Genomic DNA, 113155 nt, shown 5'->3' on the forward strand with positions numbered 1-113155 from the left:
GTCGAGCGTGCAACTACAACCGTGAACCAGACCCAGATCGGCGCAGCCAATGCGACCGGCGGGCGTAACACTGCCGGTACAGGCGATGGCCTGATGCTTTCGGGCGATCAGAACATCGTCAATGTGCAGTTCTCGGTGTTCTGGGCAATCAACGATCCAGTCGCCTATTTGTTCAATGTGCGCGATCAGGAATCCATGGTTCGCTACGCTGCCGAAAGCGCCATGCGCGAAGTGGTCGGCCGTCGTCCCGCACAGGACATCTACAGTGATGATCGTAGCGGCATTTCCCGCGAAGTGCTCGCCATCACCCAGGCAACGCTCGAAAGCTACGGCCTTGGCGTTCAGGTCAGCCAAGTGCTGATCGAAAACGCTGGTCCGCCAGCTGAAGTTATCGATGCCTTCAACGAAGTGCAGCGTGCCCGTCAGGACGAAACCCGTCTGCAGGAAGAAGCACGTTCCTATGCCAATACCCTTCTGGGTGATGCGCGTGGTCGCGCCGCGGCTCTGCGTGAAGATGCTGCTGCTTACACCAACCGCGTGGTGCAGGAAGCAACCGGTGAGGCCCAGCGCTTCAACGCCGTTTATGCCGAATACGTCAACTCGCCTGAAGTGACCCGCAAGCGCATGTTCCTCGAGACCATGGAACAAGTGCTGGCAAGCTCCGAAAAGGTGCTGATCGAAAACGGTGCAGGACAGGGTGTCGTTCCCTATCTGCCGCTGCCCGAACTGCGCCCCGGCGCACCCACCACGACGGGGAACTAAGCCATGAACAATCGCCTCATTATCATCGGCGTCGTTATCCTCGCCGCTCTCTATGTGTTCTTCTCGTCGATCTATATCGTCAACGAGCGCGAACAGGCCATTGTCATGCGCTTTGGCCAGATCACCGACGTTCGCACCGAACCCGGTGTGTATTTCAAGATCCCGACCGACATCGTCGACAGCGTCCAGATCATCGAAGATCGTCTGCTCCGCTACGACATCGCCAATATGCGCGTTCAGGTTTCGGGCAACGCCTTCTACCAGGTGGATGCTTTCCTGACCTACCGCATCTCCGATGCCCGTCGCTTCCGCGAACGTGCAACGGGTCAGCTGTCAGTCGCTGAAGCCCGTATCGGCGCCAGCCTCGATGCTGCCCTGCGTCAGGTCTATGGTCTGCGTGAATTCAACGCCGCCCTGTCTGATCAGCGCCAGCAGATGATGCAGGAAACCCGCGACCTCATCCGTCCGGACCTTGCAGAACTGGGCATCGACGTCGTCGACGTTCGTATCCTGCGCACCGACCTTGACGCAGACGTTTCGGCCACGACCTTCGAGCGTATGCGCGCCGAACGTCTTGCTGAAGCTGCACTGCTGCGCGCTCGTGGTCAGGAGCAGGCTCAGTCCCTCCGCGCTATCGCCGACCGTCAGGCCGTCGAAATCGTGGCTGCTGCAACGCGTGACGCGGAAATTATCCGTGGTACGGGTGATGCCGAGCGTAACCGTCTGTTCGCCGCGGCCTATGGCCAGGACGAAGAGTTCTTCGAGTTCTATCGCTCGATGGAATCCTACCGTGCGGCTCTCGTGAACACCGGCACCACCATGATGCTGTCGCCGGATAGCGAGTTCTTCAAGTACTTTGGCTCCAACGGCTCGATCCCTGCCGCCAATCCCAATCTGGCGACACCGATCCAGCCAACCGCAACGCCAATCACGGCACCTGTCTCCAACGGGCCTGCGCTCGATGGCCTCGGGATCGAGGAAAGCACCGTCCCAAGCATTACGCTGGAAGACGGTTCGGAACTCGCGCCAACTGTTGGGACGGACGTGCCGGAGCCAGCCGCAGTTGACGGTGCTCCAGCAGCGCCCGCTGCAGAACCAGCCGCTGCGCCAGCGCAGTAAGCGGACTGCCAGAAACACGAAAGCCGGCGCCCAGCGCCGGCTTTTTTCGTTTGGCAGCCCTTCTTCACCTCTCCCTTCGGGGGAGAGGTCGGCGCGTAGCGACGGGTGAGGGGGCTTTCCTGCAAATGGCAACGACCACCATGATGTCATTCCTGCGAAAGCGGGAATCTCACGTCATTGATGCGCGAATAGGGGGATTCCCGCTTTCGCAGGAATGACGCGGTGGCTGGGGGCAGGCGAGCTTACCGAACGATATCTTCGTCCGTGAACCCCTGCAGATAGAGCAACGCCGTTAGATCACCGTGATCGATCCGGATACCTGCCTCAGCCGCAACGGCTGGCTTGGCATGGAGCGCGACGCCGAAGCCGGCGATGCGGATCATATCGAGGTCGTTGGCGCCATCACCGACGGCAATGGTCTGACTAAGCGGCACATTGCGCTCGGCAGCCAGAGCAGTCAGGCGCTCGCGCTTGGTGTTCTTGTCGACGATGGGCTTGGTCACGGTGCCGGTGAGCTGGTCGCCGTCAAATTCGAGCACATTGGCGATGGCTTCGTGGAAGCCGATACGCTTGCCGAAATAGTCCGCGAAGAAGGTGAAGCCGCCCGAGACCAGCGAAGTGTAGGCGCCATATTCCTTCATGGTCTGGATCAGGGCGCGGCCGCCGGGGGCCAGCGTGATGTTTTCGCGGCGCACTTCTTCGATGACCTTGCGTTCCAGCCCCTTGAGCAGGGCGACGCGCGTGTCGAGGGCTTCGCCAAAATCGAGTTCACCGCGCATGGCGCGTTCGGTGATTTCGGCCACCTTGTCCTTGATGCCGAGAGCATCGGCCAGCTCGTCGATGCATTCCTCGTTGATCATGGTGGAATCCATGTCAGCGACGAGGATCTGCTTGCGGCGGTTTGCCGTTGGCACCAATGCCGCGTCGACGCGGCGCGATCCGATGATCTCCCGCGCTGTTTGCAGCGCCTCGGTTGACTTCGGTTCGATGATCTCGCAGGCAATGGAGTGATTGAGCCAGTTGAGTTCGCCACCGGTTTGCCGCACTACGGCTTCCGCCAGCGTGGGGTCCAGTTCGGATTCGGTGGGATTGGCGATAAGGCAGAGAACGGGCATGGGGTCTTCTCAAAGGAGGAATGCGTGACAAGCCGCAGGCGCGTCGTCCTGATAGCGGGTCCAACTGCCAGCGGCAAGTCGGCGCTGGCGCTTGTTCTTGCCCAGCAGCAGGACGGCACTATCATCAATGCCGATGCCATGCAGATTTATGACACGCTGCGCGTCGTCACGGCGCGCCCGAGCGAGGATGAGACTTCGCTGGCGGATCACCGGCTCTATGGCACGGTTCCGGCATCGGTGCGCTTTTCGACCGGGCAGTGGCTGTCGGCCGTGCGCGCTGAGATGGAGAGCATCGATCCATCCCGGCCGCTGATTTTCGTTGGCGGAACAGGGCTCTACTTCGACTCCCTGCTCAATGGATTCGCCGACATTCCCGAAGTGCCCGCTGAAGTGACGCTTCAAGTTCAACAAGAGATTCAAGACCTCGATGGCGCGCAGCGGCTGGCCTTGTTGCGTCAGGAAGATGCTGTGACGGCAGAGCGCCTCAAGGTTGCTGACCCACAGCGGTTGACGCGGGCGCTGGCCGTCAAGCGCGCCACGGGGCGGACGCTATCGAGTTTTCAGGACAGTCCGCAGGCGGGGTTGCTCGATGGGTTCGACATTGACCGCATGGTGCTGGACCCCGATCGCGCTGTGCTGCGCACGCGGATCGCGCTGCGATTCGAGCAGATGTTTTCCGGTGGGGCAGTCGATGAAGTGCGGGCCTTGCGCGCGCTGGACATTGACCCGGCACTGCCGGTGATGAAGGCCATCGGCGTGCGCGAGATCGGCGATTGGCTCGATGGGGTGCAAGGCCGCGACGAGGCGATTACGCTCGCGACCATCGCGACCCATCAATATGCCAAGCGTCAACGGACATGGTTTCGTAACCGGTTCGCCGACTGGCCGCGGCGGGGAATCGCCGGGGCCTAACTGCGTGGCTGCAACAGCCCGAGGCGTTCGCGCATGGCGAAGCGGATGACCAGCACGACGGCAACGAAGGCGAGACCCGCTGCCAGCCCTATCCAGATGCCCACGCCGCGCCAGCCGACGACCAGACCCAGCACATAGGCGATGGGCAGGCCGACGGCCCAATAGCCAAAGATCGCCAGAAACATCGGGATCTTGGTGTCACTCAGTCCACGCAGGGAGTGGGCGGCCACGACCTGCGCACCGTCAACCAGTTGGAACACACCTGCAACGATCAGGAAGCTTGCGGCCAGTGCCAGCGAGTTGGCGTTTTCCGGGACACGCGGATCAAGGAAGAAGGTGACGATAACCGGACCGAGCGTCAGGAACAGCAGGCAGGACAGCGTCATGAACGCCGCGCCCAGCGCGAACGCCGTCCAGCCCGCCTTGCGGACGGCTTCCATATCGCCACGACCATAGGCCATGCCGACGCGCACCGTGGCCGCTATGCCCAGCCCCAGGGGCACCATGAAGGCCATGGAGGCGCATTGCAGTGCAATGGCGTGTGCGGCGACCTCGTCGGTGCCCAGCCTGCCCATGAGCAGCGCTGCCGCGGTGAACAGCCCAACCTCGGCTACCACGGTCAGCCCGATTGGGGTGCCGATGCGGAAGATTTCGCGGAAGCGCGGCCAGTCGGGCTTCCAGAAGCGCATCAACACGTTAAAGCGCTTGAAGCGCCGTTGCCGCGTCACATAGGCGACCATCATCACCAGCATGGCAATGTTAGTCACAAGTGTTGCGATAGCAGCGCCGCGCAGTTCGAGGCGCGGAAAGCCGAAATGACCAAAGATCAGCACATAGGCGAGGGCGGCATTGAGCACCACGCCAGCCACGGTGATGACAAGGATGACCCGCGTGGCGTCGAAAGCAGACAGCAGCGAGCGGAACGCAATGATGCCAAGCGCCGGGAACAGCGACCATGCCGCGATCTGGATGAACTGTTCGGCCATATCGGTGGCCTGCGGGTCCTGGCCCAGTGCAATGTAGATCGGCTTGATCTGCAGAACGATGGGCACCAGCACGATGGCGAGTGCAATCGCGGCCCAGCAACCCTGCCGCACGATGCGCCGCACCGCCTTGATATTGCGCGAGCCACGCGCCTGCGCCACGAGCGGCGCGACCGCGCCGACAATGCCAATGCCGCCGACGAGGAATGGCATGAGGAATGTCGTCGCCAGCGTGCCGGCAGCGAGATAGCTCGAGCCAAGCCAGCCGAGCAAGATGACGTCGGTGGTGTGCAGGGCGTTCTGCGCCAACTGCGCGATGACAAGGGGCCAGGCCAGCGCAAAGGTGGCGCGCAATTCGGCGCCCCAGCCGCTCGACGTCGAAATGCCGCTATCGGCTGCGTTGGCCGCAACCGTGACTTGCTCGCTCATATCAAAATGTCCTACTCGCGAGACCTGCTCTAGATGAAACTGGCAATCAGCGGAAGAGGGCGGCACGGCGGGGCGTCATGCAATGGCAATTGAGAATGGTTTGATGCGGCGGGTGACTTTGGCGGCGGCAGGCCTGGCCGGTGCGGTCGGCGTGATGGCGGCTGCGGCGGGTTCGCATAGCGGTGAATCGCGCAACCTGTCGGCCATCGCGATGATCTGCCTGGCTCATGGCCCAGTGCTGCTGGCGCTGGCCTTGGCAGGACGCGGGCGCGTGCTGCAGGTTGCGGCCGGGCTCATTGCCCTCGGTACGTTGGTCTTTGCTGGCGACCTTGGCATCAGGGAGTGGCTTGGCCATGGCGCGTTCCCCGGCGCGGCCCCGATCGGTGGTGTCGGGATGATCGGCGGGTGGCTCACCATCATCGTTGCGGCCTTCGTCACACGCGACGGTTGAAAGTTTCAAGTTTGTTAAAATTTCGCTGGAACCAAACTGTCGCCGCGCGCATTTTAGGCACGATAGTTCCTGGAGGGTATCCAATGCATAAGTTTCTGATCATCGCCGCCACTGCTCTTTCGCTCGCAGCTTGCACCACCACCCAGCAGGGTGCTGTGGTTGGCGCCGGTACCGGCGCAGTTATCGGTGGCCTCGCCAGCGGTAACATCGTTGGCGCAGCAGTTGGCGCGGGTGTGGGCGGCGTCGTTGGCGCAGCAGCTGGTAACGTGCTCGGTCGCGTTCCAAACAGCAACAACATCTGCATCTACCAGCGTCCAAACGGCAGCCAGTATCGCGATACCTGCCCACGCGGCTAATGAATACCTAGTTGCAGCATCGCCCCATGCTGCACGCGCCATTCGGCGCTTGGCACTCGGTCCGGAGTCCCTCCTGGATCGGGTGCTATTTCTTGCGCAGGATTCGCCTTGAGTTTCCAAAAAAGTGTCGCCATATTTTTGTATGACGACACTATCTCGCGCTACCTGATCTGCCGGCCACACGCCGGAAATTTGGCTACTCCTGATCGGTGAATCGTTTAGGCCGGGTCCCTATCCCGTTTTTAACTCGTAGCCGTTCATGCGGCGACCACTTGTGAGGATCAAGTTCATGGCTACCATCACCGGTACTGTAAAATTCTTCAACACGACCAAGGGCTTCGGCTTCATCTCGCCAGAAAATGGTGAGAAGGATGCATTTGTGCACATCTCTGCAGTGCAGCGCTCTGGCCTGCAGTCGCTCTATGAGGGCGACAAGGTGACTTATGAGCTCGAAACCGGCCGTGACGGGAAGGTTTCGGCGACCAATTTGACACTGCTGGGCTGATTGCAGTTCGAGAATTTGTGAGGGCCCTACGGGCCCTTTTTTGTTGGCATCTGAGCCCTAGCGCCGATGTCGCGTCGACTCTGGCGCGATGCCTGTGCGAAGGTGCGCCGACAAAGACATCGGAGGCCGGCCCATGCTGCGCGAATTTTTGAGCAATTGGAGCCCACGCGTCGAAACCACGCCGGGGCTGCGCCAGTCTGGCGCGCTACCCTATTCGATTGTCGATGGCCGGGTCGTTTTCCTGCTGATCACTTCACGGCGCACCGGGCGCTGGATTTTCCCCAAGGGCGACATCGAGATCGGCATGACCGCCTGGGAAAGCGCGGCGCAGGAAGCTCTTGAGGAAGCTGGCGTGACCGGTGAGATCAGTAGCGAGCCAGTCGGCAGCTACCGCTCCGGCGCCAGCGCTGACGGCTCAAGCCTGATTGATGTCGATCTTTATCCGCTGCGGGTCGAAACCCAGCTCGACGTCTGGCAGGAAATGGACCAGCGCCTGCGCCATTGGGCGGTTTTGCCCGAAGCGCGCCGTCTGCTCAATGACGGCGCGCTGTCGCGGATTGCGGTAAAACTCGGAACGCAGCTGTGCTCTACCCGCTGATCCTAGAAGCTGATCAGCAGGTTCAGGACCCAGAACAGCGCTGCTGCCAGCAGAGCTGAGGCTGGCACGGTGATCACCCATGCCGCAGCAATGCTGGTGACGTGCTGACGGCGAACCAGCTTGCGGCGATCGGTCTTGCGTTCCTTGGACAGGGCAGCTTCGGGCGTCGCGTTTAGCGTCGCGGGGTCGAGGTGCTTGGCGTGAATGGGCACGGCGGAAAATTCGAGATCGCGGCGCGAGTAGAATTCACGCAGGAAGCCAACGCCAAAGATGGCGCCTACGGCAATATGGGTCGATGACACTGGCAGGCCCAGTGCCGAAGCAACCAGCACCGTCACTGCCGCAGACAGCGCCACGCAATAGGCCCGCACTTCGTTGAGCTTGGTAATCTGTTCGCCGACCGTACGGATCAGGCGGGGGCCGAACAGCGCCAGGCCTAGCGAAATGCCGACGCCACCGATGGCCAGAACCCAGAATGGCAGGGTGAGACCCGATGCTTCCATATGGCCGGACTGCAGCGTGCTGACGATCGCTGCAAACGGGCCGATGGCATTCGCAACGTCATTGGCGCCATGCGCAAAAGAGAGCAACGCTGCAGCGACGACGAGCGGCAGGCGGAACAGCGTCGAGACATGCTTGTTGCGATTTTCCATGCCGATGGACTGGAAGCGAACCAGTGGCATGGCGCCGATCCATCCCAGAGCGGCGAAGACGACGCCGAGGATGATCACGGTCAAAAGGCTCGGCGACCACATGCGGCTCAGGCCTTTGGTCGCGATGTACATGGCGAAGATGCCTGTCATGGCCGAAACCAAAATGGGTACCCAGATGCGCGCCGCCGAAACCTTGTCGATGCGATCGGTAATGGTGTGCTTGGTGAAAGAGAGCAGGGCAGCGGCGGCAGCGGCGCCGAGCACTGGTGAGATGACCCAGCTGGCGGCAATCGAACCGATCATCGGCCAGGCAACGCTGGCAAAACCTGCCGCGGCGATACCGGCGCCAACAACACCACCCACAACGGCGTGGGTGGTTGAAACAGGGGCGCCGATATAGGTGGCTAGATTGACCCAAAGGGCGGACGCCAAGAGGGCCGCCATCATCAACAAAACGAAGGCATTGCTGTCAATCGCGTCGCCGACGAGCAAATCGCGCGCAACGGTATTGACCACGTCGCCACCCGCCAGAATGGCGCCAGCAGCTTCAAAAATAGCGGCGATGATCAGCGCACCACCCATGGTGAGTGCCTTGGAACCCACAGCCGGGCCCATATTGTTGGCAACGTCGTTGGCGCCGACATTGAGTGCCATGTAACCGGCGATAACCGCCGCGATGACGACGATGTAGGTCATCGGCCCGTCGGCGACGGCGAAACTCGCCCAGACCGCAGCCACCAACAGGAACACCAGCGCAATGCCGGGCGCTGCCAGCGAGCGCGCTAGATCATGGGTGGCGTGCTCGAGGCCGGATACGCGCTTGAGGTCTTTGTCGAGGGCACTCTGGGACATGCGTCATCAAACCGTCAAAAATCTCTTTGGCGGGGCAATAGCATTGTCTGCCGCCACGGCGAGAAGTTTTGCGGTCGCATGCGCCCAATTAGCGGGTTTTCCGCTGATTAGTTGCCTCTCGGTTCGTTTCCCGGCGGGCTGGGCCCTGTTTTTGTGTGTGACGATCACCCACAAATCCTGCTGCGCTTCGCTTCGTAGCCTGCAGGTCTTGACTCGTTCGGGCGAATGAACCTATCAATGCCACCACAATTTTAAGGAGAGGTCCCGTGCGGGCACTCATTCTCGTAGTACGCAGGCGCATCGGCAACGTGGGATAAAATCCCGCGCGATAGCTGGTGCGCCGAAAACAAGGTCCCGAACGGGGCCTTTTTTATTGCCCGGTTTTCGACGCTACGAGATTGGGCTCCCAGATTTGGACTTTAGGGAAGGACTACACGATGGCCGAAAAGATGACCGGCGCGGAAATGGTGATACAGGCGCTGACCGATCAGGGCGTCGAGCATATTTTCGGGTATCCCGGTGGCGCAGCGCTGCCGATCTATGACGCGATGTTCCAGCAGGACAAGGTGCAGCACATTCTGGTGCGGCATGAGCAGGGCGCAACCCACATGGCCGAAGGCTATGCGCGCTCGACCGGCAAGCCCGGCGTGGTTCTCGTGACCTCCGGCCCCGGCGCAACCAATGCGGTGACCGGCCTCACCGATGCGCTGATGGATTCCATTCCCATGGTCTGCATCACCGCGCAGGTGCCGACGACGCTGATTGGCTCGGACGCGTTCCAGGAATGCGACACTGTCGGCATCACGCGTAGCTGCACCAAGTACAATTATCTGGTGAAGCGCGTGGAAGACCTGCCGCGCATCATGCATGAGGCCTTCCTCATCGCGACGACCGGCCGTCCCGGCCCTGTGGTGATCGATATTCCAAAGGATGTGCAGTTCGCGCTCGGCGAATATTACATGCCTGACCTCGATACCCTGCGTCACCAGAGCTACCGCCCACAGATGGACGGCGATGCCGCTGCCATCGAAGCCGCTGTCGATCTGATGCTCAAGGCTGAACGTCCGATCTTTTACACCGGCGGCGGCGTGATCAATGCCGGGCCGGAAGCGTCTGAGCACCTGCGTGAATTGGCTGCGCTGACCGGCTTCCCCGTGACCTCGACCCTGATGGGCCTGGGTGCTTTCCCCGCATCCAATCCACAGTGGATGGGCATGCTGGGCATGCACGGCACCTACGAGGCCAACCTGGCGATGCATGACTGCGACGTCATGATCAACATTGGCGCGCGTTTCGATGACCGTATCACCGGCCGCATCGATGCCTTCTCGCCCAATAGCCGCAAGATCCATGTCGATATCGACCCGTCCTCGATCAACAAGGTCGTGCGCGTTGACGTGCCGATCATCGGCGATTGCTCGCGCGTGCTGGCCGAAATGGTCCGCATCTGGCGCAGCAAGACCAATCAGCCTCGCACCGAGGCCATCGCGCCATGGTGGGGCCAGATCGAGAAGTGGCGTGCGGTCAATTCGCTCGGCTACAAAAACTCGGAAACCACTATCAAGCCGCAATACGCGATCGAGCGTCTCTATGAGATGAGCAAGAAGCAGGGCAAGGAGGTGTTCATCACCACCGAAGTGGGCCAGCACCAGATGTGGGCTGCCCAGCACTTCCATTTCGACAAGCCAAACCACTGGATGACCTCCGGCGGTCTGGGCACGATGGGTTATGGTCTGCCGGCTGCCGTTGGCGTGCAGGTGGCGCATCCCGATGCGCTGGTGATCGACATTGCCGGCGAAGCCTCGGTGCAGATGACGATGCAGGAAATCTCGACGGCGGTGCAGTATCGCCTGCCGATCAAGATCTTCATTCTCAACAATGAACGCATGGGCATGGTGCGCCAGTGGCAGGACCTGCTGCATGGCAGCCGCTACGCGCATTCCTATTCGGAATCGCTGCCCGATTTCGTCAAGCTGGCCGAGGCCTATGGCGGCAAGGGCATCCGTTGCGAGAATCCGGCTGAGCTGGACGCGGCGATTGCCGAGATGTTCGATTATGACGGCCCGGTCCTGTTCGACGTCATCGTCGAGAAGGACGAGAACTGCCTGCCGATGATCCCATCAGGCAAGCCGCACAACGAGATCATCCTGCCCGACACCGCCAATATCGGGGACATCATTGACGAGAAGGGACGGCAGCTGGTTTAGGCCGCTGTTGAGGACAACAGATATGAACGCACATTTGCAGCCGACTGGCTCGGCCTATTTCCTGACCAAGGAAACCCAGGAAATCGAACGTCACACCCTGTCGGTTCTGGTCGACAACGAGCCTGGAATCCTGGCTCGAGTGGTTGGCCTGTTTTCGGCGCGCGGCTACAACATTGAAAGCCTGACCGTCAGTGAGACCGAACACGGCCGTCGACTTAGTCGCATCACCGTTGTCGTTATCGCCACGCCCAAGACCCTGACGCAGATCAAGCTGCAGCTTGAGCGCCTGGTGCCGGTGCACAAGGTGCATGACCTGACCGCTGAGGGCGCGTCCATTGAGCGTGAGCTGGCCCTGATCAAGGTTGCCGGTTCCGGCGATCATCGCGCCGAGACGCTCCGTCTCGCCGATGCGTTCCGCGCGCATATCGTGGACGCGACTGTCGAGAGTTTCGTGTTTGAAGTGACCGGCAAGCCCGACAAGATCGACAGCTTCATCGCCCTGATGCAGCCGCTGGGTCTGGTTGAAGTGGTCCGCACCGGCCTCGCGGCCATCTCGCGCGGCAATAAGGGTATGTAATCCATGCGCATCGGCTGCCTCCACACCGCGCAGAGCAATGTCGCGGTGCTGGAGCGCGCCGCGGCGAGCCTTGAAATAGGCTCGCTTGCGTCACGATATCTGGCTCGCCCGGAGCTGCTTGCAGCCGTCGGGCGGGCCGAGGAATGACCATAGGCACTGCCGTTGCAACGGTCGCGGCGATGGATGAACTGGCGCACGATTGCGACGCAGTTCGGCCTCACGGAAGCCGTTGCGCAAATCCGTTGATCGCTGCCATCACAAGGTTGGATTGGGCGGCGGCGAATTGATGGTGTATGGGTCGGCATCTGTTCGTTCTGGTGCCGCCATGACCCTGCTTTCCGTGAACCTCAATGCCGTCGCTCAGTTGCGCAATCGCCGTGATTTGCCCTGGCCTAGTGTCGTGGGCATGGCGCGGGTTGTGCTCGACGCCGGCGCGAGCGGCATCACCATCCATCCGCGTCCGGATGAGCGCCATATCCGCCGCAGCGATGTGTTCGATCTGGCAACGCTTCTGCGCGAGGAATACCCAGAAGCCGAGTTCAATATCGAAGGCTATCCGAGCGATGACTTTTTCGACCTGATCGAAGCGGTCAATCCTGCCCAGGTGACGTTGGTGCCCGATGATCCGGCGCAGGCGACTTCCGACCACGGCTGGGACTTTGCCGGCAATGGCAATTTCCTGACCTCGGTGGTGCAACGCCTCAAGGCGCCCAATCGTCGGATTTCGCTATTCAGCGATCCAGACGCGGGCGCTGCGGGCGCTTCCGCTGCGAAGGCCACGGGCGCTGACCGTATCGAGCTTTACACCGGCCCTTATGGTGGTTGCTATGATGACGCGGAGCGCGCTGCAGTCGAGTTGGCCGCACTCGCCGATACCGCCAAGGCGGCCCATGCCGTCGGTCTTGGTGTTAATGCCGGCCACGATCTGACGCTGGCCAATCTGCCAGCCTTCCAGGCGGCGGTTCCGGGCGTCGAAGAGGCCTCAATCGGTCATGGCCTGACGGCTGATGCGTTGCTGATGGGCTTTGCCGAGGCTGTTCGTCAGTACCGGGCCGTCCTCGACAACTAACGCTGCCGGGCACCAAAGGCGCGGAGGAAGGTCTTTACCCCAGCGGTCGACGCTTCGCGCAGTGAATGATCGCTCGGCGGCTGGCATGGCCCGGCGTCCAGACGCACGTCGGCATTGATCAGCGCCACGAACTGCCGTGTGGCAAGGCTGGCGTCGTCGATGTCGAGATAGCCATTGCGCGCCAGTTTGTCGAAACATGCAGCGATCACCGGCCAGTCCTGGCCGGGGCCATAGGCCTTCCAGGTCGCATAGAATTCGGGATAGCGCTTGGCCTCGCGCTCCATCAGCATGGCCAAGGCCCGGCCGTCGATATCGCACATGCAGCGGCCGACCAGCCGCACGCCAAAATCGATCAGCGCTGCCTCGATGTCATCGGGCTTGTCGGGGAAGGTGGCGATCACCGCCATCAACAGCGCGCTTGAGCGGGCGCTGACATCCTCGACCACAGCCACGAGCAACTGATCCTTGTCGCCGAGTTGATTGTAGACCGTCTGGCGCGACACACCGGCCTCGATGGCGATGGCGTCGATGCTGATCCCGGCAAATCCATCGCGCACAAAGGCGCGCTTGGCCGCATCAATGATGGCGGCGCGCTTGGTCAGCGCTTTGGGAAGGGCAGGGGCGGACGGCGCAAAATCGGTGTCACTCATTGTCCATCCTATATACACGTTCCCATCAATTTTACAACATTGTCCAAATTATTGGGCGATCACGCTTGACTGATTTTACACAGATGTCCAATATGCTGACATTGGCTGCCCGCTCCTCCGGCTCGCGCCGATTTCAGACTTCAGCATATTGCGATCCAGCGCCGTGGCGCGGGTCGATGAGGTATTCGCAAAATGAACACTCCCCTCCTGCGCGCCGCGCTGGTGCTCGGCCTGCTATCGGCGGTCGGTCCCTTCGCTATCGACATGTATCTTCCGGCGCTGCCCGCCATCGGCCTTGATCTGCAGGCCGACACGGCAGGCGTCCAGGCCAGCCTGATGGCCTTCATGGCCGCCATCGCGGTCTGCCAACTGTTCTACGGCCCGATCAGCGACATGGTCGGCCGCAAGCCGCCGCTCTATTTCGGCATGGCCATCTTCATCATCGGCGGTATTGGCTCGGCCATGGCGCCCAGCATCGAATGGCTGATTTTTGCCCGCTTCGTACAGGGCGTCGGTGCTTGCGCCGCCATGGCGCTGCCCCGCGCTATCGTTCGCGACGGCTATTCCGGCCCCGACGCGGCGCAATTGCAGAGCCTTCTGATGCTCGTTTTCTCCGTCTCGCCAATTCTGGCACCGCTGGCCGGTAGCCTGATCGTGCAATTTGGCGGCTGGCGCGACATTTTCTGGGTCATCGTCGGCATTGGCGTGCTCGGCGTTGTGCTCGTCACCTTCGCGCTCAAGGAGACCCGTCCAAAGCATGCCCGCCTCGACAGCAATCTCGGCTCAGCGCTGCGTGGCTATGGCGTTCTGCTGCGCGACCGCAACTTCCTTGGCCTCTCGATGATCGGCGCCTTCGGCATGTCGAGCTTTATGGCCTATCTGGCCAACTCGTCGTTCATTCTGATCGATCACTACGGCCTCAACCCGACGTTTTACAGCATCATGTTCTCGATCAACGCCGTGTCTTTCATCGGGGTGTCGCAGCTGACCGGCGTTCTGACCCGCCGCTATGGCCTCAATGCGGTGGTGCGTGCTGCCGTCAATGGCTTTGTCGTCACCATGCTGGCACTGTTTGCGGTGTTCATGCTGGGCATTGACCGGCTGGACGTGTTGGCCGTGCTGCTGTTCATCGGCTACGGCTTTCTGGGTCTCGTGATCCCGACCACGGCTGTGCTGGCGCTGGAGGAACATGGCGCGATTGCCGGCACCGCATCGGCCCTGATGGGCACGCTGCAGCTGGTGACGGCGGCCATCGTCATGGGTGTGGTTGGCAGCTTCTTTGATGGCACCGCGCGGCCGATGGTGATCGGCATTGCGGTCTGTGCGGTGGTGGCGTTCGCGCTGACGCGCCTCACCATCAAACGGGCGTCGCTGGCTACAGCAGCAGCCGAATAGAGTTGAGGCGCCGGTCACCCGGCGCCTCTTTTTTCAATCAGTCAGTGTAGTTGAACACCGCAAGCTCGCAGACATTGTTGTCGTATTTGATCAGCTCATCGCCATCCTCGAACACCGCGAGGAAGTCGTATTTGCAATAGCCGGTGCCGTCGTCGATATTGATGACGACGCTATTGCCGGCTGGCAGTACGTTCTTGCCCAGGATATCTTCTTCCCAGGATTTGCTGCCCTTGTTGGACGCATAGAACTCGACGATTTTATAGGATGTGTTGTTGTTGATCGTCACGCGACGGTCCAACGCTGCGGCGTTTGTAACGCCCATAGCCAGCGCGGCCAGCGCGAACGCTGCCGATAACTTCTTCATAACGTCCCTCAATGTAGCGGTACCCTCACCGCATGAAGCCCCCCAGCTCCCCACTTCGACGGCCGATACTTGTGGCGCGAAGAAGTGCGTACATTTTTATTGTAGCGCAGCAGCGAACAGTCCGTCATCAGGGAGAATGCTGTTGCCCAGAAATTTCATTTCCAGCGCCTCGGCGCACCTGAAATTCCCAGGTCTGACCGATGCTTACATTTTTGTACCCTAGGTATCAGCTTGTGCCTGCGACACATAAAGTTGCCCTCTTGTGACTCGGTCCAATAGGCACATATATCGCCTCAGTTACGATTTGTTACCTAGGAGGGCGTCATGTCCAAACTCAAGATTGCCGTTATCATTTCCTCGACCCGCCCAACCCGTTTTGGCGAAATCCCAGCCAAGTGGATCCTGGAAAAGGCCAATGCCCGTCCTGAAATTCAGGCCGAAATCGTCGACATTCGCGACTATGACCTGCCATTCTTTGACGAAGCCGCGTCCAACGCGTGGATGCCTTCGGCCAACCAGAATGCCGTAAAGTGGCAGAACAAGATCAGCGAATTCGATGGCTATATCTTTGTGACCGCTGAATATAACCGCTCGATCACCGGCGCTCTCAAGAACGCGCTCGATCAGGCCTATACCAACTGGAACAAGAAGCCCTTCAGCGCTGTCGGTTACGGCACTGTCGGCGGTGCCCGTGCCGTTGAGCACCTGCGCACTATCGGCGTTGAGCTGCAGATGGTCCCGACTCGTTCGGCTGTTCACATCGGCGGCGCAGACTTTGCAGCCGTTCACCCCGGTTTTGGCGGCACCAAGTCGCTCAATGACCTGGAAGCTTCGATCGGCAACTCCGCCAAGGACATGCTGGACCAGCTGATCTGGTGGGGTAATGCAACCAAGGCTGCGCGCGCTGAAGACGCTGCAGAAGCCAAGGCCGCCGAATAAGTCTTACGAAGACCTCCATACCTTCGTTTACCAGCAGGGGCTGTTCCGCAAGGAACAGCCCCTGTTGCTTTGAACCATTGTTATTGCAGTGAGTTGTATGTCACCCTAGGCGGGTGTATAGCGGCGCCGCCTTTGACCAGAGAGCACAAGGTTTATGACGCAGACGAGCGCAGCCGGCAGCCCTAATGCCGGTGTCGATGCGAGCGACCTCACCAGCCACTCCCATTCCAAGAAACAATTCCCTCTTTTGATGATGGGCGCCCTCGGCGTCGTCTATGGCGATATCGGAACAAGCCCGATCTACGCCTTCCGCGAGGCCATGCATATTCGGCCGGACGCCTCATCGACCCACAACGAGATCCTCGGCCTGCTATCGCTGATCATTTGGGCGCTGACGCTGACGGTCACGATCAAGTACGTGTTCTTCGTTACGCGCGCCGACAATAATGGCGAAGGCGGCACGCTGTCGCTGATGGCGCTGGCCCGCAAGACTTTCACCAATCCGCCGGCCTGGATCACCGTCATGGGTGTGATGGGTGCCGCCATGTTTTTTGGCGACGCGATCATCACGCCTGCCATGTCGGTGCTATCGGCTGTCGAGGGCGTCAAGCTTGTGGCGCCCGATCTGGCGCGCTGGGTGGTGCCGATCACCCTGGTGATCATCGTCGGCATCTTCTTCGTGCAACGCTTTGGCACGGCCAAGGTGTCGATTGTTTTCGGCCCGATTACCGGGCTCTGGTTCCTGGTACTGGGCTTTTCGGGGCTGGTGCACATCATCCAGTATCCGGCCGTGCTCTGGGCCATCAATCCGTTTCTTGGTCTCGAATTCGTCGCCACGCATATGAGCCTCGCCTTCGTCGTGGTCGGCGCCATCTTTTTGGCCGTCACTGGTGCCGAAGCGCTTTACGTCGATCTGGGCCATTTCGGCCGCAAGCCGATCGTCATCGTGTGGTTCGCGCTGGTTTTCCCATGCCTGTTGCTGAATTATTTCGGGCAGGGCGCCTTCGTGCTCCAGATGGGGCCGGAGAATGTTGAGAGCCCGTTCTTTGAGATGCAACCGGATTGGGCCATCGGTCCATTCGTGGCGCTCGCGACGGCGGCCACCATCATTGCCAGCCAGGCCGTGATCTCGGGCACCTATAGCCTTGCCCAGCAGGCCATCGCGCTCAACATGCTGCCCCGCATGATGGTCCTGCACACCTCGGCAACCCAGAGCGGCCAGATCTACATGCCGCAGATCAATTCCATGCTGATGGTTGGCGTGCTGCTGCTGGTGCTGATGTTCGGTAGTTCCAGCGCACTGTCCCACGCCTACGGTATCGCGGTGTCTGGCGTCATGATCATGACGCTGGCGCTTTTGGTGGTGGTCATGTGGCGCAACTGGAAGTGGCATCCGGTGGCGGTCATCGCCTTTGGCATGATCTTTGCGATCATCGACGGCGGCTTCTTTATCGCCAATGCGGCCAAGCTGCTGCAGGGTGGCTGGGTGCCGGCCGTGGTGGCTTTCGTGGTCGCCATGACGATGTGGGCCTGGATGGCTGGCCGTCAGCGCCTGTCTGACAAGACCCGCCGCGACGAGGTGCCATTGCAGTTCCTGGTCGATAACCTGTCCAAGAAGAAACCGACGCTGGTGCCGGGCACAGCCGTGTTCCTTACCAGCGATATCGAGGGCGCACCGACGGCGCTGCTGCACAGCCTCAAGCACTATAAAGTGCTGCACGAGCAGAACGTGATCCTCACCGTCCGCACCTCGCCATCGCCGCGCGTGCCGGACGATGAGAAGGTGACCATCGACGCCTACAACGAGCTGTTCAGCCGCGTGGTCGTCACCTTCGGCTATATGGAAAGTCCCAATATTCCGAAGGCTTTGATGCTGGCGCGCAAGCTGGGTTGGAAGTTCGACATCATGTCGACCTCGTTCTTCCTGTCGCGGCGCTCGCTCAAGCTTGGCCCCAAGGTGGGTAGCCCATTCCGCTATTGGCAGGACCGCTTGTTTACGCGCCTGGCGCGCAACGCCAGCGACGCGACGGAATATTTCCATATTCCGACCGGCCGCGTGGTGGAGATCGGCACGCAGGTGGTTCTCTAGCTTGGCGGCAGGCAAATCCATCGCCGTCTGCGGCGCCGGCCCAGCTGGGCTGGCGACCGCGCTCTATATGCGGCGGCTTGGCCTTGACGTCACCATCCTCGAACGGTTCGACGAACCTCGCCCCGTCGGCTCAGGACTGATCCTGCAGCCAACCGGGCAGGCGGTGTTGCACGATCTGGGCCTGTTCGACGCCATCCGGGCGTTGGGCGCGCCGATCGACCGGCTGCACGGCTCTGATTCCCGCAGTGGGCGCGTGGTTCTGGATGTTCGTTATGACAGCCTGCCCAAGGGTGGACGCGGTCTCGGCATTCATCGCGCGGCGCTGTTTGGCGTGCTGCATGATGAAGTGCTGCGCGCCGGGATTCCGATCAGGACCAGCCAGGATATTCGACAGGTGCGCCAGGCAGCCGACGGCAAGCGTTACCTCGTGCGCGCCGATGGTACTGAATGCGAGCAGTTCGATCTGGTGGTCGACTGCCTCGGCGCCAGTTCCCCGCTCAAGCCGCTGTCGCATGGGCCAGGCAAAGGCAAAAGCCTGCCGTTCGGCGCGATCTGGGGCACTTTGCCCTGGCACGGTGACGGATTTGACGAAGCGGCCCTGACGCAGCGCTATCGCCGTGCCAGCGTGATGATCGGCGTGCTGCCGATTGGTCGGGCAGCGCCGGACGGTCCCAAGCGCGCGGCGTTTTTCTGGAGCCTCAAGCCCGACGACTACGTCGCCGTGCAGCGCGATGGTCTGGAAAGCTGGAAACAGACCGTGCTCGGCCATTGGCCCGAGGCGCAACCCTATCTTGATGCCGTGGATGATTTTTCGGTGCTGACGCTGGCGCGTTATGCGCATCACACGATGAGCAAGCCAGTCGGCGATGGCATTGCCTATGTCGGCGATAGCGCCCATTCGGCCAGCCCGCAATTGGGGCAGGGCGCCAATATGGCGCTGCTCGATGCGCGGGCGCTCTATCTCGCGCTGCGCGATCACCCTGAAGACAGCACCAAGGCGCTGAACCATTATGCCAGGCTGCGGCGCGGCCATGTCCGGCTTTATCAGGCGCTGAGCGCCGCGTTCACGCCGTTCTATCAGTCCGATAGCCGGGCGCTGCCGCTGATCCGTGACGTGTTCGTGTCGGTATTGGCCCGCATTCCACCAGCGCCGCAGATTTTGGCCGCGCTGGTCTCGGGTTCGCTCCTGTCGCCGGTGCGGCGGCTGGAACTGGAAAAGCCCCCGCGCGTCTGACTATTTGATCATGTCGGGGCAGACATAGGGCACTTCGGCGACGGCAAACCGCTGTTCCTGCACGTCCTTGCCGAGTTTGAGATTGAGCACCAGTTCGGTGTCGCTGATGCTGGCAATATCGGCATTGATGGTCATGCCATCTTCATCCCAGCTGATCGCGCTATCGGAAACCTGCTGCCACTTGGAGAGGCGATAGGTTTCCCAGCAGGAGTCGGTCACCAGCGTGCCATCGCCGAGAAAAATCTGCATCGGGCCGGGTAGGGATGGATCAGCGTCCGAGCGAACCCAGACCTTGTTGAGCAGCGGGTTGTCGCTCTCGACAGCGTCATCGCTGGCTTCGGAACTCTCTTGTGCATTGGCTGGCAAGGTGGCGCATACGCCGACGCCCCAAACACTCATAAGGGCAAGGATTGCGGCCTTGGTATCCATCGAATATCTCCATGTTCGAAGCGCCAGTCTGCATTGCATGCCTGTAGCACCGATTTGGCCCATCAATCGCGGCAAATTTGCGTTGCCGCGATGATGGTTTGGCGAAACGTGATGGTCGTCAGGCGGTTTTGAAGTGGCGATGGCCGAGCGCGCGGTCGCGTTCGCGGACCCGAGCGGTCTGCTTGGGCCAGAGACTATAGTCCTCGGCGCCCAGCGCGTGACGGGCATGAACCGGCCAGTTTGGCTCGTCGAGCGCACCACGGGCGAGGGCGATAAAGTCGGCATGACCGTCTGCCACAATCGCCTCGGCGCGCAGCACATCGCCGAGCAGGCCAACCGCCATGCTGGGCAGGCCGCCCTCCTTGCGCACGGCCGTGGCGAGCGCCACCTGATATTCGGGACCGACCGGCACGACAGCGCCTTCAAAGCCGCCGCTCGACGCATCGATGGCGTCGACGCCGCGTGTCTTGAGTTCGCGGGTCAGGGCAACGCTGTCCTCGACCGACCAGCCTTCTGGGTGCCAATCGGTGATCGACAGGCGCACTACCAATGGCTTGTCCTCAGGCCAAACGGCGCGGACCGCATCGACCACTTCGAGCAGGAGCCGCATCCGGTTTTCGCGACTGCCGCCATATTGGTCGGTGCGCTTGTTGGCGAGCGGCGACAGGAACTGGTTCAACAGATAGCCATGTGCCGCGTGGATTTCGACGGTATCGAAGCCCGCCTTGTCGGCACGAATGGCGGATGCGACGAACGCGTCGATGACATTGCGGATGCCGGCTTCATCGAGCGCCTCTGGCGCGGTGAAGTTCTTGCCCTCGGCATGGATGACGGCGCTCGGCGCCACAGGCGTCCAGCTTTCAAAATGCAGCGCGGCTTTTTCGGCGTCGGTTTCGTCAAAGCCATTGCGCCATGGAACCGGCGTCGCGGCCTTGCGCCCGGCATGGGCCAGCTGAATACCGGCTGCCGCGCCCTGGCTGTGCAGGAAATCGACGATGCGGGCGAAGGGGGCGATCTGCTCGTCCTTCCACAGGCCGAGATCGGCATAGCTGATGCGCCCTTCGGCAACCACAGCGGTCGCTTCAAGGATCACCAGACCAAAACCGCCAATGGCGAAGCGTCCGAGATGGGCAAAGTGCCAGTCATTGGCAAAGCCGTCCTGCGCCGAATACTGGCACATCGGCGCAACTACCGTTCGGTTGCGCAGCGTCAGGCCGCGCAGGGTGATGGGGGAAAACAGCTGGGACATGGGAAGGCTCTTTGTGTGTCTGTGCCGGAGGAGGCGCATGCATACATGCATTCTCCGCACTCCATCGGCAAGTGCCGATGAATGAAAGCTCTGTTGCGTTCACCGCATGGTGAGTGAGCAACGACGGCGCAGGATTGGTTTCGTAAACCTTCACGCGGTAGTTTCCCGCCCGTAAACGAGGACGACCGCATGAAGATCACGCTCGATCTGGACGCATTGGTAGCCAATGGCAAGCTGACGACAGCCGATGCCGAACGGCTCAAGGGCTATGCCGCCGAAGACACCGGCGCATTGGGCACCAATGTTTTCCTGGCGCTCGGCGCTGCCGTCGTGGCGGCCGGCGTGGGCGTGCTCGTCCCAACCATGGAGACGGCTATTGCCATCGGCGTCTTGCTGACCGGGATCGGCCTATGGCTGCGCATCGCGCGCGTCGAGCGCTGGGCCCTGTTCGGCCAGATCGTGCTGATCATTGGCGTTCTGGCCTTTGTCGGTGGCGTTGGTGCCTTGTTCGGCGAGCTGATCTGGGTGCGCGCCTTGCTGACCATCGGATTGGCGGTGGCCGCGGTCGGCGCGCGATCCGGCATGCTGGCGGCGCTGGCCGTGCTGGCCTTTGCGGCCTCGATCATCATCAATCCCGATCTGGATTCGGCGCAGTATCTGACGATCTCCATCGTCATCCTCGCAGCGCTGGTGCTGGGCCTCTACATTCTCTCGCTGCGCCTGCCGCATGCTTATGAGCGGTTGGCAATCATCGCCATGCGGACGGCTATCCTGCTTGTGAACGTGGCGTTCTTTCTCGGTTCGCTCTTGGGCGATAGTTCGCTCGGCCTCTCCAGCGTGTTCTTCAGCATTGCCTGGGCCCTTGCCATGGCCGCCTTTGCCATCTGGGCGGTGTTTGCCAACCGGCGCTGGGTCGTCAACACCATGGCCGTTTTCGGCGCGATCCACTTCTTCACGCAGTGGTTTTCGGCGCTTGGTGCACAGCCGTTGTCGATCCTTGGCGGTGGTTTGCTGCTGATCGCATTCGGGCTTGGGCTCGCCTGGTTCAATCGCTGGGTGGGTATTCGCAAGGAAGCGCAGCGCGCGGCGACATAAAGCTGCGACATTTGTGGACTTGAAGCGGCTGCGCGCGACCTTTAGAGCCTAGAGCCAAGGGGAAGTGCTTTATGCCGTTTCGGTCACGAGGGATCGCCAAGGAGATGGGCACCGCGTTTGCGGTTCTGGCCATCTATGTCTTTACGCTCCTCGCGCCCCTGCATCACGCTGCTGCCCAGCAGCGCGACTTTGCTACCCTTGGCTACGAAACCCTCACCTCATGGTCGATTTGCGCCAACCTGACGCAAAATGACTTTGGCGATCAGACGGTCACCGCATCCAAATGCGCGGCCGCCGGCATTGCCAAGAACGACTTCGTGGCGACTGCGCCAGCGTCCATTGACCTGCCGATCATCCGGATCGTCGAGCGCGTCGCCTATTTTACCCCAAGTGTGCGGCCGCCGCAGACGGTCGAAGCCCATATCGGGCAGGCGCGAGCGCCACCAGTGATGGTTTGATCGCAGCTTTCGCTGCCTCTCAAACCCATTCAATCACTGGAATAATCATGATCCGTTTTCTCTCCTGCGCCGCCATGGCCGTCGCAACTGTCGCTGCCCTTTCCGTCCCTGCCTTCGCCCATGTCACGCTCGAAGTGCAGCAGGCCAATATCGGCTCGACCTACAAGGCCGTGGTCCGCGTTCCGCATGGTTGCGGCACCGAGGCGACCAATGTCGTCCGTATCCAGATCCCCGAAGGCTTTTTTGCCGTCAAGCCGATGCCCAAGGCCGGCTGGGACCTCGAAGTCGTTACCGGGCCCTACAAGAACGCCTATGACAATCACGGCGCGGCCGTGACTGAAGGTGTCACCGAAATCGTCTGGTCCGGCGGTGATCTGCCCGACGCGTTCTACGACGAGTTCGTGTTCCGCGGCACCTTTGCCGCGTCGCTTGCGCCGGGCAAGTTCTACTTCCCGACCATTCAGGAATGCGCCAGCGCCGAAGAAGCTTGGATCGACGTGACCGGGTCGGACGCTGCTGACATGCCAGCGCCGAGCCTTGAGCTGGTGCCAGCCAAGGGCGCCGGTCACTAAGTCTGCCGGGGCGCGGGAGACCGCGCCTCATTTTCCTTCTCAGATGACGAGGGCGAAATGCGCAGAGCTTTCACGCGCTATTGTCTGGTTGCCATGCTGGGCCTGCTCCTCGCAACGCTCCCGGCCGCAACCGCATGGGCCCACGCCCAACTGCTATCGACCGACCCGACCGAAAACGCGGTGCTCGACGCTGCGCCCGAAGCATTGCGACTGCATTTCAACGAGCCCGTCACCGCCTTGGCGATCCGCCTGATCGACAAGGACGGCGTGGCCACGGATCTCCTGGAGCAAACCACCAGCGGCGAGACGGTCGCGGTTTCCGTTCCCGACGCTTTGGCCGACGGCACGCAGGTGCTGAGCTGGCGCGTCGTCTCCACCGACGGTCACCCCATCGCGGGGTCGCTGATCTTTTCGGTCGGCATGGTCACCGGCGCCAGCGTCGTCGCGACAGGGACCGACCAAGCCGTCGCCGTGGCGCTCTGGACCGGCAAACTCGTCCTGTTCATCGCGCTATTTGTCGGCGTCGGCGGCGCGGTGTTTTCGGCAGCGGCGACACTTCCACCGGCAGCGCATCGAACTGCCCTTGTCTTATCAGTCATTGGCATCGTGGTCGCACCCGTGACACTTGGCTTGCAGGGTCTCGATGCCTTGGGCCTGCCGCTCACATCGCTGTTTGATCTCGCCACATGGAGGGCTGGGCTATCGACCAGCTATGGCAACACCGCCATCGCCGCGACCTTGGCCTTTGCATTGGCTGTGCTTGCCCTCGCCGTGCGGCCATCTCGCACGCTCGCCATTCTGGCCGGTCTTGTCGCAGCCCTCTCCATCGCTCTTAGCGGCCACGCCAGCGCCGCCAACCCGCAATGGCTGACACGCCCTGCCGTGTTCCTCCACATCGCCGGACTGCTATTCTGGATCGGCGCGCTGTTGCCTTTGTGGCTCCTGCTCCGCACCCAGTCCGCCGATGCCAGCCGCGCGCTGGCTAACTTCTCCCGCGCCGTGCCCTTCGCCGTTGCCGCCATCGTGGTGTCAGGCATCGCCCTCGGCATCATCCAGATGGGCGCTCCGGGCCCGCAATGGCTGTCCGCCTATGGCATCATTCTCGCCATCAAGCTTGGCCTCCTGGTCATCCTCTTCGCGCTTGCCTTGTGGAACCGGCTCTCGCTGACCACCCCCGCCTTGGCCGGAGAGGTCAAAGCGCAAACCCGCCTCCGCCAGTCCATCGGTGTCGAACTCGCACTCGTCCTGATCATCCTTGCTCTGGTCGCCGGTTGGCGCTTCACCCCGCCACCGCGCGCGCTGGCGGTAGTCGTTGAAGCCGCCGAGCCGATCTATGGCCACGTCATGGACGACGAGCACATGGCGATGCTCACCATCACGCCGGGTCAGGCCGGCCCGACCATCATCGAGATCATCCTCACCGACTTCGAGGGCGAACTGCTGACGCCACTCAGCGTGGACGTCACCTTCTCCCAACCCGATCTCGGCATCGAACCCTTCACGCGCCCCGCAGTCGAAAGCGAGGGCCTATGGCTGATCCAAGACCTGACCATACCCGTCCCCGGCACCTGGCTCGTCGACCTCAACATCCGCGCCAGCCGGTTCGAGTTGTTCAAGATGGAGGGCGAGGTGGATGTGCCTTAGTCGCCTATCGCAATGAGAAGCGGATTGTTGCGGTGATCGAACGGTTGGCGTAGCCGGCGGGTGGTGTTGGGAGCGGAGAGGCGCGGCGGGCGGTGTCCAGCGCGGCTTGGTCGAGCACGGGCGATCCCGATGAGCGGGCGATGCTGACGGCGGTGATCTGGCCGCTGGCGCTGACCGAAAAACTGATACCGACCGAGCCTTGTACGCCGTCGGCCTGGGCGGCGCGCGGATAGACTTTGCGTCGGTCGAGTTGGGCCAGAACCTGGGACTGCCACTGTTGTGGCGAGACGGTGTTTGCGGCAGGCGGCGGGGATGCGGGTGCTGTTGTCTGCTGACGCGGCGCACGTTTGGGCAAAGCCGCCATGCTTTCGCGCTGCTCCTGCAGTCGTGGCGAAATCATCACCGGCATCGCAACGTCTGACATCGTTTCGACAACAGGCTCCTCCTCGACAGGTGGCTCCACGATCTTCGGTAGTGGTTACTCGACCGGCTCGGGCGGTATTACTTCGGGTTCGGGTCGACTTCGCCCAATGTACCCGCCCTCGCCGAAGGCTACAGTTAACCACCCAGCAGACCGCGCCACGGACCTATTCCGACGACGGCAGCACTTTGCCACCGTTCAGGAACGACATTGTGGACGTACTCACGCACCAAGGCCGAGGCCGAACGTTTGGCGTTCAGCCAGAATGGACCGGACTTCGCGGTCATCGCCGTGCGTCCACGGATGGTCTGGGGCAGGGACGATACGACGGCCTTGCCGCAACTGCTTGGCGCCGCCAAGTCAGGGCAACTGGCCTGGATTGATGGCGGTGGCTACAAAACGTCCAGCACCCACATCGCCAATCTCTGCGCCGGGATCGACCTCGCTTTGGACAAGGGACGCGGTGGAGAAATCTACTTTCTCACCGATGGCGAGCCTTGGGCTTTCCGCAAGTTAGTCAGCGGCATGCTTGCCGCCAATGGCGTCGCCATCCCCAACAAGACCGTACCACGCTGGCTGCTGCGCGCCATGGCACAGGTTGGTGATGCGCTCGCCGACCTGACCGGCGGACGCATGACTCTGCCGATCACCATGCAGTCCTACGCCACCTCGGCCGTCGAAGTGACGCTCGATATCACCAAGGCCCGAACCGAGCTTGGCTACCGTCCGGTCATCACCATCGAGGATGGGCTGGCCGAAATGGCAGAGCAGAACGCTCAGTCGATCTCGACGACGTCATAAGCCTCTACGGCCGGCAGCACCAAAAGCCGGTCGGCCATTTCTTGCTTGAGCCCGACCAGATGCTTGTTCTCAGCAGCGGTCTTGTCCGGCTTGCGGCTGAGCAGGATAAACTCCTCGCGCACAATGCCTTCACGGATGGTCAGCTTGAGCGTTTTGCCGCGATAGCCCAGCACGAACACATAGCCCTTGAGGAACTCGCCGCGCTCCAGGGCCAGGAGACTATCGTCGATGATGTAGCGGCCTTCGGTCGTAGCGCGGGTGACCATTTCAAAACCGTCACGGGCGCCGGGGCCCTTGAACGGGGTGCGGATGGTGATCTCGCGGCGTTCCGGCGGCGTCTCTCCGCCGAGCAGGGGCAAGGCGCGCTGCATGACCTTGAACGAATGGGCCACGCCGCCGGGAAAGCCGAAGCCGTGATAGCGGGCGAGATCGGCAAAGCCATAGGTAAGTTCCTGCCCGGCTTCGAGGACGGTGATGGTATTGGTCATTGGTCTGCTTTCTGGTCGAGTTCGGCGCGCATCCAGGGCAGGAAGCCCTCGAGGAAGCGCGTGGTGGCAGGCATAAAATGGCTGCCGTGATGGAAGAATGGGTCGAGGCTGGTGATGACCATGCGGCCCTTAGTGGTCACCTCGTCGACATAAAGAATGGGCTTGCCCTCGCCGTTGATGGCCAGCACTTCGGCGCCCTCGGGCGGATCGAACCAGCCATGCAAATGCCAGGTGATGTCGCGCTGGGTCAGGTTGTCGAACAGGGCATGAGTTGGTGCCGCAATCCGCACGCCGAGATCTGCCCCCGGTGTCAGCCACCACCAGAAGTTGGTCGGCTGCGGCGTGAACGTGATTCCTGGCAGGAAGAGCTGGCTCTCGCTTTCGCCGGTAGCGACCACGGTGCCGCCCGCGTCGAGATAGGCCTGCAACTGCGCCACATGCGGCTGCATCCGATCGGCCGGGGTGCGGCAGGGGATCAGCACGACATTGTAGGCCGTCAGATCGGTCTGCGGCAGGTCTTCGGGGCGAACCAGGGCGTCGAAATAGCCGGCAAAGCGCGGGCTTTCGAAACTCTCGATATGATAGTACGCGCCGGGATGGATGCACAGGATGCTCATGGGGCGAGTTCCCCGGCGCACCAGGCGATGATGCGCTGAGTCAGGAGAGGCCCGTTGCCGGTCTGCCCGCCCATGCCGCCAACGTCATTGCCCGCATGCGAGAATATGTGGCCACCTTCCGGGCGGCTCCAGGCCCAGTCGATGGGGCGCAGTTCGGCCCCGATGCCGTTCACCGGAATGGCCCCCGGCGGAAGTGGGTTGTGGCCCCGGCCATAGAAGCCCGCCACACCGTTGTTTTCCTCCAGCGAGCTCTGGTCTATGTCGGCAAAGATCGGATGCTCATAGAGCCGCGTCAGTACATAGTCGGCGCGCTTGGGCGCCGTCAGCGGCACATAGCGCGAGAGCCCACAAAGAAAATTGCGCAGCATGTGGCCGTTGAAAAACCAGCGCCCGCCGCGATCCAGCAAAGTCGTCAGCGCATCGGCATGCGCCAGAAAACCGACCTGATCGAGATGGGTGGTGGTGATCAGTCCGGACGCCGCACCGAAGTCGCTCGCCACCAGATCGCGTTCACGCACGATGGCGACGCGACCGGTGCTGGCGGCTGCGGCATAACCGGCAGGTGGGGCCCCGAAGTGTGAGTGGATCAAGATTACGGTCATGATGCGCGCATCCCGGCAAAGGCAGGCAAGACGGCCTGATGCAGCGCGCCATCGGCCCCGGTCAGGCTAACCAGCCGCATGGGCACGCCGTAAAGGCGTTCGAGGTTTTCGGGCACGATGGTTTCGGCCACCGGCCCAAACAGAGCCGGGCCATCGGGCAGCATCAGCAAGGCATCGTCCGCCGCTGCCAGCGCATGATTGGGGTCGTGGGTGGTGAAGACGATGGTGCGGTCGCGCGGCTCCCGCAGCGACGACAACAGGGTCAGCAGCCGCTCCTGATTGTGCAGATCCAGCGCCGAGCCTGGCTCGTCCAGAACCAAGACGCTCGATCCAGTTGCCAGTGCTCGCGCCAGCAGAACCAGTTGCCGTTCGCCGCCGGACAGGCGATCAAACCGCTCGTCGACAAAGGCGATGGCCCCGACCTGTTCCAATGCATCGCGGGCAGCGGCAAAGTCGGCGGGCGTTGGCTGGCCGAACAGACCGAGCCCCGCCGCACGCCCCATGACCACTGCGTCCAGCACCTTGTAGCTCTGATTGCTCGACGCATATTGCGGCACATAACCGACCAGCGCCGGCGCAGTGCGGCTGCCGCCATGCAGCGGCTGAAAGCCCAACATGGCGCGCAAGGCGGTGGTCTTGCCGCGACCATTGGGTCCCAGAATGGCGAGACTCCGACCCGCCGGGGCGGTAAAGCTTAGCTGATCCAGTACAGTGCGGTGGCCAAAGCGCACGACGGCGTCGGTGAGCCCGATCATCTGGCTTCCTTGTCGCGAAAGTGCCGGCGCAGCAGCACGGCAAAGACCGGTGCTCCGACGATGGCTGTCAGAACGCCCAGCGGAATTTCGGCAGCCGTAACGGTTCGTGCCAGCGTGTCGATGGTGACCATGAACGCCGCGCCCAGCAGGGCGGTGGCGGGCAACAGGCGGCGGTGATCGTAGCCGACGATCAACCGGGCCGCATGCGGGATGACGAGGCCAACCCAGCCAACGATGCCCGAAACAGCGACCTGGCACCCGACAATCAGCGCCACCAGTGCAAAGACTAGCCAGCGTTCGCGGTCAGGATTTGCGCCTAGGCTACGGGCTTCGGCATCATCAAGCGACAGCACGTTGAGCCGGAAGCGCAGCGCCCATAGCAGCCCGATGCCGATGGCCAGCCCGGGCACTGAAATCAGCACGCGATCCCAGGTGGCGGTCGCGAACGAGCCCATCAGCCAATAGACGATGGCCGGCAGTGAGCTATTTGGATCGGCGATGAATTGCAGCAGCGACACCATCGCCGAGAACAGCGAGCCCACCACCATGCCGGACAGGATGACGGTGATGATCTCGGTGCGGCCGTCGATGCGGGCCAGCAGGCCGACGAAAACCAGAGCCGAAAATCCGCTGATAAAGACGATGGCCAGCAGCGGTACGCCCCAGATACCCAACGTGATCGCCAATGCGCCACCGAACGCGCCGCCCTGGGAAATGCCCAGCACTTCGGGAGAAACCAGCGGGTTGCGGAATACGCCTTGTAGCGCCACACCCGCCGTCGCCAAAGCCGCACCCGCCATGGCCGAGATGATGACGCGCGGGGTGCGGACCAACAGGACGATGCGCTCGTCCATGGTCTCGACGCTCATGCCGGGATTGGTGATGGCCCGGAAAAGAATCTCGAGTGCCCTCGGCGCGCTGACCGAGAAGCGGCCAACACAGAGGCTGACAAGGATCGAAATGAACAGCGCAGCGCCGAAGGCCGTGAAGGCGATGGCCGTGCGGGTCCAGCCGCCCCAACGGGGGGCGGGCGCCCCCGTTGCCTCGATTGTGGTGGTCACGATCTATTTCGCCGCGAACTGGTCGTAGCCGAAGCTGTCGCCCTGCTGGGCGGTCCAGATGATGTCGTCGATATCTTCGCCGGTCAGCTCATAGTTGTAGAGCGTCTTGTAGGCCTTGGTCATTTCGGCGCGCAGATCATAGTTGAAGACGTCAGGGTGCAGCAGGTCGGCCAGCCACATCCAGGTCAGTGGCGATTCCTGGTTCGGTGGGTCCCAGCGGTAGCCGCCCAGTGGCATCTTGTAGACGCGGTGGTTCTGCGCGGCCTTGGTCAGCGACAGGATCGGATCGTCATAAACCCAGGACACATCGAGGTTTGGCTCGAAGCTGTTGAGCAGGATGACTTCGGGGTCCCACTGGGCGATCTGCTCGCGGTTGATCGAGAGGCTGCCATCGAGTTCGGCGGCGGCGTTCCGGCCACCGGCCAGCTCGATATACCAGGCGTTGTAATTGCCCTTATTGCCCGACGCGGTGATGTCGGACAGCGAGCGGCCAAGATAGAGCACGCTCGGACGGTCTTCCTCGGCAATGCCGGCCGTCTTGGCCTCGATGTCCTTTTGGACCTGATCGCGCCACTCGACCAGTTCGGTGATGCGCTCGGGCTTCCCGATGGCAGTGGCGACCATGGTCATATATTCGCGGGTCAGGTCTTCGGTGCCGTATTTGATCAGCAGCGTGTTAAGTCCGGCATTGAGGATTGGATCGACGATCTCAGGACCACGGCCGCCCCACTGGATCACGAGGTCCGGATTTACCTCGGCGAGGGCTTCCACATTGGGCACGAAATCGGTGCCGGTCACAGCGTCCGAGATATTGGCCGCGTCGGGGAAAATCTTGCCGAGAATGCCTTCGCGGATGGCTGTCAGCGACAGGGGATTGAGGCCCACCAGCGTTTCATCGGTGCCGCTCAGGGCAATTACGCCAGAAGCCATCGGCATTGGAATGGTGACAATGCGCTGCGCCGGCGCCGAGAGAGTGACCTCACGGCCTTCATGGTCGGTCACCACGATGTCCTGCGCCATCGCCGTTCCGGTCATGCCGAGCAGGACAATGCCAGCCCCCAGCCAATTGCATCCGCCCGCGACTACCTTGCTCATTGTCTACCTTTCCAGCCTACGTGATCCGCTCATAAATATGACAGCGAATGCCCGGTTTGCTAATATTGGTGACTATGATTGTCAAGTTAACTTCAGCCAGGATTTGTGGCGTTGGCGCCTGGCGCCAAGATCCGGTCCAAATGCCGCACGGCTGGCGCGTTTGAACTGGCTTCAAATGAAAATGGCGGCCCGAAGGCCGCCACTTGATGCTCTACTTGTCTCGCCCCGCTTCGCTCTCGCGATAACCAGTGCGCGGCTTAGAAATGCACCGACTTGGAGTCGATTGGCGTCGTTTGCGGTGGGGCAAACTTGGTCAGGTTGATGCCCACGACAGCCGCCTTGTATTCTTCGGCGCTTGGGGTGCGGCCGAGGATGGCGGAGAGCACGACGACCGGGGTCGAGGCGAGCAGCGATTCACCCTTCTTTTCGGCCGTGTCTTCCACGACGCGGCCCTGGAACAGGCGGGTCGAAGTGGCCAGAACGGTGTCGCCCTTTTCGGCCTTTTCCTGGTTGCCCATGCAGAGGTTACAGCCGGGACGTTCGAGATAGAGGATGTTCTCGTACTCGGTGCGGTTGGATGTCTTGGGCTTGAGGTCGTCGAATTCAAAGCCGGAATACTTCTGGAGGATTTCCCAGTCGCCTTCGGCCTTGAGCTCGTCGATGATGTTGTAGGTCGGCGCAGCGACCACCAGAGGCGCCTTGAACTCGACCTTGCCTTCGGTCTTTTCGATGTTCTTGAGCATCTGGGCGACGATCTTCATGTCGCCCTTATGCACCATGCACGAACCCACAAACCCAAGGTCCACCTTCTTGGTGCCGCCATAGTAGGAAACCGGGCGGATGGTGTCGTGGGTATAGCGGCGCGAGACGTCGGAATTGTTGACGTCTGGGTCAGCGATCATCGGCTCGTCGATCAGGTCGAGATCGACGACCACTTCGGCGAAGTATTTCGCATTGGCATCGGGCGTCAGCGCCGGCTTTTCACCCGAGCGGATCTCGAAAATGCGGGCATCGGCCTTGGCGATCAGGCCCTTGAGCGTCTGGGCCGGGTTGTCCATGCCCTTGTCGATCATGATCTGGATGCGCGACTTAGCGATTTCCAGCGACTCGATCAGCGTCGCGTCCTGCGAAATGCAGATCGAGGCCTTGGCCTTCATCTCTGCCGTCCAGTCGGTGAACGTGAAGGCCTGATCGGCCAGCAGCGTGCCGATATGGACTTCGATGATGCGGCCCTGGAAGACGTTGTCGCCGTGTTGCTTGAGCATCTGCGCCTGCGTGGCATGCACCACGTCGCGGAAGTCCATATGCGGCTGCATCGTGCCCTTGAAGGTCACCTTGACCGACTGCGGGATCGGCATGGTGGCCTCGCCCGTGGCCAGAGCCAGCGCCACGGTGCCCGAGTCCGCGCCAAAAGCGACGCCCTTGGACATGCGGGTGTGGCTGTCACCGCCGATGATGATGGCCCAATCGTCCACGGTGATGTCGTTGAGCACCTTGTGGATCACGTCGGTCATGGCGTGATAGCTGCCCTTCGGATCACGCGCCGTGATAACACCGAAATTGTTCATGAAGGCCATGAGCTTGGGGATATTGGCCTGAGCCTTTTTGTCCCAGACCGATGCCGTGTGGCAGCCCGACTGATAGGCGCCATCGACCAGTGGCGAAATGACAGTGGCCGCCATCGCCTCAAGTTCCTGCGCGGTCATCAGGCCAGTCGTGTCCTGCGAGCCGACGATATTGACCGTGACGCGGACGTCCGAACCGGCATGCAGCACCTTGCCCGGTGCCACGCCAACGGCATTGCGGTTGAAGATCTTTTCGACCGCGGTCAGACCCTGGCCTTCGACGGTGATTTCCTTGTTCGGAGCAAAGACCGCAGGCGCTTCGACGCCGAGCGTCTGGGCGGCAAAGGTCTGCAGCTTCTTGCCGAAGACGATGGCGTAGGAGCTGCCGGCCTTCATGAACTCGGTCTTTTGCGGCGTGAAGGCTGCGGCGACATCGACCAGCTCATTGCCGGCTTCGTCGCGCAGCTTTTTGGCCTTCGTGTCGATCGTCAAAACGGTACCGGTCTCGACAGAATATTTCTGCTCAAGGATCGGATTGCCTTCGTTGTTGAGGATCGGCTTGCCGTCTTCGCCGAGCTTTTTCACCCAGTTCTTGAGATTGAGGCCAATGCCGCCGGTCACGTCGACCGTGGTTGCGAAAATCGGCGAAATGCCGTTGGTGCCCGCAACGATCGGGGCGAAGTTGACGAATGGCACGTAGGGGCTGGCTGGCTTGCCGGTCCACAGCGCCACGTTGTTGACGCCCGACATACGCGACGAGCCCACGCCCATCGTGCCCTTTTCGGCGATCATCATCACCCGCTTGTCGGGGTGCTGGCGCTGCAGCGCCTGAATTTCCTTCTGCGCGGCAGGCGTGATCATGCACTGGCCGTGCAGCTCGCGGTCCGAGCGGGAGTGCGCCTGATTACCGGGCGACAGCAGATCGGTCGAAATATCGCCTTCGGCGGCGATATAGGTCACGACCTTGATTTCGTCTTCGACAGCAGGGAGCTTGGTGAAGAACTCGGCCTTGGCATAGCTCTCGAGCACGTCCTTGGCGACGGCGTTGCCGGCCTTATAGGCATCGCGCAGCCGGAACATGTCGACGTCATAGAGGAAGACCTGGGTCTTGAGCACGTCGCCAGCTTTGCCGGCAATCGCCGCGTCATCGCCGAGCGCGATATCGAGCAGAACATCGATCGAAGGGCCACCCTTCATGTGCGACAGCAGTTCGAGGGCAAAAACTGGCGTGATCTCGGGGACGAGGGTTTCGCCCACAATGATCTGCTTGAGGAAGGCCGCCTTGACGCCGGCAGCGCTCGTCGTGCCGGGCAGGGTGTTATAGATAAAGAACTTGAGGGCATCGGCGCGGTGCTCGTTGCCATTATCCCGGATGATCGCTGTGATTTCACCGACCAGGCCACCGCCGTCGATCGGCTTAGGCGCGAGTCCCTGTTCCGCTCTGCTTTTGATTTCGGCCAGGTAATCTAAGTAGAGGGTCATGGAAATCTCAACATTGTGGGGTGTAATGACGCTGCAACCAGCATCGGAAACGCTGCATCAGCCAGCTCGCGATCATTTCGAATTCGCGCGCGCCAGCTAAGGCCAGCGGGGAAAGTATCCCATTTCAGCAAAAAGACTACTTTCGTTTCAGCAAGGCCCGGTCGAATAATAGCAACGCCCGCAATCGATGGTTTGGGACTGAGGCGGCTGACGAATTTCTCGCCTCAGCTGCGCAGACTGACCCGATGACGCAGCATTTGTCGTTAGTCCTGCAAAATTGCGCTTGCAACGAACCGTACCGTACGGTACGCCTGCGAACGAAATGGGCCGAAACCGTTCGGCTGCCAGCGTCAGGATGTAGCCGTGCCAGTGACCATCAAGGTCAACGAAGAGACGTTCACCCCCCGCCAGCAGGCTGTGCTGACGGCGGCGTTGGATTTGCTCGTCGAAAATGGCGATGGCCTGACCATGACGGCTGTGGCGCGCCGCGCCTCCTGCTCCAAGGAAACGCTCTATAAGTGGTTCGGTGACCGTGATGGTCTGCTGACCGCGACCGTGCAGTGGCAGGCCGCCAAGGTGCGCATGCCGCAGGTTGATCGCTCGCATCTCAATGCCAAGGCGCTGCGCCTCAGCATTGAGCAGTTTGCGCGTGACCTGCTCACTGTCATCACCGGCGAAGTGTCCATCACGCTCAACCGCACCGCCGTGACCCATGCGGCGCAGGAAAAAGACAGTCTCGGCATCATCGTGCTCGAGAATGGTCCGCTGGCTATTCGTCGTCGGCTCAAGCCCATTCTGGAAGCCGGGCGCGACGCGCGGCTGTTGCGCTTTACCTCGAGCGAGGATGCCTACCGGACATTTTTTGGGCTCGTCGTGCGCGATGTGCAGATCCGTCTGCTGCTGGGCGACAAGGCGCTGACCCAATCCAATATCGAGGCCAACATCGAAGCCGATGTGAAGGCCGCGACCGACCAGTTCTTTGCCCTTTACGGGGCGAAAGCCACTCCATAATACATCGCATTTTCAGGGAGAGACCCATGCGCGTTTATTACGATCGGGATGCCGATCTCAACATCATCAAGTCGCGGAAAGTGGCCATCGTCGGCTACGGCTCGCAGGGCCATGCCCATGTGCTGAACCTGCGTGACTCGGGCGTCACCGACGTCGTCGTTGCGCTGCGTCCAGGCTCCCCATCGGCCAAGAAGGCCGAGGGCGAAGGCCTCAAGGTGATGTCGGTTGCTGACGCATCGGCATGGGCAGACGTCATCATGATGCTGACCCCAGATGAGCTGCAGGCAGACATCTACAAGCAGCATATCGAGCCAAACATCCGTGACGGCGCAGCGCTTGCTTTCGCACACGGCCTGAACGTTCACTTCAACCTGATCGAGCCCAAGTCGACTGTTGACGTGATCATGATCGCGCCAAAGGGCCCAGGCCACACCGTGCGCGGCGAATATCAGAAGGGTGGCGGCGTGCCATGCCTGATCGCCGTTCATCAGGACGCATCGGGCAATGCCCATGACATCGCTCTGGCTTACGCTTCGGGCGTTGGCGGCGGCCGTTCGGGCGTCATCGAAACCAACTTCCGCGAAGAATGCGAAACCGATCTGTTCGGCGAGCAGGCAGTGCTTTGCGGCGGTCTGGTCGAGCTGATCCGCGCTGGTTTCGAAACCCTGGTCGAAGCTGGTTACGCACCAGAAATGGCCTATTTCGAGTGCCTGCACGAAGTAAAGCTAATCGTCGACCTGATCTACCAGGGCGGCATTGCCAACATGAACTACTCGATCTCCAACACCGCTGAGTGGGGCGAGTACGTCACCGGCCCACGCATCATCACCTCGGAAACCAAGGCCGAGATGAAGCGCGTGCTGCACGACATTCAGTCGGGCAAGTTCACCTCCGATTGGATGCAGGAAATCAAGGCTGGCGGTTCGCGCTTCAAGGCGACCCGTCGTCTGGCCGACGAGCACCAGATCGAAGCCGTTGGCGCTCAGCTGCGCGACATGATGCCCTGGATCAAGGCCGGCGCGCTGGTCGACAAGGCCAAGAACTAAGACTTTCAAACGGGGGCTTCGGCCCCCGTTTTCGTTTCTGGGGCAGCCACTGTTTGCGGGCGCCGCGCGAAGTCGGGCGCATGTTCCGGGCGCGGGCCGAAAGCCGCAAAGCGCGCGGTCAGGCCCGAAATGGCCGGTATGGCGCGGAGCAGTGTCACAGCCAGTTTTGGCGGCCCGACGCGCTTGCCTTCAAAAGCCGGCACGAAGATCAGGCGATGCAGAATACGCTGCATCTGCTGGATCAGTACCGTCGGCATCCAACGGAGCTCTTGCACGGCCGCAAGGTCCGCCTCGGTCACGTTGCCCTTGCGCAATGGCTCGGCCAGTCGCGTTGCCGTCGCCACGGCATCCTGAATGGCCAGATTGATGCCGACGCCGCCGGCCGGCGACATGGCATGCGCCGCATCGCCGATGCAGAGCAGGCCGGGGCGGTGCCAGGTGTTGAGCCGATTAAGCCGCACGTCGAGCATATGCAGGTCATCCATTGATTGCAGCGTATCGAGCCGGTCAGCGAAGTCGGGGCGCATGGTGGTGATACGCTGGCGGAACCGTTCGATGCCTTCGGCGCGCAGGCGGGAGTCGGCGCCCTTCTCGGCAAAATAGGCGACCTGATAGAAGCTTTCGCGGGTGAAGGTGAGCATCAGTTCGCGGTCACCAAATTGCGGTGTCAGCGTCGCCACGTCGCCCATTTCATCGGGATAGCGGGGCAGGCGGAACCACCAGGTGTCGAGCGGCACCTTGAAGTCGCGTGGCACAAAGCCCGCCGCGTCACGGACGATGGAATGGCGACCGTCGCAGGCAACCACCAGATCGGCGACAATCTCACCCTCCGCGCCGCTACGGTCCCGCCACTGCACGCCGCTGACCCGCTCCCCGTCAAAGCTCAGGCCGGTCACCTGGGTGTTCATGCGGATCGAAAAGCTGGGTTCCAGCTTGGCCGCGCCAACCAGAAAATCGAGGAAATCCCATTGCGGGATCATCGCCACATAGTCGTATGGCGGCTTGAGCCGCGAAAAGTCGCCGAGCAACAGGATCTGCCCATCGGGCTGCGGCAGTTGAAAGTTCTGCAATCGCGTTTGCGGCAGCGTGCGGAAAGCGTTGCCGAGTCCTAGTTCATCAAGCAATTGCACAGTCGCCGCGTGCACCGTGTCGCCGCGAAAATCGCGCAGGAAGTCGGCGTGTTTTTCCAGAACGGTGACAGCAATTCCGCCGCGCGCCAGCAGCAGACCCAGCATGATGCCCGCCGGTCCACCGCCAGCGATCAAACAAGTTGTCCGGTCCACGAGCGGCGTCCTTTACTGTTTGCTGCCCAAATCATCTGCCGATCTGCTGATTTGGTAAAGCCGCTCTACTCAGGGCGCTCGCGCTGCTCTAAAGCTGATGCAACAATCCAATTCGAATCGTGGGGGTAGGGGCTCGACATGGGTGCAGAAGACGACATCGCGCGCGTTAAGCGGCAGGAGCAGGACCTGGTCCTGAGCGCGTTTGACGAGGCCGTGGCCTATGAAATCGGCAGTTCTATCCGCGCCCGGGCGCTGGTTGAGGGGTTGTCGCTGGTGGTCGATATCCGCACCTGGGATCGGCAGCTGTTTTTCTCGGCGACGCCGGGCACCAGCGCCGATAATGCCGAATGGGTGCGCCGCAAGGTCAACACCGTCCGCCGCTTCCAGCGTGCCAGCTATCGTCTGGTGCTCGAGCGTGGCGAAGCGCCGTTCTCGCCGCAATCGGGTGCTGATGCCGCTGACTATGTCATTGCCGGCGGCGGTTTTCCGATCCGCGTGACGGGTGCAGGCATTGTCGGTTGCCTGACCATTTCGGGCCTGCCGGGACGCAGCGATCACGGCGTTGCCGTAGCAGCGATTTGCACCCATCTTGGTGTCGACCCAGCGGATTATGCGCTGGCGGCCGAATAGGGACCATCATGAAGCTCAATTACCTTCTGCTTGATGTGTTTACCCAGGAGCCTCTGAAGGGCAATCAGCTCGCCGTCGTCACCAAGGCCGATGGCCTGCTCGATGGCGAAATGCAGGACATCGCGCGCGAGTTCAATCTCAGCGAAACGGTGTTTTTGCTCAAGCCGCAGGCCGAACGGAACTCCGCTGCGGTCCGCATCTTTACGCCCTATACCGAGTTGCCCTTTGCCGGACACCCGACGGTGGGCGCGGCAGTCGTGCTGGGCCTGCAGAACAAGGTCAGCGCCGTTCGGCTCGAGGAAAAAATCGGGCTGATCACCGCGCTGTTCGAAAAGTCCGACAAGCGGTCGGGCGAGGCACGCTTTGCGCTGCCGCGGCTGCCGTCGCGCATTGCCGATCTCAATGATCGTCTCGGCATGGCGCAGGCTTTGGGCATCGAAGTGGAAGACATTGGCTGCGATCTCTACCAGCCGGCGGTGTTTTCGGCGGGCGTTACCTTCCACCTCGTGCCGGTGCGCAATGCCGAGGTTTTGCGCCGCATCAAGATCAATCCGGGCCTCTGGAGCAAGGTGTTCAGTCATGATCACAGCTCGGCTTACGTCTTCACGCTGACCCCTGATGAGCCGGAAAATGATCTGGCCGCGCGCATGTTCGGCATGGATATCGGGGAAGATCCTGGCACCGGTTCGGCAGCGGCGGCCTTGATTGGGCTGTTGGCCGAACATGCGACGTTGGCCAATGGGCAGGCCGACTATGTCTTGCGACAGGGCCATGAGATGGGGCGGCCGTGCCGCATCACCGTCCAGCTGCGCAAGGACAAGGATGTGCTCATCCATGGCGGCATCGGCGGACACGCCGTGATTGTCGGCGAGGGCGTGCTGGACCTGGGCGACTAACAGTCGAACCCGTCGCAAAAAATCGCGTTGCGCAGTCTCTTGGGGTTGCGCAGCGAGCAAGTTTGACGCATTCTGAAGACAAATCGGGACTAAACAAATGCAGCGCAAGCGCGCAATTGCCATCGCCATCACTCAACGCCAGGGGCGCACGCGCTTCCTGATGATTGCTGCTGGCCTGCTTTTGCTGCCTGCTGCACTTCTCCTCCTTCTTATCAGCCCCTGATCACCGGCAGTTCGCATAAGCGAACGGGTCGTCAGGGGATTATGCCAAAAGCCGAACAGTAAATGTCCGGCCTGCAGAGCCTTGTGCTCTGGGCCGACCGATAGGAAAACGACCAATGTCCGTCTCTACCGATAGCAATAAAGACCGCGTCTTCATCTTCGACACCACGCTGCGCGACGGCGAGCAATCGCCTGGCGCGACCATGACGCTGGAAGAAAAGCTGCAGGTTGCCGAAGCCCTCGACGAAATGGGCGTCGATATCATCGAAGCCGGTTTCCCGATTGCCTCCAATGGTGACTTTGAATCCGTGGTTGCCGTGGCTAAGCAGGTCAAGCGCGCCACCGTTGCCGGCCTCGCCCGGGCCATTACCGCCGACATCGACCGCGCCGGTGAAGCCGTCCGGTTCGCCCAGCGCGGCCGCATCCACACCTTCGTCTCCACTTCGCCGATCCATCTGGCTCATCAGATGAAAAAGACCGAGGACGAGGTCATCGAGATCATCGCCCGCACCGTCGCGCAGGCCCGCAACCTGATCGACGACGTCGAATGGTCCGCAATGGACGCCACCCGCACGCCGCTTGAGTTCCTCAAGCGCTGCGTCGAGACCGCCATCAAGGCCGGTGCCACCACGATCAATTTGCCCGACACGGTCGGCTATGCCGTCCCAGACGAGCATGAGGCCATGTTCCGCACCATCATCACGTCGGTGCCGGGCGCAGACAAGGCGATATTCTCGGCCCATTGCCACAACGATCTGGGCCTTGCCGTTGCCAACTCGCTGGCCGCTGTGCGCGGTGGTGCGCGTCAGGTGGAATGCACCATCAATGGTCTGGGCGAACGCGCCGGCAATGCTGCGCTCGAAGAAATTGTCATGGCCCTGCGCACCCGCGCCGATGTCATGCCCTACCACACCGAAATCGAGACCACCCATCTGGCCCGCGCCAGCAAGATCGTCTCGGCTGCCGCCAATTTCCCGGTGCAGTACAACAAGGCAATCGTGGGCAAAAACGCCTTCGCGCATGAAAGCGGCATCCATCAGGATGGCATGCTCAAGAATGCCGAGACCTATGAGATCATGACCCCGGCCAGCGTCGGCATCAAGGAAACCACCTTGGTGATGGGCAAGCATTCCGGCCGCGCCGCCTTCAAGGACAAGCTCAAGGAACTGGGCTACGAGCTGGGCGACAATGCTTTCCAGGAAGCCTTCCAGCGCTTCAAGGATCTGGCTGACCGCAAGAAGCACGTCTATGACGCCGACATTATCGCGCTGGTCGATGACGAAGTCGGCTCGGTCGGCGACCGCATCAAGCTGGTCGATATGGAAGTCGTCTCCAAGACCGGTGGCGTGCACAAGGCCAACATGACCCTCTCGATCGATGGCGACGAAACCTCGGTGACCTATGAGGGCACCGGCTCTGTCGACGCGATCTTTAACGCCATCAAGCAGGCCGTTGGCCAGCAGCCCCATCTGGTGCTCTACGCCGTCGACGGCGTGACCGGCGGCACCGACGCGCAGGCTTCGGCCCATGTCCGTCTCGAAATGAACGGCCGTATCGTCTCCGGCAATGCGGCCGAGCCCGATACGCTGGTGGCCTCGGCCCGTGCCTATCTCAATGCCTATAACCGCCTGCTGATCGAACGCGGCGCATCGGCACAGGGCGCCATGGCGGGTTAATACCTGCTCAAATCTGCTATCGAATGAAAAACCCCGGCCACGCGCCGGGGTTTTGCTTTGTCGCGCAAGCGGATTTGAGCCGCGTTGCTCTTGCGGCGCAGCGTCGTTTGAGCGAACAAGGGCAGGACTTGGTCAAAGAGGTTGCCCGGTGAAAATACTCGCTGAACTGCGTGGCCTTTTGACTGGTGCGGCGTTGGCCGGTTTCGGCCTGCTTGTTGCGATAGACGGGCCGAGCCTCTTGCCGGGGCAAGATCTATTGCAAAGCCTGCGGTTTCTCATCGCGGCTGGCCTGATCCTCTTGGCGATTGTGATGTTTATTGCCCGCGCCTGGATGCGCGGCCTCGCCGTCCTCGTTATTGCCTGTCTCAGCATCGGTTATGGCGCATGGATCATTTACGACCAGCAGCAGGCCCGCAACGCGAAAACAGGCGAAGCAGTCGCCACTGCCACCGTTCTCAGCTTCAACACGCTGGCCTACAATTCACGCGGCAGCGACATCGTTGACTACATGATCGAGACCGCGCCCGACGTCGCGGTGATCATGGAATCCGAGGCGATACACGCCCAGCTTGATCGGCTGGCGACGTTCTTTCCGGCGCGGGCAGGGTGTGACGCCACCGGGCAGGATTGCGATCTGATGATGTTCTCGCGCACGCCGCTGACCGATGTTCAGGTCATTCCGCTCAAGCCGCTCAATCGGCTACGCCTCGTCACCGCCAAGACCGAGATCAACGGCCAGTCGGTGACCATTGTCGGCGTCCATCTCAGCAAGCCCTATTTCGACGAGACGGCCTGGGTCGAGCTGTTCCATATCCGCGACGTGCTGCGCCAGATCGAGGGGCCGGTGATCCTGTCCGGCGACTTTAACGCTGCCGCCTGGTCGAAAACCGTGTCGCGCTTTGCCAAGGGCGCCAGCCTCATTCCGCCGCCCTTTTATCCGGCGACCTGGCCGGTGCGGTTCGGCGCGCTCGGCGTACCGATCGACAATATGTTCACGCGTGGCGACGCCCTGATCGAATCTATTTCGGCCATGCCGGATTCGCTGGGCTCGAACCATCGCGGCCTACTGGCGAAAATCGGCCTCTACTAAAGCTCGGCCAGAACTTCGCCGAGCGCCGCGTCGAGCAGGGCGCGGTCGTCGGCTGTGCCGGCACTGATGCGGATGCAGCGGTTAAGGCCGGTCACCACGGGCTTGCGCACGAATATGCCCCGCTTGGCCAGACCATCGAGGATCGCCTGCGCATGCGGCCCATCGCGGCCGCAATCGACCGCGAGGAAGTTGGTGGCCGTGGGCAGCGGCATCAGGCCGTGCTTCTGAGCGATGGCCGCCGTTTCTGCGAGCGACTGGCGCACGTCGAGCAGTGACTGCTGCAAGAATGCTTGATCGGCCAAAGCGGCGATGCCGGCGGCCTGCGCCACATTGCTGATTCCGAAGTGGTTGCGGATGCGGTTGAAGGCCGAAATGTTGCGCGTCTCGCCAATCACATAGCCAACACGCGCTCCAGCCAGCCCATAGGCCTTGGAGAAGGTGCGCATGCGCAGCAGGTTTTCCCGCTCGACGTCTAGCGCGGGCAGGGTGCCCTGCGGCGCGAACTCGCCATAAGCCTCATCGAGGATGATCATCGTCGTTTCGGGAACCGCGTCGATGAAGCGTTCGACCGAAGCGGCGTCCCACCAGCTGCCCATCGGGTTGTCCGGGTTGGCCAGATAGACCATCGAGGCCTGTGTCTCGCGTGCGGCGCGGGCGAGGGCGTCGACGTCCTCGCGGTCGCCGATATAGGGCACGGTGTGCATCGCCGCCCCATAGCCGAAGATATGGTAGTTGAACGTTGGATAGCCGCCCAGCGACGTGACCACGGTTGAGCTGGGCGCTGCGAACAGCCTGACCGCCATGCCGAGGATCGCGTCGACGCCTTCGCCGGGCATCACGTTCGCCGGATCAACGCCAAGGTGGTTGGCGATGGCCAGCCGCAGGTCGTGGTTTTCTGGGTCGCCGTAGTGCCAGCTTTCGCTCGCCGCTGCCGCCATGGCCTTGAGCACCGATGGGGCAGGGCCGAACGGGCTTTCATTGGCGCCGATGCGGGCTTTGAGCGGCACCCCAGTGCGGCGGGCAATGGCCTCGGGGCCGACAAAGGGCACCGTTTCATCAAGCGTTGCGGTTATGGGCGACAGTGGGGGACGGGACAAATCGGCGACTCGCTGTTGACCAGACGATCATAACGACCCGGCGCCCTGCGACCAGCCGCCTTGGCCCGATCCGTTGCCACCCCGCGAACGCAGCCGCCGCTGAAACTTGGCGAGATCATGGTTTTGCACAGCACGATTTCGGTGGATACGCATTGACAGGGAGCGTTTCCGGGCCTCTCCGGGCGCTATCAAAATTGGTTGCATTTGATTTAAATGCGACGCTGGCAGGCAAGCTTTGCGAAGGCATGCGAGAGCACCTTCTGGCTCACATCAGCTCCCCTCCTGATGCCTTAAAAACGATTCGAAGGAGCACCGTCCTAATGCCGCCAACCTATGTTCTCGCTCGAGATCACCTGCAGCGTGCCGTGACGATTCTGCAGGGCGGCGATAGCCAGTCCCGCCAGTTGCGCTACATCATCGAACGCACGATATCCCTGATGGATGAAGCCCAGACCGAAGCCCCGCGTCGTGAAAGCAATGTGCTTGATCTCACCTCGTTCCGCGAACGCCGCGCGCTCTACGAATAGGCTTCTGAAGATGCAGGCGGCGCATAGCCGCCGGCATCGTCAGGTTCCCGATTGCGTTTCGGGACTAGGATTTGCCGGGTCGGGTTTGACCGTAATACCGGCCTTGTCAGCGGTGCTGCCGCTCAGCTCCTCATTCAGCGCCAACTTGGCCTGCTCGGTCAGCGCATAGAGCGTTTCCAGATAATCGGGTGTCGCCACCCAGGCCCGCAGCAGCAGGTTCACCGTGCTGCCTGAAAAGCTATCCACATGCACGGTCGGCTCAGGATCAGCGAGCACGCGCTTTTCGGCGCCCGCGATGTGCAGCAGGATTTTCCGCGATCTGGCGATGTCGATGCTGTCAGGCACGCCCACATTCACATCGATGCGCCGGCGCGGTTCGCGGCTGTGGTTGGTAATCGCCGAGGCCCACAATTGCTGGTTGGGCGTAAAAATATAAAGCCCGCTCGACGAGCGCAGTCGCGTGCCGAACAACCCGATCTCAACGACGACACCCGCCACGCCATTGCCCTGGATAAATTCGCCGATGGCGATGGGGCGCAGCCAGATCAACATGATTCCCGCCGCGATATTGGCCAGCGTGCCCTGCAGCGCCAGCGCGATGGCCAGCCCCGCGGCACCAACCACGGTGAGAATCGATGCGTTGGACACGCCCAGCATGTTCAGCGCGGTGATGACGGCGAAAATAAAAATGCCATATCGAGCGACTTGCGACAGCAGCGGTGCGAAATTTTTGTCGACGCCATAGGCCAGCGGCAGCAGCCGCCTGATGGCGCGTGCCGCCAGCCGTGACAGGTACCAACCCACCAGCAAAACCGCCACAGCGCCTAGCAGACTGGCGATATTGGCTGTCAGCCAGGCGAGGGGGGCAGCAAGGAATTCAGGAATGTTCATATGGCCCCGCAACTTGGCGTCATTGGCACCTGCGACATTGTATCAAATCAAGGATGTGAGGAAAGTGAAGACAGGTGCTAGACAGCGCCGAATCCCTTGGCTATACAGCGCCTACTTTGGAGCCCCAAGCAGTGGGCGAGTAGCTCAGCTGGTAGAGCAGATGACTCTTAATCATCGGGTCCACGGTTCGAATCCGTGCTCGCCCACCAAAGTCTCCCTTCGGGGAATATGACAGCAAACCCTTGTTGGTGTGCTGTTCGGGGCCAAAGGGGTTTTCCTAGTTCTATCCCTTACGACGTGCTGACGACCTGTGGGTCGTCGTGGCGAATTTAAATCGCGCACCTGTCGTGTCGCATGTTCGCGTCCGGCGACAAAACAAGGCCCGCTTCAGCGGGCCTTTTTGTTGATCGTTTATGACAGGCTCAGCGGGTCATCGATTCTAGACCGCCTGGGCGATCGAGAATCGCAGGCCGGCGAACTGCGCGAATTGCCAGATCACCTCACACAGCTCGAGCCGATTGTTGACCAGCAGCGAGAGGGTGGGCGGCAGTTCGGTGGCGTAATGCACTTCGATCTGGGCGTTTGTCCGTGACAGGTTCATCACCGATACGGGCGCGCGCGTCAGACCGCCGTCCATCACGATGGTTGCAGTGAGGTTTGGAGCTTCGGAGAAGTCCTGGCGAATCTGGGGGCTGGTTTTCATGACGTCAGAGCTAGGCGTGTCCGCCTTCTGAGACATGAATAAGATAGATCGCATTTTACGACTCCACGAAACCCTGCACGCCGCCGCCGAAGAGTGTGGAGAGCGCGGTCTCTTGAGCTGTTTTTGGCCCGGTTTGCGGGGATATCGGATGCAACCTTCGGCTGTGGAAGCCGTGTCGAAACAGGGCGTACCGTAGCGTTCACCTGCACGGCTTAATCTGCCTTCCAGCACGCCAAAAACCAGCACTTAACCCTTGCCGCGACCGAAAATGTGCCGGTTTTTTGGCAGCAGGGTGGCTTTTGTGAGCTTGGGGTTGTATCAACTGCAGGCAACGCGACATTCGACGCTGACTAGCGCCCATTCACGTTCATCCCATTGGTCGGCCTTTGCCGCCCTTTCTGTCGGCTGATGCTGGCACCCAAAAACCAAGCCCCGATGTGCTGCAACTTTTTGTTGCCGGTAATTCTATTGCCGTTCGCGTCGGATTAAACAGCAACGCAACCAAGAGGTGAAATGCAACTTCAGCAATTGGGGACACCCCTGACGCTTCTCCTGCTTCTGCTTTTCTTTGGAAGTACGTTTTTAATATCGCTATCGATCGGCAAGAAAAAAGAAAACGCCGACAATTACATGACTGCCGGCAACAAAGTGGGGTTGGGCGTTTCTGCCGCCTCGATGACTGCCACCTGGATCTGGGCTTCCTCCCTCTACGCCTCGGCCACGTCTGGCTACACCTACGGCGTCTCCGGTCCCATCCACTATGGCTTGTGGGGCGCTCTGATGATCCTGTTCATCTATCCCTTCGGCAAGCGTATCCGTAGCCTTGCTCCCAACGCCCACTCGCTCGCCGAAATCCTTCATGCGCGGCACGGACAATCGAGCCAGCTGATCCTCGCGGGCTCCAATATTCTGGGCAGCTTGTTGAGCCTCACCTCCAATTTTATCGCTGGTGGCGCCCTGATTTCCATGCTGTCGCCGCTGTCATTTACAGCCGGCATTCTCATGGTTGGCGGCGGCGTGCTGCTGTACACACTCTGGTCCGGTCTGCGGGCGTCCATTCTCACCGATTTCATCCAGGTGGTCGCCATGCTTGGCGCCGTGGTGATCGTTGTGCCGGCCGTGTTCTTCGCTGCCGGGGGCACCGAGATATTTGTCGTCGGTGCCGTCAACCTGACCGCACAGCAAAGCTCGTTCTTTTCGTCCGAAGCATTCATGAACCAGGGCGCGCCCTATATCGCTGCCGTGCTGGCCTATGCCATCGGCAACCAGACCATCGCGCAGCGCCTGTTTGCCGTGCGCGAAGACATGATCAAGCGCACCTTCGTCACCGCCACCATCGGTTACGGCGCAACCGTGATCGGTGTTGGTATTCTGGGCGTCATCGCGCTCTACCTCGGCGTCGAGCCACTCGATGGCGACACCAACAACCTCATCCCGCAGCTCGCTTCGAGCTATCTCAATATCGGGTTCCTGTGCGTCTTCTTCATCATGATCATCGGATCGCTGGCGTCGACGGCGGATTCCGATCTGTCGGCACTGTCGTCCATCATGATGGCCGATATCTACGGGCGTAACCTGGCGGACAAGGACGCGGTTAATCCCAAGCGGATGCTGCTGATCGGCCGCATCACAATGATCGTGGCCACCATGATCGCGCTCTACTTCGCCAGCAACAAGTTCAACATTCTGGACCTGCTGGTGCTGGTCGGCGCCATCTGGGGAGCCCTGGTGTTCCCGGTGATCGCGAGCTTTTACTGGAACAAGGTCACCAACACCGCGTTCACCACATCAGTGCTGGTCGCGCTTGCCGTGTTCTTCCCGGTCCGTTTCGGCTGGGTCGAACTGGTTGGCCCACTAGGGTTTGTCTCCGACATCCTTGCGGTGATCGGGGTGGGTGTCGTGGCCGGACTGATGGCATTCGGCTTCTTCGGCGCCAAGGTGGCGCGGATTATTGCAGGCGTCTCCATCATCGCCGTCGCGCCCTTTGGCATCGGCGCGCTGCATGCCTATCCGATCCTGACCGCTTCATTGCTGGCCTATGCCGTCAGCGCGCTGCTGTGCATCGCCCTGTCGTGGCGCAGCAGCATGGAGTTCGATTTCTCATCCATCGCCAAAAAGGCCGGCAATTTCGATGTCGCCGACCTGACCTCCAACCGCCGCTAATCAGAAAGGAATCTGTCATGACTCCCAATCTCCTGACCGCCTACGTTATGGTTTGGCCACTCATCGTTGCCTTCGTGCTGCTTTATCTCGTGCGCGCCTTCCACGCCGACTGGCTGGAGGCCCGGGCCGAGAAGCGCCCGATGATCTGACAGCGCTAGAGTGCGACGAACGTTCACAGCCCCGGCCGAAAGGTCGGGGTTTGTTTTTGCGCCATTCGTGTCGCGTGATGGTGTTAGCCGTCGTCAGCCAGCCTAGTCTGTCACCAACCTGTCAAACAGCTGCCAAACCAGCAGAAATCCTCAGACTTTGGTCGGTTTGGGCGCGATCCCGCTTTCCAGTCTTATGGCTTAGGCGTATAGGCGCAGAACTCTCACGCACTCCACTCCACAAGGTAGCAGCATGTTCGGTTTCGAATTCGATCCGAGTTTCTTCAGTTCGCTGGCACAGGTCATCATGATCGATCTCGTCCTCGCGGGCGACAATGCCGTCGTTATCGGTCTGGCTGCTGCCGGCCTGCCCTCTGATGTGCGCAAGAAAGCGATTCTGATCGGCATCATCGCCGCGACGATCATGCGCATCTGCTTTGCGCTGATCACCACGCAGCTGCTGTCGCTGGGCGGTGGTCTGCTGATCGCCGGTGGCCTGCTGCTGCTTTACGTCTGCTGGAAGATGTATCGCGAACTCAGCCAGCCGCCACATGCCGATCATGATGCGGTTGAAGCGCTCGAGAACGCCGATCTCAACGCCGATGGCACCATCGCCAAGCGTGCCCCCAAAAAGACGCTGCGTCAGGCCGTCATCCAGATCATTATCGCCGACGTTTCGATGTCGCTCGACAACGTGCTGGCCGTGGCCGGTGCTGCCCAGCACCATATCGAAGCGCTGATTTTCGGTCTGGGTCTGTCGGTCGTGATGATGGGCGTTGCCGCGACCTTTATCGCTGGCCTTCTGACCAAGCATCGCTGGATCGCTTGGGTCGGTCTGGTCATCATCCTCTATGTGGCCGCCAAGATGGTCTATGAAGGTGCCGATCAGTTGCTGGGCTATACACTGCCGACCATCCCCTTCGTTTACTCGGGCCACGTGGTTCCCACCCATTAGTCTTTGGTAACCAAAGGCCCAGTTTTGCGGCATTTGCCGTACCGCACTAGGAATTTGCTCACCTCGATCCACTAGCTTCTCGCTCAACAATTGTGAGCGGGAAGCCCGAAATGTCCGTCATTGCCGATCGACTGGTTCACGCCGGCGATGCCAGCCACAAGCTGAGCGGCGCCGGCGTTTCCATTGCCAGGCTTGAGACGCGCTTTTTGAGCGGCGCCGAGTGGGACGCCGCCATCGCCGATTTCGACGAGGTTTGCCAGGAACAGCTCCACGTGTTCGCGGCGACGCGCTGGCCTTCGGTTCAAAAGGAGCCGATGCTGTTTTCGCTCGATGGCGAGGTGGTTGGTGGTGCGCTGATCATGGTGCAGCCGCTGCCATTGCGTGTCGGCCATCTGGCGGTCGCCAAATGGGCGCCGATGCTCAAGGATGCAAGCAGAGCAGATGCCGAGGCGATCCGCGCCGGCATGATCGAAGCGATGATCGCCGAATATGCCGACAAGCGCGGGCAGATGCTGTCGGTTTTGCCGCGCGCCTCGATGGATACCCACAATCGCGATTACGAGCATCTCGAAGCCCGCGGCTTCAAGCGCGGTTCGGAGCTGGGCTTTCCCAACCGCTATATGGTCAATCTGCGGCTCACCGATGAGAACCAGCGCAAGAGCCTGGCCCAGAAGTGGCGCTATCATCTCAACAAGTCCGAGAAGGCCGGCCTCAGCTTCGAGCATGCCGACCCGAAAAGCTTCCCAGATTTCGAGCGTCTCTACGAGGCGATGACCGACCGCAAGCAGTTCACCGACCATTCGGCCTATGACACGGTGTCCGAACTCGTCGCTATCGGTGTTCCTGAGTTGCGGCCCGAACTGTTCTTCGTGCGTCACGAGGGCGAGCTGGTCGCGGGGGCATTGATTTTCAAAGCGGGCGAACGCGCCGTCTATCTCTACGGCGCCACCAACGACAAGGCGCTGCCGCTGCGCGCGGGCTATTTCCTGCATTGGAACGTCATCCGCTGGCTGCGCGATAATACGCGCGCCAACTGGTACGACCTTGGCGGCACCGACGGCTTTCAGGGCCTGCACCAGTTCAAGAAGGGCATGGTCGGCGATGCTGGCGTCATTCGCCCGGTGCCACCCGTCGCCAATTATGCCAGCCGTCCGATTGCCTATCTGCTCGGTACAGCGGCCTTTGCCGCACGCGATGCGCTTTATCAGGTGCGCCGCGTCGTCGATGGGCTGCGCAATCCCAAGACGCGCAGCACGCAGACACGCGAGGATGCCGAATGAGCATCCATCGGCGGCTAGCCTCGCAATCGACGGTTATTTTCGGCGCGCGGCTGGGCGGGGCCGGGCTGGTGTTTCTGGTGCAGGCCATCATCGCCCGCGTCTGGGGCGCTGACGTGCTTGGCGAGTATCTGCTTGTTATCGCCACGGTCAATCTGATCGCGGTGATGATGCCGCTGGGTTTTCAGACCGTCGGCACCTATTTCGCCGCCGAATATCGGGCTCGGGGCGAGCGCAAGCAGTTCATCGCCTTCCTGATGCGGGCCTATGGCCATGTGCTGGGAATATTCCTGCTGGTGCTGCTGCTCGGCCCGACGATTCTTTCGGCGCTGGGGCAGGGCGATAGTGTCCTCGCCGCTCATTTTGTGCCTGTGGCCATGCTCGCGCTGGGAACGGCGCTGGTCTACCTCAACGCCGCGGTGCTGGTGGGTCTCAAGCGCCCGTTCGCCGGCTATTTCGCCGACACCATGTTCCGCCCGATGATGGTGATGGCGGCTTTGCTGTTCAGCCTCACCTTTTCTGTCGCCGCCGAAGGCTTCTCGGCCATGTTGTGGCTCATCGCCTTTGGCTATGTGATCATCGCGGCGGTGCATGTCGGCTTTGTCGTCAAATCCACCGACCGCGTGCCCGATACGTCCGAAGTGCGCGTCCATGAAGCGCGCCGCTGGTGGCGCTTTGCGCTGCCGTGGGTGCTGATTTCGCTCGCCACCGATTTCTTCTTTGACATCGACCTGCTGCTGCTCAGCCATGCGCTCAGCCGCGAAGAGTTGGCGATCTTTGGCGTCTGCACCCGCATTTTCTCGCTGATGTCGTTTGGTGTCGCGGCCGTCTATGCCGTCACCATGCCCGACATGTTCGAGAGCGAGGCCAATGCCGACCGCGCCGCCTTCAAGCGCAAGGTGGGCGATGCCAATTTCGTGGCGAGCCTGATTTCGGTTGCGCTGTTTGTGTTCATCGTCATCGCCGCTCCATTCGCGCTGATGCTGTTCGGCCCCAGCTTTGCCGTCGGCGCTGCGCCGCTGGCAGTCCTGTGCCTGGCGCTGGTGATCCGTTCGGCCATGGGCCCGGCTTCACTGGTGCTGTCGATCCACGACCGCCCCTATGCCAGCCTGCCGTTTGTCGGCCTGGGCATTGGTTCGCTGGTGATCGGCAATTGGCTGCTGGTGCCGTCGCTCGGCCTTATGGGAGCCGCGCTATCTGCGATCATCGCCATCACGGTGTGGTCGGTCGGACTGTGGTGGATTGCCCTGCGCACCGCCAAGATGGACGTCTCCATCCTGCAGTGGTTCCGCAGTCGCCGCGCCGGCATTGTCGCGGCGAGCTAAACTCTAGCGGATAAACGCGAGTTTGAAGGCCCGGCGCAGCCGGTGGCGCAGACCGCCCTTGGTGCCGCGATCATAGCCGGGCTCGACCTTGTTCAGTGGACGCTCATAGAGCAGGTAGTCTTCGCCAAAAATGTGCTTTTGAAGCGTTGCGACATGGTTATAGCCCATGCGCTCCATGATCACCGCCGCAACGTCATTGCCCGTCTTGGTATAGGTGGCGATCTTGTGGAAGCGCCCATTATCCCAGTGATTGATGAAGGCGCGCATGCCCGAAACGCCAAGCGTCGACCGGCGGTTCTCCGGAAACACATAGCTCCAGTACAGCCACAGCGTGCCCAGTTCCGGGCCCGAAATCATGAAGGCGGCCGTCTTGCCGTCGCGCTCGAACACCATGACGTGGTGCGGGTCGGCGTCGATCAGGCCGGCGAGGTACTGCTTGGTCAGGCGCGCCGACTCATAGGCCTTGAACTCGGCGCTATAGTAGGGCGAGGTCTCGATGGCTTCCTGCAAACGCTCATGCACCAGCCCGATATCGGCATAGGTGGCGGGGCGGTAGATCGGGGCGCGGGGCGCGGCGATCTCGGTTTGCTCAATAGGGGCGGCGGCTACATCGCTCATGGTCGATATCCCGATCCTGTCAGGTCCCGACCTTAGCAGACCTCGCGATTGCCCCGAAGCACAGTCGTTTGGGGCAGTTAATGTGGGATGGGACGCGATACACGCGGAGTTACCCATTAAGTTGCAGAGTCAAGACCTTGCCCCCTCGGGAAGCGGTCATTAGAACGTATGCCGGGAGAGACAATGGAGGATGACTATGAGCGAGCAGCTCGTATTCCAGCCAAGTGCGGCTGCGATCGCACGCACCCACACGACCAAGGAACATTATGATGCGCGTTACGCGCAGTCGGTGAGCGATCCCGACGCGTTCTGGGCCGAGCAAGCCAAGCGCCTCGACTGGACCAAATTCCCCACCAAGATCAAGAACACCACGTTCGCTTACCCGGACGTCTCGATCAAATGGTACGAGGATGGCGAGCTCAACGTCTCCTACAATTGCCTTGATCGGCATCTGGCGACGCGCGGCGATCAAACCGCAATCGTCTGGGAAGGCGATACGCCGGGCACCGATGGCAAGGCCACCTATCGCGAACTGCATGATCGCGTTTGCCGCTTCGCTAATGTGCTGAAAGCCAATGGCGTCAAGAAGGGTGATCGCGTCACCATCTACATGCCCATGATCATCGATACCGCTGTGGCGATGCTCGCCTGCACGCGTATCGGCGCCGTTCACTCGGTGATCTTTGGCGGTTTTTCGCCCGACTCGATTGCCGGCCGCGTCACCGACTGCGGTAGCAAGATCATTCTGACCGCCGATGAAGGCCGTCGCGGCGGCAAGACCATCGCGCTCAAGAAGAATGTCGATGAGGCGCTGGCCAAGACCGAAGGCGTCGAAAAGGTCATCGTCGTCAAGGTGACCGGCAATCCGATCAACATGATCGAGGGTCGCGACGTCTGGTACCACGACGCCGTCGCCACGGTGGGCGCCGATTGCCCACCAGAGCCGATGAATGCGGAAGATCCGCTGTTCATCCTTTATACGTCGGGTTCGACCGGCAAGCCCAAGGGCGTGCTGCACACCACGGGCGGCTATCTCGTTTACGGCTCGCTCACCCACCAGCTCAGCTTCGATTATCGCGATGGCGAGGTCTATTGGTGCACTGCCGATGTGGGCTGGATCACCGGTCACACCTATATCGTCTATGGGCCACTGGCCAATGGCGCGACCACGCTGATGTTTGAAGGCGTCCCGACCTATCCAGATGCTTCGCGCTTCTGGCAGGTGGTGGAAAAGCATAAGGTCAACATCTTCCACACTGCCCCAACCGCGATCCGTTCGCTGATGGGCGCGGGTGCCGATTTCGTCGACAAGCACGATATGCCCAGCCTGCGCCTGCTTGGCACGGTTGGCGAGCCGATCAATCCGGAAGCCTGGATGTGGTATCGCAAGCATGTCGGCAAGGATCGCTGCGGCATCGTTGATGCCTGGTGGCAGACCGAAACCGGCGGCCACATGATCGCGCCATTCCCCGGCGCCATCACCACCAAGCCCGGCTCCGCCACCGTGCCCTTCTATGGCGTGCAGCCTCTCGTGCTCTCGCCCGAGGGCCGTATTCAGGACCAGACCAAGGCCGAGGGCGTTTTGGCGATCAAGGACAGCTGGCCCGGCCAGATGCGCTCGATCTATGGCGACCACAAGCGGTTCGTTGAAACCTACTTCACCCAGTACAAGGGCTATTACTTCACCGGCGACGGCTGTCGCCGCGATGAGGATGGCTATTACTGGATTACCGGCCGCGTCGATGACGTGCTGAACGTCTCCGGCCACCGTCTCGGTACCGCCGAAGTCGAAAGCGCGCTGGTCAGCCATCCCAAGGTCAGCGAAGCCGCCGTTGTCGGCTATCCGCACGATCTCAAGGGGCAGGGCATTTATTGCTATGTGACCCTGATGGCCGGCGAAACCGGTGACGACGCCCTCAAGGCCGAGTTGCGCACCTGGGTCCGCAAGGAAATCGGCCCGATCGCGACGCCTGACCTGATCCAGTTCGCGCCCGGCCTGCCCAAGACCCGTTCCGGCAAGATCATGCGCCGCATTCTGCGCAAGGTCGCCGAAAACGACTTCGGTTCGCTGGGCGACACCTCGACGCTGGCTGATCCAGCGGTGGTGAATGACCTGATCGAGAACCGTCAGAACCGCTAGTCTGAAAACAATCGCGGGCGGGGACCCCAAGATCCCCGCCCGCTCTAGGCAACGGTATCGCTGACCGAAAGGTTGAAAAACGGTCCGCAGCCCAAGTTACCATCCCAACTGTGGCACGAAGTGGTGCCAGACTCATCCCCCAAATGGGGGGTACTGCCTAGAATTTGGGCTCGCCATTGTTTTGGCTGCATTTGCCGGTCATCGTCACGCAACGATTCGAGCTTGGGACGGCACTGTGACCCGAAATTTCCTCCGCCTTGCAGCCATCGCCACGGCCGCTCTCGCCCTGCCGCTGACCGTTCAGGCGGCGACGCTCGAGCAGATGGCCGGCCAGATGATCGTCATCGGCTTTCAGGGCGACGATGTAAGCAGCGCGCCCGTCGTCGCGCTCCGTGATGAACTGGCCGCCGGTCGCATTGGCGGGGTCATGTTCCTCAAAACCAACGTCAAAACGCTCGACGCCGTTTCCAAGATGAACGCCGCATTCCGCGCTGCGTCGCCGGAGCTGTTGCCCTTCATCACGCTCGATCAGGAGGGCGGGGCGGTTGAGCGCCTGACAAAGGCGGTTGGCTTCGAAGAAATCCCCAACGCCGCCAGTATTGCCGCCAACAATACCCCCGAGCAGGCCGAAGCCATCTATGCCAAGATGGCTGCCTCGATTGCCGAACTCGGTTTCACCGTCAATTTCGGCCCCGTCGCCGATGTGAACCTCAACCCCAACAACCAGGTCATCGCCCGGTTTGGCCGTGCGTTCAGCGCTGATCCCGAAGTGGTCGCCGCCTATGACGAAGCGTTCGTTCGAGCGCACCACACGGCGGGGCTGCTGACCTCGCTCAAGCATTTCCCCGGCCACGGCTCATCGACCGCCGATAGCCATGAAGGTTTTGTCGATATCACCCAGACCTGGCAGCCCAGCGAACTCGATCCCTACCGCATCCTGATCGCCGACGACCTCGCCGACATGGTGATGGTTGGCCACCTCTATCATGCCGATTATTCCGACGCCGACGCCAAGACCCCGTCGTCGCTATCGCCGCAATGGATCACCGGCGTCCTGCGTGACGACCTCGGTTTTAACGGCGTCGTGATCAGCGACGACCTCGAAATGGGCGCCATTCGCGATCATTTCACGCTCGAAGAAACCGTCACCTCGGCCGTTCGCGCCGGCATGGACGTGCTGCTGTTTTCCAATACGGCCAAGTATCGCGCCGGACTCGGGCAGGAAATCCTCGATATTTTGGTGGCCGAAGCCAAGGTCGATCCGACCTTTGAGGCCCGGATCGAGCAGAGCTACGACCGGATCGTGGCGCTCAAGGCCCGCATTCGCTGAACGCGGCACGTTGCCACCTTTCCCCACCTTCTCGCGGTGAAAGGTTTCCAGCGACAAAATCCGCGGATAAAGTGCGCCCCATGAAGCAGGAGTCGTTGCTTGATGGCGGATGACCGCGAAGTCCGACAGGTCCGGGCTATATTTATTTCGGACGTCCATCTCGGCATGAAGCCGATAAGGGTCGGTCAACTCATCGAGTTCCTGCGCGCTCATGATGCGGAGACCATTTATCTGGTCGGCGACATCGTGGACGGCTGGCGTCTGGCCAAGGCCTGGCACTGGCCCAGCGAGTATAACGTGCTGATCCAGGTGCTGCTCGACAAGGCCAATGCCGGTACGCGCATCATCTATCTGCCCGGCAACCACGACGAGTTCCTGCGCGAATATCTCGGCACCTATTTCGGCGAGATCGAATTTGTGGACCGTACAGTCCACACGTCAGCCACCGGCAAGACCTATCTCGTCATTCACGGCGATCAGTTTGACGTGGTGGTGATGAATGCCAAGTGGCTCGCCCATGTCGGCGACTGGGCCTACAACGCGGCCCTTCGCATCAATATCGCGATCAACTGGGTGCGTCGTCGCCTTGGTCTGCAGTATTGGTCGCTCAGCGCCTGGGCCAAGCAGAAGGTCAAGAACGCCGTTTCGATCATCGGCCGCTTCGAGGAAGCGCTGGTGCATGAGGCCAAGGAATCGGGCGTTGACGGCGTGATCTGCGGCCACATCCATTTCGCCGACATGCATGATCGCCTCGGCATCCACTATATCAACACGGGCGACTGGGTCGAAAGCTGCACCGCCATTGTAGAGAACCAGGACGGCGCGTTCGAGCTGGTCAAGTGGACCGAAATGGTGGTCGGCGAGCCTCGCAAGTTCCGTCTGCGCCGCGCCGCCAGCTGACATTATTTTTTGTGCGGCGCGACAGGGGATAATTCCTCCTTGCGTTGGATAGCCAAGCGTTGCACCAAGAGTTCCGGGCCCTGATTTGCCCGGAGTCACCATTTCATGCCGTCGGCACTTTCGCGCTGGGCCAGTCCCGAGCTGCGCACTTCGCTTTTTCAGTTCACCGTCTATCTGCCATCGGCAGTCAGCGCGGTCTTTCTCGGCATCTGGCTGAGCGAACACGGTATTCCGGCCGACCAGATCGGTCTGGTCAATTCCATCCCTATTCTCGTGCTGCTCGCGCTCAATATGCTGGTCGGGCGCATCGCCGATCGCGCCCGCGACTGGCGCTACGTGATCATGATCATCTCCCTGTTCGGGGCGGCGGTCACCTTCGCGCTGCTGTTCGTTACCGAGTTCTGGGGCATCATGCTGGTGTGGACGCTGTGCACCTTCGGCAATGGGGCGCTGCCGCCGCTGGTCGACGCGGCGACGGTTCGCATGACCCGGCGCACCGGTGGGGATTTCGGTTCGATCCGCGTCTGGGCGACGGTCGGCTATGTGGTGGGGGCAGGTGGGCTGGGTCTGTTGCTGACCACCTACGGTTCGCAGGCTTTCGTGCCGCTGATCGTCGCCATGTCGCTGCTTCGCGCCATCACGTCACTTTTGCTGCCGCGCTTTCGGGCGCCCGAACAAAAACTGACGCTGGCCAAGGCCGTTCCGACGCGGCTCAAGGATTCCCTGAAACTCTGGTTCGTGCTGCCGCTGATCGCCTTCGCGCTGATCAATTCCGGCAATGCCGTGGTCGGCGGATTCGCGGCGCTGCTCTGGGAGCAGAATGGCATTCCGTCTTACTATATCGGCCCGCTGCTGGCGCTGGCCGCCACGGCCGAAGCAGTCATCATGTTTGGTTGGCGCCGTTTTGGCGGGCGCATTTCGGCACGCAACATGATCCTGGCCGCCTGTATCGCCTCGCTGATCCGCTTCACCATCATGGCCTTCGATCCGCCGGTAGAAGTGCTGGTGTTCACCCAGCTGATGCATGCGGTGAGTTTTGGCGTCGGCTATTTCGGTGTCGTGCACTTCGTCGCAAACTGGACTGATGAGTCCAATGCTGCCGAGGCGCAGGGCTTCGCCAATATGCTGGTGCAGGGGGCATCCTTCGTGCTGCTGACGTTGTTCGGCTGGCTTGTCATGCACTACGGCTCGGCTTCGTTCTTCGTGACATCGATCCTGTCAGTGGTCGCCATCGGCTGCGTACTGCTGTCGCTCAAACTGCAGCCACCCAAAGACGAGTAAGCGCACGCCCTCGTGGTTCGACAGGCTCACCATGAGGGCTACTCAAAATCGCGGTAGACCCGTCCACATTCCAGTAGACCTCATCCTGAGCCTGTCGAAGGACGAGGTCGTGTCACCGAACCCTCCGCACGCTCCAAACGAAGGTCCGCGCTTTCGCGGGAATGACCCGGTGGATCAATCCACGCGGAAATCCTGCGCCACACAGTGTCATTCCCACGAAACCTCCGTTTCCTCCACACCCCCGCAAAAACAAAAGCGGCCCCGGATCGCTCCGGGGCCGCTTTTAATTCATCCGCCAAACCTTAGTTCAGTCGGCCGCTGGCATGGGCCAGGGTGGTGTAGACTTTGCCGCGGTCGCTCAGCAGGTATTCCCGGGTTTCGGCGGCTGGGTTGGACCCGGCGGCGGCGCGCTTTAGCAGCTGCTCGAACTCGGCCATGTAGGCCTGAGCGGTGCGGGCGAATTCTGGCTCGCGCTGCAGCTTCTTGCGGACGTCGTCATAGGTGCCCTGACCGGCCAGCGTATAGATGCGGCGCGAGAACACGTTGGATTCGCCGGACTGATAACGCGACCATGCATCGGCAAGGGCGTTGTCGTCGATGGCATGGGCGATCTCGTCGGTCAGGCCGGAAAGACCTGACTGCTGAGGTTGGCTGCCCTGCTGCTTTGCCGTGGCATTGCGCAGCACGTCACGCAGCCAACCACCATTCTCGGCCGGTGCGGCTTCTGGCTCAGCTTCAGCCACTGGCTCGGGCTGACGCACAGGCTGTGGCTGGCGGACGGGTTCTGGCTGACGCACTGGCTCGGCCTGACGCACGGGTTCGGCCCGGCGTGGTGGCTCGGCAGCGCGGATCGGATCAACCAGGGTAGCGGTCTGCTGGGCTGGCTCACGATAGGTCTCGCGGGCCGGTTCTGGCTGACGGGCTGGCTGGTAGGCCGGGGCGTCATTGCGTGGCTCGGCACGGTAGTCGGACCGTGGGGCAGGGCGCTGCGGACGACGATCGTTGAGATCGTTGGTTGCCGGCTGGCTGCGCACGATGGCGTTGAGTTCGGAGAGCGCTTCGATCTGCTCGGCCACGACGCGGCGCATTGCGGCGGCGCTGGCGCGGGTTTCTTCGGGCAGGTCGTTGACGCCACGGGCCAGTTCGGCACGCGTTGCTTCCAGCTCGCCGCCAACTTCCTTGGCGGTGTCGCGCATGGCGCGGGCGGTGTCGTTAAAGCGCAGCGAGGCTTCTTCGATGGCGCGCTGCATTTCGGCGACCATCTGCTGCTGGGCCTGCTGCAGGGCAGCATTGGCACGGCGGCCTTCGGCATCGGCAGCGCCACGGAACTCGCCCAGACGCTCGGTGACTTCGCCCGATGTCTCGTCCAGTGCCTGGCGGAAGGTGCCGGTGCTCTGGTCGATGGCGTTGCGCAGCTGACCGGTGTTGGAAGCGATGGCGTTGCGCACCGAAACAGTGCTGTCGCTGATCGTGTCGGCCAGCGTGCTGGTCGTGGTGGTCAGCACGTCGGTCACATTGCTTGCCGTTGCGGACAGGACATCGCTGACCTTGTGCGCATTGTCTTCAAGCGTGTTGTTGACCTGAGTGGTCTGGTCGTTGAGGGCCATGCGAACCGACGAAGCGGTCTGGCTGAGAGCCGCGGCGGCGGCTTCGGCAGCGCGCTGCACGGCGTTATCGACCTGGGCCACATTGCCATTGATCGCCGAAGTGAAGCGGTCATTGGTGGCGTAGAGCGCGTTGTTGACGCTGTTGGTCGAGGACTCGATGGCCTGCGTGATGGTGTCGGTGGTCTGGCCGAGTGTTTCGACCACGGTGCCGGTCGTTGCCGCCAATGCATCGTCCATGGCGCGGCGGGCGCCGATCAGGCGGCGTTCCGTGTCGTTGACGGTGTCGGCGATCGACTGGGCGAACATGCGCATCCGGCCGTCGATATCGTCGGCGCGGAGCGTGAAGCTCTGGGCCAGCGCATCCATGGCGCCGCGACGGTCTTCGAGGGTCTGCAGGGCATCGTCGCTGGTGATCGTCAGGGCCGTCGAGGCCTGCTGCATGGTCACGGCTTCTGCATCGAGGCGGCCAAGCACGGTCGAGAATTCGTCCACCATGCTGCGGATGGTCGACTGCAGCGCGGTAACGTGCTGGCTGACCATGGTGCCAGCCTGTTCGGTCTGGCCGATCGCGTCGCGTACGGTATTTGAGTAGTTCGAGGTCTGCTGGGCAACACTGGTTTCGAGGTTGGCCAGATTTGCGGTCGAGGCATCGAGCACGCGCTGCAGCAGCAGGTTGCTGTCGTTGAGCTTGCCGAGCGCCGCGGTGACATCGGTGAGAATGCGCGAGGTCGAGACCGCCATGATGGTCTCGGCTTCCTTGGCATTTTCGCCCAGTGCGTCGCGCAGCAGATTGCCGTGGCTGGCGAGCGCGCCTTGCAGTTCACCAGACTTTTCGGTAACCAGCGCCGCAAAGGCATTGGTGTGTTGTTCGACGCTCTGGTTGATCGTGGTCAGGCGCGTTTCGATAGTGTCGACGGCGCCCACGGCCTTGACCGTCAGCAGCTCGTCGATATCGGTCGCAGCAAGCCGGATCTGTTCAAGCGCCGTGCGAACGGCGTTGTCCATGCGGTTGGCGGTCGACACGATGTCGGTCGAGATATTCTGCGTGGCCGCGGTGATGCGGGTCGCGATGGTTTCTTCGATACGGTCCGCACCGGCTTCGAGGTCGGCCATGGACTGGGTGATCGAGGTGTTGATCGACGAGTTGAGCGCTGCCAGGCGGTCGGCCGTGATATCGGCGCGCGCGGTGATGGCTTCGGGCAGGGTACCAAGCCGGCTGTCGACCATTTCGGTAATGGCCTGGCGGGCCGAGTTGACGCCAGTCTCGATGAGGTCGGCAGCGCGGCGGGCGCTTTCGCCAACCGTGGCGCTGGCGGCGTCGATGCGGGCGGTGACGCCGTTCTCGGCATCGGAGATGCGGGCAATGGCGCTATCGAGCCCCTGACCCAGATTGCTGTTGAGCTCAGCCACCTTCTCGGTGATGAGCGTCGACATGGTCGATACGCGCTCGCCCATGGCGTCGGTGGCAACGCGCAGTGAACCGTCGATCTTGGCACGGGCTTCATCGCCCTGCTGGGCGATGGTGTCGGCCAGTTCGCTGGTGCGCAGGCCGATGGTTTCGCCAATCGAGGCGGTCTGGGTAGCAAGCGTGTCCGACAAGGCCTGCGTGCGCATGCCGAGCGCTTCAGAAAGCTGTTGGGTGCGTGTGCCGACGGCCTGAGCCAGCTGCTGGGTGCCGCCATCAAGGGCCGAACGCAGCTCAATCGAACGGGCGTCAAGTTCGCTGGTCAGCGTATCAGTCTGCGCGCCGATTTCTGCGGCCAGGGCGGTCGTGCGCGCATCGAACTGGCTACTGAAGGACGAGGTACGCGCATCCAGCTGGTCGTTGAACGCGGTCGTCCGGCTGTCTAGCTCACCGGTAAACGAGGAAGTGCGCTGATCGAGTTCATCGGCTAGGGTCGCCGTGCGAGCATCAAACTGAGCGGTCAGTCGATTGGTGCGTGCGTCGAGTTCGCCTGTGAGCGTCGACGTGCGCGTGTCGAGTTGATCGACCAGCGACGATGTGCGTTCGTCGAGTTGGCTGGCGATATTGCCCGTACGTGTCTCGAGTTCGAGCGATAGGGTGGTGGTCTTTTCGGCCAATGTATCGGCGAGGCGCTGGGTACAGCCGGCGATGGCTTGATCGAATGCACTGGTGCTGCCGGCAAGGGTTTCGCCCAGTTCCTGGCTGCGCAGGCGGATGGCCTCGCCCATGTCGCGGCTGCGCGAACCAAGGGTTTCGTCCAACTCGAGGACACGGGTTTCGATCGTGCTGGCCAGCTCGCTGGTGCGGCTTGCCAGGATGTCGTCGATGGCTTTGGTACGGCCATCGAGGGCTTCAGAGATGATACCGGCGTGGCCTTCCAGAGAATCCGCCATTTCGCGGCTGCGATTGGTGAGGCTTTCGGTGACGGCCTTGGTCCGCGCACCGAGCACTTCGCTCATCTCGCGGGTGCGTTCGGCAACAACGTCGTTGAAGCGGCCGGATTCTTCGTTGAGTGCCATTTCGAGCACATTGGCGCGCGCGGCAAAGCTGCTGCCCTGTGCTTCAAGGCGGGCGATCAGGGTGTCACCTTTGTCGCCAATGACGCTATCGAGCGAGTTGAGGCGCGTGTCTAGGGCGCTCGCAATTTCATTGAGGCGCGCGTCGAACTGGCTGAGGGTGTCGATGCCGGCCGAAGATACGGTAATTCGAGCGCGTTCGGAGGTTTCGTCCAGCGCGCCGTTGATTTCGATAACGGCCGACTGCAGGCGGCTATCCATGGCGTTGAGCTGGATGGACACTGACTCGTCGAGCTGGCGAGTGAGGGCGCTGAGCAGCACTTCGGCTTCACGCGAGCGGGCCGAGATATCGTCGGCAATGCGCTGGCCGATCATGTCGAGACCACCGGTCACTTCATGGCCGCGATTGCGCAGCTGATCGAGCAGCGAAGCGCCGCCATCGGTCAGTAGAGTTGAGAGCGATGCGGTGTGTTCGTCAATCGATGCCGACAGGCGGCCCGTGGTTTCGTCCAGCGTGGCAGCCAGCTTGTCGGACGTGCCTTCCAAGAGGCCCGAAAGCTTGGCGGTGCGATCTTCGAAGGTGCCGGCAAGTGAGCCGGTGCGCTCTTCGATCAGGCGGGTGCGCTCGTCCATCGCGGCGGCAATGGAGGTTGCGTGGTGATCCAGAGCGTCGGTCAGCGCCGAAATGCGGCTTTCAACGCCGGAGTTCAGGTTGCCGGCGCGGGCATCGAGGGCATCGGTCAGCGTTGAGGTCTTGTCGTCGAAGGTCAGCTGCAGGCGGCCGGCGCTGTCATCGAGGGCGGAGATGAAGTCGGTGGTGCGGTTGTCGACGAGGGAGACAAAGCCCTCGGTGCGTTCGCCAAAGGCGTTGGTCAGCGTATTGCCAGCCGTTTCAAGCGCGCGGGTCAGGTTGCCGCCGCTTTCCACGATGGTCCCGGAAATGCGCTGGCTGATCATGTCGAGGTCAAACACCAGACCGGTATGGCTTTCGGTGATGGCTTCGCGGACGCGCTCGGTATTGGTCAGCACGCTTTCGCGCTGGCTGGCCAGTTCGGCGATCAGCGCACGCATGCGCGATTCATTGTCCGAATAGGTGCGTTCGAGCGCGGTGACCTCGTTGTGGATCATCACTTCGAGCTCGCCGGCGCGGGAGAGGGCGCGTTCGAGGCCATCGCCCAGAGCGTTGACTTCGCGACGCACGGCCTGGCCAACCGAAGCGACCTTGTCGGCAGCGGTGACTTCAGGCTCGGCTAGGCGAACGGCGGCCTGGGTGATCGAGGACGCGGCGTTGCGCAGGTCCTGCGCGCGACGGAACAGCGTTGCCACGGCAAAGAAGCCGAAGACGGGCAGGAACATGATCGCGATCAGCGCGATGAAATCGATGGTGCCGGCAAACTGGCCGAAATTGCCCAGCTGCGGGCCATAGCGCAGCCACGCGACGGCGCCCGATACGGCCAGCCAGACAACCGACAGCACAATGGCGATCCAGGTTGGGGCGGACGACGAGCGGTTCTGCAGGCTGTACAGAATCTTGGAGGTCGGGAAGCGGTCGTCGTTGGCGACGGGGCCGGCCTGCTGGGCAATCTTGTCGGCTGCGCGCAGCCGTTCCGAGCGCGCGGCGTCCGATGGCTTCTTTTCCGGCGCTTGCGCCGGTGGGGAATCGAGGTTGAACACCGAGTCCTTGAGAGCGTCCTCGACGGCCGAGAAGGCCAGTGCGGCCGGATCGTTTTGTGGGGTCGGGTTCTTCGCCATACTCTTTACAACTCTCGCGTCGGCTTCACAGCAACAAGGCGGATAGAGGAGTTGTCATGACTCCCCACCCGTTTCCGGGTCGGTGGTCAAATGGAAACAATTCGATGCAATTGCCCCGCATCGTTTCCCCAACCGTCGCCGCCGCGCGCTGGTTCAAAGCCCATTAATACATTCAATTTGATGCAAACCGAGCGCAAACTTACCCAAAGGTTAATTTTTTGGGGAAGAAGCTGCGCCATCCAAATCGACCAACAAAGGCATAGGTGTGGCTTAATCAGCTGTTCACCCCCGCTCGCTAGGCTTAGCATCGTGGTATTGTCCGATTGTACGGACGCGTCGCCACGTGTGTGACGGAGTTAGCCAGTATGGCGCAGAACAGTGCAAAGGTCGAAAATCTCGACGAAATCAGCAAGGTGCGACCCTCGCGGCCCATCGATCTGGTGCACCTGGCCAAGCAGTGTCTCGGCGACGAGCATCTGGAATATGAGATCCTGCGGCTTTTCGACACCACGATGAAAATCTACATGGAACGCCTGCAAGCAAGCGAAGCGCAGGCCGATATCGTGATGAACCTGCACGCCATCAAAGGCGCCGCCAGCGGTGTCGGTGCCTGGACCATCGCCGATCAGGCCAAGGCTTGCGAAGACGAACTCCACGCCGACCGCCCCCTCACCCCGGAACGCATCGCCGATCTGGGCATGGCCGTGGAGGAAGTGGGCACGTTCATCACCCGTATGCTGAGCAACGAACCGGCGTAATGTTTCTGGTGTGAGTCTGGTGCCACGCCCTCGTGGTTCGAGGCTCGCAAGGGCTCGCACCTCACCATGAGGGCTGTTGTGAGCACTGCAGCACCAGCAGCCTCAGGAGCGGCCATGAGCACTACGCGCGAGCGCTGGCCAACACCACGCCAATAGTAGCCCTCATGGTGAGGTGGAAGCGTAGCGACCCTCGAACCACGAGGGCGTGCCACTGCAGTTCACCAACCATCTCCACCCTCTATTTGACCCTATCCCCGTCAGCCCTTATATAGCGCGCAACCTTGCCGCGCCTGTGTCGCGGCCCAACAGTCCAGCGATACCGATGACCCTATCCACCGCTGCCGAGGTTTCGCCCCGGCCTTCCGCCGAGCCGTTCCGCACCCGTCGTACGTTTGCGATCATTTCGCACCCTGACGCCGGCAAGACCACGCTGACCGAGCGCCTGCTTGCTGCTGCTGGAGCGATCCAGTCGGCTGGCGCGGTGCGCGGCAAGTCCGGTGTGCGGTCGACCCGGTCTGACTGGATGGAAATGGAGCAGCAGCGCGGCATTTCCATTACCTCGTCGGTGATGACCTTCGACTATGACGGGCTGACGCTGAACCTGCTCGACACGCCGGGCCACTCGGACTTTTCGGAAGACACCTATCGCACGCTGACGGCCGTTGACGCGGCCATCATGGTGATCGACGCCGCCAAGGGCATCGAGGCGCAGACGCTCAAGCTCTTCGAAGTCTGCCGCCTGCGTGACATCCCCATCATCACCTTCATCAATAAGGTGGATCGCGAGGGCCTGTCGCCGCTCGATCTGATCGACGAAATTCAGGGCAAGCTGGCGCTCGATCTGACGCCGGTGCTGTGGCCCATCGGGCAGGGCGTCGATTTCCACGGTTATCTCGACCTGCTCGAAAAGCGCGTGCTGAGCCCGCAGGGCAAGCCGATTGCCGAATACAACGCCATCGAAGACCTGCTCGACAATGAAAAGCTGGTCGATGATCCGGTCTTTATGGTGGCGCTCGAAACGCTCGAAATGGCCCATGCCATGTTGCCGCCGTTCGATCTCGAAACCTTCCATGCCGGTCACCTCAGCCCCGTGCTGTTTGGGTCGGCGCTCAAGGGCATCGGCGTGGCCGAGCTGCTGCGCACACTGGGCGAGTGGGGCCCCGAGCCGCGCCCGCAGCCAGCCATCCCCGAACCCATCGAGCCAAGCGACAAAAAGGTCACCGGCTTTGTGTTCAAGGTGCAGGCGAATATGGACGCCAACCACCGCGATCGTATCGCCTTCGTGCGCCTGTGCTCGGGCACCTTCACCCGCGGCATGCGCCTCAAGAACGTGCGCTCCGGCAAAGACATGGCTGTGTCCAACCCGATGTTTTTCTTCGGCAACGACCGTGAGCTGGCCGAACAGGCCGTGGCTGGCGATATCGTCGGCATCCCCAACCACGGCACGCTCTCGGTTGGCGATACGCTGACCGAAGGCGCCACCATCAATGTGACCGGCATCCCGAACTTCGCGCCGGAAATCATCCGCCGCGTGCGCCTCACCGATCACATGAAGACCAAGCAGATGGCCAAGGCGCTGTCCGATCTCTCGGAAGAGGGCGTCACGCAGGTGTTCCGCCGCGTCGTTGGCGCGGACTGGATCGTGGGCGTGGTCGGTCAGCTGCAGCTCGAAGTTTTGAGTTCGCGCGTCGCCAAGGAATATGGCGTGCCGATCACCTTCGAGAGCCTCAATTATGAAGTGGCCCGCTGGATCGAGAGCGATGATCCAAAGGAAATTGACCGCTTCATCACCGCCCAGAAGATGAACATTGCCGAAGACCGTACCGGCTCGCCCGTGTTCCTGGCGCAAAATGCCTGGTGGGCAGATCGCGCCAAGCAGGATTTCCCCAACATCCGATTCCTCACCACGAAGGAACGGCATTGAGCACCGAGCGCATTGAGGAATTCCTCTCCGCCGTGAAGTCGGCCTTCGCGGCCAATACGCTCGTCAAGCTCAAGCTTGCCGGCTATCACGGCTCCGAGCCCGATCTCAAATCGATCGACGTCAAGAAGATCGTCGCCAAAGGGACGGAGAAGTTCAGCTTCACCTTCCACTACAAGACGCGCGACATCATCAAGAACCAGATCCAGCCCGAGGCCGTGGGCAATCTGCGCATCGCGCTCAAGGATGAGTTCCGCAGCGCGCAGCTGTCGACTACAGAGTTCGACATGAGCTTTGAGCGCAATGGCGACAAGGTGCGCATCAAGCGCACCGAAGTCGAGGGGAGGGACGCCCCCTCCACCGACCACAACCGCGCCAAGAACCGCCCGCTGAGCGAGACCAACAAGCCGTATCTGCATGCCCTCGACATTACCGGCAAGGACGGCGTCGTGCGCAATGATGCGCAGGATAAGTTCAGGCAAATCAACAAGATGGTCGAAATCTTCGCGCCATTGATTCAAGCCATCAAGGCCGACAAGCCGCGCATCCTCGATATGGGCGCCGGCAAGGGCTATCTCGATTTCGCGCTTTACGACTATCTGGCCAATGTCGCCAATCGTCCGGCCGATATCATCGGCGTCGAAATGCGCGACGGTCTGGTCAAGGACGGCAATGCTACCGCAGCGCAGTCCGGTTTTTCGGGCCTCACCTTCGAGCCTGGCACAATTCTCGACTATGACGCCAGCGGCGCCGATGCCGTCATCGCCCTGCATGCCTGCGACACCGCCACAGACGACGCCATCTACAAGGGCATTTCAGCCGGTGCGTCGCTGATCGCCGTCGCGCCGTGCTGCCACAAGCAGATCCGCCGCCAGATGGAAGCCGGCAATCCCAACGCAACGCTGGAAAACCTCTTGCGCCACGGCATCTTCCTTGAGCGCCAGGCCGAAATGGTCACCGATGCCCTGCGCGCGCTGATCCTCGAACTGCATGGCTACAAGACCAAGGTGTTCGAGTTCGTCTCCGATGCCCACACGCCCAAGAACAATCTGATCGTCGCGGAAAAAGACGGCCGGGTCGGTCGCGACCGCGACGCGGTGCTCAAGCAGATCGCTGACACCAAAGAAATGTTCGGCGTCGAGCAGCATTATCTGGAGCGGTTGCTGGGGTTGTAGCCGGTTGACGCCCTCTATTCCTCTCCCCATCGGGGAGAGGGTGGATCGGCCAAAGGCCGAGACGGGTGAGGGGTTTCCTGCCGCACTCACATCCCCCTCATCCGGCGCTGCGCGCCACCTTCTCCCCGATTGGGAGAAGAATAGACGCTTGCTACCATCGCTAGTGGTAAAGCGTCGCCTTTCAAACGGCCGCCCCATCCCCTATATCGGTCTCACACAGCAAGCTCTCCGAGACCCATGACCAAGATCACCTTCGTCCAGCAGGACGGCGAACGTATTGAGACCGAGGCCCAGAACGGGGCAACCGTGATGGAAACCGCCATCATGAACGGCATTCCCGGCATTATTGCCGAGTGCGGCGGCGCCTGTACCTGCGCCACCTGCCACGTCTATGTCGATGACGCCTGGACCGAAACGGTCGGCGGCCCGTCCAACATGGAAGAAGACATGCTCGATTTCGCCTTCGACGTGAAAGCGCAAAGCCGGTTGAGCTGCCAGATCAAGGTCAAGGACGCGCTGGACGGGTTGGTCGTGCACGTGCCGAGCCGGCAGGGCTAGGGAACGCTGAGGGATCGGAGTACCCGCTCCTAACCTCCCCCTGATAGGGGAAGGGACCCTATCGTGTTTGAGGCATTATCTCGGCCGGCCACTTGCCAGATTCCTCCCCCTATCAGGGGGAGGTTAGGTGGGGGTATCCGCTAAAAGACATCTGCCGGCCGCCCCAAGCGCCCCACATCCTGAGCAAAATTTGCTCCCGCCCATTCCCGCAAAGATTCATTTAGCGGCTTTGGGGTATTCCCATGCGGAACGTTCCAAGCGCAGCCCCCACAGGGAAATATAAAAGCGATTGAATTTCAACGCCTTGTCGGGGTGGGCTAAGTTGGCCTATTTTCCGGCTAACTCCAACTTAGGGTTCAAATGGGTTACCTCAACACATTTCCGTTGAGCTACAAAGTACAGGGTCTACGCATCGTCATCGTTGGCGGTAGTGAAGAAGCCCTCAACAAGACCCGGTTGGCCACTAAGACGACTGCGCAAGTCGTGATTATCTCCCGCCATATCGAAGCCGATTTCAGCACCTTTGCTGTCGAGATAGTCGAGCGCGGGTTCGTCCCCTCGGATCTCGATAGTACTGCGCTGGTGTTCGTCGCGGAAGAGAGCGCCGATGCCGATCTGGCCAAGGCGGAGGCCCGCGCCCGCAACATCCCGCTCAACGTGGTCGACGTCCCCGCCGAGTGCGATTTTTACACCCCGTCCATCGTCGACCGCGCGCCACTGACCGTCGCCATCTCCACCGAAGGCGATGCGCCGGTGCTAGCCCGGCTCGTGCGCGCCCGCATCGAGGCGATGCTGTCGCCCCGGATCGGCAAAATCGCCAGTCTTGCCGGTGGGTTGCGCCACAAGGTTGAAAGCCTGATTCACGATGGCGCTGCGCGCCGCCGCTATTACGAAGCGCTAGTCACCTCGCCCGCCGTCGAAGCTGCCGAAGCTTTGGGGCAGGGCGCAGAGGCCGCCGAAGCGCTTCTGGCGCAACATGCCAGCACCACGCAGGCCAGTGGCGTTGTCTGGCTGATCGGCGCCGGTCCAGGCTCTGAGGACCTACTCACACTCCGCGCCCAGCGCCTGCTGCAGGAAGCCGATGTCATCGTGCATGACCAATTGGTGCCTGATGCCGTGGTGCAGATGGGTCGGCGAGACGCCGAACAGATTTCGGTCGGCAAGGCCAAGGGCCATCACAGTTTTTCCCAAGCCCAGATCAATACGCTGATCGTCCGTCTCGCCAATGAAGGCAAGAAGGTCGCGCGCCTCAAGTCCGGCGATCCGATGGTGTTCGGCCGCGCCGGTGAAGAAATCGCCGCTTTGCGTAAGGCCGGCGTCCCCTACCAGATCGTGCCCGGCGTCAGCGCCGCTCTGGCCGCCGCCGCTGACACAGCAACGCCGGTCACCCTGCGCAAAGTGTCGAGCGGCTTCATCATGGCGACGGCCCACGGCGCCGACGATAGCGACCTGACCCACTGGGCGGCGCTCGCGCAATCGGGCCTGACGCTCGCGCTTTATATGGGCAAGTCCATCGCATCCGACGTCGCGGCGCGGCTGATCGCGCATGGTGCGGCGCCTAGTCTGCCGGTTGGCATCGTGGTCAATGCGGGCCGGGCCGACAAATCCACCTATTCCGGCACGCTGGCAGCATTGGCCGCCAACACCATCGCCTTCAGCGATGGCCCGGCAATCATTTTCGTAGGCGAAGCCGTTGAGGCCGGAGACTGGGCGAATGCCGCCCAGCTCGCCGGTATGAGCTTCAAGGTAGCATAAGCAGCATGGAAATTCTGACTGGCAATGAGCTGATATCGGGTGGGACGGTCTATCTCGACACCCACAATAACTGGGTCGAGGACCTGCAGACCGCGCGCCTCTTCGGCAGGGAAGAAGCGGCCGAGCGGGACGCTGCGCTTGCCGCCACCAAGGGCACCGGCCGCATTATCAGCCTTGAGATCGAAGATGTGACGCAGGCCGATGGGGTCATCACCCCCAAGCGGCTGCGCGAGCGTATTCGGGCAGCGGGTCCAACTGCGCCACTGACATTGAACGGCGAGATTTACGACCGCCAGCACCTGGGTGAGGACGGTCATGTATCGATATGACGAATTCGACGCGGCTTTCGTAGCGGGCCGCACCGCGCAGTTTTCCGACCAGGTGAAGCGCCGCCTGTCGGGCGAGTTGAGCGAGGACCAGTTCCGTCCGCTCCGCCTGATGAACGGGCTCTATCTACAGCTCCACGCCTATATGCTGCGCGTCGCCGTGCCCTATGGCACGCTGTCGAGCAAGCAGATGCGCATGTTTGCCCATATCGCGCGCACCTATGATCGCGGCTATGGCCACTTCACGACGCGTCAGAACATCCAGTTCAACTGGCCCAAGCTCAAGGACATTCCGGTGATCCTTGAGGAACTGGCCTCGGTCGAAATGCACGCCATCCAGACCTCGGGCAATTGCATCCGCAATGTCACGGCCGACCATTTCGCTGGCGCTGCCGCCGACGAGATCATCGATCCGCGCCCGATTGCCGAGATCCTGCGCCAGTGGTCGAGCCTCCACCCCGAGTTCAGCTATCTACCGCGCAAGTTCAAGATCGCCGTCACTGGCGCGCCGAACGACCGCGCTGCCATCCGCTTCCACGATATTGGCCTGCAGGCCGCCACCAATGCGGCGGGTGAAATCGGCTGGGAAGTCTGGGTGGGTGGTGGCCTTGGCCGCACGCCGATGATCGGCAAGCTGATCAACAGCTTCGTGCCCAACGAGCATCTGCTGGCCTATCTCGAGTCGATCATGCGCGTTTACAACCGCTATGGCCGCCGGGACAACAAGTACAAGGCGCGCATCAAGATCCTAGTACACGAAGAAGGCCTTGAGACCATCAAGGGGCAGGTCGAAAACGAGTTCGCCCAGGTGCGTGGCGGCGTGCTGACGCTGCCGGCCGAGGAAGTCGACCGCATCACCGCCTATTTCGCGCCACCTCAGTTCAAGGCGCAGGCAGCGACTAAGATTGACGTGGCTTACGAGTCGATCATCGATCCGGCCTATGGCCGCTGGCTCGACCACAATATCAATTCGCATCGCGAACCGGGCTATGCCTCAATCACCATCTCGCTCAAGCCGGTTGGCGGCGCTCCGGGCGATGCGACAGACAAGCAGATGGACGACATTGCCGATATCGCCGAGCGCTACGGCTTTGACGAACTCCGCGTCACGCATGAGCAGAACCTCGTGCTGCCCCATGTCGCCATTTCCGATCTCCGCGCGGTCTATGATGCGCTGGTCGCCACCGGTTTCGCCGATGGCAATACGGGCCTGATCACCGACATGATCTGCTGCCCGGGCCTTGATTTCTGCGCCCTGGCCAATGCCCGCTCTATCCCGATTGCGCAGGAAATTTCGAAGAAGTTTGCCGAGCCGACCCGTCAGGCCGAAATTGGCGATCTCAAGATCAAAATTTCGGGCTGCATCAATGCCTGTGGCCACCACCATGTCGGCCACATCGGCATTCTGGGCGTCGAGAAAAAGGGCGGCGAGCTCTACCAGATCACGCTGGGCGGCGACGCCACCGAAGCCGCGTCGGTCGGCAAGATCATCGGACCCGGCTTTGAAGCCGAAAATGTGCCCGGCGCCATCGAGACGCTGGTCGATACCTATATCGCCCGCCGCGAAAGCGCGGACGAAACCTTCATCCAAGCCTACCGCCGCCTCGGCGAAGCCCCCTTCAAGGAGGCCCTCTATGGTGCAGCTTGATCTTTTTCCTCTTCCCATCGGGGAGAGGGTGGATCGGCCGCTGGCCGAGACGGGTGAGGGGGATACCCTCAGCGTACGCCTGACAGCTTCCCCTCATCCGGCGCTTCGCGCCACCTTCTCCCCAATGGGGAGAAGAATAGAAGCCGAGGTCCACCATGGCCGTGCCTAAACTCGCCCATACCCCCGCTGCCCACGACAAACTCCGCGCCCTCGGTATCCTCGCCCTCAACGGCATGTTCGACGAAATGGACGCTGTCGGCGTCCTCCGCCAGGCGGCCAGCGATGTCCTCGCCGGTGACCTCGCCATCGTGTCGTCCTTCGGTGCGGACTCGGCCGTGCTGTTGCATCTCGTCGCGCAGGTCGATCCAAGCCTGCCGGTCTATTTCCTTGAAACCGGCAAGCACTTCACCGAGACGCTGGACTATGTTGAGACACTCAAAAAGCACCTCGGCCTGATCAATATCCACGCCATCCATCCCAACTCGGAAGACGTGAAGCGTTTCGATCCCGAAGGCACCCTGTGGGAGACCGATCCCGACAGCTGCTGCCACATTCGCAAGACCGAGCCGCTGGAGCCGATCACCGAGCAATATGGTGGCTGGGTGACCGGCCGGAAGCGCTTTCAGACCAAGGAACGCGGCGTGCTGCCGCATTTCGAGCTGACCAGCGATGATCGCATCAAGGTCAACCCATTGGCCTACTTTACCGATGCCGACGTCAACCAATACAAGATCGACCACGGCTTGCCCGAGCACCCGCTGTTCGCTAAGGGCTACAAGTCGATTGGCTGCGCGCCTTGCACTTCGGTGGTTGCCGAGGGTGAAGATCCGCGCGCCGGACGGTGGCGCGGCCTCAACAAGAAAGAGTGCGGCATCCATTTCGATTTCAACGGAGCGATTGCCTCGCCGATGACTGCCGCCACCAAACATACGCTCTGGAAAGACGGCGCCTTCATCGCTGACCCGTTCCATGAATGGACCGAAGACAGCGATCCGACGACGGCCAGCTACAAGCATGTGCCGCTGCCGGTGTTTCTGGCCAATCGCGAAGCCTTCCTCGCCAACCCGCATCCGCTTGGTCTGCTGATCGTGCCGGGCGACCGTGTCGAGGATGTCGAGTTCGATCTGGGACGCTTCGCTTCGGTGGCGATCAAGTTCCCTGCATTCAGCGATGGGCGCGGTTATTCAACCGCACGTCTGGTCGCTCAACGTTACCAGTACGTTAACGAGATCAGGGCCATTGGTGACGTATTGCAGGACCAGATTCCGCTGATGCGTCGTTGCGGTTTCAATGCCTTTGTCGTGACGCATGAGCCCACGCGCGAAGCGCTGATCGAGAACCGTCTGCCAGAGGTGGCGCTGTTTTATCAGCCGGTCGGGACCACAGAAATCCCCGTCGGCACACGCCCCTTCCTTCGACGCGTTCACTGATGTAAGTGGACTGCGTTTATCAGGATATTTTGGTATCCTTCAATCACTGCGTCATTCCCGCGAAGGCGGGAATCCACTCTTGTCAGTGAAGAATGGATCTCCGCCTGTGCGGGGATGACGTCGAGCAAAATTATGGCCGAGCGAGCCTTTGAAAGAGTCTGAAAATGAGCACTGAAATCACCACCGATGTCGTCGTCATCGGCGCGGGCCCTTGCGGTCTGTTCGCCGCATTCGAACTCGGGTTGCTCGATCTCAAATGCCATTTCATCGACATTCTGGATCGCCCCGGCGGGCAGTGCGCCGAGCTTTATCCCGAAAAGCCGATCTACGATATTCCCGGCTTTCCCGTGGTGACCGGCCAGCAGCTGACCGACAATCTGATGGCCCAGATCGCGCCGTTTGCGCCTGAGTTCCACTTCAATCGCATGGTCAACTCCATCGAGAAACAGGAAGACGGCTCGTTCAAGTTATCCACGGACGCCGACGAAGTATTCCACACCAAGGTCGTGGTGATCGCAGCCGGTGGCGGCTCGTTCCAGCCCAAGCGTCCACCGGTTGATGGCATCGAGGAATTCGAGAACAAGTCGGTGTTCTATTCGGTCCGCAAGATGGACGATTTCCGCGGCCAGGACCTGGTCATCGTGGGCGGTGGGGACTCCGCACTCGACTGGACGCTCAACCTTGAGCCTATCGTCAATTCGCTGACGCTGGTGCACCGTCGTCCGGTGTTCAAGGCAGCGCCCGCGTCGGTCAACAAGATGCACGAGCTGGTTGCCGAGGGGAAGATCAACTTCATCACCGGCCAGATCGCCAAGCTCGACGGCGAAAACGGCCAGATCAACCACGTGCACCTGACCACAGATGCCGGCGATCTCTCCGTTCCTGCAACGCGTCTGCTGCCGTTCTTCGGCCTGACCATGAAGCTTGGTCCGGTTGCCGATTGGGGCCTTGAGCTCAACGACAACACCATCAAGGTCGATACCGAAAAGTTCGAAACCTCGGTGCCCGGCATCTTCGCCATCGGCGATATCAACTGGTATCCCGGCAAGCTCAAGCTGATCCTCAGCGGTTTCCACGAAGCTGCCCTGATGGCCCAGGCCGCCAAGGCTATCGTCTCGCCCGGCGAGCGGGTCGTCTTCCAATACACCACCAGCTCCACCAAGCTGCAAAAGAAGCTCGGCGTCGCCTAAGGCCAAAGTAGGCCTCATCCTGAGCCTGTCGAAGGACGAGGCCGTGGCACCCAAGCCGCCACGCGCTCGACCTCGTGGTTCGGCAGGCGAACCGTGAGATCTTTTTGAGCTTGCGGGGGAGACCGCTAGGGCGTTAAGGACGCCTCAAAGTTGAGGAAATGCCCATGATTATCCACGTCACCGATCAGGCAGGTGCGAACCACGAGCTCGAAGGGCTCGAAGGCTGGCGCGTGATGGAAGTCATTCGGGACTGGGGCCTCAACATCAAGGCCGAATGCGGTGGCGCGCTAAGCTGCGCTACCTGCCACGTCTATGTCGACAAGGACTGGATGGACGTTGTTGGTGCGCCCAGCGACGAGGAAGAGGACATGCTCGACAGCGTCGGCGACGTCCGGTCCAACTCCCGCCTTAGCTGCCAGATCCTGTGCAGCGACGCGCTGGATGGTCTCAAGGTCACGCTGGCCGCAACCGCCGCCAAGGACTAATCCCCCACCGCTCACGACACATATCCCGTTGCCCCCGGATCACGTCCGAGGGCAACATTTGGCCAAAACTTACTCAGCCGCTTCGGCGAGTTCCCGGCGCTGGCCGTGGTGGTCGATCCACTCGACATACTTGTCGACGAAATTCTCCAGGAAACCGCGCGATTGGTCGTCGGTGACCTGGAAATTGTCGTCAATCAGGCCGGGCTTGAACTGGAAGTAAACTTCCGGCTGGCCCATCACGACAAAGCCATAGAGCGGTAGCGTCATGCGCAGGGCGTTCTGGCCGGCGGCGGTGCCGATCGCACCCGGGCTGGCGCCGGCGATGGCCAAAGGCTTGCCAGTCCACGAGTTTTTGCCATAGGGGCGCGATGCCCAGTCGAGCGCATTCTTGACGACGGCAGGGTAGGAGCGATTGATTTCGGGCATGACGATCAGCACGGCATCGGCCGCTTCGACCTTGTGCTTGAGGCCGGTCACCGAGGCGGGCGGATTTTCCCAGAGGTCGTTATTGTAGTGCGGCAGGCTGCCGATATCGAGGTAGTCAAACTGCAGCCGACCCTCGGCAAGCTTTTCAATCGCCTTGGCCAGCGACTTGTTGATGGATTTTTCGGTGAGGCTGCCGAGGAGGACGGCGACGTTTTTCATTTCAGAGACCTATGGTATCCGTTGGTAACTGACGCTATATGAGTGACTGGCTATAGTGCTGCAAGACAGCACTTTTTCGATACGCAAGGCACCAAAATGAAACCTGCAGAAACCGAAGTCCAAAACGACTGCCGCCCGGTCGGAGAGATCCTGCATCAGATCGGTGGCAAGTGGACGGTGCTGATCATCAATCTGCTCAGTGCCGGCCCAATGCGGTTCTCCGAGATCAAGCGCGAGATCGGCGGCATCAGCCAGAAAGTGCTGACTGCAACGCTACGCGAACTCGAAATGGACGGTTTCGTCACCCGCACTGTCACGCCCTCCATCCCGCCGCGGGTGGATTACGAACTGACCGAACTCGGGCATGATCTGCAGGGACCGCTCAAGGTTTTGGGCAAGTGGGCGGTGGACAATCGGCCGCGCATTTTGCAGGCGCGTGGCCGCTATTTCGCCGAGAACCCGCATGCCATGCCGCAGCGCAAGGGCCGCGTGGCGCATGACATGATGCAGGCCGCCGAATAGCCGTTAGAGCGTGTTCAGATCAATCGGCGGGAAGCGCAGAGAGTTGGCGTCGCATTCGTGCCATTTCATTTCCGCGCCCGCGTCGTCCTTGTGGCCAAAGCACCAGTCGCGCTCGTTGAGCGCGGCACCATAGACCGAGCGGGCAGCGCAGGCGGCCCAGGTCTTGACGTCATCGCCGCTGGCGCCACGGCAGGTGCCGTTGGTGTCTTCCCAGAGCTGGATCAGTTCGGGCGTGGTTTCCGAGGCGTATTCAAACTGCTTTTCTGCCTGGGCAAAAGCCGGTGTGCTCAACAGACCAATGCACAGCGCCAGAACGGGGATCGAATACCGCACGATTTTCCTCCGAGATGATCCAGCAAAGTTCAGCGAGAATTGCGGCAAGACCGGGTCAGGTCTTGCCGGTGTCGGCGGCCAGTTTGGTCAGCTCGGGGATGAAGTCGCGCACCATCGGCTGCTTCTGCGTTTCAAAGGGCAGGGGCCGCACGACGCGCATTGCAGCGATGCCGACACGGACGGTCATCAAGCCGTTGACGACGCCTTCGCCCAGCCTTGCGGAGAGTTTTGCGGCCAATCCTTGGCCCACGAGCTGTTCAACAATGCCATCGGTGAGCACCAGGCCGCCTGTGACGGCGAGATGGGCCAATACAGCGCCGGTAAGCCTGAAGAAGCCCAAAAGGCCTGGGCGGGCTCCGTAGAGGGCTGCAATGGCGCCGGCGAGGCGGATGCTCTCATAGATAACGAAGGCGATGTCGACCAGTGCGCGCGGCGACACAGCGGTCACCAGCGCGACGCGGCGGGCGGAGGCGGCGGTTAGTGCCTTGGCGCGGGCATCGAGCGGCGCCATCAGGCTGCGTTCGGCCAGCGCAACCATTTCGTGGCCATCAAACAGATGCGGCAGGTTATCGGCCACGGTCTGGCGCGAGCGGGCTAGGTCCGGTCGGTCGGCGTAGATTCCTTCAAGGCTCTGCACGACATGTTTGGCAGCGTGCGAGTCGTTTTCAGCGGTGGCGCGTGCAGCGTCTCGCTTCAGCGCGTCGAGGACGCGCAGACGGCGCAGGGCGAACATTTCGCGCGCGGCGAGTGCGACGACGGCGATGATGAAGAGGCCCAGCACGCCCAGTCCGACCCAGCCCAACCATTCATTGGCGGCGAACAGATCGCGGACCAGTCGGTCGGCGGCGAGACCGAGACCGGCTGAAACCAGAATGCCGCCAGCCGTCCAGGCGAGCCGTCCGACCCAACCCATGCGGCGGGGTGGCGGCGCGATGAGCGTTTCATCGGTTGTTGGATCGAATTCGGTTTCGACGATGTCGACACTGGTGGGAACAAAGGCGCGTGGGGCTCGGTATAGCTCTGTATCGGTGTTGACGGTTGCGGTCGGGCGGGCAATGGGGCGTTTCATTTCAGCCAATCTCCAACCAGAAAATCGAGCGCCCGGTCGAAACGGATATGGGGCAGCACGACGTCGCCATTAGCGTTGCGGTCGAGTTTTTGCGGCGGGGTGAAGCGCAGGAAGTTGAGCGCTACGGGCGTACCGTCCTCGAACAATGAATCGGGCCGCTCTGGTAAGTCACCGGGAAACAAAGCGATTTCGGTTTTGCCGTCATAGCTGGTGCCGTCGAGCGTCTCTCCTTTCATCGGCGTACCGATGATGGTGGGCAGGGTTTCGCCGCCAGCATTGATGGTGCCCTCACGCGTGGCGCGGATACCCGCCAGTGCGATGGACCGCGTCTCGGCGCCGGCGAAGCGCGCCCGCTTGCTGGCATTGGACACCAGCCGGTTGAGGATGGCTTCCAGCCGGTCGTGACTGGTGTGATGCACATGGTCGGCTTTGGTCGCGGCGAACAGGATGCGGTCGATCTTGCGCACGAAGGGGCGAAGCAGCGGATTGGTTTCGCCCTGCCGGAAACAGCCCATGACAGCGGTGAGCGCCGTTTCGAGATCGGCCACCGCGGCGGGACCGGCATTGAGTGCGCGCAGGGTATCGACCAGCACGATCTGCCGATCCAGCCGCGCGAAATGATCGCGGAAGAAGGGGCGGACGATGCGGTCCTTATAGGCCTCGTAGCGGTGCTCCAGCATGGCGTAGAGGCTGTTGCTGCGAATAGCCTGCCTCTGTGGTGGCAAGGGTGCAAAGGTCAGGGCAGGTGAGCCTTCCAGGTCGCCGGGCAAGAGAAAACGGCCCGGTGGCAGGGTGGAGAGCGCTCCATGCTCGCGACTGCGGCGGAGGTAGTCGGTGAAGGCCGCGGCAAGTCGCTCGGCGTCCACGTCATTGGCATCTTTGAGCGGATCGATCTCATGCAGCAGATCGAGAAATGGTCCGGCTTCCTTGCCGGAGCCGGGGCGGTCGGCGCGGTCGAGCGCCTCTGCACTCCACTCGGCAAAGCTCAGGCCGAGCAGGGGCAAGTCGAGCAGCCATTCGCCGGGGTAGTCGACGATATCGAGATTGAGTGTCGTGGGGCCCCGCATGCCTGAGAACCAGCTCTTGGACTGATACTTCAGCACCAGCCGCAACTGCGAAATCCGGCGCGTGCTTTCGGGCCAATGCGGCGCCTTGCCGGTCAGCGCTTCGAGATGCTGCTCATAGGCAAAGCGCGGAATGGTGGCGTCGGGATATTCGGCCAGCTTGGCGCCGATGAAGCGCCCTTCGGCCAGCGGCGCAAAGCCGGGCATGCGGCCGCCGGTCAGCAGGTTATGCACCAGTGCGGTGATGAAAATGGTCTTGCCGGCGCGGCTGAGGCCGGTGACGCCGAGGCGCAGGGTGGGTGTGAAAGCGCCTGTCGCGCTATCGGCCAGGTTGGAAAGGGCAATGCCCAGCTCGTCGACGATCGTGGTAGGAGGCTGGGGCACGTGCGGGTCTCTCTATCTGCCCGCAAGATAGGGATTTGTCCCGCGCGTTCAATGCTTTTGAGAGGGCGTCGAATGTGGATGGCAGTTTCGGAGTGCCCGACCTCGTGGTTCGACAGGCTCACCATGAGGTCTAATGAGGCGGCGGTGGTTCGAGAGACCTCATCCTGAGCTTGTCGAAGGACGAGGTCGAGCAGGCAGATGGCTCCGCCTACCCAAGCCTCCAAGGCGGACTAGCGGGCCTTAGCTCCGCCAATCTCTGCCATGTCGTATGGCGTCGTCTGGTAGATTTCGTTGATCCAGTTCTGGAACAACAGATGCGCGTGGCTGCGCCAGCGGTTTTCCGGTGTCTTTGTCGTATCGCCATTGGGGAACAGATTTGCCGGTGGGGGCGTGTTCAGCCCGGCGCTGACGTCGCGCTCATATTCGTCGGCCAGCGAGCGGTTGTCATATTCTAGGTGATTGAGAAAATGCACCGCGCGGTGCTTCTCGTCTCCGAGCATCGAAATGCCGACATCCTTGTTGTCGATCATCACTTCAAGGTCCGGGCCAAGCGTTTTCCGATCAATGTCGTTGTAACGCGACACCGGGATCATCGGGCTGTCCGAAAAGCCGCGCAGGAAGGGCGAGCGCGGTGCTGTCACTTCATGACGGAAGACGCCGAAGGCCTTCTTGTCCATGCGGTAGCGCTTGGCGCCGTGGAAGTGGTGCAGGGCCGCCTGCGCACCCCAGCAGATGAACATGGTGTGGTGCACATTGGTCTGCGTCCAATCCATAATTTCGAGCATTTCGGGCCAATAACGGACCTCCTCGAACGGAATGTTGGCAATCGGCGCGCCAGTCACGATGAAGCCGTCGAACTTCTTCTCGCGGACCTCTTCCCAGGTCTTGTAGAAGGTCTTGAGGTAGTCTTCCGAGGTGTGCTTGGACTGATGGTCGGTGATGCGGACGAGCGTCAGCTCCACCTGTAGCGGCGTCGAGCCGATCAGGCGGGTGAACTGGGTTTCGGTTCGCTCCTTGTTTGGCATCAGATTGAGCAGACCGATGTCGAGCGGGCGGATGTCCTGGCGGGCAGCGCGCGTCGAGTCCATCACGTAGACGCCCTCGTCTTCGAGGGTCTTGCGGGCAGGCAGGTCGTCGGGAATTCGAATAGGCATATCAGCCTCTTGAACGAGTGGGGTCGAAAAGCGATTCAGGCGGTGCGCGTCTCCAATGGGAGAACGCGCTATCGCATTCGCTTCTCGATCGACGCGGCCATCAGATCGACGAACTCGTCCCCGTCACGCACCATGGCGAGGTCCGAGGCCTCAACGGCATAGCCAAAATTGTCAGCAAGCGCCTGATAGCGCGGCAAGCGATCGTGCAGCAGCGCCTCAAAACCCCAGGCGCCGAAACCGGCTGGATCGACCTGTTCGTCCTTGGCGATGCCGTTGATCTGCTTGTACTCGGCCCATTTTTCGACGAGAAATTCCGGCCGATAATACATCGGCTTAGGGCTTTTCTTAAAGCGCCGTACCAGCTCGGAGGCATCTTTTTCAGTGCCGCGGATGTAGAGCAGGGTGGTCGACGCTGCGAGCGTCTTGATCACCGGATCTTCGGGATCGGTCGGGTCGATCACCTCGATCAGCGAACCGCCGGTATCGGCGATGAAGTCGTCATAGTCATAGAGCACCTTGGCGCGCTCGATGAAATGCGGCACGTCCTGCAGCGCAGCGATCTCGGAAATGCGGTGCTGTTCCTGACGGCGCTGGTATTCCTCCAGCTTGAGCCCGCCCTGTTCGGGATTGCCGGGCGTGCCGAGATAGGTCGACAGCGGATCGAGATTGTCGAAGGTCAGATTCGACGAAATGTAGATGGAATCCGAGCGCAGCAGTTCGGCAAGGAACGGCACCTTCATGGCTTCGCGCTTGAAATTGTCGACGATGTACTCGCCCATGTAGCGCGTGCCGATGCGATAGTCGGCCGAGTAGTGGAACCACTTGCTGGCGCGCAGCATGTTGGACAGCCGGGTTTTGCCGACGCCTGCCATGCCAAAAACGGTCACGGCGCGGCGCGAGGACTTCACAAACTCATCGGCATTCTTGAACAGCATTGTCGACCAGATACGGTTTTCACCGCCCCACGCACCGCAACATACCCCGTTGCGTTTAATGCAAGCTGCGAGGCTTCACAAGCATCCGGCAATTTCTGCCGCAGCCCCGGACTCTATTGCCGGGATGTCGCCACATTTCGGCGGCGCTGCGGCGAAAACACCAACGAATTCAACGTTTCGCGTAGTTGGCATCATGCTTGCATCTGTTCACCGGAATGCGTCGCTGGGCGCAAATGGGGTTTACGGAGTATCAGATGGGCATTTATGGCGCTCTTTCCACTGCGGTGACTGGCCTGCGGGCGCAGTCGCATGCACTGGAAAACATTTCGGGCAATATCGCGAACTCGCAGACCACTGGTTACAAGCGTATCGAAACCAGCTTCGTCGATCTGATCCCAGATGCTCCGCTCAAGGGTCAGGTTCCCGGTGCTGTGCTGGCGCAGTCGCGCGGCACCAACAATCTGCAGGGCGACATTCAGACGTCCGGCACTGAGACCTTTATCGCGCTGAACTCGTCCGGGTTCTTCGTGGTCGAGCCCAAGGTTGGCCAGTCGGACGGCAATGCCGTTTTCGCCGGTTCCAATTTCTATACCCGCCGTGGCGATTTCGAAATCGACAAGGACGGCATGCTGGTCAACGGCGCCGGCTTCTATCTCAAGGGCCTGCCGATCGATCCTGCGACCGGCAACGTTTCCGGCTCGGTGCCGGAAGTGCTCAAGCTCACCAATTCTTACCTCGCTGCAAAGCAGACGCAGGTCATCAACTACCAGGCCAACCTGCCGCAATTGCCGAAGACCGCAGCATATGATTCCACTGTTGATAACAGCGAGATCATGAAGGCTGGCGACTTTGCAGGCGGCACCACCGGATCTGCCCTTGCTGTCATTCAGGGGGGCGACAAAGAGCTCTTCGAGAAGAACTCGATCTATGGTGGCGCCATCACGGTCTACGCGGCCAATGGCGCCCCGGCGAACGTTCAGATGCGTTGGGCCAAGGTGGACAATAGCGCAAGTGGTGGCGCCGATACTTGGCACCTCTACTACAACTCCAACAGCACTGCGACCGGGACCCAGCCCGCTTGGACGCGCGTGCCCGAGGAGTACACGTTCGACAGCCAGGGCTCCATGGATCCCCCCGTCGCACAGGCAACGATCTCGAACCTGACAGTCAATGGCGTCAATGTCGGCAATATTACCATCCGCCACAACACGAATGGCATGAAGCAGTTCGCCGACGTGAACGGCACGGCATCGGTGACGACTCTGAACCAGAACGGTTATGGCGCTGGCGAATTCCAGTCGGTGGCGATCAGCGATACCGGTCGCGTTGTGGCGACCTATTCTAACGGCGAGCGCATCGACATGGCGCAGGTGGTGACGGCCCAGTTCAATGGCGTCAACTCGCTCAAGCGCCATGATGGTGGCGTGTTCACTGCGACCACCGAGTCCGGTGAGCCGATCATGGATCTGACAGGCTCAGGCATTTTGGGCGGGGCTCTCGAAGCATCCAACACCGACATTTCCGACGAGTTCACCAAGCTGATCATCACTCAGCAGGCCTATTCGGCCGGCACGCGCATCGTGTCGACTGCTGACGAGATGATGCAGGAAGCACTCAACATGGTCCGCTAAGGCGGGCCAAAAAGTCTTCGGTCGGGGTTCGCCCCGGCCGGTTCCGGGTAAGGAGTAATTGCGATGGGTCTGATCTCCTCGATGAACAATGCCGTAGCCGGCTTGCGCATCAACCAGGATTCGATCGACGTCCTCAGCCGCAACGTCGCCAATGCGGGGACGCCGGGCTATCATCGGCAGTCCATCAATGTTGTCGATTATAACTCGCAGAACAGCTCTTATGCGCGTACCGAAAGCGTCAATCGCGCGTTCAATGCGAGCCTCCAGACCTATTACAACCGGCAGGTGTCGGATACCGCCAAGTCTGGCGCCAAGGCGGACTATCTCAACCAGCTGCAGACCTATCTGGGCAAGCCGGGTTCGGCTGGTTCGCTCGATACGCTGTTCGGTTCGCTGAAGAATTCGCTGCAGTCGTTGGCCACCAGTCCAGATGACTACACGACCCGTGCAGCAGTTATCGCGCAGGCGGATGCGATGGCGCAGCGCCTCAATCAGCTTTCGAATGTCACGCAGGGCCTGCGTCAGGAAACTGAAGCGCAGATCGCCAATGGCGTGAACAATCTCAACGGCATGCTGAGCTCCCTGCAGGAGGTCAATTCGCGCATGCTCGATCTGGGCATGTCCGATACGGCACGCGCGTCTCTGCAGGATCAGCGCGACCGACTGGTTTCGGGCATTGCCGAAATGGTCGACGTCAACGCCACCTATCGCCCAGATGGCACTGTTTCGCTGATGACGCGTTCGGGCGTCGGGCTGCTTGATGTTGGCGTCAGCACGTTCAAGTTCACCACTGCCGGCGCGCTCGGGCCAGCATCGCAGGCATCTTCGGACAGCGCGCTCAACAAGGTTGGCACGCTCACGCTGACCACGCCGTCTGGCCTGATCATCGACCTGTCCCAGCGCGGCGTGTTGCAGGGCGGCGAGATCGCTGGCCTGTTGGAGCTGCGTGACAAGACGCTGGTCGAGTTCCAGAACCAGCTTGACGATATTGCTGCGGGCCTTGCTGCAATCTTTTCGTCCGACACCCGGCAGGGCCAGGCCGCCGGTGCCCCGAGTACTGCTGGCCTCAAGGTTGACCTCACCGGTATTCAGGCTGGCAACGAAGTTCTGCTGTCCTACAAGAATGGCGGCGTCGATCAGCGCGTGCGTCTGGTCAACAGCGCCAATGGTGAGGACTATACCGACGCTAGCGGTCAAAAGGTCATTGCTGTCGATTTCAACGATCCAGCAAGCGTCGCGGCGCTCTCTACTAAGCTGCCGGGCCTCACCTTCGGCTATGCTGGCGGTGAACTGACCGTTCTAGGTGGTGGTGCGGTCGATGTGACCGGGCTCACCGGCAAGGTCACCGCGACGGGTGCACAGCCCGGCAGCGCGGGCCTTAATCTTTTTGTCGATCAGAGCAATTCGGCGTTCACCAACAATGTCGATACCGACCCGTCCCAGAAGGTAGGCTTTGCCTCCCGCATCAAGATCAACCCGGCGATTGTGGCCGACAACAGCCTGCTCGTGCAGGCCAGCGTCGGTGGCACACTGGGCGACGCGGCGCGGGCCAATTATTTCCTTGAACAGCTCAACTCGATGTCTTTCGTGTCTGGCGGTCAGGCTAGCGCGAACAAGGACTTTCCGCTGAACGGCACACTGGGCGATATCATCGGTCAGGTGCTCAACTATCAGGGCAGCAGCATCAATACGGCGCTGTCGCAGAGCTCGGATCGCCAGCTGACGCTCGACACCATCGTGACGCAGATGAAGTCCGAATACGGCGTCAACGTCAACGAAGAGATGGCGCGGCTGCTTGAACTACAGAACGCCTATGCCGCCAATGCGCGCGTTGTATCCATCGTCAAGGAACTGCTCGATACGCTGTTCCGGGCGACGTGAGGGAGTAGCCTAGCATGATCGTCAACAAGCAGATGTTCCCGGCCCAGTCCGGCTACAGCGTCATCTCCCAGATGCAGGACAAGTTCTCGACCCTGCAGATGCAGCTCGGGACCGGCCAGAAGGCGTCTACGCTCTCTGAGATGTCCAAGGACCTGCCGGTGTCGCTATCGGTGCGGGCGCGGCTCAATACGATTGCCGGCTATTCGTCTAACATCGACACTGTCAATCTGCGCCTGACCTTCCTCAATAACGCCATGACCCGCTTCGACAAGATGGAAGCGGAGGCGCGCACCGCGTCCATGCCCGGCCAATACGGTACGGGCGGTATCAATATGGCGACGATGCCGAACCTGGCGGCCGCGCGCTTTGACGAGATCGTCACGATCCTCAATCAGGACGTGGCTGGCCGCTACATCTTTGGTGGCAAGGTCACCGACAAGCCACCGCTGGCCAACACCACCGCTTTGCTCGAAGGGCAGGGCGGTAAGGCGGGCTACAAGGCTATTGCCGGCGATCGCGCCATCGCCGATGGCGTTGGCGGCCTTGGTCGTCTGGAGACTGATGCGTCGACGGCGGGCAAGGTGGTGCTGCGCGAAGATGGCGCGACGCCGTTTGGGTTCAAGGTTTCGACAGTGTCGAGCAGCGGTGGACCGTCCATTACGGTCGACCAGCCGACAGGCGGTGCCATCGATCAGGTTGCCGTCAACTTCAACGGTGCCGTGATCCCCGGGCAGACGGTGACAATCGGGCTGACATTGCCAGATGGCACCGAGACACAGCTCAAGCTGACTGCCACGGCAGATAATCCCCCTGGGGCCGGGCAGTTCACAATTGGCGCGAATGAAAACGCGACAGCTCTGAACTTCCGGACATCGCTGGAAAAGGGACTGACCGAGCTCAGCTATAGCGAACTCAAGGCGGCATCAGGCTTTGCCGCAGCTACAGATTTCTTCTCCGAAAGCGGCATTCCGCAGGTTCCTGTCGGCGGTCCTCCCCCAACAGGCCTAGCCGACGCTGATCCCGCCAAGGTTGTATTTTGGTACAAGGGCGGCACCGATGCCGATCCGCGTGGCAGCGTCACTGCGGCGGTCGAGGACGGCTCGCCCGTTCGCTATGGTATTCAGGCGAATGAAAGCGGTTTTCTAGCCCTGCTGCGGTCGCAGGCGGCCCTTGCAAACGCCAACTTTCCGTCCGAGGACAATGTTCGCGCCGAGGCTGGAAACGTGGCCGCCCGCCAGGCCGCAATGGCACAGCCAGAAGGCGCTGCTCGCGACAGTGCCTTGGCGGCCTATGAAGCCAAGATCCAGACTGAATACCGCCGCTCGCTCGGCTATTTCGACGGCATGGCTTCGCGCCAGCAGTCGGCGCTCTCGGAAGGGCATAATACCGAAAAGGGCTCCATCGAAATCATCACGATGGAGCTCGGGATTGTGGCTGGTCGGGTGCAGAGCGCTACGACGCGCCATACCGACTACAAGGGCCAGCTGGAAAACCTCTTGAGCGATGTCGAGACGATCAGCAAGGAAGACGTGGCCATGCAGATGATGGATCTGCAGACGCGTCTCCAGGCCAGCTACCAGACCACGTCGATGCTGAGCAAACTCAACCTTGTAAACTACCTCTAGCGTCCAAGAGGCCCCGACAAAAAAGGCCCCGCTCAATGGCGGGGCTTTTTGTTTGTCTCATTGGCTCAGGCTGGAACGGCGCGGAGCCCGGCGGCGAGCTGGCGGTTGATTTGCACCAGAGCGTCAATCTTTTTCGCTTCAGGCTCGAAGGTCAGCTCGCGCGTGCGGCTCATGACGAAGATGCCGATATTGGCAATGTTCTGGCGGACTTGAGCGGGGAGGGGATTGTCTTCGCGCGTCGCGGACGTAATGAAGATCGTCCAGAGCTTGCGGTTGTAAGTCAGAGCAGCGTCGAGTTGACCTTCAGGCCATTCGTCTTTCACGCGCTGCAACATGCCCGCAGACTTGATCAGTAGAGCAGCTTCGCGTTCGCGGGGCGATTCAACGGCTTTAGCGACCTGATTATAGGCCTGTGCTCCGTGATTGTGCATTGGAAAGGATTTCCTGTTCGTACTGAATGAGCTGCTTTGCAACCCTCAAAGCTTTGTACAAGGACCCGGTTAATATCTCATTGTTGATCTGGTCGACAATTTGCGTAGTTGAGGGCGCAGCCTGCACCAGGTCATTGACCAGGGTGAAGTAGGTCTCGCGCGTCCCTTCGATATCATCCTCGATATACATCATTTGCACTGCCAGATAAACGCGCTCAGCCGACGTGTTGGCCGTTTCGGGGGTCAGGATGTCTTTTTCGCGCAAGACTGGCGCATTGCCCTCGACGAACAGCCGGGTTCGCTGGTCGGAATTGGTAATAATGCAATTGCCAATCAGCAGTTTTTCGCCTGGCTTGAGTTCGACTTTGAGGGCCATCGGCGTATCTCCTGTGCGATGATGCCACCGCGAATCCTGAATTGAGTTTAGCGCTATTTGCGGCGCTTTTCAGCGTCATCGGCACAAACAAAAAGGCGGGCCGGAGCCCGCCTTTTCAGTTGATGTACAGCGCCGATTAACGGAGCAGCTGCAGCACGTTCTGGTCGGCCTGGGAAGCCATCGACAGCGATGTGGTCGACAGCGACTGACGAGTCTGAAGGGCCAGCAGGTTTGCGGCTTCTTCGTTGGTGTCAGCCAGGGTCAGGTTGGCAGCGCCGGTTTCAAGAACGTTGATCATGTTCTTGGTGAAGTCCTGACGGGTCTGCACAACCGACAGATTCGAACCGAACTTGGAGGACTCAGTGCGGAGTGTTTCGATACCAGCCTTGAGCTTTGCGAGGGTCGCGTTGATGCCAGCATTGGTATCGAACGCAGTGGAAGCTTCTGCTGTCAGGCCCAGACCAGCGGAATTGATATTCTTACCCGTGACGTCGAGCTTGGACGAGCCATCTTCATTGAAGATAACTTGAAGATTATCACCCGTCAGAAGGTTGACACCATTGAACCCGGAGTCCTTGGCCAACTGATCGATCTGGGTCAGCAGATCGTTGTACTGGGTAACCAATTCGGCGCGCTTAGGGTTCGGCCCGCTGACCTCTGCAGTGGGAGGGACGGCCGCAACGGGAGCAGTACCAGTGTTCGTGCCAGCCGCGTGGCCGATAGTGGCCAGGGTGCCAGCTGTCGTGTCCACCAGAGTAATGTTGCCATTGGGGTTGCCGGTTCCAGTGATCGACGAAGTCAGCGTGATCCCGGTGCCGTTGTTAGAGGCAGTAACGCCGTGGGTGCCGGATGCCGCGTTGATCTTGCCGATAATGCTGGTTATGTCGTCTGACGCTGCGGTGGTGATCGTTGTGCCATTGATGGAAAACGAACCGGTGGCAAGTGTACCCAGTGCTCCGCCCGCAACTGGAGCATGCGCAACAGCAGGTTGGGCAGCGGTACCAGCGGAGGCAGGAGTGGTCACAACCTTTTCCGCAGTCTGCAGGGCTTGGCGAGCTGTCGACTGAGCCGATTCAACCAGCTTGGTGATTGCAGAAATGCCCTTGTCAGCAGCGGCGATGGTCTGAACTGCATTGCCGACCGAGTCCATCAGCAGGTTGAGATCGGACGAGCGGCTCTTGAGCGAAGCGGCAGTGAAAAAGTTGGTCGGATTGTCGAGTGCCGAATTGACCTTGTTGCCGGTCGCAAGGCGTTCCTGGGTCTTGCCCATCAGCGAAGCTGTCTGCTGGAGATTGAGCAGGTTGGAACGGACGGACTTCGAGAGAGTGATATCAGCCATTTTCAAGTTCCCTTTCTAGGATACTCGTAGAAATTTTTTGACGCCTCTTCTGAGACCTGCTGATGCTTGCATCCTGCCCGATAAAAAATTCTTAATTTGATTGCTCAATACCGCTGAAAATGCGCGATTTCGTGCCTCGGTTAACAAGCGATGAGCAGCAAAAAGCCCACAGCGTTTGCCGTGGGCCCCAATTGGCGTTCGCTGGCCTTGCTGCGACTAAACCTTGAGATCGCGCAGGCGCAGTTCCGAAGCTTCGGGAATCGAGCTGGTGCCGATCCGGGCATAGAGCTGTTGCAGCGTTTCTGGCCGCGGGGCGAGGGCGCCGGCAAGGACCGCTGCTGCGAACGTCGTGCCGGAACTTGGCGGCTCGAAATCCTGCTTGGCCTGCTCACGCGGCGGACGATCCCGCAATTGCGCTGCTGGCGATTCGACTGGTGGTGGCGGCGCAACGGGTGTCACTTCCAGCGTACGGCTGGGTGGACGAACGGATTCGCTGAGGCTCGTCGAGCTGACCGGGCGGTCAGGTAGAATTGCTGTCAACATAACACTGTCCTTTGACGCCTTTAACGGCAGAAACTAGGACAACGCGCGTTTCAGCCAAATTGATCCAAACAAGCTGATTTGAATCAATTTGTGTGTTGTTTAGAGTGCCCTGTTAATGGCGATGCCGCGCGCGGAATTGGCGTTGTCTGTTGCCATCGTACCGGCTCGGCCATAGGTCTTGGCCTTATTCTGCTGGCCAACGACTTTGGCGACGTCTGTGAGCAGGTCTTCGGTGACGGTGCGGGCTGTTGCCAGCACGCGCAGGTTCTCTGCCATCTGGGTTGCCAAGCGCGCATGGCCAAGCTTGAGGCGTTCGACGGCCTCGGGGGCCTGGGACTTGAGCCGGCTGCCCTGACGCTGCACCGAGCGAGCAAAGGTCACATAGTCCTGTGCGAGGCGGGTCTTGTCGGGCGTCATTGTGCTGGCCTGACGCATGTGGCCGGCGCGCAGGAGCGTGGTTTCCTGGTTCATCACATCGACCAGAGCGGCCAGGGCGATTTCAGCCATCTGGCACAGTTCGTCTGCCGGCAGGCTATCGAGGGCGGCAAGGCGTGAAGCTGCGGTCATTTATAGGCTCCCGGCAAAGTGTTTTGTTTGTTGGCCACTTCCTGCATGGCGAGCAGGTCGGGCAGGAGTTGTTCGGCAATGCCGAGGCCGCCATTTTGGGCCATGGCGGAGGCCATCATTTCCGATTGCATCGAGCGCCAGGTCTCTTCGCCGAACCCGCCGCCCATGGCGCTGTCGTCGGTCTTGAGGCTGGAGAACATTTCCTTGGTGAGGGTGTTGAGGAACACGCCCTCAAATTCCTCGGCCTGTTGGCGCACGCGAGCGATCTGGTGTGGGGTGAGCGTCGAGCCGGCCTGCTTGATTGCGTCGACCATTACAGAACCTCGATTTCGGCTTGCAGGGCGCCCGTGGCCTTGATGGCCTGGAGGATGGCGATCAGGTCGCGCGGCGAGATGCCAAGGGCGTTGAGGCCGTCGACCAGTTGCTGCAGCGTCACCGATTCATTGACCACTGCCAGTGCCGTCTCGGACAGATTGGCATTGAGTTGGGTGTTGTTCTCGACCGCCGTCACGCCCTGACTGAACGGCGCCGGCTGCACGATTTCAGGGTTTTCGGCGATGGTGACGGTGAGGTTCGATTGGGCCACGGCAACGCTCGAGACGCGCACATCCTTGCCCATGACGATAATGCCGGAATTCTCGTCGATGACGATCTTGGCTGTCTGGTCGGTCTGGACCATCAACTGCTCAATGTCGGTCAGCAGGTCGACGATATTGCCGTTAAAGCCCCGAGGCAGGGTGATGCGCACGGTGGCGGGGTCTTCCGGCGTCGCGGTTGGCACGCCGATGAAGTCGTTGACCGCCAGTGCGATGCGGCGCGCTGTGGTCAGGTCTGGATTGCGTAGCGCCAGACGCAATGAGGTCTGCGCACCGAGGCGGAACTCAATTTCGCGTTCGATCAGCGCCCCGGAGGAAATGCGGCCGGTTGTCGGTACGCCGGAAATAATTGTGGCGCTGTCACCCTGCGCCTTGAAACCGTTGATCGACACCGGGCCCTGCGCGATTGCGTAAACTTCGCCGTCGGCGCCGAGCAATGGCGTCACCAGCAAGGTGCCGCCCTGCAGGCTGCCGCTATCGCCCAGCGCGGCAACGGACACATCCATGCGCGAGCCCTGGGTGGCGAATGGTGGCAGGTTTGCCGTGATCATGACTGCCGCGACATTCTTGGTGCGGACGTTCTCGCCGGCGGTGTTGACGCCAAGGCGTTCAAGCATCGATTGCAGCGACTGCTTGGTGAAGGGGGAGTTGTTGAGGCTGTCGCCGGTGCCATTGAGGCCAACCACCAGGCCGTAGCCAACCAGCTGGTTTTCGCGGATGCCTTCGAAATCGACGATGTCCTTGATCCGAGCCGCTGCGGCCTGTGCCTCGATAACGGGCGACATGACGGTAACAAGGGTCAGCGCCCCGGCTATCAGCTTTCGCAGCAGTGATTTGGTCATCGTTCATCCCCGTCGTCGTGCCGCATCATCCCCATGACGCGACGTTCGGCGGTCACATTGCGAAAACCGTGCCACTTTGTGATGGCCTGTCTAACATGCTGATTTCATTGATGATCGTGTGGCATTGAGGTGATTGGAGCCAACCATCCGAGCCTCACTAAGCAATTCTTGCCGGGTTCGTTAATGCGCTGTTAACGGATGTCGGCAGAATTTGCCGGGGACGGCAGCAAACCGATTTGAGTCCCAGCTTGCGCATCGACACAAACAATCGAACATCAGGCGTTGGCCGCAGCAGTGCTGCGCGCCGTACCGGCTTGGGTGTCGATTTCGTGCCGGCCGGGGCAGGGACGCCTGCGCGGGTTGCCGGAAATGCACCAGTTCAGTCCGCTGCCGGCATTGATGCCATCCTTGCCTTGCAGTCCGTTGATGGTCCTTTGACTGCCAAGAAGAAGGCCGTCCGTCGCGGCGCTTCGTTGCTTGATGTGCTTGACGAGATCAAAACAGACCTGCTCGTGGGTAAAGTCAGCCTCGACCGGCTCGACAGTCTAGCAGCCATGTTGGGCGATGTACGGGAGCGTTCCGTGCCCGGTCTTGATTCCCTGCTCGACGATATAGAGCTGCGGGTGCGAGTCGAACTTGCCAAATTCGGGCGCTTTCCGGGCAGCTAAGTCCGGGTCATCAAAATGTTGTCAATCCCGCTTATGCCCCTGCATGCGGGGCCTTTAGCATGTTAATCAGCCTCCAGTATGCGTGCTTGCCGGGGGGTGACTACACGCATATATAGGCGCCAAGGGTGCATTGGAGTTGAGTCTACTGATGTCTTCGATTGCAGAAGTAATTGAATACCGGCCCAGTGACGACGAGCCGTTCATGAACCCGCGCCAGCGGGAGTACTTTCGGGCCAAGCTAAATGCCTGGAAGGAGGACATTCTTCGAGAGAGCCGGGAGACCCTCGAAAACCTTCAGGAAGAAAGCCAGAACCATCCGGACATGGCCGACCGCGCCAGTTCTGAAAGCGATCGTTCGCTTGAACTGCGTACCCGTGACCGGCAGCGCAAGCTGATCTCCAAGATTGATGCTGCGCTGAAGCGCATTGACGACAACACTTATGGATATTGCGAAGAAACCGGCGATCCAATCGGGCTCGCCCGCCTCGACGCCCGCCCCATCGCAACCCTGAGCCTTGAAGCCCAGGAAATGCATGAGCGTCGTGAAAAGGTCTATCGCGACGAGTAAGTCATAGCGTCACACAGATATCAAAGGCCCGCAGCAATGCGGGCCTTTTTGTTTGGCTTGGCGGGTTTAGCTCGCGAGAGAGTCGGTTTACGCAAGCTGTGGGATAACGATCCTAAGCTGTCATCCGCGTTACAATATGTGGCTGCTATTCTCTCCGTGGCCGTTCAAATCCTGCGTTTGTTGCCTTGCTTCGGCCTCAGCTTCGCGGGCATATGGAGCCGTTGAGCTTGGGAGAACAACATGTGTCGCCTCGTCACGAAGCTGGGCTGGTTTGGGCTCGCGGTTGCAATGGCGTTTGCCGCGCCGGTTGCGCAGGCAGCTGACCATAAGGTTACGCTGTTCGAAAATAGCGACCTTCCGGGCTCGGATTATGCCATCGTCAAGAACACCGATCTTGATGCGTGCACGGCCGCCTGCGCCGACGACAACATCTGTCGCGCGTTCACCTTCAATGCTCAGTCCAAGTGGTGCTTCCTCAAGGGAGCCGCCGGCGAACAGGTTCAGTTCAACGGCGCGACGTCGGGTCGGATCAGCCGCGCGCCATCTCCAGCGGTGACCGCAACAGCGCGTCAGGCCGAGCTCCCATTCCCGGCCCAGAGCATCATTGATGATGCCCGCTATTTCTCCGACAACCTGCCACAGACCGACGCGCCGCCGCCCAAGGTGACCTATGCCGATCTCGTTTCGTCGGGCGATGAGGCTGTTGCTGAGGAAAACCTGGCTGGCGCTATCGTCGCCTATCGTCAGGCTCTCGCGATCAATCCCAATGATCGGGGCGTCTGGCAGGCATTGGCACAGGCCGCGTTGTCGCGTGCCGATGCGGTGGCCGGCCAGTCTGAAGGCGACAACAGCAGCGAACTCGCGCGCGTCGCTACATCAGCTGCCATGAACGCATTCCTGCGCTCCACCGAGCCGCAGGATCGGGCTGACGCGCTGGCGACGCTGGCCTATGGCATGGAATATCGCACCATGTGGCGCGAGGTCATCGCGACCTATCGCCTGAGCCTCAGCCTTGCGCCCAATGATGCCGTGGCCGAGCACCTCGACGATGTGGTCGCCCAGAATGGCTTCCGCATCACCGACCATGTGGTCGATGCCGAAGCGGCGTCGCCACGCATCTGCGCCGTGTTCTCCGATCCGCTGCCAACCGGGTCCACCGATCTGTCGGCCTATGTCGTGGTCGCCAATACGCCTCAGGCATCGGTCGAAACCGAGCCGAACCAGATTTGTGTCGATGGCCTGCAGCATGGCAGCCGCTATTCGATCCGCCTGCGCGCCGGCCTGCCATCTGCTGATGGCGAAGCGCTGCTCAAGGATGTGGTGCTCGACGTCTATGTGCCCGATCGCGCGCCCTTCGTCGGCTTTGCCAACAATGCCTATGTGATGCCTGCCGGTCTCGGCGGCGGCCTGCCGATCACGTCGGTCAATGCCGAAACCGCCGAAGTCATGATCTACCGGATTGGTGACCGCTCGGTCGCCACCGCCGTCCGTGACGGCATTTTCCAGGGCAACCTGTCCCAGTACGGTGCTGAAGATATCGCCGATCGCGTCGGCGAGCAGGTCTGGTCAGGCGAGGTCGATCTGGCCCGCAGCCAGCCCAACGCTTTGACCACCACGGCAATTCCGGTTGCCGACGTGCTGGGCGACATGCCGGCTGGCGCCTATGTGATCACCGCCAAGATCAAGAGCGAAGACACCGAATACTGGTCCGACATTGCGACCCAGTGGTTCATCGTCACCGATCTCGGTCTCACCACCATTGCGGGCGATGATGGCGTCCATGCCTTTGTGCGCGGCCTGACCGATGCGCAGCCAAAAGCTGGCGCCACCGTGCGTCTGGTTGCGGTCAACAACGAAATCCTGGCCGAAACCACCACCGATGCCGATGGCCGTGCGGTCTTTGCGCCCGGTCTAGCGCGCGGTACCGGGGGCAGGGCACCACAACTGCTCGTCGCCGAGACCGCCGATGGCGATTACGCCTTCCTTGATCTGTCGCGTCCGGCTTTTGATCTGACTGATCGCGGCGTCGAAGGGCGTCCGTCGCCCGGTCCGCTTGATGTGTTTGCAACCACCGAACGCGGCGTTTATCGCCCCGGCGAAACGGTCTACCTCACGGCCTTGCTTCGCGATGAACGCGCCAATGCCGTCAACGGCTTGCCGCTGACCCTCGAAGTCGAGCGCCCCGATGGCGTTGTTGCCAGCAAGCAGCTGCTCAATGATCAGGGTGCAGGCGGCTACTTCGTTGCTCTGCCCATGGTTGCCGAAGCCATGCGCGGCTCGTGGACGGCGCGTCTTTATGCCGACCCAAAGGCCGAATCGCTGTCGAGCACCAGTTTCCTCGTCGAAGATTTCGAGCCCGAGCGTCTGGCCTTCGATATCACCGCGTCGGAGGCACCGTTTGAAACCGGCGTCGTCACCGATGTCGATGTCGCGGCCAAGTATCTCTATGGCGCCACGGCGCCGGGCCTTGCCATCGAGGCCGATGCCATCATCCGCCCGGTGACCACGCTGGATGGTTTTGCCGGCTACACCTTTGGTCGTCTCGATGACACCATCGAAACCGATCGCGAACCGCTCGGCGTTGTCGGCACGACGGACGAATCCGGCAATGCCGTGGCCGAAATCACCATTCCCGAGCCACAGGTCACCACCCGTCCGCTGCAGGCCCAGTTGCTGCTGCGCCTGGTCGACACCAATGGCCGCAGCATCGAGCGCAGCATCAGCCGCCCGGTGCTCGCGAGCGGCAACCGCATCGGCATCAAGCCGGTGTTCAGCGATGCCACGGGTCTCAGCGAAGGCAGCCAGGCGCAGTTCAACATCGTCGCCGTTTCGCCAGAAGGCAAAGCGGTCGCCAGCACGGGCCTTGAGTGGAGCATCTCCCGCGTTGAAACCACCTATCAGTGGTATCGCAACGGCAGCACCTGGCAGTGGGAAGCCCTGACCACCACGCGTCAGGTCGGCACCGGCAGCGTTGACACGCCAGACGGCGGTCCTGCCACGATCGGCGCCAATGTCGACTGGGGCCTCTATCGCGTTGAAATCAATGGCGATGGCACCTCGTCGAGCTACGAGTTCTACGCCGGCTATTACTACGCCGATGCAGGTTCGGACACGCCGGACACGCTGCAGGTCGCCCTCGACAAGACCAGCTATCGCGTTGGCGAGACCGCCAATCTCAAGCTCGATCCGCAGTTTGCGGGCACGGCGTTGATCATGGTCGTCGACAACCGCGTCATCGCCATGCAGGCGGTGGACGTTCCTGAAGACGGCACCACGGTTCCGCTCGAAGTCACCGACGAATGGGGCCCCGGCGCCTATGTGACGGCGATCCTTTATCGTCCGTCCAATGCTGCCGAAAAACGCATGCCATCGCGTGCGCTGGGTTTGGCTTTCGCCGATGTCGATCCGGGTGACCGTAAGCTTGATATCAAGCTGGAAACGCCGCAGGTCACCCTGCCGCGCCAGAGCTTCACCACCACTGTTGAGGTCGGCAATCTCGCGGCTGGCCAGACGGCCTATGTCGCGGTTGCGGCTGTCGATCTCGGCATTCTCAACCTCACCAACTTCAAGGTGCCCGATCCAGATGGCTGGTATTTCGGCCAGCGTCAGCTCGGCATGGACATCCGCGATCTCTATGGCTCGTTGATCGATCCGACCCAGGGCCTGGCTGGCGCATTGCGCTCTGGCGGTGACGGCGGTTCGTCGCGCACCGGCACGCCTCCGCCGACATCGGTGCTCGTTGCCCAGCATTCGGGTATCGTGCAGGTCGATAGCGAAGGCAAGGCGACCATCACCTTCGACATGCCCGACTTTGCCGGCACCGTGCGCATCATGGCCATGGCCTGGACCACCAATGCGGTGGGTCATGCCTCAGCCGATGTGATCGTTCGCGATCCGGTCGTGGTCACGCTCAGCCCGCCACGGTTCCTGCGTGTCGATGACGCGTCGCGCCTGTTGGTTGAAGTCAACAATGTCGGCGGCAAGGCGGGCACCTATTCCGTCGCGCTGTCGACCGGAACAGGCATTTCGACCGATGCCGAAAAGCAGGAATTCGACCTCGACGAAGGCGCAAGAACGTCCCTTAATCTGGGGCTCAAAGGCGTGTCGATTGGCGATTGGCCGATTGTACTGACGATCACTGCACCCGATGGATCGACGCAGACCAAGGAGTTTCTCCTCGGCGTCCGCCCGATCAGTGCTCCAGTCACGACCAGTCGCGTGCTGCCTATTCCGGCAGGCGAAAAGGTCACTGTCGGCGCCGATTTCTTCGATAGCTACATGTCCAACACCGGTGCGATGACGCTGGCCATCGGCCCGCTGTCCCGCCTCGATGTGCCCGGCCTGTTGCTGTCGCTGGATCGTTACCCCTACGGTTGCGCCGAGCAGCTTTCCAGCCGTGCATTGCCGCTGCTTTACCTCAACGACGTTGCCAAGCTTATTGGCACCGCCGGCGACGACAAGCTCAACGAGACTGTGACCAGCGCGATTGCCAATGTGCTGGCCAAGCAAAGCTCGGGCGGCGGCTTCGGCCTCTGGGGGCCGTTCGACGGCGGCGACATGTGGCTCGATGGCTTTGTCACCGACTTCCTGCTGCGCGCCAAAGCGGCCGGTTACGCGGTGCCGGAGCAGTCGCTAACCCGTGCGCTGGATAACCTCTCCAACCAGCTGTCCTACGCCTCCGACTTCGACAATGGCGGCGAAGACGTGGCCTATGCGCTCTACGATCTGGCCCGCGCTGGCCGGGCCGCCATGGGCGACCTGCGCTACTACCACGAAGCACGTCTCTCGGCCTTCGGTTCGCCGCTGGCCAAGGCGCAGCTTGGTGCGGCGCTGGCGCTCTATGGCGATACGACACGCGCCAACTCGGCCTTTGCGGCCGCGTTGGAAGCCCTCGCACAGCCCGACAACAGCCGGAAATACCGTTCCGATTATGGTACGCGGTTGCGCGATACGGCTGGTGTGCTGGCCCTTGCTGCCGAGTTCAAGCCCGAGGGTGTGGACCTGACGGCTCTGACCAGCCAGTTGGCGAAGCTGCGTGATCGCAAGACCTATACTTCGACGCAGGAAAACAGCTGGACGCTGTTGGCCGCCGCTGCTCTTGGCGCTGCCAGCACCGATGGCTCGGTCACGCTCAATGGCGAGGCCCTGACCGGCCAGACCTATCGCGCCTATGATCAACTCGATTACGCGCCGGTCGAGATCGCCAATACCGGCACCACGGCCACCGAGGCCAAGGTCACGGTCACTGGCTATCCCGCTACTGCACCCAAGGCCTCGAGCGATGGCTTTACGGTGGTCCGGACCTACTATCTGCCGGACGGCACCGAAGTTGATCCGCAGGCGGCGCCGCTATCCCAGAACGATCGTCTCGTTGTGGTGATCAAGGTGACGCCACAGCAGCTTGGCTCTGGCCAGTATGTGGTGGCCGATCCGCTGCCAGCTGGGTTCGAAATCGAGAACCCCGACCTGTCGGCAGGTGGCGGTGCCAATGATTTCAGCTGGGTCACGCTCGATGGCGCAGCCCATGTGGAATCACGGACGGATCAGTATGTGGCGGCGTTCCGCTTCTTCTCTGATCCCGGCAGTTTCACGACGGCCTATCTGGTACGTGCTGTTTCGCCCGGCAAATTCGTCCTGCCAGGCACGACCGTGGAAGACATGTATCGCCCCGAATTCCGCGCCAACGGAGTCTCGGGCAGCATCGAGGTCACCGCGACCGGGCCATGAGGGATGGGTTGCCGTGCCTTTTCGGAATGCTGCGAGTGCCTCGTCCGCTGACGGTCGGGGTTTACACCGGGTCACCTCTGCCTTCGGGGGAGAGGTCGGCGGCAAAGCCGACGGGTGAGGGGGCCTTACCTTGACTCAGAGCGAAGACAGGCCCCCTCATCCGACCCTGCGGGTCTACCTCTCCCCCGAAAGGAGAGGTGAAGAAAAAAGGCCCGCCTCGTGGGCGCGGTGGCTGACGATTGGCGGTTTTTCGCTGTTCGTTGTCGTCGTTGCCGGCATTATCCAGCTCAATTCGGCGATCATCGGTATCGCCGGAACGCTGCCGCCGACGCCTGATCTGGCGACGCTGCCGGTTTCGGTGTCGGTGACCGATCGCGATGGTGCACTGCTTCGTCCGTTCACAACGCGTGATGGCCGCTGGCGGCTGCCGGTCGACCGCACTGGTGTTGATCCGCGCTTTATCGACATGCTGATCGCCTACGAAGATCGCAGCTTTGCCGAGCATGACGGCATCGCCTGGAGTTCGATGTTCCGCGCTGCCGCCCAGTTTATCGGGGCAGGCGGCAATGTCGTTTCCGGCGGGTCGACCATCACCATGCAGGTGGCGCGGCTGGTGGAAGGGGCGCCGACGCGCAATCTCTGGGGCAAGCTGCGCCAGATGGTGCATGCCGACCGGCTCGAGCACGAACTCACCAAGGATCAGATCCTTGATCTCTACCTGACGCTTGCGCCCTATGGCGGCAATATCGAGGGTATTCGCGCCGCCAGCCTTGCCTATTTCGGCAAGGAGCCGACCCGGCTGACCACCGCCGAGGCGGCCTTGCTGGTTGCCTTGCCGCAATCGCCCGAGGCACGTCGGCCGGATCGCGATCCGCTGGCCGCACAACGCAGTCGCGATATGGTGCTGGATCGTCTCTTTGCGCTGGGTGCATTGGGCGAAGAGGAGGCCATCGCCGCCAAACGTGAACCCGTTCCTATCGCGCGCCGCGAATTTCCGATGCTGGCCGCCCACATGGCGCAGCAGGCCGTGCGCCTCCAACCCACCGCTCGCAGCGTGGAACTGACCATCGACAAGCGTCTGCAGGATGCGCTGGAACGGCTGGCCGCTGGCCGGGCGCGTCTGCTCGATCCCCGCGTCTCCGTCGCCATTGTCGCCGCCGATATCGACACTGGCGAAATTCTTGCTTCGGTCGGCTCCGCGGGCCTGTTTGCCACGCAAAGCGCTGGTTTTGTCGATATGACCACGGCCATCCGCTCGCCGGGGTCGACACTCAAGCCGCTGATTTACGGGCTGGCCTTCGAGCTGGGTCTGGCCCATCCGCAAAGCCTTATCGACGACCGGCCAACTGCCTTTGGCTCCTATGTGCCGGTCAACTTCGATGGCTTCAGCCGCGGCACCGTCACCATCCACGATGCGCTGACGGAATCGCTCAATATCCCTGCCGTGGTCGTGCTTGATGCCGTGGGTCCGGCGCGCCTCGTGTCCCGCCTGCGCCGCGCCTATGCCGATCCGCGCCTGCCGGTTGATACGGCCCCGAGTCTCGCCGTAGGCCTTGGTGGCGTTGGTATCACGCTGCGCGATCTGGTGTCGGTCTATGCCGCCATCGGCAATGGCGGTGTGCCGGTGCAACTGCATGACGGCGTCCGGCCCGTGCCCGCCGTCACAAATTCGGCGCCGGTGCTTGACCCGGTTTCGGCCTGGTATGTCTCGGACATTCTTGCGGACGTGCCGCCGCCGCTCAACGGTTCGCCGGGGCGCATCGCTTACAAGACTGGCACCTCTTATGGCTATCGCGACGGCTGGGCGATTGGATTTGATGGCAAGACGGTCATTGGCGTCTGGGTCGGACGTCCCGATGGCGCGCCGGTGCCCGGTCTCTCCGGCATTGTCGGCGCTGCGCCAATCCTCTTTGAAGCGTTTGACCGTCTCGGCAATCGCAAGGCGCCGCTGCCACGAGCGCCGCAGGGCGCGATTTTTGCGTCCAACACTGAATTGCCTATGCCACTGCGCCGGTTCCGCCATCCCAACGAGTCCATTGTCGCCCGTCAGGCCGCGCCGCAGATTGCGTTCCCCACTGATGGCGTCGACCTCGATCTGGGCCTTGCCTCAGGCTATGGCGCGCCATTGACGGTCAAGGTGCGCAATGGCGTGCCGCCCTTCACCTATTTCGCCAATGGGGCGCCGATTGGCCGCCCCGACTTTGCCCGGCAAAGCGCCTGGGCGCCCGATGGTCCGGGCTATGTGACGCTCTCGGTGGTGGATGCCGAGGGGCGAGGGGATACGGTTACTGTGTTCCTGAACTAGCCAATAGATACGGGCCCCGAAGGGCCCGATGGATAGTCGCGCGATGTGTGTTCCCGACCTCTTGGTTCGACAAGCTCACCATGAGGTCTCAAGGCGCTCTCAGAACCCGAACACGGTGGTCAGGCTCGACTGGCCATTGCCGTTCTGGGCGCAGGAGGCGTTGGTGTTCTGGCCGAACTGGAACAGGCCGCAGCTATTGTTGTTGCCGTTCTGGTTGACGGTGCCGGTGTGGCCATTGCCGTCCTGCAGGATCACGCCATTATTGCCAGAGCCGTTCTGGCTGCCGCCAGCGTGGTTGCCATTGCCGTTCTGAATGACATTGGCGCCGGTCGAATTCATGCCCTGGAACAGCGAGAACAGTCCAAGCCCGAGGCCGAGGGCCTGTTGCTGATCTGGGTCGGTTGGGGTGAAGTTTACCGAAATCTGGCCACCGGCCATGGCTGGTGCGGTGAGGCTGGCGGCGCCGATCACGGCGGCAGCAAGGGCGGCTACGAGTGTCTTGGTGAACTTGGTGGTCATGGCGTCTCTCCTGTTGGGTTCTGATCTGTGTTTGCTGGGGTGTTCCAGCCGATGACCAGAGATTAGGAGCCGCCGGCTGAACCGATCCGGAGCGGCGTATTCATAATTCGTTCACCGCGAAAATTACCTCTGCGCGCGCAATAAAAAGGGCCCCAGTCGCCTGGAGCCCTTTTAAGTGGTTGATGTTGTTGAGCTCAACGCAGGTTTGCAACCTCCTGGTTGCAGTCGAACGCTTGGCCGTTGGCCGATACGCTGAAGTCGACCTTGTAGTTTGAGCCGGCATTGATCATCACCTTGCCCAGAGCTGTCTGCTGATTGGCTATGGCGGTGAAATTGCCGCCCTGGCTGATATTGGAGCTGCCGCCGCCGCTCGAGCTCTGCAGGCGGAAGGTGTAGGAGCCCTGCAGCGGAACAGCGCTCAGCACGGCGCCTTCGATGACCAGCATGCCGTTCTGGGTGCTGGTGACATAGCCGCAGGTGTCTGACGGGGCGCCTGCATTGGCCAGGCTGGTGGTTGCGACAATGGCGGCGAGGCCGAAGCCGAGCAGGCCGATCGCGCTGATAGTCTTGATACTTGTGGTCATGAGATCCTCCTGGAATGGGGTTTTGGATGAGCGTTCAGCCGGAAGGGTCAGCCCTTCCGGCTATCCGCAATTCACGTCAGAACCGATCAGGGGCAGGCCTGCACGAAGGCGGTGACATTGCCCGAACCAGCCTGGTTCACATTGGCGTTGCAGTTGTTGCCGACCTGCACACCGGCGGCGATGTTGCCGTTGCCGTCCTGGGTGATCATCGTATTGTGGTTGCTGCCGAACTGGCCGACGCCTGCTGCGTTGCCATTGCCCTGCTGCCAGACATCTGCGCCGTTGTTGAAGCCGTTCTGGCCAACCGCGCCAACGTTGCCATTGCCGAACTGCTTGACGATAGTGTCATTCCAGATGCCGGTCTGGTCGATGCCGATAGTGTTGCCCGAACCGCTCTGCTGGCCACCGGCGCTCTGGCCGAAACCGAACTGGTTGACGAAGATGCCTGCGGCCATTGTTGGGGCTGCGGAGATGGCGAGGAGTGCGGCGACTGCGGTGGTGATGACGATGCGCTTCATTTTGTTTCTCCTGTTTGGCTACGTTCCCTCAGAACGCTTCTTGCCGATGACTGTTGGTTTAAACAGGTGAGCCGGAACCGGGTCTGAACCCGGAATTCAGAATTCGTTCATCATCAAAAAAATGTGCGGGCAGGGCAGAATAAAAGGCGAAATCCCCGCATGGACGGAGATCTCAAACTGGATGGTTCTTGATTTAGTATAAGAAAATCAATGACCTATGGAACGGATAGTTCAATCCGCCGCTCAACGCCTATGGCATCAAGAAAATCGGCGTCATGGCTCACAATCAGCAGCGCCCCATCAAACCCGCGTAGTCCAGCCTCGACCTGTTCCACCGCCTCGATGTCGAGATGGTTGGTCGGTTCGTCCAGAATAAGCAGCTGCGGCGGGTTATTGCCGCCAATGGTGCAGGCGAGCCCGGCGCGCAGCATTTCGCCACCGCTCAGCGTGCCCACGATCTGCAAAGCCGCGTCGGCGCGGAACATGAAGCGCGCCAGCGCAGATCGACAGGTCTTTTCGTCGGCGTCCGGGTTCAGCGCGCGGAAGTTGTCGCGAATGCTCAGCGTTGGATTGAGCAGGCTCACGGTCTGGTCCAGCATGGCAAAGTGCACGAGGATTTTCGCCACGCCGGAACTGGCGGGCAGGGCGCCCGTCAACAGGCGCAGCAACGTCGTCTTCCCGGAGCCATTGGGACCAGTGATCGCCACCCGTTCTGGGCCGATAACCGTCAGGGACAGATTGTGGATAATTGGCGCCTCGGCATCGGGCCCGCCGCTCAGGCCATCGACCTGCAGCACTGTGCGCCCGGTCGGCAGGCCACTCGGCGTCAATGCGACGGTCAATGGGGTCAGCACTTCAACGCGGGCGCGTGCTTTGCTGGCGGCGTCTGCCGCATCACCGCGCAGGCGGCTTGCGAGCCTGGCATTTTCTCCACTGGTCGTTTCGGCATTGTCCTTCATGCCACCGAGCAGGATTTTGGGCGCGCCCCCCTTGGCCGCACTGCGTTTGCCTGCACTGTCCTTGCGAGCTTTCTTTTCGGCTACTGCCTGAATCTTGCGGTCGAGTTCGGCCACTTTGCGATCCGCGGAGGCCAAATCCTGGGCGGCCGTTGCGAGTTCCAGTGCTTTGCGCTCGGAATAGTGGTCCCAGTTGCCGCCATAGACCTTGGCACCAAGCGTCGTCAGTTCGACGATGGCGTCCATTTCGCGCAGCAAGGCGCGGTCGTGGCTGACGACGATTGCCGCGCCGCGCCAGCGATGCAGCAAGTCGACCACGGCCTGCCGTCCATCGGCGTCGAGATTGTTGGTTGGTTCGTCGAGCAGGATAATGTCGGGCTGCGCCAGCACGAGTTTGGCCAGCGCGAGACGCGTGCGTTGACCACCGCTCAGCGTCGCCAGCGGTCGGTCAAAGGCATAGTTGGGCAGGCCAACGCTGGCCATCGCCGCTTCGATATTGCTTGGCAGGCTCCAGTCTGCCTCGCCGGCATCATCGATCGAGCCGAGGCCTTGCTCCAGCCGGTCCAGCATGGCCAGACCCTCTCTGACTCCGAGCAGGTCAGCAACAATTGAGTCCTCTGTGACCTGAACCGATTGACCAAGCATGCCAATGCTGCCCTGCACCGATACCGAACCGGCAGAGGGTTTGAGCTGATCGGTGATGATGCGAAGGAGCGATGATTTGCCCGTGCCGTTTCGGCCAATCAGCCCCGTGCGTTCATTGCCGAACGAGAGGTCGAGACCGGTGAAAAGCGGCGTGTTATCGGGCGTAGAATGAGAAAGCTGGTGCAGTGTTACGGAGGCAAACATAGGCGGAATCCAGGTGAGCGATGCAAGCGAAGCAGTCGTTCAACGTGGAATCCATAAATACCGTCCGGTCAGTGCTGCGGGTGGGGCAAAGATAGGCTGCGGGGCTGGGATGTCAAGTTTGGCTGCTTCACCTCTCCCTTTGGGGAGAGGTCGGCGCGCAGCGACGGGTGAGGGGGCCTTTTCCCACGCACCTCATTCAGTGAGGCCCCCTCACCCGACCCAAGAGGGTCGACCTCTCCCCCAAGGGAGAGGTGAAGCAGCAGAAACCTAAGCCAAATACCGCTTCTTCAGATGCGCCTTGAAGAAGTCAGCGTTCAGCGGCTCGCCCGTTGCGCGGGTGATCAGGTCTGGTGTCGACCAGCGGGAGCCTTGGGACCAGATATTGTCGGCGCGCCACTGGTTCACGCCGCCGAACTCGCCCTTGCGAATGTCGTCGCGCACGCCCGGCTGTGCCTTTTCCAGCGCAGCCCATTGCTGGGCGGCGATCATGGCGCCGAGGGTATAGCTGGGGAAATAGCCGAATGAGCCGGCCGGCCAGTGCACGTCCTGCATCGGGCCATCCTTGGGGTCGTTGATGGTCGAGATACCGAGATATTCGGTCATTTTGGCGTCCCAGGCTTCGGGGATCTGGCTGGCTTCGAGCTTGCCGTTGACCAGGTCCTGTTCCAGTTCGTAGCGCAGGATGACGTGCAGCGGATAGGTGACCTCGTCGGCATCCACCCGGATATAGCCGCGTTCGACATAGTTCACTTCGTTCAGAATATCGGCCGCTTCCCAGCCTGGGATCGCGTCTGCGCCCAGATGCAGATGCACGAGTGGCAGCGCGAAATCCCAGAATTCGGGGCTGCGCGACAGCTGCATTTCAACGAACAGGCTCTGGCTTTCGTGGATGCCCATGCCGCGCGCCTTGCCCAGTGGCCAATGCGACCATTCCTTGGGCAGGCCCTGCTCATAGAGCGCGTGGCCTGTTTCGTGCAACACGCCCATGAGCGAAGACAGGAATTCATCGGTGCGATAGCGCGTCGTCATGCGCACGTCGGTCGGCACACCGCCACAGAATGGGTGGTGCGACACCGCCAGCGAGCCATGCGTGAAATCAAAACCAACGGCGCGCATGGCGGCGAGGCCAAGCTCGCGCTGTTTTTCGATCGGGTAGGGGCCGCTCAGTGCCTTGCGCGGGCGCTTGGCGAGGCGTTCTTCCTGTGCGGCTAGCGCCTCGGGCACAAAGCCCTTGAGGAAACCCTTGAGATCGCCGAATACCTTGTCCAGCTCAACCGTACGATTGCCGGGGTCGAACTGCTCCATCAGCGAGTCGTAGGGCGCAAGGTTCATTGCCTCGGCGCGCAGCTGGGATTCTTCGCGGACCAGCGCAACGACGCCTTCAAGCGCCGGCAGGAAGCTGTCCCAATCGCCCTTGGCGCGCAGCTCGCGCCACAGCTGCTCGGAGCGCATGGTGGCCGCGGTCTGGCGCTCGACAAACTCGGTCGGCAGGCATGTCGCGCTGATATATTGGCGCTTGAATTCACCTAGAGCCAGTGTCTGGTCTTCGCTTTCGGGCTTGGCGGCTTCGATCCAGTCAGCGATCTCGGGTGCTGTGGCCTGCGCGTGATACATGCCGGCCAGATTGGCCATGGCCTCGGCCCGCTTTTCGCCGCCACCGACGGCCATATGGGTTGCCTCATCGGCCCCCAGGATCGACAGCGCATGTTCCAGCGCTTCGAGCTTGCGACCCAGTTGATCGAGTTTTTCAAAAGACATGACGGCTCCTTGTTCGGCGCAGATGTTCACACGCTGCTGCCAAGGGTAATTGGAGGTTGGTTAGATCAGAATTTGGGCCAGAACAGGCCCGCCTGCTGCCGATAGGCGGTATAGGCCTCTGCCATGCCACTACGGCCCAACAGGCCCTCTTCGTAGCGGGCGGCGATAGTGTAGAGCACCGCCATCAGGATGACGGGCAGCAGCGACCAAAGCGACCAGGTCGACAGCGCCCAGCCGAGCCAGAACACCAGATATGACGCATAAAACGGGTGCCGGATGCGGCGGTAAGGCCCGATGGTGACGAGCGACTGCGGCAGCGCTTCGTCGAAGGCAAAACGCAGCCGGGCTTCGGCGGAGGCGCGTACGGCCGACCAGAACAGCGTCAGGCTTGCCAGCATGATGGCGATACCGGCGATCTGAGCGCCAATCGGCTGCGACCGCGTCCAGACCAGGGCTAGCATGATCAGGCATGACAAAAGCGCGCCGCCGGAAATGGCGCGGGCGCCGTTGGTCATGTGGCTGGAAGCGAAGTGCCCGCGCAATGCCCACACATGCTGGGCAAAAACGCCGAGGCCGACCAGGCTCACCAGTAGATCAAGGACAAAGGCCACGACGCAACTCCGCTATTTGTTAACGCTATTCACAAACCGCCTCTTAGAGGTCCCTCGGTATGCTGAGGCGAATTCAACAGCCTCGGGCACCCATGTCCACCTCCGATTTTGCGATCCACGTCGACGACCTTGAAATATCTGTGCGTCAAAGCTGCGGTAAGGGCATGCCGCTGCTGCTTTTGCACGGCTCTGGCGCGTCAAAGGATGTGTTTCAGCGCCAGTTCGATAGCGAGCTTGCCGATATCTATCAGATCACCGCCATCGACCTGCCGGGGCATGGCCAGTCAGATAATGCGACCCAGCCAGACGCGACCTACACCATTGGCGGCCTGGCGCAGGTGGTTGATTCCGTCGTTTCGCAGTTGGAACTGTCTCGTCCGGTGGTGTTTGGCTGGTCGCTGGGCGGCCATGTCGCCATCGAACTGGCGTCTCGTCGCAATGACATTGCCGGCCTTGTGTTGGCCGGTACACCGCCTGTCGGGCGTGGCGCGCTGGCGAGCCTGATCGGTTTTCATACCCGTTGGGACATGCTGCTGGCGTCCAAGGCGCGGTTCACCGCCCGCGATGCGGAGCGATATATGCGGCTGTGCTTTGATCAGAGCGGTTCGCCGGAGGTGCTGGCCTCGATTCTGCGCAGCGACGGCAATTTGCGGAGCAACTTCCTACGCAGCATGTTGCGCGGCGATGGGGTGGACCAGAAGCGCGAAGTCGAAACCAATCAAATCCCCATCGCCATGATCAATGGCGAGAACGATCCGATTGTGCGCCGCAGCTATATCGAGAGCATCCACTACGCCAATCTGTGGCGCTCGGCCTGCCAATCGATCACGGGCGCCAGCCACGCACCATTCCTCGAACAGCCCATGGCGTTCAATCGGCTGCTGCACGCATTCCTCAAGGACGTGGCCATCATGCCCGCCGTCGACGGTGGTCGCCGCGCAATCAGCGCCTGAATGGGGAAGAGGCGCAGCCGGGGGACTGCGCCTCTTGGAGGAGCCGAAATCTATTCTGGATTCGGCGAGAGCAAAGCCTTCTGGCTTTGCCCGTAACAACCCTGCCGCACCATTGGGGGAATGTGCGACAGGGGATGGGGATTTGCTGACTAGAACGGCAGAATGGCGTCCACGACCTGCTGGCCATAGCGGGGCTGCTGCACGTCGGTGATCTGGCCACGACCACCATAGGCGATGCGGGCTTCGGCGATCTTGGACGAGGCGATGGTGTTGTTGGCCTGAATATCGGATGGGCGGACGATGCCGGCAACGATCAGATCGCGCACTTCAAAGTTCACACGCACTTCCTGACGGCCTTCGATCACCAGATTGCCGTTTGGCAGGATCTGGGTGACGACGGCTGCAACCGAAGTGGCGAGGCTTTCCGAGCGATTCACCGAGCCATTGCCGCGATTGCTCATGCCGGAGTCGAACGCCACGGCTGCCGCTGGATCGATGCTGCCACCGCTGAGGTCTTTGACGGCAGAGCCGAGGATGCCACCCATGCCGGCAGTGTTGCTCGAGGTGCGGCCCGACTGGGTGGTGTTGGCGATCTTGGCGCTATCGTCGATGGTGACCATCACGGTCAGGATGTCGCCGACGCGGTGGGCGCGCTCGTCCTTGAAGAAGCCGCGTGCCGAGGTGCGATAGAGCGAATTGGGCTGATAAGTGTCAGCAATCGCCTCAGGCATTGGCATGTGGATTGGCTGGTAGCCGGCGGTAGTCGTTGGGTCGGTGATGGGGGTCAGCGCTGGCGCGCGGCCCACATTGGCCAGACGGTCCGTCGTGTTGCAGGCTGCGAGGGCAGCTGTCAGCGTCAGGAGGGTGGCGAGTTTGAAGAGGTTCATTTGTCTGGTCTCCTGAAGACTTAAAGGCCTGCGACGGACAGCGGATCGGCGCTGACTTCGACGGCGCCGGCGGCAATGGCGGTGGCGCTGATGACGCGCCGGGACATGAGGTTGAGAACTTGCACCGGGCCGCCCGAGGCGGCGCTGGTGATGGCCTGCCCCTTGACGGTGAGCGTCATCGGACCCTGGCGGAAATAGATGGTGACGAGGTCGTTCTTGGCGATCATCTGCGGGATCGCGACATCGGCGGGCTTGAGCATCATGCCTTCGCGGCTCTGGCGGATCAGCGACTTGCCGACCACGTCAGCCAGTTGCGCCACGCCGGTGCTTTCGGCAAAGCGCAGCGGCACCGGGCGCATCTGCACGTTTTCGGCCGAAAGGATCGTGCCAGCGGCAAGGTTGGCGGTGATGTGTGGCGCATCGATCATCAGTTCGATCGTGCCGCTGACGTCGAGCGGCTGGTCGACGCCGACAATGGCGAAGCGGGCAGTGAAGGCGCCATTGCCGGGCAGATAGCGCAGGCTCACCACGGTTGCGGGCGTGGCGACGGCTTCGGCATTAAAGGCCGGGATCGGGCGCGAGAACAGCGTATCGACGCTCATGCCGCTGCTGATGATGCCGCGCGATGCGAGATCCTGCGCGATGAGGTTGGACAGTAGTTCTTCGTCCACAACCGAGGCAGCGCGAGTGACGCGCACTGTGTTGAGGCCATTGGCATTGAAGGCCACGATGCCGACTCGGGCGAGCGCCGCGTTCACATCCGACAGGCTGACGACACCGGTCGTGCCGGGCTTTGGCGCACGGAACAGCGCCTGTTCAGCGGAGACGCCGGCATCGTCGAACATGTCGCCGACAGTGACGACGGAATTGTTGACCAGGATGTCGGACTTGAGCACAGGATTGGCCCAAGCGACGCTGGTGAAAAGCAGGGTGGTTATGGTGGCGATAGCTGAGCGCAGGATCATGGTCAGGGCTCCGATCAACGCAACTGGCTGGTGGCTTGCATCATCTGATCGGCGCCGGAGATAACGCGGGCGTTCATCTCGTAGGCGCGCTGGGCAGCGATCAGGTCGGCGATTTCGGTCACGGAATTAACGTTGGCCATTTCCAGATAATTCTGCAGCAGGTTGCCGGTGCCATCGGTATTGGGCACGCCAACCTGGGCCGGGCCGCTGGCGCCGGTTTCGAGGAACAGGTTGTCGCCCATCGACTCAAGGCCGGACTTGTTCACGAAGCGGGCGAGCTGGAGCTGGCCAAGCTGGGTCGGCAGCGCGTCTGTGTTGAGGAGGGCGCTGACCATGCCGTCTGGCGAAATGGCGATGGATGTCGCCGTGCCGGGAATGGCAATGCCGGGATCGATCGAATAGCCGGAGGAATTGACCAGCTCGCCCTCGGGTGAACGCTCGAACGAGCCGTCGCGGGTATAGGCAGTGCGGCCGTCTGGTAGCTGCACCATGAAGAAGCCTTCGCCGCGAATGGCGACGTCGAGTTCGCGGTCGGTCGGGTTGACGCTGCCCTGGCTCATGACGCGCGGGGTCGACACTGTGCGCACGCCAGAACCGATTTCGAGACCAGCTGGAACCATGCTGCCCTGATCCGAAGTGGACGAACCGGCGCGGGTGATCTGCTGGTAGAGAAGATCTTCGAACTCGGCGCGCTGGCGCTTGTAGCCAGTCGTGCGCATGTTCGCGATATTGTTCGAAATGACTTCGACGTTGCGTTCCTGAGCGCTCATGCCGGTCGATGCGATATACAGGGCTTTCATGGCGGATCCTCAGGTTACGCGTTGGCTTCGCCGAGGCGCTGGATGGCCGAGCGACGGAGCTCATCCTGCTTCTGGGCGAGGTTGGCGGCAGACTCATAGGCACGGGTGACGCGGATCATTTCAGCCATTTCGGAGACGCCCGAGACGTTGGAGCGTTCGATAAAGCCCTGCATGGCGCGGGTATTGCTCGCTGCAATCGGGGTGCCGCCGCCGAACAGGTTATTGCCGAAACGGTTCAGCGCCTGTGGGTTCTCGAACTCGACCAGGCGCAACCGACCCTTGCCGCCCGCGCTGGAGCTGACCGAACCATCAGCCGCGATCAGGATATTGGTTTCTTCGGGGCCAAACTGGATTGGGCCGCCATCGCCGAGCACTGGATTGCCGTTGAGATCGACCAGCGTGCCGTTATTGCTGAGCTGGAAAGCGCCCGAACGGGTAAAGCGCTCGCCGCCTGCGGTTTGCACGGCAAAGAAGCCGTCGCCATTGAGCGCGACGTCAAGATCGCTGCCGGTCTGCACCATTGCGCCGCCGGACAGGTCGTGGATGGTCGCCCAGTCCTGCACGTAAGAGAGTGGCTGGTCGGCGCGCTGGAAATCCTTGTCGCGAGCGACAGGCATGACGAACTCTTCGAACAGCAGCTGCTCGCCCTTGAAGCCGGTCGTGTTGATGTTGGCCATGTTGTTGGCCACCACATCCATCTGCCGCTGTAGCGCGATCTGCCGGCTGAGGCTGATCAGTTGCGCGTTCTCGGTCATCGCCGGTCCCCGGAAAGTTAACGTCCCCGAAACCGCCTGCTTCCCCAAGCCTGCGATCTCGACGTTTACATTGCAGAAACCATGCCAAGGTGAGAAATTGAATAAAATCAGATGCTTAAGCTGGCGCTCCGGTTAAACGTGCCGGGCTAGCTTTTCCTGATGGGGCAAAAGCTGCCCGGCAAATATTGCCGCCTTGGGGTGTTTTGTAACCATTCGTTAACCATCGGGCGCTTAGCTGGACAAAGAGCCGGAATCGTCCGGATTCCCGCGCATTTGGCAGGTAGGCATGGCCGCTGAAACTGAAATCGGTGAAAGCGCCCCCGTCAAAAAGGGTATCCCGAAGCTCTTCATCATTATCGGCGCCGCAGCGATTGTTGTGCTGTTGGGTGGGGCGGGGCTGTTCTTCTTCCTGTCGTCGGGTTCGGCATCGGCCGACGCGGAGCACGCAGCTGCCGCGGATAGTCATGGCGCGACAGCTGCCGCTGCCCACACTTTCATCTTCAATCTGCCGCCGATGATCGTGAACCTCAACAATGCAGGCGATTCTGGCGCCTTCATGAAGCTGACCGTGGCACTCGAAGTCGCCAACGAAGCCATGATGGTCGAAATCCAGCCGCGCATGGCCAAGGTCGTCGACGCGTTCCAGGTATATCTGCGCGAGCTGCGCAAGTCCGACCTTGAAGGTTCGGCTGGCGTTTATCGCCTCAAGGAAGAGCTGCTTCGGCGCGTCAATGTTGCGATCTATCCATCGCGGGTTGAGTCGATCCTCTTCAAGGAAATCCTGGTGCAGTGATGGCAGGGCCAACCGACCAGGACAAACTCGCTGACGACTGGGCCCTCGACGGGGCCGCTGACTCTTCGGATGGCTCCGAAGAGGAAAAGGCAGCTGCCGCCGCTGCCGAGTGGGCGGCGATGCTCGAAGGCACCAGCGGCGAAGATGGCGGTCCCGACCGCGTTCTTAATCAGGACGAAATCGACAGCCTGCTCGGCTTTGACGCCAGCGTCGGCAGCAATGTCGAACTGACCGGCGTTCAGGCGCTGATCAATTCGGCGCTGGTGAGCTACGAGCGCCTGCCGATGCTCGAAATCGTCTTTGACCGCCTCGTGCGGTTGGCGACGACATCGCTGCGCAATTTCACGTCCGACAATGTCGAAGTCACCATGGACTCGATCTCGTCGGTGCGTTTTGGCGACTATCTGAACTCGATCCCGCTGCCCGCCATTCTGTCGGTTATCAAGGCCGAGGAATGGGAGAATTATGGTCTGCTGACCGTCGATTCCAGCCTGATCTACTCGATGATCGACGTGCTACTCGGCGGTCGTCGCGTCGGCGGCAATATCCGCGTCGAGGGCCGTCCCTATACGACCATCGAAATGGCGCTGGCTCGCCGGATGATTGAGGTCATTCTCGAAGACACCCATCGCGCTTTTGAGCCGGTGACGCAGGTCAACTTCAAGCTTGAGCGCATGGAAACCAATCCGCGCTTTGCCGCGATCTCGCGGCCCGGCAACGCGGCTATCCTGATCGAGCTGCACATCGAGATGGACGATCGCGGCGGCAAGATCGAAATCCTGCTCCCTTACGCCACCATCGAGCCGATCCGCGAACAGCTGCTGCAGATGTTCATGGGTGAAAAGTTCGGCCGCGACCCGATCTGGGAAGGCCATCTGGCGACCGAGATTTATTCTGCCGAAGTCGAAATCGAAGCCGTGCTGCATGAGCAGGACCTGCCGCTGTCGCGCATGTTGGGCATGAAGCCCGGCGATACGGTGATGTTCGAGCGCGCGCCCAGCGATCCGGTGCGCCTGCGCTGCGGCGATGTCGATCTCACCGAGGCCATCATGGGCCATATCGGCAATCACGTATCGGTGCGGGTTTCCCGCCCACTTAATCCGCCCAAGGTCACGATGGCCGCGTTTGAGGCGTTAGACGAGAAAATGGAAGGTCGATGATGTTCGGTTTGCCTCTGGGGCTATTTGTCGAGAGCGCTGTCGCGGTTCTGCTCGCGCTGACAATCGGATACTGCATTGTGCTCAACGGCCGCCTCAAGCGGCTGCATGCGGACAAGGACATGATGCGCCAGATGGTGGCTGACCTGGTCAGCGCTACCAATCTGGCTAATCAGGCGATCAAGGAACTCAAGCACACGGCCGTCGAAGCCGATCTGGCGCTCAATTCCCGTCTGGAAGAAGCCGAGCGCTTTGGCATCGAGCTGGCCAACCACGTCAATGCCGGCACGGTACTGATGGAACGTATCGCCAAGATCACCAGCGTTGCCCGCCATAGCCAGGCCATCGAGCCTGTCGAGCAGCCAAACAAGGTGCAGTCGGCGCTGGAGCAGCTTTCTGCCCGCGTGCGTAGCCGTGGAGCCGCCGCGTGACCCGTATTCGCCTGCTGCCCGTTGTCGTGATGGCCGTTGCCGCGCTGCTGGTGCTCAAGACCCTCGGTCTTGTCACCAATGGCGGCTATGTGCTGACCGGTATTGGCGTGGCGCGGGCGGCGGGTGGCGGTAGCGCCCCAAGTGCTGCGGCCGATCACGGCGATGGTTCCGCCACCATGGCGGGCGAGCCGACCATCGAAGATACCAGTCCAACCCTGTCGGATTCGGCACCCACCATTGGCGCGCAGGCCCCGGCCGCAGCTGCCGGTGGGCACGGTGCTCCGGCCGCTGGCGCCGAACAGGCTGCCGCAACGCCGGTTGCCGTTGCGCCAACGCCAGTAACGGCGCTGGCTGCTGGCACCAATTGCTTTGTGGCCAACGCCACCCTCAGCGAAACCGGCGAGCTGGTGCTCGCCCCGGCTTCGTCGGCCGCGGCTGGTGATCATGGCGGTGCCGCTGCAGAGCCTGCGCCTGCCGCACCGGCCGATGGCAGCTTTGCCCCCGGAATGACCGCAGATTGCCTGCCATCGGGTGACGCTGTGCCGATGCAGGTCAACCTCAATGGCCAGCCGACGCCACTGGCGAACAATGACGGTACCTCGGCTACCGAACAGCAGCTCCTGGCGCGTCTCGCCAATCGTCGCAACGAGTTGCAGCAGTATGAGCAGGATCTGGCCCTGCGTGCGTCCATCGTTGATGCCGCTGAAAAGCGCATCGAGGAACGCAGTGCGACGCTGCAGGCGCTTGAAGCCCAGATCTCCTCTCTGGTCGACCAGCGCACCGAAATGGAGAGCGGCCAGTTTGCCGGCATTGTCTCCATGTACGAGACGATGAAGCCCAAGGATGCGGCCAATATCTTCAACAATCTCGACATGGATGTGCTGCTGCGCGTCGCCAAAACCATGGCGCCTCGCAAGATGGCACCGATCCTTGCCGTGATGGATGCGCCGCGTGCGCAGGAGCTGACGGTCAAGATGGCGGCGCTGGCTGATCGTCCGTCCACCGAGATGACACCGGCCGATCTTGCGGCCCTGCCACAGATCGTGGGTCAATAAGGCTTTCACCGCCGGAGTAAGGCGCCGTTAATGGCGAGACGCTAGGGTCTGCACCAGAGTATTGTGTAACCCACGCGTTTTATGATCCCGAAGCTGAAGCTTCGCCATAATACGCGTCATATGCGTCGGGCGGGCAGAAGCCAGTGAAGACCGCACTCATGACCGGAAAGCGACTCGCGAAGCGTGTCGTTCTGGTCGGCGTCGCCCTTATGGCGTTCGCCTCAGCATTGCCCGTATTTGCCCAGGAACAGGGCCAGCTTTTTGCTACGCAGGAAGAGGGCTATGGCCGGCTGGTCATCAGCTTTCCGGGCCGCGACGATCTGCCGAAATATACAATGCGCATGGAAAACGGCGTGCTCTCGATCAATTTCGATGAGCCCGTTTCGATCATTCTGCCCGACGTTGGCGTCACCATGGCGCCCTATCTCTCCGCCGCGCGCATCGACCCGGATGGAAGGGGCGTGCGCATGGCG

105 protein-coding genes and 1 tRNA gene (2 of these 106 running past the window's edge) are annotated in these 113155 nt (G+C 61.3%); 62 read left to right on the forward strand and 44 right to left on the reverse strand.

The annotated features are described in order from the left end of the window. On the forward strand, positions 1–762 hold the 3' portion of the coding sequence (hflK, locus tag ABIE28_RS04475; protein ID WP_354060518.1) for an FtsH protease activity modulator HflK. 348 nt of this gene lie to the left of the window's left edge; 762 of the gene's 1110 nt are visible here — the last part of the coding sequence; its start codon lies beyond the left edge, outside the window; its stop codon occupies positions 760–762. Positions 763–765: 3 nt separating this feature from the next. Beyond that, a complete protein-coding gene (gene hflC / locus ABIE28_RS04480; RefSeq protein WP_354060520.1) occupies positions 766–1881 on the forward strand; it encodes a protease modulator HflC in 1116 nt (371 codons plus the stop codon). Between the two features lie 242 nt (positions 1882–2123). Here the strand turns inward: hflC and serB are convergent, their stop codons facing one another. Beyond that, positions 2124–2996 (reverse strand): phosphoserine phosphatase SerB, encoded by an 873-nt coding sequence (gene serB, locus ABIE28_RS04485; protein WP_354060521.1) that lies wholly within the window; start codon positions 2994–2996, stop codon positions 2124–2126. 24 nt (positions 2997–3020) lie between these two features. Here serB and miaA point away from each other — a divergent pair, with 24 nt between their 5' ends. Beyond that, positions 3021–3908, forward strand: coding sequence for a tRNA (adenosine(37)-N6)-dimethylallyltransferase MiaA (gene miaA / locus ABIE28_RS04490; protein ID WP_354060523.1), 888 nt, complete (start codon positions 3021–3023; stop codon positions 3906–3908). Here the strand turns inward: miaA and ABIE28_RS04495 are convergent. Beyond that, positions 3905–5320: an MATE family efflux transporter gene (locus tag ABIE28_RS04495; protein WP_354060525.1), complete on the reverse strand. Its 1416-nt coding sequence runs from the start codon at positions 5318–5320 to the stop codon at positions 3905–3907. The two genes, miaA and ABIE28_RS04495, sit on opposite strands and share 4 nt — an antisense overlap. Positions 5321–5402: 82 nt before the next feature. Between ABIE28_RS04495 and ABIE28_RS04500 the strand changes: the two genes are divergently transcribed. The 4 genes from ABIE28_RS04500 to ABIE28_RS04515 all read left to right on the forward strand — a co-directional run bounded on the left by ABIE28_RS04500 (position 5403) and on the right by ABIE28_RS04515 (position 7230). Then, entirely contained in the window at positions 5403–5771 is a 369-nt protein-coding gene (locus tag ABIE28_RS04500; RefSeq protein WP_354060527.1) for a DUF423 domain-containing protein, read from the forward strand. Positions 5772–5854: 83 nt separating this feature from the next. After that, entirely contained in the window at positions 5855–6127 is a 273-nt protein-coding gene (locus ABIE28_RS04505) for a YMGG-like glycine zipper-containing protein (RefSeq protein ID WP_354060529.1), read from the forward strand. Positions 6128–6416: 289 nt separating this feature from the next. Next, the gene (locus tag ABIE28_RS04510; RefSeq protein ID WP_354060531.1) at positions 6417–6632 is read left to right on the forward strand and encodes a cold-shock protein; all 216 of its coding nucleotides are present in this window, start codon (positions 6417–6419) and stop codon (positions 6630–6632) included. Positions 6633–6765: 133 nt separating this feature from the next. Then, the gene (locus tag ABIE28_RS04515; protein WP_354060533.1) at positions 6766–7230 is read left to right on the forward strand and encodes an NUDIX hydrolase; all 465 of its coding nucleotides are present in this window, start codon (positions 6766–6768) and stop codon (positions 7228–7230) included. Positions 7231–7232: 2 nt separating this feature from the next. Here ABIE28_RS04515 and ABIE28_RS04520 read toward each other — a convergent pair whose 3' ends face one another. Then, positions 7233–8735, reverse strand: coding sequence for an inorganic phosphate transporter (locus ABIE28_RS04520; RefSeq protein WP_354060535.1), 1503 nt, complete (start codon positions 8733–8735; stop codon positions 7233–7235). 437 nt (positions 8736–9172) lie between these two features. Here ABIE28_RS04520 and ABIE28_RS04525 point away from each other — a divergent pair, with 437 nt between their 5' ends. The 4 genes from ABIE28_RS04525 to ABIE28_RS04540 all read left to right on the forward strand — a co-directional run bounded on the left by ABIE28_RS04525 (position 9173) and on the right by ABIE28_RS04540 (position 12588). Beyond that, positions 9173–10942, forward strand: coding sequence for an acetolactate synthase 3 large subunit (locus ABIE28_RS04525; RefSeq protein WP_354060537.1), 1770 nt, complete (start codon positions 9173–9175; stop codon positions 10940–10942). 22 nt (positions 10943–10964) lie between these two features. After that, positions 10965–11519, forward strand: coding sequence for an acetolactate synthase small subunit (ilvN, locus tag ABIE28_RS04530; RefSeq protein WP_354060539.1), 555 nt, complete (start codon positions 10965–10967; stop codon positions 11517–11519). 3 nt (positions 11520–11522) lie between these two features. Beyond that, positions 11523–11666, forward strand: a complete 144-nt coding sequence (locus ABIE28_RS04535) for a hypothetical protein (RefSeq protein ID WP_354060541.1) — start codon at positions 11523–11525, stop codon at positions 11664–11666. A 178-nt stretch (positions 11667–11844) separates the two neighbouring features. After that, complete coding sequence (locus ABIE28_RS04540) at positions 11845–12588, forward strand: pyridoxine 5'-phosphate synthase (RefSeq protein WP_354060543.1); 744 nt, start codon at positions 11845–11847, stop codon at positions 12586–12588. Here the strand turns inward: ABIE28_RS04540 and ABIE28_RS04545 are convergent. Beyond that, positions 12585–13238, reverse strand: coding sequence for a TetR/AcrR family transcriptional regulator (locus tag ABIE28_RS04545; RefSeq protein WP_354060545.1), 654 nt, complete (start codon positions 13236–13238; stop codon positions 12585–12587). The genes ABIE28_RS04540 and ABIE28_RS04545 overlap by 4 nt on opposite strands. 192 nt (positions 13239–13430) lie before the next feature. Here ABIE28_RS04545 and ABIE28_RS04550 point away from each other — a divergent pair, with 192 nt between their 5' ends. After that, positions 13431–14633 (forward strand): multidrug effflux MFS transporter, encoded by a 1203-nt coding sequence (locus ABIE28_RS04550; RefSeq protein ID WP_354060547.1) that lies wholly within the window; start codon positions 13431–13433, stop codon positions 14631–14633. 37 nt (positions 14634–14670) lie between these two features. On the opposite strand, the gene ABIE28_RS04555 is transcribed toward ABIE28_RS04550, so the two are convergent. Next, the gene (locus ABIE28_RS04555; RefSeq protein ID WP_354060549.1) at positions 14671–14997 is read right to left on the reverse strand and encodes a hypothetical protein; all 327 of its coding nucleotides are present in this window, start codon (positions 14995–14997) and stop codon (positions 14671–14673) included. 324 nt (positions 14998–15321) lie between these two features. On the opposite strand from ABIE28_RS04555, the gene ABIE28_RS04560 reads away from it, so the two are divergent. The 3 genes from ABIE28_RS04560 (at position 15322) to ABIE28_RS04570 (ending at position 19259) form a co-directional block, all read left to right on the forward strand. After that, positions 15322–15936, forward strand: coding sequence for an NADPH-dependent FMN reductase (locus ABIE28_RS04560; RefSeq protein ID WP_354060551.1), 615 nt, complete (start codon positions 15322–15324; stop codon positions 15934–15936). 154 nt (positions 15937–16090) lie between these two features. After that, complete coding sequence (locus ABIE28_RS04565) at positions 16091–18025, forward strand: potassium transporter Kup (protein ID WP_502913359.1); 1935 nt, start codon at positions 16091–16093, stop codon at positions 18023–18025. Position 18026: 1 nt separating this feature from the next. Further along, a complete protein-coding gene (locus tag ABIE28_RS04570) occupies positions 18027–19259 on the forward strand; it encodes an FAD-dependent oxidoreductase (protein WP_354060553.1) in 1233 nt (410 codons plus the stop codon). On the opposite strand, the gene ABIE28_RS04575 is transcribed toward ABIE28_RS04570, so the two are convergent. After that, positions 19260–19688 carry a hypothetical protein gene (locus ABIE28_RS04575; protein WP_354060555.1) on the reverse strand — a complete coding sequence of 143 codons (429 nt, stop codon included), beginning with the start codon at positions 19686–19688 and terminating at the stop codon, positions 19260–19262. It abuts the gene before it with no gap. Positions 19689–19806: 118 nt separating this feature from the next. Next, positions 19807–20937: an NADH:flavin oxidoreductase/NADH oxidase gene (locus ABIE28_RS04580; protein WP_354060557.1), complete on the reverse strand. Its 1131-nt coding sequence runs from the start codon at positions 20935–20937 to the stop codon at positions 19807–19809. Between the two features lie 189 nt (positions 20938–21126). Here ABIE28_RS04580 and ABIE28_RS04585 point away from each other — a divergent pair, with 189 nt between their 5' ends. The 4 genes from ABIE28_RS04585 to ABIE28_RS04600 all read left to right on the forward strand — a co-directional run bounded on the left by ABIE28_RS04585 (position 21127) and on the right by ABIE28_RS04600 (position 24706). Next, complete coding sequence (locus ABIE28_RS04585) at positions 21127–22032, forward strand: hypothetical protein (RefSeq protein ID WP_354060559.1); 906 nt, start codon at positions 21127–21129, stop codon at positions 22030–22032. Positions 22033–22103: 71 nt separating this feature from the next. Next, positions 22104–22490: a hypothetical protein gene (locus ABIE28_RS04590; RefSeq protein ID WP_354060561.1), complete on the forward strand. Its 387-nt coding sequence runs from the start codon at positions 22104–22106 to the stop codon at positions 22488–22490. Positions 22491–22537: 47 nt separating this feature from the next. After that, entirely contained in the window at positions 22538–23062 is a 525-nt protein-coding gene (locus tag ABIE28_RS04595; protein WP_354060562.1) for a YcnI family copper-binding membrane protein, read from the forward strand. A gap of 57 nt (positions 23063–23119) precedes the next feature. Next, positions 23120–24706 (forward strand): copper resistance CopC/CopD family protein, encoded by a 1587-nt coding sequence (locus ABIE28_RS04600; protein ID WP_354060563.1) that lies wholly within the window; start codon positions 23120–23122, stop codon positions 24704–24706. Between the two features lie 4 nt (positions 24707–24710). Here the strand turns inward: ABIE28_RS04600 and ABIE28_RS04605 are convergent, their stop codons facing one another. Further along, positions 24711–25130, reverse strand: coding sequence for an energy transducer TonB family protein (locus ABIE28_RS04605; RefSeq protein WP_354060564.1), 420 nt, complete (start codon positions 25128–25130; stop codon positions 24711–24713). 207 nt (positions 25131–25337) lie between these two features. On the opposite strand from ABIE28_RS04605, the gene ABIE28_RS04610 reads away from it, so the two are divergent. Then, positions 25338–25928, forward strand: coding sequence for an NAD-dependent epimerase/dehydratase family protein (locus ABIE28_RS04610; RefSeq protein WP_354060565.1), 591 nt, complete (start codon positions 25338–25340; stop codon positions 25926–25928). Here the strand turns inward: ABIE28_RS04610 and ABIE28_RS04615 are convergent. The 7 genes from ABIE28_RS04615 to ABIE28_RS04645 form a co-directional block, all read right to left on the reverse strand. After that, positions 25904–26416: a hypothetical protein gene (locus ABIE28_RS04615; protein ID WP_354060567.1), complete on the reverse strand. Its 513-nt coding sequence runs from the start codon at positions 26414–26416 to the stop codon at positions 25904–25906. The two genes, ABIE28_RS04610 and ABIE28_RS04615, sit on opposite strands and share 25 nt — an antisense overlap. Further along, a complete protein-coding gene (locus ABIE28_RS04620) occupies positions 26413–27033 on the reverse strand; it encodes a hypothetical protein (RefSeq protein ID WP_354060569.1) in 621 nt (206 codons plus the stop codon). The genes ABIE28_RS04615 and ABIE28_RS04620 overlap by 4 nt, the downstream gene beginning before the upstream one ends. Beyond that, the gene (locus ABIE28_RS04625) at positions 27030–27635 is read right to left on the reverse strand and encodes a hypothetical protein (RefSeq protein WP_354060571.1); all 606 of its coding nucleotides are present in this window, start codon (positions 27633–27635) and stop codon (positions 27030–27032) included. Before ABIE28_RS04625 ends, ABIE28_RS04620 begins: the two co-directional genes overlap by 4 nt. Then, positions 27632–28390, reverse strand: a complete 759-nt coding sequence (locus ABIE28_RS04630; RefSeq protein ID WP_354060573.1) for an ABC transporter ATP-binding protein — start codon at positions 28388–28390, stop codon at positions 27632–27634. The genes ABIE28_RS04625 and ABIE28_RS04630 overlap by 4 nt, the downstream gene beginning before the upstream one ends. After that, positions 28387–29385 carry a FecCD family ABC transporter permease gene (locus ABIE28_RS04635; protein ID WP_502913426.1) on the reverse strand — a complete coding sequence of 333 codons (999 nt, stop codon included), beginning with the start codon at positions 29383–29385 and terminating at the stop codon, positions 28387–28389. The genes ABIE28_RS04630 and ABIE28_RS04635 overlap by 4 nt, the downstream gene beginning before the upstream one ends. A gap of 69 nt (positions 29386–29454) precedes the next feature. Next, entirely contained in the window at positions 29455–30546 is a 1092-nt protein-coding gene (locus ABIE28_RS04640) for an ABC transporter substrate-binding protein (RefSeq protein ID WP_502913360.1), read from the reverse strand. A 257-nt stretch (positions 30547–30803) separates the two neighbouring features. Beyond that, complete coding sequence (locus tag ABIE28_RS04645) at positions 30804–33593, reverse strand: bifunctional aconitate hydratase 2/2-methylisocitrate dehydratase (RefSeq protein ID WP_354060577.1); 2790 nt, start codon at positions 33591–33593, stop codon at positions 30804–30806. A gap of 363 nt (positions 33594–33956) precedes the next feature. On the opposite strand from ABIE28_RS04645, the gene ABIE28_RS04650 reads away from it, so the two are divergent. Together ABIE28_RS04650 and ilvC are read left to right on the forward strand one after the other, a co-directional pair. Next, positions 33957–34604: a TetR/AcrR family transcriptional regulator gene (locus tag ABIE28_RS04650; RefSeq protein ID WP_354060579.1), complete on the forward strand. Its 648-nt coding sequence runs from the start codon at positions 33957–33959 to the stop codon at positions 34602–34604. A gap of 26 nt (positions 34605–34630) precedes the next feature. Further along, positions 34631–35650 (forward strand): ketol-acid reductoisomerase, encoded by a 1020-nt coding sequence (ilvC, locus tag ABIE28_RS04655; protein WP_046140552.1) that lies wholly within the window; start codon positions 34631–34633, stop codon positions 35648–35650. Between the two features lie 5 nt (positions 35651–35655). On the opposite strand, the gene ABIE28_RS04660 is transcribed toward ilvC, so the two are convergent. Next, the gene (locus ABIE28_RS04660; protein WP_354060581.1) at positions 35656–36933 is read right to left on the reverse strand and encodes an FAD-dependent oxidoreductase; all 1278 of its coding nucleotides are present in this window, start codon (positions 36931–36933) and stop codon (positions 35656–35658) included. Positions 36934–37071: 138 nt separating this feature from the next. Between ABIE28_RS04660 and ABIE28_RS04665 the strand changes: the two genes are divergently transcribed. From ABIE28_RS04665 to ABIE28_RS04685, 5 genes are all read left to right on the forward strand, one after another. Further along, the gene (locus tag ABIE28_RS04665; protein ID WP_354060583.1) at positions 37072–37563 is read left to right on the forward strand and encodes a heme-degrading domain-containing protein; all 492 of its coding nucleotides are present in this window, start codon (positions 37072–37074) and stop codon (positions 37561–37563) included. An 8-nt stretch (positions 37564–37571) separates the two neighbouring features. Next, on the forward strand, positions 37572–38459 hold the full coding sequence (locus tag ABIE28_RS04670; protein WP_354060585.1) for a PhzF family phenazine biosynthesis protein: 888 nt from the start codon (positions 37572–37574) through the stop codon (positions 38457–38459). Positions 38460–38556: 97 nt separating this feature from the next. Next, the gene (locus ABIE28_RS04675) at positions 38557–38682 is read left to right on the forward strand and encodes a hypothetical protein (RefSeq protein WP_354060587.1); all 126 of its coding nucleotides are present in this window, start codon (positions 38557–38559) and stop codon (positions 38680–38682) included. A 115-nt stretch (positions 38683–38797) separates the two neighbouring features. Beyond that, positions 38798–40357 (forward strand): 2-isopropylmalate synthase, encoded by a 1560-nt coding sequence (locus ABIE28_RS04680; protein WP_354060589.1) that lies wholly within the window; start codon positions 38798–38800, stop codon positions 40355–40357. Between the two features lie 148 nt (positions 40358–40505). Beyond that, positions 40506–41447, forward strand: coding sequence for an endonuclease/exonuclease/phosphatase family protein (locus ABIE28_RS04685; RefSeq protein ID WP_354060590.1), 942 nt, complete (start codon positions 40506–40508; stop codon positions 41445–41447). On the opposite strand, the gene ABIE28_RS04690 is transcribed toward ABIE28_RS04685, so the two are convergent. Beyond that, a complete protein-coding gene (locus ABIE28_RS04690) occupies positions 41444–42544 on the reverse strand; it encodes a pyridoxal phosphate-dependent aminotransferase (RefSeq protein ID WP_354060592.1) in 1101 nt (366 codons plus the stop codon). The two genes, ABIE28_RS04685 and ABIE28_RS04690, sit on opposite strands and share 4 nt — an antisense overlap. A 320-nt stretch (positions 42545–42864) precedes the next feature. Here ABIE28_RS04690 and ABIE28_RS04695 point away from each other — a divergent pair, with 320 nt between their 5' ends. Continuing rightward, entirely contained in the window at positions 42865–43071 is a 207-nt protein-coding gene (locus ABIE28_RS04695) for a hypothetical protein (RefSeq protein ID WP_354060594.1), read from the forward strand. Positions 43072–43110: 39 nt separating this feature from the next. Here ABIE28_RS04695 and ABIE28_RS04700 read toward each other — a convergent pair whose 3' ends face one another. Further along, positions 43111–43962 carry a mechanosensitive ion channel family protein gene (locus ABIE28_RS04700; RefSeq protein ID WP_354060596.1) on the reverse strand — a complete coding sequence of 284 codons (852 nt, stop codon included), beginning with the start codon at positions 43960–43962 and terminating at the stop codon, positions 43111–43113. Positions 43963–44095: 133 nt separating this feature from the next. Between ABIE28_RS04700 and ABIE28_RS04705 the strand changes: the two genes are divergently transcribed. Beyond that, positions 44096–44171, forward strand: a tRNA-Lys gene (locus ABIE28_RS04705). Between the two features lie 230 nt (positions 44172–44401). On the opposite strand, the gene ABIE28_RS04710 is transcribed toward ABIE28_RS04705, so the two are convergent. Next, on the reverse strand, positions 44402–44719 hold the full coding sequence (locus ABIE28_RS04710) for a hypothetical protein (protein WP_354060598.1): 318 nt from the start codon (positions 44717–44719) through the stop codon (positions 44402–44404). Positions 44720–45295: 576 nt separating this feature from the next. Between ABIE28_RS04710 and ABIE28_RS04715 the strand changes: the two genes are divergently transcribed. The 5 genes from ABIE28_RS04715 to ABIE28_RS04735 all read left to right on the forward strand — a co-directional run bounded on the left by ABIE28_RS04715 (position 45296) and on the right by ABIE28_RS04735 (position 50531). Beyond that, on the forward strand, positions 45296–46828 hold the full coding sequence (locus tag ABIE28_RS04715; RefSeq protein ID WP_354060600.1) for a sodium:solute symporter family transporter: 1533 nt from the start codon (positions 45296–45298) through the stop codon (positions 46826–46828). A 17-nt stretch (positions 46829–46845) separates the two neighbouring features. Further along, the gene (locus ABIE28_RS04720; protein WP_354060602.1) at positions 46846–46977 is read left to right on the forward strand and encodes a putative transporter small subunit; all 132 of its coding nucleotides are present in this window, start codon (positions 46846–46848) and stop codon (positions 46975–46977) included. A 250-nt stretch (positions 46978–47227) separates the two neighbouring features. After that, the gene (locus ABIE28_RS04725; protein ID WP_354060604.1) at positions 47228–47929 is read left to right on the forward strand and encodes a TerC family protein; all 702 of its coding nucleotides are present in this window, start codon (positions 47228–47230) and stop codon (positions 47927–47929) included. Between the two features lie 110 nt (positions 47930–48039). Next, positions 48040–49209, forward strand: coding sequence for a lipid II:glycine glycyltransferase FemX (locus ABIE28_RS04730; RefSeq protein ID WP_354060606.1), 1170 nt, complete (start codon positions 48040–48042; stop codon positions 49207–49209). Continuing rightward, positions 49206–50531, forward strand: a complete 1326-nt coding sequence (locus tag ABIE28_RS04735) for a lipopolysaccharide biosynthesis protein (RefSeq protein ID WP_354060608.1) — start codon at positions 49206–49208, stop codon at positions 50529–50531. Before ABIE28_RS04730 ends, ABIE28_RS04735 begins: the two co-directional genes overlap by 4 nt. Positions 50532–50534: 3 nt before the next feature. On the opposite strand, the gene ABIE28_RS04740 is transcribed toward ABIE28_RS04735, so the two are convergent. Then, on the reverse strand, positions 50535–51149 hold the full coding sequence (locus ABIE28_RS04740; protein WP_354060610.1) for a hypothetical protein: 615 nt from the start codon (positions 51147–51149) through the stop codon (positions 50535–50537). Positions 51150–51345: 196 nt separating this feature from the next. On the opposite strand from ABIE28_RS04740, the gene acs reads away from it, so the two are divergent. From acs to ABIE28_RS04760, 4 genes are all read left to right on the forward strand, one after another. Continuing rightward, on the forward strand, positions 51346–53289 hold the full coding sequence (gene acs / locus ABIE28_RS04745) for an acetate--CoA ligase (RefSeq protein WP_354060612.1): 1944 nt from the start codon (positions 51346–51348) through the stop codon (positions 53287–53289). Positions 53290–53524: 235 nt separating this feature from the next. Next, positions 53525–54619, forward strand: coding sequence for a glycoside hydrolase family 3 N-terminal domain-containing protein (locus ABIE28_RS04750; protein ID WP_354060614.1), 1095 nt, complete (start codon positions 53525–53527; stop codon positions 54617–54619). A 102-nt stretch (positions 54620–54721) separates the two neighbouring features. Next, positions 54722–55519, forward strand: coding sequence for a UDP-2,3-diacylglucosamine diphosphatase (locus ABIE28_RS04755; protein ID WP_354060616.1), 798 nt, complete (start codon positions 54722–54724; stop codon positions 55517–55519). 105 nt (positions 55520–55624) lie between these two features. After that, positions 55625–56800 (forward strand): MFS transporter, encoded by a 1176-nt coding sequence (locus tag ABIE28_RS04760; RefSeq protein WP_354060618.1) that lies wholly within the window; start codon positions 55625–55627, stop codon positions 56798–56800. A gap of 302 nt (positions 56801–57102) precedes the next feature. On the opposite strand, the gene ABIE28_RS04765 is transcribed toward ABIE28_RS04760, so the two are convergent. After that, on the reverse strand, positions 57103–62640 hold the full coding sequence (locus tag ABIE28_RS04765) for an apolipoprotein A-IV repeat region-like domain-containing protein (protein WP_354060620.1): 5538 nt from the start codon (positions 62638–62640) through the stop codon (positions 57103–57105). Between the two features lie 365 nt (positions 62641–63005). Between ABIE28_RS04765 and ABIE28_RS04770 the strand changes: the two genes are divergently transcribed. From ABIE28_RS04770 to ABIE28_RS04815, 10 genes are all read left to right on the forward strand, one after another. Continuing rightward, entirely contained in the window at positions 63006–63398 is a 393-nt protein-coding gene (locus tag ABIE28_RS04770; protein WP_354060622.1) for an Hpt domain-containing protein, read from the forward strand. Positions 63399–63720: 322 nt separating this feature from the next. Next, positions 63721–65322, forward strand: a complete 1602-nt coding sequence (locus ABIE28_RS04775; protein ID WP_354060624.1) for a peptide chain release factor 3 — start codon at positions 63721–63723, stop codon at positions 65320–65322. Continuing rightward, positions 65319–66494, forward strand: coding sequence for a class I SAM-dependent methyltransferase (locus tag ABIE28_RS04780; protein WP_354060626.1), 1176 nt, complete (start codon positions 65319–65321; stop codon positions 66492–66494). The genes ABIE28_RS04775 and ABIE28_RS04780 overlap by 4 nt, the downstream gene beginning before the upstream one ends. A gap of 237 nt (positions 66495–66731) precedes the next feature. Next, positions 66732–67052, forward strand: coding sequence for a 2Fe-2S iron-sulfur cluster-binding protein (locus tag ABIE28_RS04785; protein WP_295887110.1), 321 nt, complete (start codon positions 66732–66734; stop codon positions 67050–67052). 360 nt (positions 67053–67412) lie between these two features. Further along, complete coding sequence (gene cysG, locus ABIE28_RS04790; RefSeq protein WP_354060628.1) at positions 67413–68807, forward strand: siroheme synthase CysG; 1395 nt, start codon at positions 67413–67415, stop codon at positions 68805–68807. A gap of 5 nt (positions 68808–68812) precedes the next feature. Next, positions 68813–69136 (forward strand): DUF2849 domain-containing protein, encoded by a 324-nt coding sequence (locus tag ABIE28_RS04795; RefSeq protein WP_354060630.1) that lies wholly within the window; start codon positions 68813–68815, stop codon positions 69134–69136. Next, positions 69123–70781, forward strand: coding sequence for a nitrite/sulfite reductase (locus ABIE28_RS04800; protein WP_354060632.1), 1659 nt, complete (start codon positions 69123–69125; stop codon positions 70779–70781). Before ABIE28_RS04795 ends, ABIE28_RS04800 begins: the two co-directional genes overlap by 14 nt. Before the next feature lie 155 nt (positions 70782–70936). Beyond that, the gene (locus ABIE28_RS04805; protein ID WP_354060634.1) at positions 70937–72211 is read left to right on the forward strand and encodes a phosphoadenylyl-sulfate reductase; all 1275 of its coding nucleotides are present in this window, start codon (positions 70937–70939) and stop codon (positions 72209–72211) included. A 164-nt stretch (positions 72212–72375) separates the two neighbouring features. Then, positions 72376–73401 (forward strand): NAD(P)/FAD-dependent oxidoreductase, encoded by a 1026-nt coding sequence (locus tag ABIE28_RS04810; protein ID WP_354060636.1) that lies wholly within the window; start codon positions 72376–72378, stop codon positions 73399–73401. Positions 73402–73565: 164 nt separating this feature from the next. After that, positions 73566–73886 carry a 2Fe-2S iron-sulfur cluster-binding protein gene (locus ABIE28_RS04815; RefSeq protein ID WP_354060638.1) on the forward strand — a complete coding sequence of 107 codons (321 nt, stop codon included), beginning with the start codon at positions 73566–73568 and terminating at the stop codon, positions 73884–73886. Between the two features lie 69 nt (positions 73887–73955). On the opposite strand, the gene ABIE28_RS04820 is transcribed toward ABIE28_RS04815, so the two are convergent. After that, on the reverse strand, positions 73956–74531 hold the full coding sequence (locus ABIE28_RS04820) for an NADPH-dependent FMN reductase (RefSeq protein WP_354060640.1): 576 nt from the start codon (positions 74529–74531) through the stop codon (positions 73956–73958). Positions 74532–74627: 96 nt separating this feature from the next. On the opposite strand from ABIE28_RS04820, the gene ABIE28_RS04825 reads away from it, so the two are divergent. After that, a complete protein-coding gene (locus ABIE28_RS04825) occupies positions 74628–75053 on the forward strand; it encodes a winged helix-turn-helix transcriptional regulator (protein WP_354060641.1) in 426 nt (141 codons plus the stop codon). Positions 75054–75056: 3 nt separating this feature from the next. Here ABIE28_RS04825 and ABIE28_RS04830 read toward each other — a convergent pair whose 3' ends face one another. The 5 genes from ABIE28_RS04830 to ABIE28_RS04850 all read right to left on the reverse strand — a co-directional run bounded on the left by ABIE28_RS04830 (position 75057) and on the right by ABIE28_RS04850 (position 79992). Then, on the reverse strand, positions 75057–75386 hold the full coding sequence (locus tag ABIE28_RS04830) for a hypothetical protein (protein ID WP_354060643.1): 330 nt from the start codon (positions 75384–75386) through the stop codon (positions 75057–75059). A gap of 55 nt (positions 75387–75441) precedes the next feature. Beyond that, entirely contained in the window at positions 75442–76455 is a 1014-nt protein-coding gene (locus tag ABIE28_RS04835; protein ID WP_354060645.1) for a YcjF family protein, read from the reverse strand. After that, the gene (locus tag ABIE28_RS04840) at positions 76452–77903 is read right to left on the reverse strand and encodes a YcjX family GTP-binding protein (RefSeq protein ID WP_354060647.1); all 1452 of its coding nucleotides are present in this window, start codon (positions 77901–77903) and stop codon (positions 76452–76454) included. The genes ABIE28_RS04835 and ABIE28_RS04840 overlap by 4 nt, the downstream gene beginning before the upstream one ends. 230 nt (positions 77904–78133) lie before the next feature. Beyond that, positions 78134–79057 (reverse strand): homoserine O-succinyltransferase, encoded by a 924-nt coding sequence (locus ABIE28_RS04845; protein ID WP_354060649.1) that lies wholly within the window; start codon positions 79055–79057, stop codon positions 78134–78136. Positions 79058–79125: 68 nt separating this feature from the next. Then, positions 79126–79992, reverse strand: a complete 867-nt coding sequence (locus tag ABIE28_RS04850) for an ATPase (protein WP_354060651.1) — start codon at positions 79990–79992, stop codon at positions 79126–79128. Between the two features lie 254 nt (positions 79993–80246). On the opposite strand from ABIE28_RS04850, the gene ABIE28_RS04855 reads away from it, so the two are divergent. The 3 genes from ABIE28_RS04855 to ABIE28_RS04865 all read left to right on the forward strand — a co-directional run bounded on the left by ABIE28_RS04855 (position 80247) and on the right by ABIE28_RS04865 (position 85129). Then, a complete protein-coding gene (locus ABIE28_RS04855) occupies positions 80247–81623 on the forward strand; it encodes a flagellar hook protein FlgE (protein ID WP_354060653.1) in 1377 nt (458 codons plus the stop codon). Positions 81624–81686: 63 nt separating this feature from the next. After that, the gene (gene flgK / locus ABIE28_RS04860) at positions 81687–83504 is read left to right on the forward strand and encodes a flagellar hook-associated protein FlgK (protein ID WP_354060654.1); all 1818 of its coding nucleotides are present in this window, start codon (positions 81687–81689) and stop codon (positions 83502–83504) included. Between the two features lie 14 nt (positions 83505–83518). After that, entirely contained in the window at positions 83519–85129 is a 1611-nt protein-coding gene (locus ABIE28_RS04865) for a flagellin (protein ID WP_354060656.1), read from the forward strand. 65 nt (positions 85130–85194) lie between these two features. Here ABIE28_RS04865 and flaF read toward each other — a convergent pair whose 3' ends face one another. From flaF to ABIE28_RS04900, 7 genes are all read right to left on the reverse strand, one after another. Then, positions 85195–85560 carry a flagellar biosynthesis regulator FlaF gene (flaF, locus tag ABIE28_RS04870; RefSeq protein WP_354060657.1) on the reverse strand — a complete coding sequence of 122 codons (366 nt, stop codon included), beginning with the start codon at positions 85558–85560 and terminating at the stop codon, positions 85195–85197. After that, on the reverse strand, positions 85532–85936 hold the full coding sequence (gene flbT / locus ABIE28_RS04875) for a flagellar biosynthesis repressor FlbT (protein WP_354060658.1): 405 nt from the start codon (positions 85934–85936) through the stop codon (positions 85532–85534). Before flbT ends, flaF begins: the two co-directional genes overlap by 29 nt. A 136-nt stretch (positions 85937–86072) precedes the next feature. Next, entirely contained in the window at positions 86073–87275 is a 1203-nt protein-coding gene (locus tag ABIE28_RS04880; RefSeq protein ID WP_354060660.1) for a flagellin N-terminal helical domain-containing protein, read from the reverse strand. Between the two features lie 216 nt (positions 87276–87491). Further along, positions 87492–87818: a hypothetical protein gene (locus tag ABIE28_RS04885; RefSeq protein WP_354060662.1), complete on the reverse strand. Its 327-nt coding sequence runs from the start codon at positions 87816–87818 to the stop codon at positions 87492–87494. Positions 87819–87917: 99 nt separating this feature from the next. After that, complete coding sequence (locus tag ABIE28_RS04890; RefSeq protein ID WP_354060664.1) at positions 87918–88385, reverse strand: hypothetical protein; 468 nt, start codon at positions 88383–88385, stop codon at positions 87918–87920. Further along, positions 88382–88699, reverse strand: a complete 318-nt coding sequence (locus tag ABIE28_RS04895; protein WP_354060666.1) for a rod-binding protein — start codon at positions 88697–88699, stop codon at positions 88382–88384. The genes ABIE28_RS04890 and ABIE28_RS04895 overlap by 4 nt, the downstream gene beginning before the upstream one ends. Next, positions 88699–89766: a flagellar basal body P-ring protein FlgI gene (locus tag ABIE28_RS04900; protein WP_354066401.1), complete on the reverse strand. Its 1068-nt coding sequence runs from the start codon at positions 89764–89766 to the stop codon at positions 88699–88701. Before ABIE28_RS04900 ends, ABIE28_RS04895 begins: the two co-directional genes overlap by 1 nt. A 305-nt stretch (positions 89767–90071) precedes the next feature. Here ABIE28_RS04900 and ABIE28_RS04905 point away from each other — a divergent pair, with 305 nt between their 5' ends. The 4 genes from ABIE28_RS04905 (at position 90072) to pbpC (ending at position 99091) form a co-directional block, all read left to right on the forward strand. Next, entirely contained in the window at positions 90072–90491 is a 420-nt protein-coding gene (locus ABIE28_RS04905; protein ID WP_354060668.1) for a flagellar assembly protein FliX, read from the forward strand. Between the two features lie 148 nt (positions 90492–90639). Then, positions 90640–91059: an RNA polymerase-binding protein DksA gene (dksA, locus tag ABIE28_RS04910; RefSeq protein WP_354060670.1), complete on the forward strand. Its 420-nt coding sequence runs from the start codon at positions 90640–90642 to the stop codon at positions 91057–91059. 240 nt (positions 91060–91299) lie between these two features. Beyond that, complete coding sequence (locus ABIE28_RS04915) at positions 91300–96786, forward strand: alpha-2-macroglobulin family protein (RefSeq protein WP_354060672.1); 5487 nt, start codon at positions 91300–91302, stop codon at positions 96784–96786. Between the two features lie 130 nt (positions 96787–96916). After that, the gene (pbpC, locus tag ABIE28_RS04920) at positions 96917–99091 is read left to right on the forward strand and encodes a penicillin-binding protein 1C (RefSeq protein WP_354060673.1); all 2175 of its coding nucleotides are present in this window, start codon (positions 96917–96919) and stop codon (positions 99089–99091) included. 99 nt (positions 99092–99190) lie between these two features. Here pbpC and ABIE28_RS04925 read toward each other — a convergent pair whose 3' ends face one another. The 6 genes from ABIE28_RS04925 to ABIE28_RS04950 all read right to left on the reverse strand — a co-directional run bounded on the left by ABIE28_RS04925 (position 99191) and on the right by ABIE28_RS04950 (position 104886). Continuing rightward, on the reverse strand, positions 99191–99610 hold the full coding sequence (locus ABIE28_RS04925; protein WP_354060675.1) for a curlin: 420 nt from the start codon (positions 99608–99610) through the stop codon (positions 99191–99193). A 194-nt stretch (positions 99611–99804) separates the two neighbouring features. After that, positions 99805–100194, reverse strand: coding sequence for a curli-like amyloid fiber formation chaperone CsgH (gene csgH, locus ABIE28_RS04930; protein ID WP_354060676.1), 390 nt, complete (start codon positions 100192–100194; stop codon positions 99805–99807). Positions 100195–100280: 86 nt separating this feature from the next. After that, a complete protein-coding gene (locus ABIE28_RS04935) occupies positions 100281–100712 on the reverse strand; it encodes a curlin (protein WP_354060678.1) in 432 nt (143 codons plus the stop codon). A gap of 215 nt (positions 100713–100927) precedes the next feature. Beyond that, entirely contained in the window at positions 100928–102517 is a 1590-nt protein-coding gene (locus tag ABIE28_RS04940; RefSeq protein ID WP_354060680.1) for an ABC-F family ATP-binding cassette domain-containing protein, read from the reverse strand. A 267-nt stretch (positions 102518–102784) separates the two neighbouring features. Next, entirely contained in the window at positions 102785–104275 is a 1491-nt protein-coding gene (locus ABIE28_RS04945; RefSeq protein ID WP_354060682.1) for a carboxypeptidase M32, read from the reverse strand. Between the two features lie 65 nt (positions 104276–104340). After that, positions 104341–104886, reverse strand: a complete 546-nt coding sequence (locus ABIE28_RS04950) for a methyltransferase family protein (RefSeq protein ID WP_354060684.1) — start codon at positions 104884–104886, stop codon at positions 104341–104343. A gap of 92 nt (positions 104887–104978) precedes the next feature. On the opposite strand from ABIE28_RS04950, the gene ABIE28_RS04955 reads away from it, so the two are divergent. Continuing rightward, on the forward strand, positions 104979–105839 hold the full coding sequence (locus ABIE28_RS04955; RefSeq protein ID WP_354060685.1) for an alpha/beta fold hydrolase: 861 nt from the start codon (positions 104979–104981) through the stop codon (positions 105837–105839). Positions 105840–105988: 149 nt separating this feature from the next. On the opposite strand, the gene flgH is transcribed toward ABIE28_RS04955, so the two are convergent. From flgH to flgF, 4 genes are read right to left on the reverse strand one after another with little or no spacing between them, the layout of a single operon-like run. After that, a complete protein-coding gene (gene flgH, locus ABIE28_RS04960) occupies positions 105989–106726 on the reverse strand; it encodes a flagellar basal body L-ring protein FlgH (protein ID WP_354060687.1) in 738 nt (245 codons plus the stop codon). Positions 106727–106746: 20 nt separating this feature from the next. Further along, complete coding sequence (flgA, locus tag ABIE28_RS04965; protein WP_354060689.1) at positions 106747–107691, reverse strand: flagellar basal body P-ring formation chaperone FlgA; 945 nt, start codon at positions 107689–107691, stop codon at positions 106747–106749. 14 nt (positions 107692–107705) lie between these two features. Continuing rightward, positions 107706–108491 carry a flagellar basal-body rod protein FlgG gene (gene flgG / locus ABIE28_RS04970; RefSeq protein WP_354060691.1) on the reverse strand — a complete coding sequence of 262 codons (786 nt, stop codon included), beginning with the start codon at positions 108489–108491 and terminating at the stop codon, positions 107706–107708. Positions 108492–108505: 14 nt separating this feature from the next. Then, the gene (gene flgF / locus ABIE28_RS04975) at positions 108506–109246 is read right to left on the reverse strand and encodes a flagellar basal-body rod protein FlgF (RefSeq protein WP_354060693.1); all 741 of its coding nucleotides are present in this window, start codon (positions 109244–109246) and stop codon (positions 108506–108508) included. Positions 109247–109532: 286 nt separating this feature from the next. On the opposite strand from flgF, the gene ABIE28_RS04980 reads away from it, so the two are divergent. The 5 genes from ABIE28_RS04980 to ABIE28_RS05000 all read left to right on the forward strand — a co-directional run. Further along, a complete protein-coding gene (locus ABIE28_RS04980; RefSeq protein ID WP_354060695.1) occupies positions 109533–110039 on the forward strand; it encodes a flagellar basal body-associated FliL family protein in 507 nt (168 codons plus the stop codon). Then, entirely contained in the window at positions 110039–111199 is a 1161-nt protein-coding gene (gene fliM, locus ABIE28_RS04985; RefSeq protein ID WP_354060697.1) for a flagellar motor switch protein FliM, read from the forward strand. The genes ABIE28_RS04980 and fliM overlap by 1 nt, the downstream gene beginning before the upstream one ends. Beyond that, complete coding sequence (locus ABIE28_RS04990; protein WP_354060699.1) at positions 111199–111627, forward strand: DUF6468 domain-containing protein; 429 nt, start codon at positions 111199–111201, stop codon at positions 111625–111627. Before fliM ends, ABIE28_RS04990 begins: the two co-directional genes overlap by 1 nt. Continuing rightward, positions 111624–112682 (forward strand): MotE family protein, encoded by a 1059-nt coding sequence (locus ABIE28_RS04995; protein ID WP_354060701.1) that lies wholly within the window; start codon positions 111624–111626, stop codon positions 112680–112682. The genes ABIE28_RS04990 and ABIE28_RS04995 overlap by 4 nt, the downstream gene beginning before the upstream one ends. 158 nt (positions 112683–112840) lie before the next feature. After that, a protein-coding gene (locus ABIE28_RS05000) for a tetratricopeptide repeat protein (protein ID WP_354060703.1) crosses the window boundary here: on the forward strand, positions 112841–113155 show its beginning. 3021 nt of this gene lie beyond the right edge of the window; 315 of the gene's 3336 nt are visible here — the first part of the coding sequence; the start codon lies at positions 112841–112843; its stop codon lies off the right edge, out of view.

This window comes from Devosia sp. 2618 (assembly GCF_040546815.1).
In the GTDB taxonomy this organism is placed as follows: domain Bacteria; phylum Pseudomonadota; class Alphaproteobacteria; order Rhizobiales; family Devosiaceae; genus Devosia.

Excerpts from the sequence above, each read along its gene's own strand:
- hflC (WP_354060520.1), top strand. The coding sequence starts at position 766 with ATGAACAATCGCCTCATTATCATCGGCGTCGTTATCCTCGCCGCTCTC.
- serB (WP_354060521.1), bottom strand. The coding sequence starts at position 2,996 with ATGCCCGTTCTCTGCCTTATCGCCAATCCCACCGAATCCGAACTGGAC.
- ABIE28_RS04495 (WP_354060525.1), bottom strand. The coding sequence starts at position 5,320 with ATGAGCGAGCAAGTCACGGTTGCGGCCAACGCAGCCGATAGCGGCATT.
- ABIE28_RS04500 (WP_354060527.1), top strand. The coding sequence starts at position 5,403 with ATGGCAATTGAGAATGGTTTGATGCGGCGGGTGACTTTGGCGGCGGCA.
- ABIE28_RS04505 (WP_354060529.1), top strand. The coding sequence starts at position 5,855 with ATGCATAAGTTTCTGATCATCGCCGCCACTGCTCTTTCGCTCGCAGCT.
- ABIE28_RS04510 (WP_354060531.1), top strand. The coding sequence starts at position 6,417 with ATGGCTACCATCACCGGTACTGTAAAATTCTTCAACACGACCAAGGGC.
- ABIE28_RS04515 (WP_354060533.1), top strand. The coding sequence starts at position 6,766 with ATGCTGCGCGAATTTTTGAGCAATTGGAGCCCACGCGTCGAAACCACG.
- ABIE28_RS04520 (WP_354060535.1), bottom strand. The coding sequence starts at position 8,735 with ATGTCCCAGAGTGCCCTCGACAAAGACCTCAAGCGCGTATCCGGCCTC.
- ABIE28_RS04525 (WP_354060537.1), top strand. The coding sequence starts at position 9,173 with ATGGCCGAAAAGATGACCGGCGCGGAAATGGTGATACAGGCGCTGACC.
- ilvN (WP_354060539.1), top strand. The coding sequence starts at position 10,965 with ATGAACGCACATTTGCAGCCGACTGGCTCGGCCTATTTCCTGACCAAG.
- ABIE28_RS04535 (WP_354060541.1), top strand. The coding sequence starts at position 11,523 with ATGCGCATCGGCTGCCTCCACACCGCGCAGAGCAATGTCGCGGTGCTG.
- ABIE28_RS04540 (WP_354060543.1), top strand. The coding sequence starts at position 11,845 with ATGACCCTGCTTTCCGTGAACCTCAATGCCGTCGCTCAGTTGCGCAAT.
- ABIE28_RS04545 (WP_354060545.1), bottom strand. The coding sequence starts at position 13,238 with ATGAGTGACACCGATTTTGCGCCGTCCGCCCCTGCCCTTCCCAAAGCG.
- ABIE28_RS04550 (WP_354060547.1), top strand. The coding sequence starts at position 13,431 with ATGAACACTCCCCTCCTGCGCGCCGCGCTGGTGCTCGGCCTGCTATCG.
- ABIE28_RS04555 (WP_354060549.1), bottom strand. The coding sequence starts at position 14,997 with ATGAAGAAGTTATCGGCAGCGTTCGCGCTGGCCGCGCTGGCTATGGGC.
- ABIE28_RS04560 (WP_354060551.1), top strand. The coding sequence starts at position 15,322 with ATGTCCAAACTCAAGATTGCCGTTATCATTTCCTCGACCCGCCCAACC.
- ABIE28_RS04565 (WP_502913359.1), top strand. The coding sequence starts at position 16,091 with ATGACGCAGACGAGCGCAGCCGGCAGCCCTAATGCCGGTGTCGATGCG.
- ABIE28_RS04575 (WP_354060555.1), bottom strand. The coding sequence starts at position 19,688 with ATGGATACCAAGGCCGCAATCCTTGCCCTTATGAGTGTTTGGGGCGTC.
- ABIE28_RS04580 (WP_354060557.1), bottom strand. The coding sequence starts at position 20,937 with ATGTCCCAGCTGTTTTCCCCCATCACCCTGCGCGGCCTGACGCTGCGC.
- ABIE28_RS04585 (WP_354060559.1), top strand. The coding sequence starts at position 21,127 with ATGAAGATCACGCTCGATCTGGACGCATTGGTAGCCAATGGCAAGCTG.
- ABIE28_RS04590 (WP_354060561.1), top strand. The coding sequence starts at position 22,104 with ATGCCGTTTCGGTCACGAGGGATCGCCAAGGAGATGGGCACCGCGTTT.
- ABIE28_RS04595 (WP_354060562.1), top strand. The coding sequence starts at position 22,538 with ATGATCCGTTTTCTCTCCTGCGCCGCCATGGCCGTCGCAACTGTCGCT.
- ABIE28_RS04600 (WP_354060563.1), top strand. The coding sequence starts at position 23,120 with ATGCGCAGAGCTTTCACGCGCTATTGTCTGGTTGCCATGCTGGGCCTG.
- ABIE28_RS04605 (WP_354060564.1), bottom strand. The coding sequence starts at position 25,130 with ATGTCAGACGTTGCGATGCCGGTGATGATTTCGCCACGACTGCAGGAG.
- ABIE28_RS04615 (WP_354060567.1), bottom strand. The coding sequence starts at position 26,416 with ATGACCAATACCATCACCGTCCTCGAAGCCGGGCAGGAACTTACCTAT.
- ABIE28_RS04620 (WP_354060569.1), bottom strand. The coding sequence starts at position 27,033 with ATGAGCATCCTGTGCATCCATCCCGGCGCGTACTATCATATCGAGAGT.
- ABIE28_RS04625 (WP_354060571.1), bottom strand. The coding sequence starts at position 27,635 with ATGACCGTAATCTTGATCCACTCACACTTCGGGGCCCCACCTGCCGGT.
- ABIE28_RS04630 (WP_354060573.1), bottom strand. The coding sequence starts at position 28,390 with ATGATCGGGCTCACCGACGCCGTCGTGCGCTTTGGCCACCGCACTGTA.
- ABIE28_RS04640 (WP_502913360.1), bottom strand. The coding sequence starts at position 30,546 with ATGAGCAAGGTAGTCGCGGGCGGATGCAATTGGCTGGGGGCTGGCATT.
- ABIE28_RS04645 (WP_354060577.1), bottom strand. The coding sequence starts at position 33,593 with ATGACCCTCTACTTAGATTACCTGGCCGAAATCAAAAGCAGAGCGGAA.
- ilvC (WP_046140552.1), top strand. The coding sequence starts at position 34,631 with ATGCGCGTTTATTACGATCGGGATGCCGATCTCAACATCATCAAGTCG.
- ABIE28_RS04665 (WP_354060583.1), top strand. The coding sequence starts at position 37,072 with ATGGGTGCAGAAGACGACATCGCGCGCGTTAAGCGGCAGGAGCAGGAC.
- ABIE28_RS04670 (WP_354060585.1), top strand. The coding sequence starts at position 37,572 with ATGAAGCTCAATTACCTTCTGCTTGATGTGTTTACCCAGGAGCCTCTG.
- ABIE28_RS04675 (WP_354060587.1), top strand. The coding sequence starts at position 38,557 with ATGCAGCGCAAGCGCGCAATTGCCATCGCCATCACTCAACGCCAGGGG.
- ABIE28_RS04680 (WP_354060589.1), top strand. The coding sequence starts at position 38,798 with ATGTCCGTCTCTACCGATAGCAATAAAGACCGCGTCTTCATCTTCGAC.
- ABIE28_RS04695 (WP_354060594.1), top strand. The coding sequence starts at position 42,865 with ATGCCGCCAACCTATGTTCTCGCTCGAGATCACCTGCAGCGTGCCGTG.
- ABIE28_RS04700 (WP_354060596.1), bottom strand. The coding sequence starts at position 43,962 with ATGAACATTCCTGAATTCCTTGCTGCCCCCCTCGCCTGGCTGACAGCC.
- ABIE28_RS04710 (WP_354060598.1), bottom strand. The coding sequence starts at position 44,719 with ATGCGATCTATCTTATTCATGTCTCAGAAGGCGGACACGCCTAGCTCT.
- ABIE28_RS04715 (WP_354060600.1), top strand. The coding sequence starts at position 45,296 with ATGACTGCCGGCAACAAAGTGGGGTTGGGCGTTTCTGCCGCCTCGATG.
- ABIE28_RS04720 (WP_354060602.1), top strand. The coding sequence starts at position 46,846 with ATGACTCCCAATCTCCTGACCGCCTACGTTATGGTTTGGCCACTCATC.
- ABIE28_RS04725 (WP_354060604.1), top strand. The coding sequence starts at position 47,228 with ATGTTCGGTTTCGAATTCGATCCGAGTTTCTTCAGTTCGCTGGCACAG.
- ABIE28_RS04730 (WP_354060606.1), top strand. The coding sequence starts at position 48,040 with ATGTCCGTCATTGCCGATCGACTGGTTCACGCCGGCGATGCCAGCCAC.
- ABIE28_RS04735 (WP_354060608.1), top strand. The coding sequence starts at position 49,206 with ATGAGCATCCATCGGCGGCTAGCCTCGCAATCGACGGTTATTTTCGGC.
- ABIE28_RS04740 (WP_354060610.1), bottom strand. The coding sequence starts at position 51,149 with ATGAGCGATGTAGCCGCCGCCCCTATTGAGCAAACCGAGATCGCCGCG.
- acs (WP_354060612.1), top strand. The coding sequence starts at position 51,346 with ATGAGCGAGCAGCTCGTATTCCAGCCAAGTGCGGCTGCGATCGCACGC.
- ABIE28_RS04755 (WP_354060616.1), top strand. The coding sequence starts at position 54,722 with ATGGCGGATGACCGCGAAGTCCGACAGGTCCGGGCTATATTTATTTCG.
- ABIE28_RS04760 (WP_354060618.1), top strand. The coding sequence starts at position 55,625 with ATGCCGTCGGCACTTTCGCGCTGGGCCAGTCCCGAGCTGCGCACTTCG.
- ABIE28_RS04765 (WP_354060620.1), bottom strand. The coding sequence starts at position 62,640 with ATGGCGAAGAACCCGACCCCACAAAACGATCCGGCCGCACTGGCCTTC.
- ABIE28_RS04770 (WP_354060622.1), top strand. The coding sequence starts at position 63,006 with ATGGCGCAGAACAGTGCAAAGGTCGAAAATCTCGACGAAATCAGCAAG.
- ABIE28_RS04775 (WP_354060624.1), top strand. The coding sequence starts at position 63,721 with ATGACCCTATCCACCGCTGCCGAGGTTTCGCCCCGGCCTTCCGCCGAG.
- ABIE28_RS04785 (WP_295887110.1), top strand. The coding sequence starts at position 66,732 with ATGACCAAGATCACCTTCGTCCAGCAGGACGGCGAACGTATTGAGACC.
- cysG (WP_354060628.1), top strand. The coding sequence starts at position 67,413 with ATGGGTTACCTCAACACATTTCCGTTGAGCTACAAAGTACAGGGTCTA.
- ABIE28_RS04795 (WP_354060630.1), top strand. The coding sequence starts at position 68,813 with ATGGAAATTCTGACTGGCAATGAGCTGATATCGGGTGGGACGGTCTAT.
- ABIE28_RS04800 (WP_354060632.1), top strand. The coding sequence starts at position 69,123 with ATGTATCGATATGACGAATTCGACGCGGCTTTCGTAGCGGGCCGCACC.
- ABIE28_RS04805 (WP_354060634.1), top strand. The coding sequence starts at position 70,937 with ATGGCCGTGCCTAAACTCGCCCATACCCCCGCTGCCCACGACAAACTC.
- ABIE28_RS04810 (WP_354060636.1), top strand. The coding sequence starts at position 72,376 with ATGAGCACTGAAATCACCACCGATGTCGTCGTCATCGGCGCGGGCCCT.
- ABIE28_RS04815 (WP_354060638.1), top strand. The coding sequence starts at position 73,566 with ATGATTATCCACGTCACCGATCAGGCAGGTGCGAACCACGAGCTCGAA.
- ABIE28_RS04820 (WP_354060640.1), bottom strand. The coding sequence starts at position 74,531 with ATGAAAAACGTCGCCGTCCTCCTCGGCAGCCTCACCGAAAAATCCATC.
- ABIE28_RS04825 (WP_354060641.1), top strand. The coding sequence starts at position 74,628 with ATGAAACCTGCAGAAACCGAAGTCCAAAACGACTGCCGCCCGGTCGGA.
- ABIE28_RS04835 (WP_354060645.1), bottom strand. The coding sequence starts at position 76,455 with ATGAAACGCCCCATTGCCCGCCCGACCGCAACCGTCAACACCGATACA.
- ABIE28_RS04845 (WP_354060649.1), bottom strand. The coding sequence starts at position 79,057 with ATGCCTATTCGAATTCCCGACGACCTGCCTGCCCGCAAGACCCTCGAA.
- ABIE28_RS04850 (WP_354060651.1), bottom strand. The coding sequence starts at position 79,992 with ATGCTGTTCAAGAATGCCGATGAGTTTGTGAAGTCCTCGCGCCGCGCC.
- ABIE28_RS04855 (WP_354060653.1), top strand. The coding sequence starts at position 80,247 with ATGGGCATTTATGGCGCTCTTTCCACTGCGGTGACTGGCCTGCGGGCG.
- flgK (WP_354060654.1), top strand. The coding sequence starts at position 81,687 with ATGGGTCTGATCTCCTCGATGAACAATGCCGTAGCCGGCTTGCGCATC.
- ABIE28_RS04865 (WP_354060656.1), top strand. The coding sequence starts at position 83,519 with ATGATCGTCAACAAGCAGATGTTCCCGGCCCAGTCCGGCTACAGCGTC.
- flaF (WP_354060657.1), bottom strand. The coding sequence starts at position 85,560 with ATGCACAATCACGGAGCACAGGCCTATAATCAGGTCGCTAAAGCCGTT.
- flbT (WP_354060658.1), bottom strand. The coding sequence starts at position 85,936 with ATGGCCCTCAAAGTCGAACTCAAGCCAGGCGAAAAACTGCTGATTGGC.
- ABIE28_RS04880 (WP_354060660.1), bottom strand. The coding sequence starts at position 87,275 with ATGGCTGATATCACTCTCTCGAAGTCCGTCCGTTCCAACCTGCTCAAT.
- ABIE28_RS04885 (WP_354060662.1), bottom strand. The coding sequence starts at position 87,818 with ATGTTGACAGCAATTCTACCTGACCGCCCGGTCAGCTCGACGAGCCTC.
- ABIE28_RS04890 (WP_354060664.1), bottom strand. The coding sequence starts at position 88,385 with ATGACCGCAGCTTCACGCCTTGCCGCCCTCGATAGCCTGCCGGCAGAC.
- ABIE28_RS04895 (WP_354060666.1), bottom strand. The coding sequence starts at position 88,699 with ATGGTCGACGCAATCAAGCAGGCCGGCTCGACGCTCACCCCACACCAG.
- ABIE28_RS04900 (WP_354066401.1), bottom strand. The coding sequence starts at position 89,766 with ATGTCGCCCGTTATCGAGGCACAGGCCGCAGCGGCTCGGATCAAGGAC.
- dksA (WP_354060670.1), top strand. The coding sequence starts at position 90,640 with ATGTCTTCGATTGCAGAAGTAATTGAATACCGGCCCAGTGACGACGAG.
- ABIE28_RS04915 (WP_354060672.1), top strand. The coding sequence starts at position 91,300 with ATGTGTCGCCTCGTCACGAAGCTGGGCTGGTTTGGGCTCGCGGTTGCA.
- ABIE28_RS04925 (WP_354060675.1), bottom strand. The coding sequence starts at position 99,610 with ATGACCACCAAGTTCACCAAGACACTCGTAGCCGCCCTTGCTGCCGCC.
- csgH (WP_354060676.1), bottom strand. The coding sequence starts at position 100,194 with ATGACCACAAGTATCAAGACTATCAGCGCGATCGGCCTGCTCGGCTTC.
- ABIE28_RS04935 (WP_354060678.1), bottom strand. The coding sequence starts at position 100,712 with ATGAAGCGCATCGTCATCACCACCGCAGTCGCCGCACTCCTCGCCATC.
- ABIE28_RS04940 (WP_354060680.1), bottom strand. The coding sequence starts at position 102,517 with ATGTTTGCCTCCGTAACACTGCACCAGCTTTCTCATTCTACGCCCGAT.
- ABIE28_RS04945 (WP_354060682.1), bottom strand. The coding sequence starts at position 104,275 with ATGTCTTTTGAAAAACTCGATCAACTGGGTCGCAAGCTCGAAGCGCTG.
- ABIE28_RS04955 (WP_354060685.1), top strand. The coding sequence starts at position 104,979 with ATGTCCACCTCCGATTTTGCGATCCACGTCGACGACCTTGAAATATCT.
- flgH (WP_354060687.1), bottom strand. The coding sequence starts at position 106,726 with ATGAACCTCTTCAAACTCGCCACCCTCCTGACGCTGACAGCTGCCCTC.
- flgA (WP_354060689.1), bottom strand. The coding sequence starts at position 107,691 with ATGATCCTGCGCTCAGCTATCGCCACCATAACCACCCTGCTTTTCACC.
- flgG (WP_354060691.1), bottom strand. The coding sequence starts at position 108,491 with ATGAAAGCCCTGTATATCGCATCGACCGGCATGAGCGCTCAGGAACGC.
- flgF (WP_354060693.1), bottom strand. The coding sequence starts at position 109,246 with ATGACCGAGAACGCGCAACTGATCAGCCTCAGCCGGCAGATCGCGCTA.
- ABIE28_RS04980 (WP_354060695.1), top strand. The coding sequence starts at position 109,533 with ATGGCCGCTGAAACTGAAATCGGTGAAAGCGCCCCCGTCAAAAAGGGT.
- fliM (WP_354060697.1), top strand. The coding sequence starts at position 110,039 with ATGGCAGGGCCAACCGACCAGGACAAACTCGCTGACGACTGGGCCCTC.
- ABIE28_RS04990 (WP_354060699.1), top strand. The coding sequence starts at position 111,199 with ATGTTCGGTTTGCCTCTGGGGCTATTTGTCGAGAGCGCTGTCGCGGTT.